Source organism: Belliella calami (genome assembly GCF_022549695.1).
Taxonomy (GTDB): Bacteria; Bacteroidota; Bacteroidia; order Cytophagales; family Cyclobacteriaceae; genus Belliella; species Belliella calami.
Window position 1 is genome coordinate 379,157 of sequence record NZ_JAKZGS010000001.1, and the last position, 115,343, is coordinate 494,499.

At 36.8% G+C, this 115,343-nt stretch carries 97 protein-coding genes (2 of these 97 running past the window's edge); 49 read left to right on the forward strand and 48 right to left on the reverse strand.

Annotated elements, in window-relative coordinates:
* The 10 genes from MM236_RS01520 to MM236_RS01565 form a co-directional block, all read right to left on the reverse strand.
* On the reverse strand, window positions 1-811 hold the 5' portion of the coding sequence (locus MM236_RS01520) for a DUF5627 domain-containing protein (protein ID WP_241273161.1). The gene continues 218 nt to the left of window position 1, outside the view; only the first 811 of its 1,029 coding nucleotides appear in the window; its start codon is at window positions 809-811; the stop codon falls past the left edge of the window.
* A gap of 40 nt (window positions 812-851) precedes the next feature.
* Complete coding sequence (locus MM236_RS01525) at window positions 852-2,630, reverse strand: RagB/SusD family nutrient uptake outer membrane protein (RefSeq protein WP_241273162.1); 1,779 nt, start codon at window positions 2,628-2,630, stop codon at window positions 852-854.
* Window positions 2,631-2,650: 20 nt separating this feature from the next.
* A complete protein-coding gene (locus tag MM236_RS01530) occupies window positions 2,651-5,683 on the reverse strand; it encodes a SusC/RagA family TonB-linked outer membrane protein (protein ID WP_241273163.1) in 3,033 nt (1,010 codons plus the stop codon).
* A 33-nt stretch (window positions 5,684-5,716) separates the two neighbouring features.
* On the reverse strand, window positions 5,717-7,627 hold the full coding sequence (locus MM236_RS01535) for a RagB/SusD family nutrient uptake outer membrane protein (protein ID WP_241273164.1): 1,911 nt from the start codon (window positions 7,625-7,627) through the stop codon (window positions 5,717-5,719).
* A gap of 14 nt (window positions 7,628-7,641) precedes the next feature.
* Entirely contained in the window at window positions 7,642-10,977 is a 3,336-nt protein-coding gene (locus MM236_RS01540) for a SusC/RagA family TonB-linked outer membrane protein (RefSeq protein ID WP_241273165.1), read from the reverse strand.
* 1,210 nt (window positions 10,978-12,187) lie between these two features.
* A complete protein-coding gene (locus tag MM236_RS01545; protein WP_241273166.1) occupies window positions 12,188-14,140 on the reverse strand; it encodes a sialate O-acetylesterase in 1,953 nt (650 codons plus the stop codon).
* 375 nt (window positions 14,141-14,515) lie between these two features.
* The gene (locus MM236_RS01550; RefSeq protein WP_241273167.1) at window positions 14,516-15,592 is read right to left on the reverse strand and encodes a hypothetical protein; all 1,077 of its coding nucleotides are present in this window, start codon (window positions 15,590-15,592) and stop codon (window positions 14,516-14,518) included.
* Window positions 15,589-16,554: a hypothetical protein gene (locus tag MM236_RS01555; protein WP_241273168.1), complete on the reverse strand. Its 966-nt coding sequence runs from the start codon at window positions 16,552-16,554 to the stop codon at window positions 15,589-15,591. Before MM236_RS01555 ends, MM236_RS01550 begins: the two co-directional genes overlap by 4 nt.
* A gap of 12 nt (window positions 16,555-16,566) precedes the next feature.
* Complete coding sequence (locus MM236_RS01560) at window positions 16,567-17,043, reverse strand: SLATT domain-containing protein (protein WP_241273169.1); 477 nt, start codon at window positions 17,041-17,043, stop codon at window positions 16,567-16,569.
* A gap of 252 nt (window positions 17,044-17,295) precedes the next feature.
* Entirely contained in the window at window positions 17,296-18,819 is a 1,524-nt protein-coding gene (locus tag MM236_RS01565; protein WP_241273170.1) for a DUF4394 domain-containing protein, read from the reverse strand.
* Between the two features lie 460 nt (window positions 18,820-19,279).
* On the opposite strand from MM236_RS01565, the gene mnmA reads away from it, so the two are divergent.
* From mnmA to MM236_RS01580, 3 genes are all read left to right on the forward strand, one after another.
* Window positions 19,280-20,491 (forward strand): tRNA 2-thiouridine(34) synthase MnmA, encoded by a 1,212-nt coding sequence (gene mnmA, locus MM236_RS01570; protein WP_241273171.1) that lies wholly within the window; start codon window positions 19,280-19,282, stop codon window positions 20,489-20,491.
* A 3-nt stretch (window positions 20,492-20,494) separates the two neighbouring features.
* On the forward strand, window positions 20,495-21,196 hold the full coding sequence (locus tag MM236_RS01575; protein ID WP_241273172.1) for a pseudouridine synthase: 702 nt from the start codon (window positions 20,495-20,497) through the stop codon (window positions 21,194-21,196).
* A 165-nt stretch (window positions 21,197-21,361) separates the two neighbouring features.
* A complete protein-coding gene (locus MM236_RS01580; RefSeq protein WP_241273173.1) occupies window positions 21,362-21,595 on the forward strand; it encodes a hypothetical protein in 234 nt (77 codons plus the stop codon).
* A gap of 357 nt (window positions 21,596-21,952) precedes the next feature.
* Here MM236_RS01580 and MM236_RS01585 read toward each other — a convergent pair whose 3' ends face one another.
* From MM236_RS01585 to MM236_RS01600, 4 genes are read right to left on the reverse strand one after another with little or no spacing between them, the layout of a single operon-like run.
* Window positions 21,953-22,771, reverse strand: coding sequence for a tetratricopeptide repeat protein (locus tag MM236_RS01585; protein WP_241273174.1), 819 nt, complete (start codon window positions 22,769-22,771; stop codon window positions 21,953-21,955).
* Window positions 22,768-23,304, reverse strand: a complete 537-nt coding sequence (locus MM236_RS01590; protein ID WP_241273175.1) for a hypothetical protein — start codon at window positions 23,302-23,304, stop codon at window positions 22,768-22,770. The genes MM236_RS01585 and MM236_RS01590 overlap by 4 nt, the downstream gene beginning before the upstream one ends.
* Window positions 23,305-23,310: 6 nt before the next feature.
* Window positions 23,311-23,652 (reverse strand): type II toxin-antitoxin system PemK/MazF family toxin, encoded by a 342-nt coding sequence (locus MM236_RS01595; RefSeq protein WP_241273176.1) that lies wholly within the window; start codon window positions 23,650-23,652, stop codon window positions 23,311-23,313.
* Window positions 23,649-23,936, reverse strand: a complete 288-nt coding sequence (locus MM236_RS01600) for an AbrB/MazE/SpoVT family DNA-binding domain-containing protein (protein WP_241273177.1) — start codon at window positions 23,934-23,936, stop codon at window positions 23,649-23,651. Before MM236_RS01600 ends, MM236_RS01595 begins: the two co-directional genes overlap by 4 nt.
* A gap of 138 nt (window positions 23,937-24,074) precedes the next feature.
* On the opposite strand from MM236_RS01600, the gene MM236_RS01605 reads away from it, so the two are divergent.
* Window positions 24,075-24,248, forward strand: a complete 174-nt coding sequence (locus tag MM236_RS01605; protein ID WP_241273178.1) for a hypothetical protein — start codon at window positions 24,075-24,077, stop codon at window positions 24,246-24,248.
* Between the two features lie 3 nt (window positions 24,249-24,251).
* Here the strand turns inward: MM236_RS01605 and MM236_RS01610 are convergent, their stop codons facing one another.
* The 5 genes from MM236_RS01610 to MM236_RS01630 form a co-directional block, all read right to left on the reverse strand.
* The gene (locus tag MM236_RS01610) at window positions 24,252-24,629 is read right to left on the reverse strand and encodes a PIN domain-containing protein (protein WP_241273179.1); all 378 of its coding nucleotides are present in this window, start codon (window positions 24,627-24,629) and stop codon (window positions 24,252-24,254) included.
* Window positions 24,626-24,832 carry a type II toxin-antitoxin system VapB family antitoxin gene (locus tag MM236_RS01615; protein ID WP_241273180.1) on the reverse strand — a complete coding sequence of 69 codons (207 nt, stop codon included), beginning with the start codon at window positions 24,830-24,832 and terminating at the stop codon, window positions 24,626-24,628. Before MM236_RS01615 ends, MM236_RS01610 begins: the two co-directional genes overlap by 4 nt.
* Before the next feature lie 240 nt (window positions 24,833-25,072).
* Window positions 25,073-26,227, reverse strand: a complete 1,155-nt coding sequence (locus tag MM236_RS01620) for a DUF4221 family protein (RefSeq protein WP_241273181.1) — start codon at window positions 26,225-26,227, stop codon at window positions 25,073-25,075.
* Between the two features lie 296 nt (window positions 26,228-26,523).
* A complete protein-coding gene (locus MM236_RS01625) occupies window positions 26,524-27,396 on the reverse strand; it encodes a LysR family transcriptional regulator (protein WP_241273182.1) in 873 nt (290 codons plus the stop codon).
* Between the two features lie 118 nt (window positions 27,397-27,514).
* Window positions 27,515-27,907, reverse strand: a complete 393-nt coding sequence (locus MM236_RS01630) for a GxxExxY protein (RefSeq protein ID WP_241273183.1) — start codon at window positions 27,905-27,907, stop codon at window positions 27,515-27,517.
* Between the two features lie 335 nt (window positions 27,908-28,242).
* Here MM236_RS01630 and hutH point away from each other — a divergent pair, with 335 nt between their 5' ends.
* The 6 genes from hutH to MM236_RS01660 all read left to right on the forward strand — a co-directional run bounded on the left by hutH (window position 28,243) and on the right by MM236_RS01660 (window position 35,055).
* A complete protein-coding gene (hutH, locus tag MM236_RS01635) occupies window positions 28,243-29,814 on the forward strand; it encodes a histidine ammonia-lyase (protein WP_241273184.1) in 1,572 nt (523 codons plus the stop codon).
* A 156-nt stretch (window positions 29,815-29,970) separates the two neighbouring features.
* The gene (gene hutI, locus MM236_RS01640; RefSeq protein ID WP_241273185.1) at window positions 29,971-31,218 is read left to right on the forward strand and encodes an imidazolonepropionase; all 1,248 of its coding nucleotides are present in this window, start codon (window positions 29,971-29,973) and stop codon (window positions 31,216-31,218) included.
* Window positions 31,219-31,263: 45 nt separating this feature from the next.
* On the forward strand, window positions 31,264-31,563 hold the full coding sequence (locus MM236_RS01645) for a nucleotidyltransferase family protein (RefSeq protein ID WP_241273186.1): 300 nt from the start codon (window positions 31,264-31,266) through the stop codon (window positions 31,561-31,563).
* Entirely contained in the window at window positions 31,556-31,903 is a 348-nt protein-coding gene (locus MM236_RS01650) for a HepT-like ribonuclease domain-containing protein (RefSeq protein WP_241273187.1), read from the forward strand. Before MM236_RS01645 ends, MM236_RS01650 begins: the two co-directional genes overlap by 8 nt.
* A 305-nt stretch (window positions 31,904-32,208) precedes the next feature.
* Window positions 32,209-34,203, forward strand: coding sequence for a urocanate hydratase (hutU, locus tag MM236_RS01655; RefSeq protein ID WP_241273188.1), 1,995 nt, complete (start codon window positions 32,209-32,211; stop codon window positions 34,201-34,203).
* A gap of 441 nt (window positions 34,204-34,644) precedes the next feature.
* On the forward strand, window positions 34,645-35,055 hold the full coding sequence (locus MM236_RS01660) for a GxxExxY protein (RefSeq protein ID WP_241273189.1): 411 nt from the start codon (window positions 34,645-34,647) through the stop codon (window positions 35,053-35,055).
* Window positions 35,056-35,548: 493 nt separating this feature from the next.
* On the opposite strand, the gene pgi is transcribed toward MM236_RS01660, so the two are convergent.
* The gene (pgi, locus tag MM236_RS01665) at window positions 35,549-37,195 is read right to left on the reverse strand and encodes a glucose-6-phosphate isomerase (RefSeq protein WP_241273190.1); all 1,647 of its coding nucleotides are present in this window, start codon (window positions 37,193-37,195) and stop codon (window positions 35,549-35,551) included.
* Window positions 37,196-37,447: 252 nt separating this feature from the next.
* Here pgi and MM236_RS01670 point away from each other — a divergent pair, with 252 nt between their 5' ends.
* Window positions 37,448-37,876, forward strand: a complete 429-nt coding sequence (locus tag MM236_RS01670) for a response regulator (protein WP_241273191.1) — start codon at window positions 37,448-37,450, stop codon at window positions 37,874-37,876.
* Here the strand turns inward: MM236_RS01670 and MM236_RS01675 are convergent.
* Both MM236_RS01675 and MM236_RS01680 read right to left on the reverse strand, forming a co-directional pair.
* Window positions 37,873-38,814 (reverse strand): GNAT family N-acetyltransferase, encoded by a 942-nt coding sequence (locus MM236_RS01675; RefSeq protein WP_241273192.1) that lies wholly within the window; start codon window positions 38,812-38,814, stop codon window positions 37,873-37,875. The two genes, MM236_RS01670 and MM236_RS01675, sit on opposite strands and share 4 nt — an antisense overlap.
* A complete protein-coding gene (locus MM236_RS01680; protein WP_241273193.1) occupies window positions 38,815-40,479 on the reverse strand; it encodes a glycoside hydrolase family 10-like protein in 1,665 nt (554 codons plus the stop codon). It abuts the gene before it with no gap.
* Window positions 40,480-40,547: 68 nt separating this feature from the next.
* Here MM236_RS01680 and MM236_RS01685 point away from each other — a divergent pair, with 68 nt between their 5' ends.
* Together MM236_RS01685 and MM236_RS01690 are read left to right on the forward strand one after the other, a co-directional pair.
* Window positions 40,548-41,648 carry a serine hydrolase domain-containing protein gene (locus MM236_RS01685; RefSeq protein WP_241273194.1) on the forward strand — a complete coding sequence of 367 codons (1,101 nt, stop codon included), beginning with the start codon at window positions 40,548-40,550 and terminating at the stop codon, window positions 41,646-41,648.
* Window positions 41,649-41,768: 120 nt separating this feature from the next.
* Window positions 41,769-43,187: a Glu/Leu/Phe/Val family dehydrogenase gene (locus tag MM236_RS01690; RefSeq protein ID WP_241273195.1), complete on the forward strand. Its 1,419-nt coding sequence runs from the start codon at window positions 41,769-41,771 to the stop codon at window positions 43,185-43,187.
* 362 nt (window positions 43,188-43,549) lie between these two features.
* On the opposite strand, the gene MM236_RS01695 is transcribed toward MM236_RS01690, so the two are convergent.
* Window positions 43,550-45,685 (reverse strand): S9 family peptidase, encoded by a 2,136-nt coding sequence (locus tag MM236_RS01695; RefSeq protein WP_241273196.1) that lies wholly within the window; start codon window positions 45,683-45,685, stop codon window positions 43,550-43,552.
* Window positions 45,686-46,073: 388 nt separating this feature from the next.
* Window positions 46,074-46,577: a DinB family protein gene (locus MM236_RS01700; RefSeq protein ID WP_241273197.1), complete on the reverse strand. Its 504-nt coding sequence runs from the start codon at window positions 46,575-46,577 to the stop codon at window positions 46,074-46,076.
* A gap of 238 nt (window positions 46,578-46,815) precedes the next feature.
* Here MM236_RS01700 and MM236_RS01705 point away from each other — a divergent pair, with 238 nt between their 5' ends.
* The 3 genes from MM236_RS01705 (at window position 46,816) to moaCB (ending at window position 50,291) form a co-directional block, all read left to right on the forward strand.
* Window positions 46,816-47,772 (forward strand): helix-turn-helix transcriptional regulator, encoded by a 957-nt coding sequence (locus MM236_RS01705; protein WP_241273198.1) that lies wholly within the window; start codon window positions 46,816-46,818, stop codon window positions 47,770-47,772.
* Window positions 47,773-47,914: 142 nt separating this feature from the next.
* A complete protein-coding gene (gene moaA / locus MM236_RS01710) occupies window positions 47,915-48,895 on the forward strand; it encodes a GTP 3',8-cyclase MoaA (protein WP_241273199.1) in 981 nt (326 codons plus the stop codon).
* A gap of 445 nt (window positions 48,896-49,340) precedes the next feature.
* Entirely contained in the window at window positions 49,341-50,291 is a 951-nt protein-coding gene (gene moaCB / locus MM236_RS01715) for a bifunctional molybdenum cofactor biosynthesis protein MoaC/MoaB (protein WP_369415181.1), read from the forward strand.
* A 137-nt stretch (window positions 50,292-50,428) separates the two neighbouring features.
* Here moaCB and MM236_RS01720 read toward each other — a convergent pair whose 3' ends face one another.
* The gene (locus MM236_RS01720) at window positions 50,429-51,004 is read right to left on the reverse strand and encodes a flavodoxin family protein (protein WP_241273201.1); all 576 of its coding nucleotides are present in this window, start codon (window positions 51,002-51,004) and stop codon (window positions 50,429-50,431) included.
* 216 nt (window positions 51,005-51,220) lie between these two features.
* Window positions 51,221-52,504 (reverse strand): metal-dependent hydrolase family protein, encoded by a 1,284-nt coding sequence (locus tag MM236_RS01725; RefSeq protein ID WP_241273202.1) that lies wholly within the window; start codon window positions 52,502-52,504, stop codon window positions 51,221-51,223.
* 230 nt (window positions 52,505-52,734) lie between these two features.
* Here MM236_RS01725 and MM236_RS01730 point away from each other — a divergent pair, with 230 nt between their 5' ends.
* The 3 genes from MM236_RS01730 (at window position 52,735) to MM236_RS01740 (ending at window position 54,738) form a co-directional block, all read left to right on the forward strand.
* Window positions 52,735-53,085, forward strand: a complete 351-nt coding sequence (locus MM236_RS01730) for a single-stranded DNA-binding protein (protein ID WP_241273203.1) — start codon at window positions 52,735-52,737, stop codon at window positions 53,083-53,085.
* A 316-nt stretch (window positions 53,086-53,401) separates the two neighbouring features.
* Window positions 53,402-54,376 (forward strand): 6-phosphofructokinase, encoded by a 975-nt coding sequence (gene pfkA / locus MM236_RS01735; protein WP_241273204.1) that lies wholly within the window; start codon window positions 53,402-53,404, stop codon window positions 54,374-54,376.
* A gap of 5 nt (window positions 54,377-54,381) precedes the next feature.
* Window positions 54,382-54,738 carry a hypothetical protein gene (locus MM236_RS01740; protein WP_241273205.1) on the forward strand — a complete coding sequence of 119 codons (357 nt, stop codon included), beginning with the start codon at window positions 54,382-54,384 and terminating at the stop codon, window positions 54,736-54,738.
* Here MM236_RS01740 and miaA read toward each other — a convergent pair.
* Window positions 54,726-55,634, reverse strand: coding sequence for a tRNA (adenosine(37)-N6)-dimethylallyltransferase MiaA (gene miaA / locus MM236_RS01745; RefSeq protein ID WP_241273206.1), 909 nt, complete (start codon window positions 55,632-55,634; stop codon window positions 54,726-54,728). The genes MM236_RS01740 and miaA overlap by 13 nt on opposite strands.
* 56 nt (window positions 55,635-55,690) lie before the next feature.
* Here miaA and MM236_RS01750 point away from each other — a divergent pair, with 56 nt between their 5' ends.
* The 5 genes from MM236_RS01750 to MM236_RS01770 are packed head-to-tail and all read left to right on the forward strand — an operon-like array spanning window position 55,691 to window position 59,437.
* Window positions 55,691-56,443, forward strand: a complete 753-nt coding sequence (locus MM236_RS01750; RefSeq protein WP_241273207.1) for a response regulator — start codon at window positions 55,691-55,693, stop codon at window positions 56,441-56,443.
* On the forward strand, window positions 56,440-56,817 hold the full coding sequence (locus MM236_RS01755) for a response regulator (protein ID WP_241273208.1): 378 nt from the start codon (window positions 56,440-56,442) through the stop codon (window positions 56,815-56,817). Before MM236_RS01750 ends, MM236_RS01755 begins: the two co-directional genes overlap by 4 nt.
* An 18-nt stretch (window positions 56,818-56,835) precedes the next feature.
* Window positions 56,836-57,111 (forward strand): hypothetical protein, encoded by a 276-nt coding sequence (locus tag MM236_RS01760; RefSeq protein WP_241273209.1) that lies wholly within the window; start codon window positions 56,836-56,838, stop codon window positions 57,109-57,111.
* Window positions 57,108-57,899, forward strand: coding sequence for an MBL fold metallo-hydrolase (locus MM236_RS01765; RefSeq protein WP_241273210.1), 792 nt, complete (start codon window positions 57,108-57,110; stop codon window positions 57,897-57,899). The genes MM236_RS01760 and MM236_RS01765 overlap by 4 nt, the downstream gene beginning before the upstream one ends.
* Window positions 57,875-59,437, forward strand: a complete 1,563-nt coding sequence (locus tag MM236_RS01770; protein ID WP_241273211.1) for an NFACT RNA binding domain-containing protein — start codon at window positions 57,875-57,877, stop codon at window positions 59,435-59,437. The genes MM236_RS01765 and MM236_RS01770 overlap by 25 nt, the downstream gene beginning before the upstream one ends.
* A 2-nt stretch (window positions 59,438-59,439) precedes the next feature.
* Here the strand turns inward: MM236_RS01770 and MM236_RS01775 are convergent, their stop codons facing one another.
* The 6 genes from MM236_RS01775 to MM236_RS01800 all read right to left on the reverse strand — a co-directional run bounded on the left by MM236_RS01775 (window position 59,440) and on the right by MM236_RS01800 (window position 65,332).
* Window positions 59,440-59,805, reverse strand: coding sequence for a hypothetical protein (locus tag MM236_RS01775; RefSeq protein ID WP_241273212.1), 366 nt, complete (start codon window positions 59,803-59,805; stop codon window positions 59,440-59,442).
* Between the two features lies 1 nt (window position 59,806).
* The gene (locus MM236_RS01780) at window positions 59,807-60,580 is read right to left on the reverse strand and encodes a LytR/AlgR family response regulator transcription factor (protein WP_241273213.1); all 774 of its coding nucleotides are present in this window, start codon (window positions 60,578-60,580) and stop codon (window positions 59,807-59,809) included.
* Complete coding sequence (locus MM236_RS01785; RefSeq protein WP_241273214.1) at window positions 60,537-61,577, reverse strand: sensor histidine kinase; 1,041 nt, start codon at window positions 61,575-61,577, stop codon at window positions 60,537-60,539. Before MM236_RS01785 ends, MM236_RS01780 begins: the two co-directional genes overlap by 44 nt.
* A 103-nt stretch (window positions 61,578-61,680) precedes the next feature.
* On the reverse strand, window positions 61,681-63,114 hold the full coding sequence (locus MM236_RS01790; protein WP_241273215.1) for a fasciclin domain-containing protein: 1,434 nt from the start codon (window positions 63,112-63,114) through the stop codon (window positions 61,681-61,683).
* Window positions 63,115-63,458: 344 nt separating this feature from the next.
* Window positions 63,459-64,889 (reverse strand): pyruvate kinase, encoded by a 1,431-nt coding sequence (gene pyk / locus MM236_RS01795; RefSeq protein WP_241273216.1) that lies wholly within the window; start codon window positions 64,887-64,889, stop codon window positions 63,459-63,461.
* 14 nt (window positions 64,890-64,903) lie between these two features.
* Window positions 64,904-65,332: an IPExxxVDY family protein gene (locus tag MM236_RS01800; RefSeq protein ID WP_241273217.1), complete on the reverse strand. Its 429-nt coding sequence runs from the start codon at window positions 65,330-65,332 to the stop codon at window positions 64,904-64,906.
* Window positions 65,333-65,482: 150 nt separating this feature from the next.
* Here MM236_RS01800 and MM236_RS01805 point away from each other — a divergent pair, with 150 nt between their 5' ends.
* The 5 genes from MM236_RS01805 (at window position 65,483) to MM236_RS01825 (ending at window position 70,845) form a co-directional block, all read left to right on the forward strand.
* Entirely contained in the window at window positions 65,483-65,719 is a 237-nt protein-coding gene (locus MM236_RS01805; RefSeq protein ID WP_241273218.1) for an acyl carrier protein, read from the forward strand.
* A 22-nt stretch (window positions 65,720-65,741) separates the two neighbouring features.
* Window positions 65,742-66,995, forward strand: a complete 1,254-nt coding sequence (gene fabF / locus MM236_RS01810; protein WP_241273219.1) for a beta-ketoacyl-ACP synthase II — start codon at window positions 65,742-65,744, stop codon at window positions 66,993-66,995.
* 2 nt (window positions 66,996-66,997) lie between these two features.
* Complete coding sequence (rnc, locus tag MM236_RS01815; protein WP_241273220.1) at window positions 66,998-67,738, forward strand: ribonuclease III; 741 nt, start codon at window positions 66,998-67,000, stop codon at window positions 67,736-67,738.
* A 44-nt stretch (window positions 67,739-67,782) separates the two neighbouring features.
* Complete coding sequence (nadE, locus tag MM236_RS01820; RefSeq protein ID WP_241273221.1) at window positions 67,783-69,630, forward strand: NAD(+) synthase; 1,848 nt, start codon at window positions 67,783-67,785, stop codon at window positions 69,628-69,630.
* Between the two features lie 105 nt (window positions 69,631-69,735).
* Window positions 69,736-70,845, forward strand: coding sequence for a prolipoprotein diacylglyceryl transferase (locus MM236_RS01825; protein ID WP_241273222.1), 1,110 nt, complete (start codon window positions 69,736-69,738; stop codon window positions 70,843-70,845).
* On the opposite strand, the gene yidD is transcribed toward MM236_RS01825, so the two are convergent.
* Window positions 70,842-71,078 (reverse strand): membrane protein insertion efficiency factor YidD, encoded by a 237-nt coding sequence (yidD, locus tag MM236_RS01830; protein WP_439648004.1) that lies wholly within the window; start codon window positions 71,076-71,078, stop codon window positions 70,842-70,844. The two genes, MM236_RS01825 and yidD, sit on opposite strands and share 4 nt — an antisense overlap.
* A 278-nt stretch (window positions 71,079-71,356) precedes the next feature.
* On the opposite strand from yidD, the gene MM236_RS01835 reads away from it, so the two are divergent.
* The 4 genes from MM236_RS01835 (at window position 71,357) to MM236_RS01850 (ending at window position 78,368) form a co-directional block, all read left to right on the forward strand.
* Entirely contained in the window at window positions 71,357-72,814 is a 1,458-nt protein-coding gene (locus tag MM236_RS01835; RefSeq protein WP_241273223.1) for a BamA/TamA family outer membrane protein, read from the forward strand.
* A 120-nt stretch (window positions 72,815-72,934) separates the two neighbouring features.
* Window positions 72,935-73,759: a PorV/PorQ family protein gene (locus tag MM236_RS01840; RefSeq protein ID WP_241273224.1), complete on the forward strand. Its 825-nt coding sequence runs from the start codon at window positions 72,935-72,937 to the stop codon at window positions 73,757-73,759.
* Window positions 73,756-75,855 (forward strand): ComEA family DNA-binding protein, encoded by a 2,100-nt coding sequence (locus MM236_RS01845; RefSeq protein ID WP_241273225.1) that lies wholly within the window; start codon window positions 73,756-73,758, stop codon window positions 75,853-75,855. Before MM236_RS01840 ends, MM236_RS01845 begins: the two co-directional genes overlap by 4 nt.
* A gap of 65 nt (window positions 75,856-75,920) precedes the next feature.
* Window positions 75,921-78,368 carry a zinc-dependent metalloprotease gene (locus tag MM236_RS01850; RefSeq protein WP_241273226.1) on the forward strand — a complete coding sequence of 816 codons (2,448 nt, stop codon included), beginning with the start codon at window positions 75,921-75,923 and terminating at the stop codon, window positions 78,366-78,368.
* A 10-nt stretch (window positions 78,369-78,378) separates the two neighbouring features.
* Here the strand turns inward: MM236_RS01850 and MM236_RS01855 are convergent, their stop codons facing one another.
* The 8 genes from MM236_RS01855 to MM236_RS01890 all read right to left on the reverse strand — a co-directional run bounded on the left by MM236_RS01855 (window position 78,379) and on the right by MM236_RS01890 (window position 85,249).
* The gene (locus MM236_RS01855; protein ID WP_241273227.1) at window positions 78,379-79,179 is read right to left on the reverse strand and encodes a hypothetical protein; all 801 of its coding nucleotides are present in this window, start codon (window positions 79,177-79,179) and stop codon (window positions 78,379-78,381) included.
* A 194-nt stretch (window positions 79,180-79,373) separates the two neighbouring features.
* Window positions 79,374-80,600, reverse strand: coding sequence for a hypothetical protein (locus MM236_RS01860; RefSeq protein WP_241273228.1), 1,227 nt, complete (start codon window positions 80,598-80,600; stop codon window positions 79,374-79,376).
* 23 nt (window positions 80,601-80,623) lie between these two features.
* The gene (locus MM236_RS01865; RefSeq protein ID WP_241273229.1) at window positions 80,624-82,021 is read right to left on the reverse strand and encodes a hypothetical protein; all 1,398 of its coding nucleotides are present in this window, start codon (window positions 82,019-82,021) and stop codon (window positions 80,624-80,626) included.
* 114 nt (window positions 82,022-82,135) lie between these two features.
* Window positions 82,136-82,717, reverse strand: a complete 582-nt coding sequence (locus MM236_RS01870) for a hypothetical protein (RefSeq protein ID WP_241273230.1) — start codon at window positions 82,715-82,717, stop codon at window positions 82,136-82,138.
* An 11-nt stretch (window positions 82,718-82,728) separates the two neighbouring features.
* Window positions 82,729-83,556, reverse strand: coding sequence for a DUF4412 domain-containing protein (locus MM236_RS01875; RefSeq protein WP_241273231.1), 828 nt, complete (start codon window positions 83,554-83,556; stop codon window positions 82,729-82,731).
* 161 nt (window positions 83,557-83,717) lie between these two features.
* A complete protein-coding gene (locus MM236_RS01880; protein WP_241273232.1) occupies window positions 83,718-84,230 on the reverse strand; it encodes a hypothetical protein in 513 nt (170 codons plus the stop codon).
* Entirely contained in the window at window positions 84,230-84,730 is a 501-nt protein-coding gene (locus MM236_RS01885) for a hypothetical protein (protein WP_241273233.1), read from the reverse strand. The genes MM236_RS01880 and MM236_RS01885 overlap by 1 nt, the downstream gene beginning before the upstream one ends.
* Before the next feature lie 15 nt (window positions 84,731-84,745).
* A complete protein-coding gene (locus MM236_RS01890; protein ID WP_241273234.1) occupies window positions 84,746-85,249 on the reverse strand; it encodes a hypothetical protein in 504 nt (167 codons plus the stop codon).
* Between the two features lie 179 nt (window positions 85,250-85,428).
* Here MM236_RS01890 and MM236_RS01895 point away from each other — a divergent pair, with 179 nt between their 5' ends.
* The 3 genes from MM236_RS01895 (at window position 85,429) to MM236_RS19745 (ending at window position 89,912) form a co-directional block, all read left to right on the forward strand.
* Window positions 85,429-85,986: an RNA polymerase sigma factor gene (locus tag MM236_RS01895; protein ID WP_241273235.1), complete on the forward strand. Its 558-nt coding sequence runs from the start codon at window positions 85,429-85,431 to the stop codon at window positions 85,984-85,986.
* Window positions 85,983-86,753, forward strand: a complete 771-nt coding sequence (locus tag MM236_RS01900; RefSeq protein ID WP_241273236.1) for an anti-sigma factor family protein — start codon at window positions 85,983-85,985, stop codon at window positions 86,751-86,753. Before MM236_RS01895 ends, MM236_RS01900 begins: the two co-directional genes overlap by 4 nt.
* Before the next feature lie 438 nt (window positions 86,754-87,191).
* Window positions 87,192-89,912 carry a CHAT domain-containing protein gene (locus MM236_RS19745; protein ID WP_241273237.1) on the forward strand — a complete coding sequence of 907 codons (2,721 nt, stop codon included), beginning with the start codon at window positions 87,192-87,194 and terminating at the stop codon, window positions 89,910-89,912.
* Here MM236_RS19745 and MM236_RS01910 read toward each other — a convergent pair.
* Window positions 89,881-90,309, reverse strand: coding sequence for a lipocalin-like domain-containing protein (locus tag MM236_RS01910; protein ID WP_241273238.1), 429 nt, complete (start codon window positions 90,307-90,309; stop codon window positions 89,881-89,883). The genes MM236_RS19745 and MM236_RS01910 overlap by 32 nt on opposite strands.
* 11 nt (window positions 90,310-90,320) lie before the next feature.
* A complete protein-coding gene (locus tag MM236_RS01915) occupies window positions 90,321-91,730 on the reverse strand; it encodes an OmpA family protein (RefSeq protein ID WP_241273239.1) in 1,410 nt (469 codons plus the stop codon).
* Window positions 91,731-92,654: 924 nt separating this feature from the next.
* Between MM236_RS01915 and MM236_RS01920 the strand changes: the two genes are divergently transcribed.
* Together MM236_RS01920 and MM236_RS01925 are read left to right on the forward strand one after the other, a co-directional pair.
* Window positions 92,655-97,895: a PAS domain S-box protein gene (locus MM236_RS01920; RefSeq protein ID WP_241273240.1), complete on the forward strand. Its 5,241-nt coding sequence runs from the start codon at window positions 92,655-92,657 to the stop codon at window positions 97,893-97,895.
* On the forward strand, window positions 97,892-98,329 hold the full coding sequence (locus MM236_RS01925; RefSeq protein WP_241273241.1) for a response regulator: 438 nt from the start codon (window positions 97,892-97,894) through the stop codon (window positions 98,327-98,329). Before MM236_RS01920 ends, MM236_RS01925 begins: the two co-directional genes overlap by 4 nt.
* A gap of 566 nt (window positions 98,330-98,895) precedes the next feature.
* Here MM236_RS01925 and MM236_RS01930 read toward each other — a convergent pair.
* Window positions 98,896-99,267 (reverse strand): winged helix-turn-helix transcriptional regulator, encoded by a 372-nt coding sequence (locus tag MM236_RS01930; protein WP_241273242.1) that lies wholly within the window; start codon window positions 99,265-99,267, stop codon window positions 98,896-98,898.
* A gap of 126 nt (window positions 99,268-99,393) precedes the next feature.
* Between MM236_RS01930 and MM236_RS01935 the strand changes: the two genes are divergently transcribed.
* From MM236_RS01935 to MM236_RS01955, 5 genes are all read left to right on the forward strand, one after another.
* On the forward strand, window positions 99,394-100,185 hold the full coding sequence (locus MM236_RS01935) for an SDR family oxidoreductase (protein WP_241273243.1): 792 nt from the start codon (window positions 99,394-99,396) through the stop codon (window positions 100,183-100,185).
* A gap of 21 nt (window positions 100,186-100,206) precedes the next feature.
* On the forward strand, window positions 100,207-100,524 hold the full coding sequence (locus tag MM236_RS01940) for a nuclear transport factor 2 family protein (protein WP_241273244.1): 318 nt from the start codon (window positions 100,207-100,209) through the stop codon (window positions 100,522-100,524).
* 693 nt (window positions 100,525-101,217) lie between these two features.
* Window positions 101,218-101,388 carry a hypothetical protein gene (locus MM236_RS01945; protein WP_241273245.1) on the forward strand — a complete coding sequence of 57 codons (171 nt, stop codon included), beginning with the start codon at window positions 101,218-101,220 and terminating at the stop codon, window positions 101,386-101,388.
* Window positions 101,389-101,714: 326 nt separating this feature from the next.
* Complete coding sequence (locus tag MM236_RS01950) at window positions 101,715-102,047, forward strand: hypothetical protein (RefSeq protein ID WP_241273246.1); 333 nt, start codon at window positions 101,715-101,717, stop codon at window positions 102,045-102,047.
* A 271-nt stretch (window positions 102,048-102,318) separates the two neighbouring features.
* Window positions 102,319-103,443, forward strand: a complete 1,125-nt coding sequence (locus MM236_RS01955; protein WP_241273247.1) for a S1 family peptidase — start codon at window positions 102,319-102,321, stop codon at window positions 103,441-103,443.
* Window positions 103,444-103,598: 155 nt separating this feature from the next.
* Here MM236_RS01955 and MM236_RS01960 read toward each other — a convergent pair whose 3' ends face one another.
* A complete protein-coding gene (locus tag MM236_RS01960; protein WP_241273248.1) occupies window positions 103,599-104,243 on the reverse strand; it encodes a hypothetical protein in 645 nt (214 codons plus the stop codon).
* The gene (locus MM236_RS01965; protein ID WP_241273249.1) at window positions 104,240-104,704 is read right to left on the reverse strand and encodes a RusA family crossover junction endodeoxyribonuclease; all 465 of its coding nucleotides are present in this window, start codon (window positions 104,702-104,704) and stop codon (window positions 104,240-104,242) included. Before MM236_RS01965 ends, MM236_RS01960 begins: the two co-directional genes overlap by 4 nt.
* 147 nt (window positions 104,705-104,851) lie before the next feature.
* On the opposite strand from MM236_RS01965, the gene MM236_RS01970 reads away from it, so the two are divergent.
* Window positions 104,852-105,772, forward strand: a complete 921-nt coding sequence (locus MM236_RS01970) for an IS1595 family transposase (protein WP_241273250.1) — start codon at window positions 104,852-104,854, stop codon at window positions 105,770-105,772.
* Window positions 105,773-105,956: 184 nt separating this feature from the next.
* Here MM236_RS01970 and MM236_RS01975 read toward each other — a convergent pair whose 3' ends face one another.
* Window positions 105,957-106,496, reverse strand: a complete 540-nt coding sequence (locus MM236_RS01975) for a hypothetical protein (RefSeq protein WP_241273251.1) — start codon at window positions 106,494-106,496, stop codon at window positions 105,957-105,959.
* 188 nt (window positions 106,497-106,684) lie between these two features.
* Between MM236_RS01975 and MM236_RS01980 the strand changes: the two genes are divergently transcribed.
* The 5 genes from MM236_RS01980 to MM236_RS02000 all read left to right on the forward strand — a co-directional run.
* Complete coding sequence (locus MM236_RS01980; RefSeq protein ID WP_241273252.1) at window positions 106,685-108,403, forward strand: anti-phage protein ZorA-like protein; 1,719 nt, start codon at window positions 106,685-106,687, stop codon at window positions 108,401-108,403.
* A gap of 2 nt (window positions 108,404-108,405) precedes the next feature.
* Entirely contained in the window at window positions 108,406-109,119 is a 714-nt protein-coding gene (locus tag MM236_RS01985) for an OmpA family protein (protein ID WP_241273253.1), read from the forward strand.
* On the forward strand, window positions 109,119-110,567 hold the full coding sequence (locus MM236_RS01990; protein ID WP_241273254.1) for an EH signature domain-containing protein: 1,449 nt from the start codon (window positions 109,119-109,121) through the stop codon (window positions 110,565-110,567). Before MM236_RS01985 ends, MM236_RS01990 begins: the two co-directional genes overlap by 1 nt.
* A gap of 3 nt (window positions 110,568-110,570) precedes the next feature.
* Window positions 110,571-113,237, forward strand: coding sequence for a DEAD/DEAH box helicase (locus MM236_RS01995; RefSeq protein WP_241273255.1), 2,667 nt, complete (start codon window positions 110,571-110,573; stop codon window positions 113,235-113,237).
* Window positions 113,238-113,611: 374 nt separating this feature from the next.
* Window positions 113,612-115,343, forward strand: the 5' portion of a protein-coding gene (locus MM236_RS02000; protein ID WP_241273256.1) for a helicase-related protein. 1,163 nt of this gene lie beyond the right edge of the window; 1,732 of the gene's 2,895 nt are visible here — the first part of the coding sequence; the start codon lies at window positions 113,612-113,614; its stop codon lies off the right edge, out of view.

The window sequence follows — 115,343 nt, forward strand, 5'->3', positions numbered from 1 at the left end:
CTCCTTGGTTGTTGAATGTTAATAGCAAGTTAGAGGTGATGTTATTGCCAGTTTGATCTTGGTAAACTAATGGGAAGTCAATTTCAGATAGTGATCTAGTGCTGAGATCTTTTAGCTCGTCATGCTCTACAAACTGTTCTCTTCTGATCTGATTTCCGGTAAGCCCTTCAAAACCAGTCTTTCCAGTAAATTGATCAACCCCTCTACGCAAATAGATACCGTGGTATTCATTGATATATTTGACTGCATAAAGAACAAAATCCTTTGGAGTAACATCCCAGTCACCAATGACATGAGGGTTAGGATTATCCACAATGGGAATACCTACCAGAACTGAATCTGCATTTGTGACATTTCTAATCCTTAAGGGAACGACATAGGTGTTTTTGATTGCATTTGGATCAGCAAAAAAAGCACCTGTAAGCTGAATCTCAACTCCACCAATGATTTCTCCTCTAGGTATGGTGATGGTGTTTTCCGAAAGTTGGTAATATTCAGATGGCAAGATCATGACATCATCACCACCATCTGAGAAGGCAAGATTTTCTACCAGCGTCGGATCCACTTCAATATCCAAGGTGATATTGTTTCTGTTGTTATATACTCCTCCAGTAGTTGCCATAATTTTGAACTTCCATTCATTGTCTAGTGAAGTATCAAAAATATCTTCTCCCAAAGTAATCGTCCTAACTGGATATTGGTGAGAGAAATAAACAGTTTGATAATCAAAATCAGGAAACTCCCAATCCTGATTCACACAGGAAAGCATCACCAACGGGGCAACAACTAACATTAATAATAATTTTTTCATATTTCTATATCTTTGAAAATCCATATTCATTTTATCATTTTTACCAACCTGTATTTTGGCTCAATGCACTAAATTTCAAAACCTCACTCAATGGGATTGGTCCGTAAGTCATGTGGTTTGCAAAAACCCTGTTTTGTACATTTATATTTTGGAAATTTCCGCTCTGAATACGAACTCCTCTAGCTGGTTCTGTGAGGCTAAGATTCCATCTTCTCAAATCCCAAAATCTAAAGCCCTCAAAACAAAGTTCAAGTCTTCTTTCATTTCTGATCAATTCCCGCATAGCATCTGTATCATTTCTTACAGATTCGAGATATGCATCTCCGTTTGCTTGACCGATACCGGCTCTTTGTCTAATCGCTCTGATGATATCATAAGCTGAGTATCCATTGGGGCCAGTTCCATTGGGACCCCATGCTTCATTAGCTGCTTCAGCATAGATCAAATAGATTTCTGTATATCTTATCCTAGGCTTTACGTGCAGTTGGCCATTTACAGAATTCGGATTAAGGTTTACATCTTGACGGAGAAGTTTTTTCATGTAGTAACCGGTTCTAGTAGAAACTTCCACACGATTGATTCCATCATTGGTACCACCTGCACTCAGTGGATCAGCAGTTGTATTGATGACTTGGTTATTTGGACCAGCGGTACTTCCATTGTAAACTATAAAATGATTCAACCTTGGGTCTCTATTTGCATAAGGGTTTTGAGGATCAAAATTGCTTGAAGGGTGATTGATTGGGTAGCCATTCGAAGCTGGGAATGCATCTACCAAATTCTGAGTTGGATTTAACAACCCGTTTCCAAATTGTGTTGGTGGAAAATGAGAGGCCTCCAAGCCAGTTGAAGGATCACCTATAGAATTTCTCCACATTACTTCTGGAGGATTCACCCCTCCTCCGATATTACTGATCTCAGAAACATTTGAATACCAAGTAACACCAGTTGGAGATAAGCCAGCAACTCCTCCTTTCAAATCAATAACTTCGGCTGCAAAATTAGCTGCATCAGCCCATGTAGTAGAATTCCCTTGACTAAATGCGGGACTGGCTGCCATCAATGCAGCTTGAGCTCTAATTGATTTGGTAATCCTACCTGAAATCAATTGTCTAGCATCCTCTCCAAATACTCGATTATAATCATTCCTATTTACTCCTCGGGCGAGGTACTTTTGCGGAACAAGGTTATCACTAGCTATATCTTCGTAATCGTTAGGCAATAATTCCAAAGCATTATCAATATCACTGTATAGCTGCTGCATGCATTCCTCAAAGGTGGCACGTGGCACATTGAATTCTGAATTTTGGTCAAGAGATTCCAAAAAAATCTGACCACCAAGCAATTCTCCATTTGAGACACCTCCGTGCGCTTGTAGTAAGTAATACATAAACATAGCCCTTAGAGCATAGGCTTCTCCTTTTATTCTATCGGCAAACAAAATGTCAATAGCTGGAGATTCTACTGTGAAGCTTACACTATCTACATTTTCGAGCATCAAATTCATATACTGAATACCTGCATATGCATTGTCCCATTGATTTAATGGGTTATTATCTGGTGCCCACTGCCCAGATGCTAAAGTAAAAAAGGTATTACTTTCATCATTACTTACAGCATTGTCTGTAGCCATGTCGCTAAACACCCAGTTGTTGGTAGGTATTCTTGCATAGCCATAGATGAGAAGCCCCTGGGCAAATCTCGGTTCATCAAACCCACTCTCAAGCTCTCTGTTATTTTGTATTGCAGGTTCGAATAGATCATCACATCCCTGAACCAAAACCATCAGTATCAATAGTATTTTAGTAATATTTTTCATCTCTTCGATTTTTGTAGTAATTAAAATTGAGCTGAAACACCTAAGTTGAAGAATCTGGTCTGCGGCGCTGAACCAATATTTAATTCAAGAATTTCCTTGTTTGGTGAAATTGTTAGAAGATTGGCACCATTGACATACACCCCCATACCTTTAATAAAATTTCCTCCAAAGAATTTTTCTGTAGGAATCTGGTAAGAAATCTGAAGTCTTGCCAAATCAAACCTGTCAGTGCTGTAAAGCCAAAAATCTGAATTCCTGAAATTGTTTGCCCCATTCAACGTGGTCAACCTTGGGAATGTAGCCGAAGTCGCTGTAGCTTCTGTCCATCTGTCTCTGACTACTTCGGAATACTTATCTTCTCCAGAAATCCAAAAATATGAGTTATTTCTCATCGCAAAGGCACCAGTTCTAGCTACTCCTAAGGCAAAGAAGGTGAAATTATTCCATTTTGCAGTGAGGTTGATTCCCAATGTCAAAGGAGAACCAAACCATCCTCCTCTACCAAGAAATACTTCATCTTGAGGCGTCACCCTTCCATCTCCATTTTGATCTACGTATCTTATATCACCTTGCTGAACCTCTCCGAAAATCTGCTCAGGCATGGATTCCACCTCGTTCATATTGCCGAAGAAGCCCGCATTTTGTAATCCCCAGATTGCATCGATTGGATTTCCTGCTCTATTTTGATAGGAATCTTGCCAAAATTCACCTCTTTGAACTGCTTGTGTTTTGTAATAAGTCCCCACAAATCCCAAATCAAAATTAACAGCTCCGATTTTTGGTCTATAATTCAAGCTGAAATCAAAACCTGAACGTCTATCACTGTTGTAATTTTCAAAAGGAATAAAGGAGGAATGTGGCCAAAACACATTGAAATGGCTTGGATAAATATCATTTCTTTGAACCAGTAACCCAGTCATTTCGCTCAAGAAGTAAGAACCTGTTAACCCTATCTTGTTGTTCAAAAAAGATGCATCTACTCCAAAATTTATTTCTTCTCTTCTCGGAAAAGCCATATTTGGATTTGACCCCCTTCTAGATATTGTGGTATTATTATTCAAACCATCCTTCCAAGTATAGAAAATAGTCCCTTCACCTTGTTGAGTAAAAGATTGTTGATACATATAATATTCCGCTATATCAAGGTCTGTGTGGATAATCCCTCCTGATACAGAAAACATTAGATTATCAATGAAGGTGGCTCCTTCCATAAATCCTTCTTTATTCATTTTCCATCCTAATGTAAGAGTAGGTGAAAATGCCTGTCTATTATTTTCAGGTAGCCTTGCTGAGTGGATTACAGCGCCACTAAAATCCACCAAGTATTTATTTTTGTATTCATATCCCAAATGCAAACCTAGATTTGCATTGCTTATTCTGTGATAAAGTCCAGAAGTAGCTGTTTGAAAACCGCCAGCAATCAACATTGCAGAAACCTGATGATCCCTTTTAAATGTATTGAAATAATTGAGTTGAGCAGAAAAAGACAGTGTTTGCTGAAACCAGTTATCAGTAATATTCTGAGTCCGAGTACTTGCATCTTGGCCGTATCTAGTCAAACTTGAGATTAAATCTTCCCCCGAATAGCTATTCCATGAAGGTTGATAAACAGCGTAGTTATTATTGAATGACAAATTATAGGATGTGTTGTAATCCAACCCAAACCTTGAATTGAATGACAAACCTTCCAAAACATTCCCAAGATCTGCATTAACACCTGTATTGAATTGGTATTGCCTGCTTGTAAATTGACTCGATCCACCGGCATATATACCCGCTATCGGATTGGTTTGATCAAGTTGAGTTCCACCAAGTAAGAACATACCATCAATCAAGTGCTCACTGTTTCTCACAAAATTCATGGAAGTCTGGTCGTCCGGTTCTATCATGCTCACTGGAATCAAAGGTGTAAACCTATGCGGCCTAATATTGGCAGCTCCATCCCAAAAATTAGCATTGACACCTCTACCATTGTAAAATACTACTGCAGCATCCACAAAAGCGGAAATTTTATTGGTAATATTCACATCCACATTTCCACGGACATTCAATCTTTCATTTCTATTTTGGGATGCCTGTCCAAAGTCCAAAAGAGAGCCTTCAGACCAAAAGCCCAAATTTGAATAGTACCTAGCCCTATCATTACCACCTGAAATCTCCATAGTAGCATCATGCCTGCTATATGCTTCTTGCAAGTACTCTGGAGAATAGAAGTTGGTATTTGGATACCTGTATGGATTCTCTCCGGAAGCATGTCTAAATATGGTCTCTTGGTCATATAATGGATTCAAACCATCATTCGTCCTGGCTTCATTATACAATGTCATGTATTCTGCAGATCCTAAATAATTGGGAATTCTGCTTGGTACATTCACCCCCGTATTTGCTCTTACATTAATAGTCTGCTTACCTGCATAACCTCTCTTTGTAGTGATCAACACAACTCCTTTTGCCGCTCTACTACCATATAAAGCTACTGCGGAAACCCCCTTTAGGAAAGAAATCTGATCGATTTCTAGAGGCATGACACTTCCAGGATCTCTTGGAACACCATCTACTAGAACTAGGTATTCATCATTTCCCCACAAGTTGCCATGAAAACCAGGAACAAACCCATCCATATTTGATAATGAATAAGTAAAATAATTATTTTCTATCAACTCAGGGACATCAACAAAACTAATCCCACCCATGAGATTTTCACGAGAAATTGACCTGTAAGCTACTTGAACTGCATTTCCAACAAAGTCAGATTCCAAATAAAGCTCCGACAAATTTGCTGTTGCCCTAACTGCTTTATCAGAATAGCCTTCTGCTCTTATAATCAAAAGGGTATTTGGAACCACATCCAAACTAAACACACCCAAGCTATCTGTCGTAGCCAACACATCCTCCAATTCTGATCCAACAAATGCCCCAGTTACGGCAACTCCATTTTCATTCCTGACAGTCACATCCAACTTGATGGTGGTAGATTCTTGCCCGTAGAGTGCCATGGGGATAAATATGGCAAACATGCAAGTGAACCAACCTAATTTTATATATCTATTCATCTTAATCGTTTTTTTGGTTTATCAAAAGAAAAATCACCAACCTGGATTTTGTGAAAACTCAGGATATAGTGTCACATCAGATACTTTTAAAGGCAACCAATAATGTCTATCGTTTAGAGGTCTTTCCAAAATAACCACCTCACGTAGGTTTACAACCCTGCTCAATGTAGGATCACCAGTTAGATCACTATCAGGGGCCCTATTGAATTCCAATGATGTTTTGATATTGTATGGTCTTTCTGTAAGAAGTAACCATCTCCTCAGATCATTGAACCGATGTCTTTCGAATGCTAACTCAACGGCCCGTTCTCTCCTCAATTCTTCCAAAAACACAGGTACTGAGGATTGGAACTTCTCCAATACTCCAGGCATACCAGCTCTTTCTCTGATTACATTTACTGCTTCAAGAGCACTTTTGCTAAAGTTGGAAGAACTACCAGTGACAGAATTGCTCCCCATCAATACCGCTTCCGCATACATCAAGTAGATGTCAGCCAATCTCATGTAAGGCACATTTAGGTGAAGAGTAGCACCAAATGCAAAAGCATTATCATATGTATTTGCGGTCAATGGCACAAATTTCCTGTTCAAATAACCTGTAGGGCTCGCAGAGACCTCACCTCTGTAGCTTCCATTTGTAAACAAGTTGGCACGTCTATTACCTTCTTGGTTAGGAGGCATGGAACCTTGTACTACTTGCATCCCATCGAAGACTATGCTGCTATAAAATCTAGGATCTCTGTCCTTGAATGGAAAAGATGGATCATAAGATGACTCTGCATCTGCTCTTGAAATATCATCTGGAAGTGGGTTTCCATTAGCCATTCCAAAGTTTTTGTTGACATAATTTGCTGTTGGGACAGTTTTAGTAGGATCACCATCGACTATGATACTTGGGAAAAATTGCTTTGTGATGTTAAAGTTAGATGCATCCCCCATCCAATACAAAGATCTAAATATAGCTTCTGTTCCACCAGAAAGTGCCCAGTTTTGACCTGTGGTATAAAAATTGCCATGCCATCTATCAAAAGGCATCAAAGCATATTGAGTAGAACCCCCCTCTACTAAAGACAATAACTCTCCAAATGCTTCAGCAGATCTCCGGCAGAAATCTGCATTATATGTTCTATTCCCAGTTGACTCGAAGTTCATTAGAGGGCTTCCTGCCCATAATAAGTTTTTGCCCAAATAAGCCAAGGCCATAATCTTATTGACTCTAAGTTCATTTCTTCCTAAAGTTCTTCTACCCGCTACCGTATTATCCCAATTGATTGGAAGCAAATCTGCAGCTCTTCTAAAATCTTGTGCCGCTTTTTCCGCACTTTCGTGATAAGAAAGCCTTGCTTCTCTCAATACCTCGTCCCCAGGTAGTACACGATCAATATATGGTAATCCTCCAACATACTGGATCAACATAAAATGAAACCAACCTCTGAAGAAAAGTAACTGTCCCTCAATAAGCTGTCTTTCTTCTTCAGTAGCATCAGTCATCCTACTAAGATTTTCCAATCCAAGGTTTGCTTTTCTTATACCATACCATGCTAAAGGCCATAATCCTTTCTGATGTGGATTATTTCCTGTGTGAGTCTGATTTTTGTCAAGCCAACTTGACTGACCACCATGACCACTGTGCTCTGCTTGCCATCCCCAAAAATTCCCTCTGTCAAACATGAATGAAACATGGAAATTCCCTGCTGCACATACAATTTCATCTTCACCCCAATTCCAAGTTGTAGTCCAATAATTCGTTGTGAAATTTGGAATACATTGATATAGTTCTTCCGTGAACCCTTGAAAATTCTCAAAATTGACAAAGGCAATTTCTTCGGAGATCACTGACTCTGGCGTTCTATCCAAATAATCTTCGCATGATGTACCTATCATCAAAGTACCGAACACGAGCACTATTTTTAATTTACTGATATAATTTCTTATGATTTTCATTTTTAAACTCTTAATTAGAATGTCATATTCAACCCTAAATTTATTCTTCTCATCATTGGATAAGCTCCATCACCAGAAGACCCAGTCCCAAAGTTTGATTCTCTATCATCAGGCATTTTACTCCATACAAGTAAATTATTACCGTTTAGGAACACCCTAAGACCACCAACACCAAGTTTTTTGACTTGCTCTGGTCTAAAACTATAGGCAACTTCTGCATTCTTTAATCTCAAATACGAACCATCATACAAGTACCTTGTACCATAATAATATGATACAGGTGTGAGCCAAACTGGCAATGGTGTATCAGCATTTGGATTATCTATTGACCAATAAGTTCCTTCATCATAAACTAAGTTTCTCTGGCCTGCTAGGTTGGTAAAGGGTACATCTCTAGACACATTGTTCACTCCAAAAAATTGCATAAAGAAACTAAAGCCTTTATACTCTATTCCAACATTTGTATTGAAGGTATTTTGAGGAACTCCAGAGTAACCTACTGGCGCAGAATCGAAGGCATCAATTACCCCATCTCCATTAAAATCTATTATTTGATATCCTCCAGGTATTTTGCCACCATTATTGGTGTTGTGGGGTGTACTCCCGTACAACTCATCCCAATTGTTATAATAACCCTGGTCTATGTGTGATCGGTACTGTCCCAACTGATAGCCTGCCTGCTTCTGATAGTCTATCAAAAACTCAGGATCATCTCTGTTAATTACCACATCTACAGCACGAGTAATTGCAAAATCGGCCCAAAGTCTCACTCCATTACTTAAGATCTTATTGAGACCTAACTCAATTTCATATCCAGTGGTAGTAACCCTACCTAAATTTGCTGCAGGGGCATTTGCTCCATAATAACTTGGGATCGAACGATCATTTGACATCAAAATATCCACCCTATCATCCTTGAATATGTCAATACTTCCATCAATCAAACCATCAAGGATACTAAACTCTGTTTTGAAATTGTATTTATAGACGGTTTCCCACCTTACATTTGGGTTTCCAATTACATCTTCTCGATACCAGGTATATGGACTAAAATCCCCTTGCCAACCAACTGTGGATAATCTTGAACTATTTCCATACACCCATTGATTCATATAAAGAAACCTACTACCGATGTTATCATCTCCAACCTGACCATAGGAAGCTGTTACTTTCAAGAAATCTAAGGCAGATATGTCGCGTAGAAACCCTTCCTCTGAAAGCACCCATCCAATACCCCCTGAAGAGAAAAATGCAAATCTGTAATCAACACCAAACTTCTCGGAGCCATTATAAGCCCCATTATATTCTACCAAATATTTTCTTTTGTAATCGTATGTAGCCCTAAACACCCAATCTTCACGATAACTTGGAATCATGTTTCCAATAGCATCTTGCTGCCTACTGAATAGTCCCATCAATGAGTAATTATGGTTATTTCCAATACTACCGGCATAGTTTAGCTGCATTTGATAAAATAGTCTCCTTTGCGCACCTTCCACATTTCCACCTTGGGTAGTCCATGCTATTGGTTGAAAAAAGTCAAAATTACTATTATCAAAGTTGTTCTTGTAATTTACCCTTCCGGTCACAGGATCTATCCACATCTCTTCAGTACCATTGAACAAATCATTTACACCACGCTGTACTTCTCTAAATGTATTGTCAACTGCCATGGTACCTCGAAACCTCAACCCTTTCAGGATCATCCCTAAATCCTGTTCCAACACCAAATTGGTGGAAAGACTTGCCGTTGTAATATTTTCAACTCCTCCAATAGCCAATTGCCTACCTGAATTTATTGTCCCAAATTCATCAAGTGGAAAATATCCCCAAAGACCATTGGAATATCTTGGCATAAATGCATCAGGTGGATTTCGGTAAGCAGCTCTCCAAAAACCAGCATCGTTTCCTCCTTGCCAAGGGGTCTTTCTCACACCATAGATTCCACTAAGATCTACTTTAAGATTTGTAGTTGATGTAAGTTGAAAGTCAAGATTGTTTCTAAAGTTCAACCTGTTGTAGTTGTAACCTGGCTGATAACCACGCTCATTTTCTACTTGCCTAAATAGATCTCCTTCGTTTTGGAAATCAATACTCCCAAAATATTTGGTTACTTTTGTACCACCAGTAATCGAAACGTTTGCGTTGTATGCCATGGCATAATCTTTAAAAAGATACTCTTGCCAATCTATATTTGGATAGCGCTCTGATTCTTCAAGGTTTGCAGGATTCCTGTATTTTTCTCGAATCTCTTGAGGAATAATTTGAGACCAAGCTTGTGGACTCGTAGATAACTCCCTTTCAATGGCAAGATTTCTCACACCTATAGCATCATAAGCATCCATTTTACCTGGAAGTTTCGAGGGTGATTTCACCGTGGCATTTACTCTTGCACTGATTTCGGCCCTACCTTCTTTTCCTCTTTTTGTAGTTACGATGATTACACCGTTGGCGCCTCGTGATCCAAATACAGCAGTAGCTGATGCATCTTTCAATACAGAAATAGACTCCACTGACCCGACGTCCATTTGATTAAAAAATTCAGGTCTTTCAACTCCATCTACTAGAATAAGTGGGGAATTACCATTCCAACTGTTTTGACCCCTAATAAAAATCTGAGGATTTTCATCTCCTGGCATACCAGAACCTGCTGAGGTAATCAACCCTGGAAGATTACCAGTCATGGCAGCACCCAAATTCGATACTCCGCCTGTTCTCTGCAAAACTTCGCTATTCGTCTGTGATACAGCACCTATCAAAGTCTCTTTCCTTTGTTCGCCATATCCAATTATTACAACTTCGTCAAGTGTATTTTCATCTTCACTCAAGCTTACGCTGTAGTTGGATCTACTTGCACTTACAGCAATCTCAGAAGACTTATATCCAATAAAACTGAAAACCAAAACTTCTCCTGGCTCTGCGTTGAGGGAAAATTTCCCATCCAAATCTGTAGCAACTCCTCGAGTAGTTCCTTTGATCAATACTGTAACACCGGGTATTGGTAAACCATCTTTTGCATCAGTTACAACTCCTGTGACTTGTTCAAAAGGAACATCCGTTTTTGAGTCCAATTTTCTTTCTGTAGAATTTCTTTCTGTCACATTTATATTATACTGGAAGTTATTTCCGGCTGCTAATTCCTGTATTACATTTTCAGAGTTTTTATCTATTGTTGAATTGAAGAGGCCTAATGTATCCGATTCAATGTTTACATTCTTAGTCTTTATTAAATCCTGTCCTCGATCACTAAAAGTAGCCGAGGAAATCGCTTTCAATTGATTCGAAAATTCTCCAGTCCTATTTTCCTGCGCATATCCCTGAAGCGTGATTGCAAAGAGCAATTGCATCATTAGGATATACTTAACGTTCCTTATCTCGAAAAAGAATCGCCTTAGTAAATTTATTTCCATATATCTTTTTTTATTTCTTATTAAGGTTTGAAAGGTTTTTGATTTGCCATCCTGCCATTTGGATTTGGAGGTAACAAAAGCAGAATACTTTATCCTGCAAAATCCTCCGCTAGCTTGTATTTAATTGAAACTGGTTCATTTTATCTATTTTGGGTTATGGTTTGCTATTGAATATTTTTCGAAATTGTTATTTGCCAATCGAAGACTTTCAGATTCATGCACTGATTAGCTTTCTTCTTTAGCCATATGAATTGTTGGATATATTTTGATTCTATTCAATAAAATCAAACATACATTTGGCTTAGAGAGCTACAGCTTTCAAATCTTCTGTGAAAATATCGGTAAAGGAGTAAATAAATTGCCCTCAAAAAGCACCTTTAAAAGATGTTGAGACCTTATTTCAAATAGGTCTGGCAAACAAAAGAATTGTCTATTTAACTGTATCATTTTATTTTGGGTTTTTGGTAATTTTGAATTAATCAAATATATAAAGTATCTAGAATAAAAAGAATTTCCCTATGAAGTTTTAACTATTTGATTTTCAATGAATTAAAATTGTTATTGCGTTTATCAAAACCTCAAAAAATCACTAAAAATGGCTTTTGTAGCCATTAGAGCGGGTTTTTATTAAAAAATCCATTTTTTAGCCATTTCGCTTAAATGAACTACTTGATTATCAGTATTTTACAATAAAAAAATCCTGTATTTTTTTTCACATAATTTGTTAGGACATATTCTTTCCGATTTATAATTTGTGAGGATTGTAGGCTGAAAGTATATTACCTAACACACCAACACTTAACACAGAATAATATACTGTTTACAAGAATAATCATCTAGCAAAAAGATTTTGTTTGTATGAATAATCGTTATTTAAGCGACACAAGTCCATCTGTGGTGAAGTTCCTAGCGTTTTTTGGTCGGTTATTAAAATTGAATCAATTTACGAACATATTCATTTGTATGGCTACTAGCAATTAAGCTGATATTCACTAAACTAAAACACAATAGATGATTGCTTCAGCTTTGACAAAAATTCAAGTAAGGAAAAATCAAATAAATCTGAGTTGAAATTTAATGCTATTGAAGCCTGCTGATTAGGAAAGGGTGAACAAGAAAAATATTCTAATCAACTACAAAAAAAATACAATCAATTGATTTTCAATTCGAAAGGAGATGCAGGTAAATCAATTGAATTTAGGAGATTAGCTTTATCAGGATTATTTGCCCAGGCATACCTGAGTGTAGCAGGTTTTTTGGATTGATCAAATTCAATGACTACCATATCATTTTCTATCAAAGCATCTACCCAATAAAATTCACCATCCTCTCCCGCCAATGCGAATCCTTCCAATTTTTGCGAATTTTTGGTTTTGAGTCCAGATCCAACTTCTGTAAAACTTATATAAAGTTTATCTTCCTTTTCTATCACTTGTTCTACTAAGGGGCCTGAAAAAGGGCCCTGCTTCGATCCATACACCAATTTATATGCCTGAAGCGCAAGTCTATCTCCTACTGTTTTCTTATCCAAAGGATGAATATCATTGGCTTCTCCAACATCTATGGTGATGGCCATACCTGTATTTGGGATTGACAAGGTTTTTCTTTGTACTTCTCTCATTTCTGCCCAATCACTTTCTTGCGGCTGTTCTGCCACCTCCATAAAGTTTGGCAATTGAACAAAAATGAATGGAAGATCTGGATTTTCCCATTCTTTCCTCCAACCTTTGATCAAAGATGTCAACTGCTTTTCGTAATCTTTTGCTTGCCCAGCATTTGACTCCCCTTGATACCATAGAATCCCTTTGAAATTAACTTTATGTAAAGGAGCTATCATTGCGTTGTACAATCCCATCGGTTTGAATCTTATGGAAGTTTGGCTTGGTGCTCTTTCCATTTTGGCACCTACTTGATAGTGCCAATCTTTACTCAAATCAAAGTTTTCATTTCCTATCTGAAGCTGATATGGTTTTTCTTGGATAAATCCACCTCTACCATTCTCGCTGACTATTCTGATTACCAAAATGTTCTTCCCTTTTTTCAACACTCCTTTTGGCACATTATACCTTCTTGGAGGATATCTATATCCAGTACTTCCTACAAGTTGGCCATTGATGTATGCTTGATCACTGTCCACCAAAGTCCCAAGTAAAAGCTTAATCTCCGAAGCATCAGAAGGGTCAAAATCAATATTTATTACTTTTCGAAACCAAAAAACACCATTTACTGGCCTATTGCCTTCCAAAGGCCAAAAATCTACATCTTGCATTTCTTGCCAATCATTCGGCTCAAAATCATTTGAAAACCATGGTAGATTCTTATCTGAAAGACCTAAATCTTTAGATTTCAACTCATTTCTCCAGAAATCTATTTTTTCTTTGTCAGTTCTTTCTATTTCCTCAATCACCCCGGGAGTTTGAAAATGAAGTGCTTCTTGATAGTCTTTAGGAAATTCCTTTAAATCTTCTTCTCTAAGCCATGATTGAATCGGTGAACCTCCTACACTGGCATTGACCATACCTATGGGAACATCATATTTTTGGTTGAGATTCTTTGCAAAAAAATAGGCTACTGCTGCAAATGACCTTATATTATCTTCATTCAATTCAAGCCATTTCCCTCCTTTCAAATCATCTTTTACTTCTGTGAAAGTATAATCATCAGGCGCATCAAAGTATCTTATATTGGAATTTCCAAAACTCAAAAATTCTTCTGGAAACATAGGCTCTACACGCTCCATGGTAGTTTCCATATTAGACTGACCCGAGCAAAGCCATATGTCGCCGATTAAGATATTCTTGATCTCAATTTGACTATTCCCCGAAGAGATTCCCATCAGGTGTGGCCCACCTGCTTTCATTGGTGGCAATAAAATCGACCAATTCCCGTCAGCATCTGATTTACCACTTATTTTTTGACCATTAAACACGATTTGGATTTCTTCATTTGGATCTGCCCAACCCCATACTTTCAGCTCTGAATCTCTTTGCAAAACCATCCCCTCACTGATCAAAAAAGGCAGTCTTATTTCTCCAAATGATAAGTTCACTTGGCTTAACATCAAAAGCAGAAGCAATTTTAAGAAATGGAAAAAACGTATCATTTTGGGTTATTCGGTTGAAAACATAACGCTGATCACGACAAAAGATCATAATTATTTAACATTACTTCAAACCTGATAAAAAAATTTCATTTATGCAATCGATATCATAATATTTTGACTAATTAATCTTAAAATTTATAAAAAAGAATCAAACCTTAAAAACATCACTTATTCTTGATTAAGATGGTAAACCAAAAAGAAATTTCTATATAAAATCTCAAAAGTCTTATTTTGGGCTCTACATAAGTAACATTTAGAATCTTATCATAAATTAAATAATGCTAAAACTATTATATATTTTTGAAATCGATTTCATTTTATAAATATTTAGGCAGATTACTCATTTCATTAGTAATCTAACCGATTCGATTTTTTTTATGCATCATGCCATAGGCCATCGGGGATCTTGTCATCTAAACAGGAAACCTCTAGTGCTTTGTTATACATTTCTGTTAGACTAATTGTAGGTTCTACTTTCAGAATTTTGGCAATTTGATGTTTTAAAGTTTTGTGCCTCAAGGCAAAAGATATGTAATGTTTTAATATACTCCTTACCACATCCTGAAACCTATCAAATTCCCCTTTTGCTTCCTCTTCGAGGTCAGAGCGGCTTCCATGAGCAATTGAGTTTCTTAGTTTACGTAAAGAATCAACCCATTTTGATTCGTTCTCTGCTTCAGGGTAATCACAAAGAACAAGTACTTTTTGGATTCTTTCTCTGAAAAACAATTCCATTTTTGTTTCCCGCAAATAGTATTTCCCTTTACTAAATTGTAAGCTCATTCCACCTAACATTGCATCCATAGAGATGAAAAGGAAGGCTATTTTTTGCTCCCAAGAAACATTTCCGGGAAGTGCATAAGAAAGTTCAAAATTCTCAATTGCAATTTCCACTGATTGATTACCTCCACTTTTCCTGTATTGTGAAATAAGATTGAAAATACTCTGAAGTGGTCCATTTCCATTTACAGAATATGCTAGATCATTCGGATGAAGCTTATAAAACTCGGGGAAACTATTATCAAAGCCTGCAATGAAAATCTGACGGTAAGGTCCAGAAAATCTCTCAATGAAACTACTGCTATCCATATAGGAATATTCTACAAGGTAAGGATCGAATATCCAACCCTTTTTGAAAAGCCTAAGCGCTAAAAGTGCGTCTCGAATTTGATTGTAAATTTCATCTTCGTACAAACCAATGCCATCATAGAGCGTCTGACCTTCTGAAAGTCTGTAAGTCGTTGTTAAGCAAAATTGAGGTTCAACTTCCCATAATGAAACATTTTGATAGGCAGCATACTCCTTCATCACATCGCTTTTAAGAATATTTTGCCATTCCTCTTGGTAAGGTTTCCCACCCAGCACTATGCCACCTACTAAACCGATCTCTTCACTTTCAAATCCAAGCCCCCACAAAGGGAAATAACTAGTAAAAGTTCTATTTTCCATCATGAATTATATTTTAGGAGATTTTTAAATTCATCATAGATGCTTTCTTCTTCCCAAGCTTTTAGCAATAGATTGGGAAAATCTTCGATCTTATATCCATTATGGATTAGCTTAATCAGAACTCCAATTGTATTGCAATACAAATTCCTGATCACATGAAAGGCTTGTTCGACATTTTCCGTGTAATTGACACTCGAAGCTTCGCCATGGATCATTTTGCTTCGAACCCTATAAACTTCACTGAAATAGCGAGTCGATTGTTTGGATTGTGAGAAGTTTTGTGACTGGACTACTGAAGCTGCCATTCCAAATGCCTCAGTAATTGTCAAGCCATACTTTTTTCTTACAAACAAGGGAACGAGTATTGATTCCAATCCTGCCATGCAATAAACAAACCCATTGAAATAGCTGAGTCTATCTTTTTTCAGGCAAAATTCAGGGTTGGAAGTGAATTGCAATGTTCTCAACCCCTGCATAATGCTGTGGTTTTCTTTAAAACCTTTAGATGATAGAAGTAAATCAAAAGCCACACTAATGTTATGCAGAACTTCTTCACTAAAATTGAATTTCCATGATCCTCCAAATACTATCCATTCCCTCTCAAAACTGCCTATCAATTTTTTATACCCATCAAAAATACCATGTTCAAATTCTATATAAGTACAAGACATCTGTGGATTTGGTAGTAAAGCACCTCCTGAGCCTAACAAAAAAGCCCAATATAAATGATTATTGATATTTTGAATTTGGGCTGTAGCAGCTTCAAGATCATCAAATTCTTCTATGGAAGAAGAGAAAAAAACAGGTTGAGATTTTTCGTAAGACTTTTTCTGGGTGGGAAAGGTACAATCCATCTTTTGCCAATATTCGAAATCAAGTAGCTGCAACTTCCCTACAGAAAAATGGAATGGGAAAGAAAGGTCTGTTTTTACTCCAGGTATGTGGGTGAACCAATTAATGCGCATATTCAATAAGATTTAGGTGTTTTGACCTGATTGACTTATTCTATCTGATGCTTTTCTGTAAATTTTGGAAGGTATTGCCGGAGAGCTTTTTTCCAATTCACTCCATTTGGTATTTATTTCCTGAAATTTCATGTTGTCATTGAGAATAGTTTCATTCATCACCATGGTTTCCAACTCCCTTCTCAAAGACCCAAATTGTGCTACAGCATTGTTATGCCTTTCTGCAAGTTCACCATATTTGAGAAATGCCGCAGCTGCTGACAACAGGGTGGCAAGTACACTGACAGCTCCAGCTATGATAATTATATTGCGACTTTCTGACTGAGCAAAGGATGAAAAAATTGCCGTGGCAACCATGGCAGAAATAAGGGTTGACAATAACCCTATTATTCGATCAATTCGGTGATAGTAAGAAAATGAAATACTATGAGCAATATGGCGAATTCTCAAACCTTTTGTCCATTGGGCGATTACCTTGTCTTTATCCATATGATCCTTATAATCAGTGTCTTTTAGCAAAATGAAGTTAATCCATTTTGAAATAAAATCAAAGACTATATTTCTCGAAGAAATAAAATCCCACCAAAAAAATTAATTTCTGTCAGTAAAGAGTTGTTGATAAATTTTGTCTTAATAAAATTCGCAATTTGAGAAGTAGAAAAAAAGCTGATATCGCCAGTAAAAAGAAAAAGCCGACTCTTAAAAAGAATCGGCTTAATTTAATTTATATTTATTTTATTCTTAGAACCCTAACCCTACTGCCATTGCTGTTGCATTGACATTAAAGTCTGAAACTTTTGTAGCAGCACCAGAAGTCAGGTTAATAGAGTAAACACTCGTAGTAGATCCTACTTCCAATAGCGCATAGGCTGTGTTGGAATCTCCACCTATATCGAATCCATTGTCCGAAGTAAAATCAATCCCTAAACTTCCTATTGCTACCAAACCACCATCATTTGGCGGATCTTGTCTGTAAAGCATATTCGTTTCACTATCCAAAACAAATAGGACTGTTGTAGTTGCATTTGCAATGTTGTTGGTATAAGCAGCTCCATTCACCATTGGAGAACCTGGATTCAAATTACCATCTACTGCTACTACAGTTCCCAAATCTGGATGTAATCTCAAGTTTTGTCCTGTGTTACTTACCAATCGAATTCTATCAACCGTAGGATTGAAATCAAATCCAAAGCTTGTTCCCATCAACAAAGGAGTCAATGCAGTACCTACAGCGGCCAATTGACCGTTAGCAGTATTCACAGTCATGATTCTGCTAGCACTAGTGATTGCATATAACTGACCATTGGCTGGTCTAAAATCCAATCCAACAACTGTTTCTCCTGTCATCAATCCATCAAAAGCAACAGGATTCATCTCTGGACTAGTAGGATCAAATCTGTAAAGCATGTTGTCTTCAGAAGCTGCATACGCTACAGGATTTGTCTTGAAAGCCAATCCTATCACTGGCAAATTGAATGAACCTACCCAATCCGCTCTCCCGTTAGTCAAATTGATAGTATACAACTTTGATTCATCTTCATGTCTAGTCACTGCTAGAGCTACTGAATTGTCAGCTATGATATCAAAATTACCAATACCCATAAAATCAACTCCCAAATCACCAATTTCTTCTAAACCACCATCATTTGGAGGATTCTGTAGATATAATTTGTTTTGGGAAAAATCTATATCAAACAATTGTGTTGAACTTGCTCCAGCCATACTGTTGGTGTAAGCGACTGCACCGATCATTGGGTTCATACCTCCATTGATACTACCATCTGTAGCTACTACGGTACCAAGTTCAGGATGAAGTCTCAAATTTTGTCCTGAAGCAGTCACCAATCTGATCCTATCCACGGTAGGGTTAAAATCGATTGAAGCATTTTCTCCCATAATGGCAGGTGAAAAAGAAGATTCTCCCAATACTGTAGCATCTCCTGTATTTTCATTGATCACATACAGTCTACTGGAAGATCCCAAAGCATAAAGCTGGCCTGTCGCAGGTCTAAAATCAATGCTAATGATATTATCCCCACTTTCCAGTCCTGAGATGCTCATCACTTCCATTGGTGAATTCAATTCTCTAGCATCATACTTTGCAATTCTGTTATCAGAAATCAAAGCTGTGAATTCTACTTCAGGAGCCATTCCAGGCCCATCCATATCCGGCATTCTTTCATCGTCGTTACAGCCAAAAATCACTGCACCCATTGTCAAAATTGAGAAAACTCTTAGTCCTCTTGTAAAATTAATTTTTCGCATAATAGTTTTTGTTTGTTGGTTTGTGGAAGGACTTACGAACCTACTTCCATGATTGGATTACCCATGTTGAAAAAAAATATTCAACCAATCATTCAATGGTTGTAAATTATCACATCCAAATCCTCCATCCTTGCATTATTCTACGATTGCTTGATAAGTAATTATTTTTCAATTCTGTTTAGTTTGCAGGCAAGAATCCTCAGGTTTAAACCTTTAAAATGGTCTTCCTTGCTTATTAATATCTATAAATAGTAAGAATAAAAAACCTGAGAGCTCTTTTAAATGCAACACTTATTGTTGGATAAAAAAAGTGGAAATGATTAGCACATCATGTTTTGTTGATTTGACACAGCTCAATAACCATTTTTAAAATTTAACTTTGTGAACTTAATAAACAGCTTAAACTGTTTTGTAGTATTGAAATCCTCATGGACCTTGAATCCATGAAAATTGAAAACAAATGAATACAAGAAAAAGAGTGGTCGTCGGTCTTTCCGGCGGAGTGGATAGTTCTGTAGCGGCATATTTATTGAAAGAACAAGGGTATGAAGTCATCGGGATGTTTATGAAAAACTGGCATGACGAATCCGTCACCATTTCCAATGAATGTCCGTGGATGGAAGATAGCACAGATGCCATGCTAGTGGCAGAAAAACTTGGAATCCCCTTCCAAGCAATAGATCTAAGCGAAGAATACCGGGAAAGAATCGTAGATTATATGTTTGCCGAATACAAAGCTGGAAGAACACCTAATCCAGATATCCTTTGTAATAGGGAAATCAAATTTGATATCTTTTTGAAAGCAGCACAAAAGCTCAAAGCGGATTTTGTCGCTACAGGGCATTATTGCCAAAAAGGAGAAATAGCAGTAAATGGGCAGCCAGTCTATCAGTTGCTCGCAGGTGCCGACCCAAACAAAGACCAAAGCTATTTCCTTTGCCAACTTAGTCAAGAACAATTGGCAAAAGCCCTTTTCCCGATCGGCCATCTTCAAAAGCCTGATGTAAGGAAAATCGCCAAAGAACAAGATCTGATTACGGCAGACAAAAAAGATAGTCAAGGGCTGTGTTTCATAGGAAAAGTTAGGCTTCCTGATTTTCTCCAGCAACAACTCAAGCCTAAAAAAGGTGATATCTTGGTAGTACCCGAAGAGTTATCAATCTATGACAAAAAGAAAATTCCAGCTGGAATTCAAGTAGAAGATTTAGATTTGGAAACATTGAATGGTATCTGTCTTCCCGAGAATTACACTGCTGATCAAGGAACAAAGCTTGGAGAGCATCATGGTGCACATTATTTTACGGTAGGACAAAGGAAAGGACTTCAAGTTGGAGGAACTGGCAAGCCGCTTTTTGTCATTGCTACAGATACCAAGGAAAATATAATCTACACAGGATTGGGTGAAACACATCCTGGCTTGCTTCGAAATGGTTTGTTTGTCGAATCGAAGGAAATCCATTGGATCCGAGAAGACTTGAAGTTGAAAGTAGGAGAATCTGCAAAATACTTGGCTAGGATCCGATACAGGCAACCATTGAGTCCAGCGACATTGCTGATGAAAGAAAATGGACTGTATGTGATATTTGATGTTCCACAAAAAGGTGTCGCTTCAGGTCAATTTGTAGCTTGGTATCAAGGTGAGGAAAGTATAGGTTCAGGCACAATATCTTAAGTAATGCTGCTAGAAATCCTTTTTGAAGACGATCATTACATCGCCATCAATAAGCCAACAGGCCTATTGGTCCACAAGACAAAACTGGCAAAAGACGAAATCCCTGTGTTTGCCATGCAACTACTCAGGGATCAAATCGGACAGTGGGTCTATCCATTACATAGAATCGATAGACCTACTTCCGGAGTCTTACTGTTTTCCAAGTCACCAGAGGCTGCAGCTTTGTTGCAACCCCTTTTCCCCACTTCTGAAATCGAAAAACACTATTTGACTGTGGTGAGAGGGATTCCAGCGGAAGAAAACTGGATCATCGAGCATCCACTAAAAAAAGACCTCGATGGAGAATTGCAAGAATGCAAGACAGAATTCTGGAAGTTGGCAGAAACAGAGATCCCCTACTCCTCCACCCCACGCTATCCAACTAGCCGCTACTCACTATTGCAAGCCTATCCCCATACAGGAAGAATGCATCAGATCAGAAGACATCTGGCACATGCCCGGCACTATATCATTGGAGACAGTACACATGGAGAGACTCGACAAAACAGGTTTTTCAGGGAAAAACTTGACTCTCACAAACTCCTACTCCATGCTTGGAAACTTAATTTCAAACATCCAATCAATCAGGAATTGATTGAAATCAAAGCACCACTTCCCGATTATTTTGTAGCTATTCTAGGGAAATTGGGGATTGAGTTCAGTTGAAAAAAGACTGGAAAATTCATTGTTTCATCTTTCAGTTTAGTATCCTTTTAATACAGTAAATCAAGAATTATCATTTTTGTCAAGTTTTAGGTTATTCTACGACAATTTTGGAGATTTTTTATTGAACTTAAATATCTGATAATTTTTCCTAAATTTATGTATTCAATGAAAAGTCAAGAAATGGAAAAAGATGTGATCCTAAGAGTTAATTTCGACTCATTAAAAAAATCCATAATAGCTCTTTCTTCTTCAGAAAAGAAAGAATTACTCATGTTGCTTGAAGAAAATCTTTTCGAGTCCGAATTAAATGAACCTATGGGCGAATATTTGCTTTCTGAAAGTTCGTTGAAAAAAGACTGGGATAAAAAAGAAGAAGATGAAGCATGGAAGGATTTATAAAAGGTGATATCGTAGTAATTCCATTTCCTTTCAGCGACCTTTCCAATACAAAACGACGCCCGGCGTTAGTTCTGGCAAGTATAAATCAAAATGACTAACTACCAAATCAAATAAACAACTAAAAGCTAAAAACCGATGAATTATGCCTCGACTGAAGCTGACTATAGAAGAAGAAGAGTAAAATCATACAAAATCATCACTTTGTGGACTTGGTGAAACCTTAGTGCTCTTAGTGGTAAAAAACTAAACCACAAACACTATGAATACACAAAGGACACAAAAATATTAAACTAAAGTCATCACCTAAAGCGAGTGGGTTAACCCCTGAGTGAAACATTAAACCATGTTTAACAAACCCTATTTCTCACCAAGTTCCCTCTCAATCGTGCTCAAATAAATCTTATCCATGGGTTCTTGATAGGGATCATGTATTTTCAGGTTGTTTTGATACAGCTCTTTAGCGGCTTTTAGATTTTGAAGACAATTCTCCTTTTGTCGAAGTGCTTTGTAAGCCAATGCTTTATAAAACCTATTTTCGGCTAAATCATTAAACTTTTCCTGCTTTTTGAAAAGTTCTATTGCATTATTGTAATTCCCTTTCTCCAAATACAAAACTCCCAGATGAATGTAATCAAAGATTCCAATATCATAACTATCGTCCTTAAATCTCTCGAGAATCACTTCTATGGCTTCCTCAGACCGTCCAGTAGCTTTGTAACATAGTGCCAAGACAATATCTAGATGATACTGTCCATTCGGTGTATATCCCATTTCGTTGTTGGTTACTTTTTTCAATAGCAACAAGTCCTCAATCGCTCCTTTGTAATCTCGGAAAAATTGAAATCTACAACCAGCACGATAGGGCAAATAGGACAAAGTATCATATTCTACCGCTTTGTCCATCAATTTTTTCCAATTGATAAAATCTCCGGACTTGAGGTAGGAAACAGATTTTGCACGATAGGGATATCCCCATGTCGGGTCAATTTTTATTGCATTGTCGAAAGCCTGCTGAAATTCTTTCGTAAATTGATAATGCCCAGCAGCTTTTTCGGTTGCAAGACATGCCTCATATCTCTTCATGTCTCCGTTATGCTTAAACCAATAGCAGTTTTGCTGACTCATTGCTCCAGAAAACATGCAAATAAAAAGGGAAAATGTAAGGAGTTGTTTCATGGAAGAATCTGTTCTATTGCCCCATTACTAATTTTGAACACCAAATACTGATAGTAATCTAAAGGATGCTCTTTATTTTCAAAACCTTGCCAACCTTCAAGAGATTTAGTCAATGCCATGAGTTGGCTTGAAATTTTTTTATTGAAAGGTCTTTCCTTATAATCTTCATCTGATTCGATCATTCTAAACCGTCCTGTTTCCCCTTTACAATTGACAATAAACCGAATCCTTATCCAACCAGATTCATTGATATCCACCGGTTTGTACTTCTCCTTAAAATAATCATCAATTGCCTCTTTCTCACCCACAAAAGTCTCTAGGGAACTAAAACTGAAATATTGAAAAACCGCGCTATCATTATAACAAAGTTTAAATTCAGGATCATCTAATTTTGGATCAAATTCAATATCTCCGACCATTCTTAGATATTCTTGCTGTTTTTCTTTTTCAACATTGCAAGAGAAAAGGATGCTGATACAGAAAAGTAGAATTAGGTTTGTTTTCATGCTGTATATCAATTCAATACTTTTCATTTTATTTTAAAAAATCAACTCCAATACTTTAGCAAGACATAATTTCACTTCAGCCATTTCTTCTTCGTTTAAGACTCCAATTTTCTTGACAAACCTCTTATCAGAAATACTTTTTACTTGAAAGCAATCTGCAAAAGAAGTTTTAGATAAGCCATTCTTTTGACTAGGGGAAAGTTTGGTCATCCAGGCTTGTTGCTGTTTCAGACCATCTGTCAGAGGGACTACCACTTTCAAAGGTAAAATTCCCAACGCATTTGAATTGACAATGATGGCGGGTCTGATCTTTTTGATCTCTTGTCCGACCTGAGGCTCAAAGTCCACCAACCATACTTGACCGCTTTTCATCATTCTAAAATTTCAGTGTCTATGTTTCCCCAATTTTTAGCTTCCTCCTCATAAAAAGCATTGACTTCTGATTGGGCAGCTTGCCTTTCCATTTCTATGTAAATGGCCGTTTTGTTTTTTCTGGCTTCTTCCATCTTGGCCTGAAACATGGATTTCTTTGCAGGCTTGATGATGATTCCATCACCATGATCCTCTATAATCACCTCAGAGAGATCATATTTATCAATCAAGGATTTAGGTAAAATAATCCCACTACTATTTCCAATTTTTCTGATTTTGGTTTCCATGCTTAAAGTTAACAATATGTTATAACAAGTTATAATAATCTGTGTAAATTTTTCATTTCAACCATCTTATTATCAGATAAAACTCTTACCCTTTTTCAAATTTAACATTTAAAACATGTTAAATAAAACAACATATTTTTGAAGGAAATCCGAACACTTGAAACCATGCAAAACCCAAATATAAAGACCAAGATATTTGAAGGGATTGGACACTTTTTCAAAGAAGACCCTGTAAAAATCATGAAGGCATACGATATAAACGATGAACCAAAAAAAATCATCACAAACTGGGTAAAGGATTTGGTACTTTGATCGTTAAAAAAGCAAATCATATCCTGATACTTTTCTCAACTTTTTATCTAAAGTCCAAACTTGGAGATCATTTTTTTTAGCTGCTTTCAAGATCACTGCATCTATCAATCCCACGCCATCATTGATGTAATTATATTTTTGTGACATCAATCCCGACTCAATAATCAAGTAAGGTTCATCCAGAGTAGGAACTAGCGAAGCATAAGCCAAAATCGTATCAATTTCTCTATTTCCTTTTGCCCCTTGAAGTAATTCAGCAAAAATCAGTTCCAGCCCAAAGACTCTGTCTTTTTCCAAAAGTTCTTGACAAGTGTCAAAGAATTTTGGATTACCTTTCAAAAATTCAATCCAGATTGAAGTATCAAATACAACTCCTTTCATTTTCGGTTTAAATCACGTAATTCCTGAGAAGAATATTTGAATTCCAAAGGCTCATTAAAAACCATAGTCCCAAGCTCTTTTAGTTTTTGAGATCTAATATAAGTTATCAAAGCTATTTTCAAAGTATCTGTGACCGTACCTGACTTAGAAAGCTCCATAGCTTCAGCTATCAAATCATCAGGAATTATTGCTGTAACTTTCATAATATTAATTTTTTTACAAAAATACGATGTTTCATCGTATAAGGAAATAAAGAGACAAATTAATGAAGGTGAAATCTTGACCGAAGAAGAAGCAAATTCAGAAATCGACTCATTGTTAAACGGGTAATTTGGTCAAAAAAAGCCCAAGCCAAAAGGCTTGATAATATTGGAATACTGGAAAAACAGAACAAAGTCTATCCTAGTTTTTAATAAAACTACTCTTTCATCCCTAGAAAGCTTCTAAAAACTGGCAAAACTAAACACTTCAAATCCCATCAAATCTTCCTGATTATCTGAATTATCAGGGTTATTAGTCGAAAGATAAAGTCCTTTCTGCCCAACAAAAGCATTCATAGGAAGATATTTCCCTCCTTCAAAATAAGTCTCTCCCAAAATATTCAAATCTCCGTCAAAAACCATTACCACAAATGGCCCTGGATTACTCCTCAACGCCCTTACCTCTTCCTCTGATTCCACTTCCAAATCCGGAAAAGCAAATCGATAAAAAACATCCTTGAATGGATCATAAATCAAGTTATCGTATCGAGAAGAAGCAAAACTGTACTTCTGTGATTCAATAGGAACTCCTTCTTTCGGCAACAAAGGTAATCTTTCATTCAAAAATTCACTTCTTCCATCTACAGCTTTCAAAGGAGAATCAAAATCATCCGCCCAATACAAATTATGATCCCCGAAAAAGGAGTAAACGATCTTACTTATGCCTTGAGCTCTGCTATTTTCAAATCTCCTAAGCCCATTTTCCAAATATCCCTTTGGGTATCGATGGGGTAATAAATCAACCTCCAATGATCCCATATCCAACCTAAAACCTAAACTTGAAGAGGATAAAAGTTCATCTGTCATTTCAAGGTAATTACTCACTACTGCCGGCCTAGTCTTAAAAAATATCTCCTTGCCTCGGATAATTGGTGGTGTCACAAAGCTTATATTGTGGACAAATGCATTTGTATGATTTTTTGGAACTTCATATCTGAATCTTTCTTTGACACTCCCTGCTGTGTCAACAAGGACAAAGGACTCCCCATGTTGTGTAAAGAGAAAAATACTGTCAAGCGTATGAATATGAAACCCCATCAATCCACCGATTCCTTGATCTCCTTCTTTTTCAAAAACCATAGTTTTTACCAAATTCCCATGCGGTAACTCATACATTTGAAGAGAATTTGTATTCCAATTGATATTAAAAACCCACTCCTGATCTCCATCAGCAAAGTACTGCAAACCCATGCTGAAATTTGGGGTAGTTTCATCGATCTTTAATTCAATATGATCTATTGATTCTAATTGGTAGTTTTTGTTTTCTTCAACATTTTGCTGACCACAGGCACAAAAAAACAATAAAGAAATCAATCTTAAAGAATTCACATTTTTCATTTTCAAAACATTAGTTCATTTCAAACCTAAGATATTAATTTAAAAAATCAAACTAATAAGGACATTGAAACCATAATTCAAAAATAAACTGCTGAAATATTTCAATCCTATTTCCATTTTAACTAGCGAACTTGTCTACTTTGGATAGAGCATATTTCGAATAATATCTATCAATATCGCTAAGTTAAAATTAATCTTCTTGGTTTGTGTCCTCATAGACCAAATCCAATAAATTGAACAGCCCACAAGATAATTCTCGCTTAGAAATTGAAAATAGAGATTTCCCTGATTCTATATCACAACAACCCCAAAACCTTAGATAAGGCGGGATTTCTATTTCCCTTTTTCCAAACTGCAAAAAGCTCTGTTTTTTGTTTGATATTTTTCAGCTCAATGAAATTCACTTTCAGATCATAACCTTCTTTGAGCGATGTCGGAACAATCGCCACTCCCAAACCTGCCTCCACCAATTTGAAAATGGTCAAAGCATGGACAGACTTGTGCGTAATTCGAGGAGAAAAACCTTGATCTTCACAAATAGACATAATCTTATCAAAATAAATCGATGAATAATCATGGGAAAAGAGAATGAAATCCTCTTCTTTAAGTTGCCCAACATTTTTGAATCCACCATTTGACAAAGGATGCCCCATTGGCAATACAACAGAAAAAGTATCATTATGCACCACTTGCATTTGCAATGGGTTCGGAACCCTTGCCAGCCGGACAAATCCAAGGTCCAACCTATCTTTTTCCAGCATTTCCACTTGCATGGCATTGCTGAGTTCTTCCAAACTTGATTGGATGCCTGGGAATTCGCGTGAAATCTTCACCAAAAAATCAGGTAATACCGTATGTGCAGCAGAACCCAGAAAGCCTATTCTCAATTCACCAACATTGCCTTTGGCAATTTCTTTCAGTTGGGTTTTGGTTAATTCCAAATGATTGAAAATATAGTCCACTTCCGATCTCAAAAAATGGCCTGCTGCTGTCAATTCCACTTTTCTTTTGGTCCTTTCAAAAAGCTGCACGCCTAAGATTTCCTCCATCTGCTTGATCTGTCGACTAAGACCTGGCTGAGAGATAAATAACCGCTCCGCTGCCCTACCGAAATTCAGTTCTTCAGCTACAGCACGGAAATATTCAAGATGTCGGAGTTCTATATTCAAGGCTTTAATATTTTAGCCACAAAGTCGCCAAGGCACTAAGAAAGTTTATTATCTACTACTCTTTTAATGTATAAACTTCGTGACTTTTCGGCTTCGTGAGAGACTACTTTATTCACATTTAATTCCGATAACGTCTAATCCCCTTCTTTATCAAAGGGACATTAAAATTTATCAAATATCCCAATTTTAAACGAGTCAACCTCAAATGGCTAATAATTTGCGCCTCCCAAACTGGATTTACTTGCTCAACAGCTTTAATTTCAATTATTATCTTATCTTCTATCAACAAATCCAACCTCAATCCTTCATCAAATTTAATTCCATCATAAACTATTGGAATGGTTATTTGCCTTTTTACATCCAAACCTAACTTTCTCAATTCATGAGCTAGACAAACTTCATAAACTTTTTCCAAAAGACCAGGTCCCAAATTTTTATGTACCTTAAAAGAAGAATTCACGATCAACTTACCAATTCTCTCTTCATCAAAACTTAAATCTCCAAAACTCATCTGTATAAATTTAAATTAGTAAAACTACAATTTAAGAATCAAGTTTGATAGACTCAAATCATGTTTTGAAATTAAACGTTTAAATCAATTAATTACTACAGGTTATTTATTTATACTAAAATTGGTATTTATAATTATGAATAAGAAGAGCTAATTTTGAGTTGAAATGCAACGAAGGTATAATAATATAAAAATTAGAATTATGATGTAGTCTTCATGGCAAAACAAAACCTTAAACAACTATGATGTTTTGGTTAAAATAATACAATTGGATTACAAACTACCTAATAAAAACCTTTGTGCCTTCGCGCCTTTGTGGCAAAAATCTTAAAAATATGAAAAACACTTTCCAATACGGCCAACAACACCTCACTGCATCCATTGCACTTAGCATTGCCAAAGGTGAAATTCAGGGAGTCCTATCTGATGAAACCAGGGAGAAAATTAGAACTAGTGCTTCTGCGGTAGAAAAAATAGTTGCCAATGGTAAGCCTGTCTATGGGATCAATACTGGTTTCGGACCGCTTTGCACGACCATGATTTCCCCTGACCAAACCCGTAAACTTCAAGAAAATATCCTAAAAAGCCATGCCGTCGGTGTTGGTGAGCCAATACCAATAGATATATCAAAAGTGATGTTGATCCTCAAAATCCATGCATTGGCAAAAGGTTTCTCTGGAATTCAGGAAGACACATTGGACAGAATGCTCTGGCACATAGAACATGATGCCATCCCGGTAGTTCCCAAACAAGGCTCAGTTGGTGCATCGGGTGATTTGGCTCCTTTATCACATTTATTTCTGCCTTTGATTGGATTGGGAAGAGTGCATTATAAAGGTGAAATCATTCCAACTTCAAAATTATTTAAGGAATATCAACTTGAGCCTATACACTTGGGACCAAAAGAGGGATTGGCATTGATCAATGGAACGCAATTTATCGCTGCTTTTGGGGTCAAAGTCTTGGAAAGGTTTTACAATATTCTTGCCCACGCAGATATCACGGGGGCCATGATGCTAGAAGGACTTCTGGGATCTGTCAAACCTTTTTCTGCCGAACTCCATCAACTCCGTCCTTATGCAGGAAATCAACATGTAGCACAAACCATCCTCAATCTGCTTCATGATTCAGAGATTGTGCATTCGCATGCAATGTGTGCACGAGTGCAAGACCCATATTCTCTAAGATGTATGCCGCAAGTCCATGGTGCTTCCCGAAATGCATGGCTACACCTTAAAAACATGTTGGAAACAGAAATCAACTCGGTGACCGACAACCCTGTCGTCTTCAATGAAAACCATACAATAAGTGGAGGAAATTTCCATGGACAGCCCATAGCAATGCCCTTGGATTATGCTTGCTTGGCGGCTTCGGAGATTGGAAATATTTCGGATCGAAGGATTTATCTTTCATTGGAAGGCGATACTCCTGGTGTACCCAAGCTATTGTTGAAAGAAACGGGATTGAATTCAGGTTTTATGATCCCCCAATACACCACAGCAGCTTTGGCAAGTGAAAACAAGGGCCTTTGCTTTCCTTCTTCGGCTGATAGCATTCCTACCTCACTTGGCCAGGAAGACCATGTAAGTATGGGGTCTATTGGAGCAAGAAAAGCTTTGCAAGTGATAGAAAATGTGGAAAAGATTCTCGGTGTAGAACTCTTTTGTGCAGCTCAAGCGGTTGATTTCCATGCCCCATTGAAGTCTGGCAAGATCATGACAGCCCTTTATGAGCATGTGCGGACAAAAATCAACCATGTCACCGAAGATCAGATCATGTACGAAGACATGGAGACCGCTATCTCCATCATTCAAAGTGGTGAATTGCTTAACTTAGCCAGAGAAGTCGCTGACAAAGAAGGATTACAGCTTGAGACAGATTGGTCGAAGGAGTTTGATAGGTTTTAAAAAACCTTTGAGTACGTCGCGGTGCACATGAAAGTTTAAAGCCCAGAAAGAGAATTTTTGGTTAATTAATCCACATCTTAAAGGCTCTTAAAATTTAATATTATAACCAGAAAACCTTCGAGGTTTTGAAAACCTCAAAGGTTAAATCACACAAATATGCAAACTATCAAATACACATTCATCGGACCTATCCGCCAAGCCGTCACCATGGCAAGACTTCCGCTGAAGGGAGCACTGAAAGACGAGCAGCTGCATGTAGTCCAAGAAGCAGGGATTTTGATTAAGAATGAAGAAATCTATGAAATAGGCCCATATTGGGATCTTTATCCTGAAGCACAGTCTATAGGGGCTGAAATGGTCAATCTAAAAGGTGACTTTGTAGCACTTCCTGGTTTGATCGATTGTCATACACATATTTGCTTTGGAGGTAGCAGAGCAAAAGATTACGCCATGCGCAACGCTGGTATATCTTATCTTGAAATTGCAAAAGCAGGCGGTGGGATCTGGGACACAGTGACCCAAACCCGCAAAGCCAGCCTAGAAAAGCTTGCCCAACTGACGGTAAACAGGTCAAATAGACATTTAAAAGACGGAATCACCACTATTGAAGTCAAAAGTGGGTATGGTTTATCTGTTGAAGAGGAACTCAAAATGCTCAGAGCAATCAAATTGGCCAATGAAAATACTTCAGCTGATTTAATTCCTAGTTGCTTGGCCGCCCATATTCCCCCAAAGGATTTTCAAGGAACACAAAAGGATTACCTCAAGAAAATTTCTGAAGAAGTTTTCCCTATCCTCCAAGAAGAAGGTTTGGCCAACCGAATTGATGCTTTTATTGAGGAAACAGCATTTACTTCCGAGGATATTCAGTCCTATTTTCAAAAGGCAAAGGAAATGGGTTTTGACATCACTGTTCACGCTGATCAGTTCCGCACAGGAGGCTCAAAAGTGGCTGTAGATTTTGCTGCTATATCTGCAGATCATTTAGAAGCAAGTTCGGAAAAAGAAATCCAATTATTAGCTGAATCAAATACCATCGCTGTGGCATTACCAGGTGCTTCTATGGGTTTGGGTGTAGCTTATTCACCTGCCAGAAAACTGTTGGATGCAGGAGCTTCCTTAGCTATAGCCTCCGACTGGAATCCTGGATCGGCTCCCATGGGAGATTTGTTGACGCAAGCTTCTATTTTGGGAACATTCGAAAAACTCAGCAATGCAGAAGTGCTTGCTGGAATTACCTTTAGAGCTGCTGCTGCACTCAATCTTGCAGATCGTGGTCAACTCAAACACGGATTCAAAGCAGATCTGATCTTATTCCCAACTGATGATTATAGAGAAATTACTTATCAGCAAGGGAGGCTGAAGCCATCTATAATTTATAAGAATGGAATTGAAATAAAGTAGCTATATAGTTGAAATAGATTGGAAATAAAATCTTAAATTAAACTTATGAAAACAGCAAACCTACCAGAATCAGCAATTCGCAATCTTTGTGAAAAATATAATGTAGAAGAATTGTATGTGTTTGGTTCTGCCGCAGTCGGAGAAATGACAGAAAAATCTGACATTGATTTTTTAGTAAAATTCAAAAATATCGATCTCCACGACTATTTTCTGAATTACTTAGAATTCAAATTTTCTTTAGAAAAAATTACAGGAAAGGAAGTGGATCTTATCGAAAAGCAAACGCTAAAAAACCCCATTCTTATTCAAGCCATAGAAAGGTCAAAAGAACTCTTATATGGATGAAAAAATAGTAAAATGGTTATTTGACATTCTCCTAGCAGGTTCCGAAATTCAAGATTTCCTAGAACAATATAAAATTGAGTCTGCAATAGATTACAGCCAAAATTTAATTCTAAAAAAAGCGATAGAAAGAAATTTGGAAATAATCGGAGAAGCAGTCAATAGAATCGTTAGAAGAGACAATGCATTTTTGGATACTCTGCCTGAATCGAGATCAATCATAGGGCTAAGAAACATTATAATTCATGCTTATGACGGAATTTCTGATGAGATGATTTGGTCTGTAGTTATTCAGCACCTTCCAGTTCTTTTGAAACAAGTAGATCAAATCTTGGAAAATTGAAATAAATAAGTTTCAGAAGACATGCAACAGTAACATCGACTTCCTAACTCAAATAAAATCTGGAGGTCATTTATAAAGATCTGTTTTTAAAACTAAAGAACCCTTACCTTATTTCAGGTTAATTTATTTTCCACAATATTTCACGAAGCAAAACTTGTCTGTTGCAGCATATTACAACCTCATTTTACTAAGTTTATTTCATTCAACAATATTTCTACTGTAATCGGCTAATCCTATTACTATCACATTCAAGTGAAAAATATCTACAACTTTTAAGAATCCAATAAATTCCAAATATCAAAATTATGAATTTCCAAGAATCCATAACCCAAGGCATCCCTTCTACCCTACCTTTCAAAAAGAAACCTGATCCTAATTTTTCGCACGCTCCAAAGCGCAAGGATATTTTGAGTTTGGAAGAGAAAAAGCTGGCTGTTCGAAACGCTTTACGCTATTTCCCCAAAACTTGGCATGCAGAACTGGCAAGGGAATTTTTTGAAGAACTCCAGGAATATGGAAGGATTTACATGTACAGATTCATGCCGGATCATGACATCTATGCAAGGCCAATTTCGGAATACCCTGCGCAAAGTCAGCAAGCAGCAGCTATCATGCTGATGATCCAAAACAACCTGGATCCTGCCGTTGCACAACATCCGCAAGAATTGATCACTTATGGCGGCAATGGAGCCGTGTTTCAAAACTGGGCTCAATACCTACTTACTATGCAGTACCTCTCAGAAATGTCTGATGAACAAACACTGCATATCTATTCGGGTCATCCTATGGGTCTTTTCCCTTCTTCCAAAGACGCTCCTCGTGTAGTAGTCACTAATGGAATGATGATCCCTAATTACTCTAAGCCTGATGATTGGGAGAAATTCAATGCACTAGGCGTCACCCAATATGGACAGATGACTGCTGGTTCTTATATGTACATTGGCCCACAAGGTATCGTACATGGTACAACCATCACTGTGATGAATGCTTTTAGAAAAAAACTTGGGGCGGAGGTAAATCCTAAAGGCAAAGTATTTCTTACTGCTGGATTGGGTGGAATGTCAGGTGCTCAACCGAAGGCCGGGAATATTGCTGGTTGTATCACAGTATGTGCAGAAGTAAATCCCAAAGCTGCTTACAAAAGACACGAACAGGGTTGGGTGGATGAACTGATAGAAGATCTAGAGGATCTGGCCGATAGAGTGAGAAGCGCTCAAGAAAAACAAGAAGTGGTTTCCATCGCCTATTTAGGCAATATTGTGGATGTCTGGGAAAAATTTGATAAAGAAAATATCATTGTAGAACTTGGATCTGACCAAACTTCACTTCACAATCCTTGGGCTGGCGGATACTATCCTGTTGGTTTGAGTTTCGATGAATCCAATCACATGATGGCAAATGAGCCTGAAAAATTCAAGTTCAAAGTAAAGGAATCACTCATAAGACAAGCTGCCGCCATCAATAATCATGTATCAAAAGGGACTTACTTTTTTGACTATGGAAATGCTTTTCTATTAGAAGCTTCCCGTGCTGGTGCAGCAGTGATGGCTGAAAATGGTATTGATTTCAGATACCCTTCCTATGTTCAGGACATTTTGGGGCCAATGTGTTTCGATTATGGTTTTGGACCATTTAGATGGGTTTGTACTTCGGGAAAACCAGAAGACTTGGAGAAAACCGATCAAATTGCAGCGCAGGTTCTCAAAGAAATCATGGCTTCCTCACCTAAAGAAATCCAACAACAGATGCTGGACAACATCAAATGGATTGAAGAAGCTGGCAAAAATAAAATGGTCGTAGGATCACAAGCCAGAATACTCTATGCTGATGCTGAAGGAAGGAGCAAAATCGCTCAGGCATTCAATCAATCTGTTCAATCAGGAGAACTGTCATCACCCGTAGTCTTGGGGAGAGATCATCATGATGTAAGTGGGACAGATTCACCTTACCGTGAGACAAGCAATATCTATGATGGGAGCAAATTCACAGCTGATATGGCCATTCATAATGTGATTGGAGATAGTTTCCGAGGCGCAACTTGGGTTTCTATTCACAATGGAGGAGGCGTAGGCTGGGGAGAGGTGATCAATGGAGGCTTTGGAATGGTACTCGATGGCTCTTTAGAAGCCGAAAGAAAATTGAAATCAATGCTCTTCTACGATGTCAACAATGGTATTTCCAGAAGAGCTTGGGCAAGAAATGATGAAGCATTATTTGCGATAAAGAGAGAAATGGAAAGGACTCCTGGCCTAAAAGTGACTGTACCAGTAATGGTAGATGATGATTTATTACAATTTTAAGAATCTAGTTGAAAAACAAACCACATAGACACATAGAACCACTGAAGGAAAAAACCATGTGTAACTATGTTCCTATGTGGTTAAAAAAAAACAAAAAAACCACAGAGATAAAAACCTACATATACCTATGTGGTTCAATGAAAAACAAACTAACCACATAGACACATAGAGTCACATAGGGGAAAAACTATGTGTAACTATGTGCCTATGTGGTTAAAAAAAAAACAAAAAACCACAGAGATAAAAACCTAAATATACCTAGGTGGTTCAATGAAAAACAAACTAACCACATAGACACGTAGAGTCACATTGGGGAAAAATTATGTGTAACTATGTGCCTATGTGGTTAAAAAAAAACAAAAAACCACAGAGATAAAAACCTAAATATACTAAGGTGGTTCAAAAAAATACTCAATTAATCAACTAGAAAAATAAATTTAGATGACTAAAAATGAACTAGACAAATTATCGTACAAAATTCTAGGATGTTGTATAGAAGTACACAAAGCACTTGGGCCTGGGCTTTTGGAGAGTGTATATCATAAATGTTTGATTGAAGAATTTAGGTACCAAAAAATTCAATTCCAATCCCAATTAATTGTTCCTGTTTATTACAGAGGCACAGAAGTTTTAGCTGAATTAAGAGCAGATTTTTTTGTAGAAAACTCAATTGTTCTCGAATTAAAAGCTGTTGAAACAATATTGCCAATCCATGAAGCACAAATTCTCACTTATTTGAAGCTTCTCGATGCCCCAAAAGGCTTACTAGTAAATTTCAACTCAACAAACATTTTTAAATATGGACAAAAATCATTTGTTACTGAAAAATATAGGGTTCTTGATGAAGATTAAGCTTTTGTAATTCTAATTGAACCAAAAAACTATGTGTAACTATGTCCCTATGTGGTTCAAAAAAAAACAAATAAACCACATAGACACATAGAGCCACATAGAAAAGAGAAAAAATCTATGTGTAACTATGTTCCTATGTGGTTCAAAAAAACAAACAAACCACGTAGACACATAGAGCCACATAGAAAAGAAAAAAAATCTATACGTAACTATGTTACTATGTGGTTCAAAAGAAAACAAATAAACCACATAGACACATAGAGCCACATAGAAAAGAAAAAAAATCTATGTGTAACTATGTTACTATGTGGTTCAAAAAAACAAATAAACCACATAGACACATAGAATCACATAAGGAGAAATCTATACGTAACTATGTTACTATGTGGTTCAAAAAAAAACAAATAAACCACATAGACACATAGAGCCACATAGAAAAGAGAAAAAATCTATGTGTAACTATGTTACTATGTGGTTCAAAAGAAAATAGAATTTACTTTCTCATAGCTTTAAAAGCATTGATCAAGCCGTTGGTAGAACCATCATGAGATGAAACATTTTCATCCCCATGTAGCTCCGGCAAGATCGCATTTGCCAATACTTTGCCCAATTCCACTCCCCATTGATCAAAACTCAAGATATTCCAAATAACTCCCTGAACGAAAATTTTATGTTCATACATCGCTACTAATTGACCTAGCGTATAAGGATTGAGTTCTTTTACCAAGATTGAGTTGGTAGGTCTATTTCCTTCGAAAACCCTATGAAGCGCTATTTTCTCAATTTCTTCTTTTGATTTTCCTGCTTTTTCCATTTCCGCTATCACTTCATCGTGAGACTTCCCATTCATCAGCGCTTCCGTCTGTGCAAAGAAATTAGAAAGCAATTTGACATGGTGATCTCCTATTGGATTATGCGAGTTGGCTGGAGCGATGAAGTCACAAGGGATCAAATGAGTGCCTTGGTGTATTAATTGATAGAATGCATGCTGGCCATTCGTTCCCGGCTCACCCCAGATAATTGGGCCGGTTGGATAATCGACTTTCTCCCCTGATCTACTTACATATTTTCCATTTGACTCCATATTTCCCTGCTGGAAATATGCCGCAAAACGATGAAGATATTGATCGTAAGGCAAAATCGCCTCTGAAGTCGCGCCAAGGAAGTTGGTATTCCACAAGCCAATAAGTGCCAATATCACTGGGATATTTTCTTCAAACCTAGCATTTCTAAAATGCTGATCCATACTATGTGCACCAGCAAGAAGTTTCTCAAAATTATCAAAACCAATCACACATGCGATAGGTAAACCAATCGCTGACCACAAGGAATACCTTCCTCCTACCCAATCCCAAAAAGCAAACATATTTTTGGTATCTATCCCAAACTCCTCAACAGACTTGGCATTGGTCGAAAGGGCTACGAAATGTTTGGCAACAGCACTATCATCTTTTGCTGCTTTCAAAAACCAATCTCTTGCAGTATGCGCATTGGTCATGGTTTCCTGCGTGGTGAAAGTTTTGGATGCTATGAAAAACAATGTCGTCTCAGGATCTACTTTTTTTAAAGTTTCAGCCATGTGTGTACCATCCACATTGGACACAAAAAAGATCTCCAAGTTTGGATTTTGAAAAGGTTTCAGCGCTTCTGTGACCATCACAGGACCAAGGTCAGAACCGCCAATACCTATATTGACAAGGGATGTAATAGGCTTACCAGTGTAACCGAGCCATTTTCCTTCTTGCACTTGATCTGCAAATGATTTCATCTGCTTCAATACTGAGTTCACATCAGGCATGACATCATTTCCTTCAAAATAAACAGGGCTGTTTGACCTGTTTCTCAATGCTGTGTGCAGAACTGCTCTATTTTCAGTCAGATTAATTTTTTCTCCAGAAAACATCGCATCAATGGCAGATTTCAAATTCACTTCTTCTACCAAGTCGAATAAGGAAGCCTTTATAGAATCATCAATTCTGTTCTTCGAATAATCTAAAAGAATGTCTTCCAATTGAATAGAATATTTCTCAAATCTCTTGTTTTCCGAAAAAAGTGACTTGATTGTCAAACTGCTTTTTTCTTTTGCTTGCTTGGAAAGGGAAGCCCATGAATTGGTTTGGGTAGGATTAATGTTTTTCATCTAAGAAATTGATTTGATATATGCCATAAAAGTAAGCTATAAATTTGGAGGTAAAAAAGAGAAAGTGAAATTCACAATATAACCATTGGTGTAAAATAGCCATTTTGAATAAAATCTATTGAAAAATACCAACTTGTTGGTATAGGAAACCTTATATTTTTTAACAAAATTTGTATAAACTAAAAATTTTAAAATTTTACCAAATTTATTTCAAAATTCGCATTTTTATAAACCAAACATAATATTTTCGAAATGAATGACATCAATGAGTTTGAAGCGATTCTTTTAGTAGATGACGATCCAGTCATCAATATTTTGAATTCAAAATTTTTGAGAAGAGCTGGCTATTTGCACAAAATCTGGAAATTTGAAGATGGACTAGAAGCTTACAAATATCTCCAGCATATCATAGAGACCCAAAAAAACATAGTCAATAAAAACCCTGTATTGATACTTTTGGACTTAAACATGCCGGATTTTAGTGGCTGGGACTTCATAGAAAAGTACAAGCATCTGGATGTAACTTTGAAGAAGAATTTTAGAATTGTAGTACTGTCAAGTTCTACGAGCAAAGCTGATATTGACAAAATCAATGAAAATGAAAATGTCTTTGGTTACATCATCAAACCATTTTCAATAGCCTCTATAGATGCAATTGAAAAGTTTTTCAAATATTCTTAAAACAACTCCATATCCCCTAATGTGTAACTCCAATTTGACTTAGCAAAAATGTCAGGCTTAAGATTTTTTAGATTCAAATCTTTTATTGTCAAAACTGGACCGATTGGGATTTTTGAAAATGTTAGAAAACCTTTCAAGGAATAACCATGATTAGAACCTAGAATTGATGTGTAATTGACTTGCAAATCTTTCTGGGTTTTTTCTATGGCTCTAGAAACTAATTCTAAATCCATCTTTTCAATTTCCTTTAAATAAAAAACATCAACAACTCTCAGTTCTTTGCCTATTGTAGTTTGCCGAATTCTATAAATCATCAAAAATGAATGGCGATCTGTAATAAAGTGATAATTGTGCACTGGACATTTGAAATACCTCCATTCCAAAAAATCAGGGCTGACATTCTTTACTATTCCATTAGGCTCAGCCTTTATTTTTTTCAAACACTCAAAAAACAATTTTTTATCAAATGCTATCTTATCGATCGGTTCAATACTTTTAGCAAGTTTATTGAATTGTATTGTCACTGGAATATTCCCGAATTTCTCCCAGCCCATTTTGTAATATCCTTTTATACTTTTTTTGTTTGGAGTGTTGAAAACAAAATCATAGCCTTCATTTTTGGCTTTATCAACGAGCATTTTGGTGGTTTTAGTGAATATCCCTCGACCTTGATATGAAGGATGAACAGCCGTATCTACAGCTCTCAAAGCTTTCAAAACTCTATTTCTAAAAACCCATTCCCATTTCATAAATGCTCTTACACCTACAACCTCTCCATTATCTTCCGCCAAAATCACGAGAGATTCTCCAAATGGATTGTCGATATGTTTCCATGTCCAAAACGCTTCTGATTTGGGCAAAAGATTCTCTCCAAGTGACACTTTCAAAAGCGAAATTATTTTCGGAATATCTGCCAAAGAAGCTTCTCTTATTTCCATTTATTTTGATTTAATTTCAAAAATTTTTGCGCTAGTTTCCCTTCCATATCTATCAATAAAACTTATCGCTAAATATCTAGAACCAGAAAAACTACTTGCTATAGGAAATCCGTTTTTATTTCGATCTTCAAGAAATACTTTTTGCATACTCACATGATCTTTTTTACTTGCAATATCATCCGGGTTGTCCCCTGAATATACAACTGCGTATCTATAAATCGGATCTATGGAATTCGGTAAAAAAAGGTGTAAACCATTTGAATTGGAAATCAACTCAGCCTGAATTGGCCTTGCAGAATTATCCATGCCTAGATTTTGAAAACTTGGAGAAAGCACCTTTGATTTGTAATGCTCGTCTTTGATTATTTTTGCTACATCTGTATTCTTTGTGTAGAGTGAGCGGGCGGAAAAGTAGGCATTGCCATCAATACCTATTGTAGTTTTGGCCAAAGCGACCTGTTTTGACATTTCCTTTGGGTCATTCCATGCCAAATCAGCATTGTCACGGATTTTGTAAGGTCCATTTCCTACATAGATTTTGGTATTGTGGCTATTTTTTGACCACCAGCCTACCAATTCCCTGTACGATGCCAATTTATAATCCATGCTCCAATATAATTGTGGGATGAGGTAATCGATCCACTTCGATTTCATCCATGTAATTGGGTCAGCATATAAATCATCATAATTTGACACACCACCTCTTGTATTTGATCCATTTGGATCCCTGTCATTGTTTCTCCAAACTCCAAAAGGACTAATCCCAAACTGAACCCAAGGTTTTGTAGACTTTATTTTTTGATGGACAGCTTGTACCAAGAGGTTTACATTTTCTCTTCGCCAATCCTCAATATTCTTACCATTCCCATATCTACTGAAGGCTTGAGAATCTTTGAAAACCTGTTTGTCTAATTTGTAAGGGTAAAAATAATCATCAAAATGAACAGCATCTACATCATAATTCTGGACCACCTCTTCTATAATATTTACCATGTGGGTTCTTACTTCTGGAATCCCAGGATTGTAATAAAACTTCGGTCCATATTGAACCATCCATTCTGGGTGAGTAAAATAATCATGCTGCGGGCTCAACTTGGCAGTATTCAAATCAAATGTAGCACGAAAGGGGTTGAACCAAGCATGAAATTCCAAACCTCGCTTATGGGCTTGCAATATCATCCACGACAATGGATCCTCCGAGGTCTTAGGCCTAATCCCTTCCTGACCAGTCAAATACCTAGACCACGGGGCAAACCTAGAAGTGTAAAAAGCATCGCCAGCAGCCCTAACTTGCACAATGACGGCATTGAAATTTAGCTGATGATAATAATCCAACAAAGCTATGAAGTCTGTCTTTTGCTTTTCCCAAGTATCCATACCTGAGTTTGGCCAATCAATATTGGCTACCGTTGCTATCCAAACCCCTCTAAACTCCCTATTGCTTTGGTTCAGTTCCATTTCTGAAACAGCATAAAAACTATTTTCTCTTTTTATTTCTGGAAAAGTTGCAGTTTGATTTGGTGTAGTATTCGGAAGCTGCTTCCATGTAGAGGACTCTGAGTTTTCTACCACCTTTCTTGAAGGACTACATGAGAAAAACAAACCAATAGTCAATGAAAATACAACAAGAGCAGCTTTGTTTTTATATACTTTTAGAAATATCATTCTTCACGAAATTTTAAAACATAAAACTGAGAATTTTTTACGATTTTTAATGCATCATTCGCTCTATCATGTCAGAAATAAAAATTATTGTCTCAAGTCTTTTGATAGCAACACTTCTTTTGATGTCTTGTAAAGAAGTTGACCGAAATTATGAAAATGAACTTTATTTCCCTCCAATAGGTACTGATGAATGGGAAAAAACCAGCCCAGAATTACTTAACTGGAAGCTTGAAGATTTAGAGGAACTATACAGTGTTTTGGAAAGTGGCAACACTAGGGGTTTCATAATTCTAAAAGATGGTAAGATTGTCGTAGAAAAGTATTTTGGAAACAGGTTGATTGGCAGTCAAAGATTTGATAAAAATTCAAATTGGTATTGGGCATCTGCAGGAAAGACATTGACCGCGTCACTTGTTGGGATAGCTCAAGAGGAAGGTTTATTATCCATTCAGGACCCAAGTTCAAAACACCTTGGTGATGGTTGGACATCTCTCAATCCGGATCAAGAAAAAAAAATTACTATTTGGCATCAATTGACTATGACTTCTGGTTTGGATGAATCAGTTGACGCAGGCGATGATTATTCCCCTGAAAAGTTACTTTTCAAGGCAGAACCAGGCGAACGTTGGGCTTACCACAATGCTCCATACACAATTCTTGATCAAATAATTGAAAATGCAAGTGCAGAACCTTTTGATTCATATTTTGATTCCAAAATTGCTTCAAAAATTGGGATGAGAGGTTCTTGGCAAAGAATTGGGTTTAACAATGTTTATTTCAGCGATACGAGGTCTGCTGCAAGGTTTGGGCTATTGGTTCTAGCCAAAGGCAAATGGAAGGGAGAATCAGTATTTGCTGATATGGATTTTTTGAACCAAATGACATCACCATCGCAAACCATCAATGAAAGCTATGGATATCTATGGTGGCTGAATGGCAAAGGGAGTTATATGGTTCCTTCTCTTCAGATCATTTTACCTGGATCGGTATTACCCAACGCTCCTGAAGATATGATATCAGGATTGGGTAGAGATGGTCAGTTCGTTTGTGTAGTACCCTCTCAAAACCTTGTGCTTGTCAGGTTTGGACAAGACACAGACAATTCTATGGTTTCTTTTCTATTTCTTGATTTGATTTGGGAAAAAATAAATAAATTACAAGAAAACTAAAAATTTTAGTATGTTGATAATGAGGCCATAACGAAATATCCACATAGATTTCATTTTTCTTCTAATGACAAGTTTTAAATGATTCGTAACTTAGAGATGTAACCAAAGTTAACTATTTTTATGAGTAAGCAAAAAGACTATAGTTTATTTCAGGATGTGTGTGGCTTCGTAGATGATGCTGCAAAACACATGAATCTCAACCCTGGACTTATTGAACAGATCAAGCAATGCAATAGTATTTATAAGTTTAATTTTCCTCTCAGAAATGATGATGGCACTTATGAAACATTGACAGGCTATAGAGTGCAACACTCTCATCACAAATTGCCAGTAAAAGGCGGAATTAGATATAGTGAGCATGTAAATGAAGATGAAGTAAAGGGCTTGGCAGCATTGATGACGTACAAATGTGCATTGGTAAATGTTCCATTTGGAGGTGCTAAAGGTGGAGTGAGGATCAATCCACTTGAATACAATGTCACTCAATTGGAAAAAATAACAAGACGATACACTTCTGAATTGATCAAGAAGAAGTTTATAGGTCCTGCTATAGATGTACCGGCTCCTGATTATGGTACCAGTGCCCGGGAAATGGCCTGGATAGTCGATACCTACGAAGCATTCAATCCTGAATTGATCAATGCCAAAGGTTGTGTGACAGGAAAGCCCTTATCACAACATGGCATCGATGGCCGTACGGAAGCAACTGGTCAAGGAGTATTTTTTGGAATCAGGGAAGCTGTGAATGTAGAGGAAGATATGGCTGCGCTAGGCTTGAAGACCGGCATGAAAGACAAAACAGTCATTGTACAAGGTCTCGGTAATGTCGGATATTACTCAGCAAAGTACATTCAAGAATCTGGTGCAAAAATCATAGCCGTGGCTGAATGGAATGGAGGCATCTACGACCCATCTGGTATAGATGTGGAAGCATTGAAATCTTACCAACTTAAGAACAAAGGCTTTAAGGGATATCCAAAAGGAGAATTTGTAAAAAACAGTACAGAATTTCTGACATATGAGTGCGATATTTTGGTACCAGCAGCACTTGAAAATCAAATCACAATAGAAAATGCCGCCAAGGTAAAAGCTAAAATCATAGGAGAGGCTGCAAATGGGCCAGTGACGCAAGAAGCTGAGAAAATATTGCTTGAAAACAACATATTAGTCATTCCTGATATGTACCTCAATGCAGGTGGTGTTACTGTTTCGTATTTTGAATGGCTCAAAAATTTGTCAAGGGTTTCTTTTGGGAAGTTGGAAAAAAGGTACGATATGGAAAAGTACAGAAAACTTCTGGGAACCATCGAGAATGCCACAGGGGAAGAATTTACTGACATGGAAAAAGATAGCCTTATCAAAGGAGCATCAGAAAGAGATCTGGTATTGTCTGGTCTAGAAGAAACGATGGTAGAAGCATATCATGCCATGAACTCCACAAGGAAAAGCAAGAAGATCAATAGCCTTAGAACTGCAGCATTTATTCTTGCAATAGAACGGATAGCAATCAGCTACACTGACCTTGGGATATTCCCATAAAAAGAAGTTGAATTTGATTTCTTAAAAGCTCTTTCGGGTTCAATTCCTGAAAGAGTTTTTTTATGTTTATAAAAAACGAAAGGCTAAAAAAATAGCCTTTCAAAGTTACTTGCGTTTGACTAATGTCAAAGAAAAATTGTTTAATCACCCGGGACAAATGTAGCTATATATTTTATTCTATAAAATACCCGGTACAGGGTATTTTACATATTTTTTCATTGAATTATTCTTATTTTCATTGTATTTAAACAATATTTTAGATTATCAATACGCATATTCACTCAATAATACTTGTTTTATAGAACATAAAAATGCCGCTATACTGTTTCCATTATAGCGGCAAATTGTGTTTGAGATAAATACTATTCTTTGATTTCCAAAATATCGAATACAAAGGCATATTCACGCGCTAGCTCTTTTAGACTCTCAAATCTACCACTTGCTCCGCCATGACCTGCGTCCATATTTGTGTAAAGGAACAGTTTGTTATCATCCGTTTTTAGAGTTCGCAATTTCGCAACCCACTTTGCAGGTTCCCAGTACTGTACCTGCGAATCGTGTAGACCTGTGGTCGCCAAGATATGCGGGTAATTCTTCGCCTCTACATTATCATATGGAGAATATGAAAGCATGTATTCATATTGCTCCTGAATATTTGGATTTCCCCATTCCAACCACTCGAAAGTAGTCAATGGAATGGTTTCGTCCATCATAGTGGTCACAACATCTACAAAAGCAACCGCAGAGATAACTCCTTTATAGACTTCAGGTGCCATATTCAACACTGCCCCCATCAATAATCCACCAGCACTTCCACCTGATGCGAATAGTTTGTCTTTTGCTACATAATTATTTTCCTGCAACCATTTGGAACAATCTATGAAGTCATAGAATGTGTTCTTTTTGTTCATCATTTTCCCATCTTCATACCAATCTCCCCCCATCTCTTGTCCTCCTCTGATATGTGCTATTGCATAGACAAACCCTCTATCCAACAAGCTTAACCTTGTACTACTGAATGAAGCGTCCATAGAGTATCCATAGGAGCCATATGCATACACCCAACCAGGCATACTTCCATCTTTCTTGAATTTATCTTTGCGATAAACTAGAGACATAGGAATTTTTTTTCCATCCCTCGCTGTGACCATCACTCTTTCGGTTTGATAATTTTCCTTGTTGAAGTCACCCAATACTGTTTGTTCTTTCATCAAGACTTTATCACGATTCTGCATATTGTAATCATATACAGAATTGGGGGTAGTCATAGAAGTGTAGGAATATCTTACTACCTCGGTATCAAAAGCTGGATTATACCCCAAACTTGCCGTGTAGGCAGGTTCCCCAAATTCCAATTCATGCTCTGATTTGTCCTCGTATTTGATAACTCGGATTTTGGCAAGACCTTCTTTTGTCTCTTGTACAGCCATAAAATTCTTAAAGTAATCTACATTCTCCAGGAAAATATCTGAACGGTTAGGAATCAGATCGCTCCAATTTGAGGATGAAGGATTAGAAATTGGGGCCTCCACGAGTCTGTAGTTGACAGCATCTTGATTGGTGTAAATATAGAACTTGTCTCCACCTGCGTGATCTACGTCATATTGGACATTGTCTTTGAGCGGTGCTATAAGCTTTGGCTTCCCTGGATTGTCTGCTTCCAAAAACAGCGCGTAAGAAGCATCTGTCCTACCCGACCCAATGATGATGTACTCTTTAGATTTAGTTTTTCCTACTCCACAGCTTAAGGTTTGATCTTTTTCTTCAAAAATTATTTCATCCAATGAAGAATCTTCTCCAAGAATATGTCTTTTCACTTGGAAATTTCTCAGAGTAACTGGATCTGGAATTGAGTAATAGAATGACTTGTTGTCATTAGCCCATATCGCACTGCTCCTTATATTTTCTATTTTGTCTGGCAACATCTCCCCAGTCCGAAGGTCTTTGATGGCCACAGAGTAGAAATTTCTACCTACAGTATCCATGATTATTGCAGCAAGATTATGATCCTCACTTACTGAAGTAAAAAAATTCAAGTACGACTTTCCTTTTCCAAGATCATTGCCATCCATAATTATCTCTTCTTCTCCATCAAGGGATCCTTTTTTGCGTGCATATATTGGATATTCACCACCTTCGACATATCTGGAATAGTAATAATATTCCCCCAACTTGTAAGGAACAGAAGAGTCATCTTCTTTTATCCTACTCCTCATTTCCTTGAAAAGATCTTCCTGAAATCCTTTTGTATGGGCCATCATTGTATCTAGATATGCATTTTCTGCATTCAAATAATCGATCACTTCCTGATCTTCTCTTTCATTGAGCCAATAGTAATTGTCTACTCTTTTGTGCCCATGCTTTGCCAGTATCTCGAAAGGCTTTATTGCTGCCACTGGAGGCTGAACGTCGGGAAGTTTAAACTCTGGTTCTTGTTGAGAACATGCTATACTCATACCAATACTTAAAATTAAGAGGTTTTGAATTGATTTATTCATGGTGAAAGGGGTTAGAAACGTAAAGATAAAAAAAAGAAAAGTGAGATTTTCATTAAGATTCTGGCTCATTTCATTAATGACCACCTAAACTTAGATAGATATGTTAATCACAAAAAAAATTACTTAAAAAAGTAAAATGTCTTGGTGAAAATTTAAAACCTCGAGAATTCATTTTTGAATAAAAAAAAATGTATAAACGCTTTCTTGCACGTATCCAATCAATAGAATGTTTGATAATTGATTTGATTGTGAACTGTTGTCTGATGATGATCTGCAACACAAAAAACCCGCTTCTTAGCCAACGTGCAACATTGCAGATACTCTTATAAAAAAATGGCCGGCGTCCCAAAAACAAGCATAATTTCTGAAGACACCGGCTATAGTTTCGTTACCTTTCCCAAAAAGATGGAGGCTCTACCCCTAAAGACCTCAAATAAACATATCCTTGTCCTCGATGATGAATTTCATTGTCTATAAAGTACAAAAGCGTGCAAAACCCCTTATCCTTATACTGTCCAAATGCTAGCATCTCTTCCTGAAATCTTTCTTCAGAAATCTGGGGCCACCAATAATTGATATCTTCGGTAGCTTGATCCCAATGGTACAAAATCTCAGCTTTGCTTTTTCCCAAAGAAATTTCTTCATCCAATTCTTCCCAAATATTAGTTGCCAATCCCTTTGCACCTGGGACAGCTATGGCCAGCAGCTCCTTGACCATATCCGAAAATGGACGCATTCCTCCAATTTGGTAACTAAACAAATCCTCTTCAGGAAATGCTTCAATGACTCTCCTTGTCAATGCACGATGTCCTTGCCAATGCCCCAACAACTGATCGGAGTTCATTACTGTTTTTGAACCATTTGTAACTGCTTCTGAATTTTTAATTTCCATAATTTGATTAATTTTGACTGTTAGAAATTGATTGATTTTGATTCTGATTTTTCACTAACCCACCTATCCGATTTCTTGAAGAATTCAATACCACTGAAGTCTATAAGTGTCGATTGGATTGTACAAATTAAAATAACCGATATGACAGCCCTATGTCAGTAGGATTTTGAAAAACTTGAATTTTAATAAAAATTTATCATCAGTACCACTTTATTTCTACTTGACCAGAACCAATCAAATGAACAGATTAGAAAGACTTACAGCTATTTTGACCCAATTGCAATCCAAAAGTATCATAACTGCACAAGCAATTGCTGACAGATTTGATATAAGCCTTAGAACTGTTTACAGAGATATTAGGGCACTGGAAGAATCTGGAGTTCCTATTTCTTCAGAAGCAGGAATAGGGTATAAATTGGTCGATGGCTATAGGCTCCCTCCACTGATGTTTACGAAAGAAGAAGCACTCTCTTTTCTGGTAGCTGAAAAAATCTACGAGAAAATCACGGAAAAAGGGATGAATAATAACTTCCAATCAGGCATGATCAAGATCAAAGCTGTCCTTCGACAGGCCGAAAAATCCGCCCTCGAGGAACTTTCAGACCAAATTGAGGTAATGCAAAACCTTAATTTCAGCCAATTAGAAAATAAAGGCAAAGGACTTCAAGAAATTTTGGATAGTTTGACTAAAAAATGTGTAGTCACCATTGAATATATTTCTTTCGAAAAAGAAGAAAGAAGCACAAGGGAAATAGAACCAATTGGGATCTTTTTTGCATTCGAAAAATGGTATTTGATAGCCTGGTGTAGATTGAGAAAGGATTATCGGACATTTAGGGTAGATCGAATTCAGAAAATCAGGCATAAAGAAGAAACTTTTCCTGATCGACACCCTAGTCTTAGAGCTTATCTCACAAAGATTCAAAAACAAGAATCTTTGATAAAAGTTGTCATCCTTGTCCCAAATAACTTTATTAAATATATGCAAGGTCAAAAATTCAACCATGGTTTTGTAATGCAAAAGGAAATTGGGGAAAACATAGAGATGACATTTATGACAACCTCACTTGATAGTATCCTCAGGTGGCTGATTGTATTTGCAGATCAATTTATAGTACTAGAGCCATTTGAATTGAAGGAAATGATTCGGGATCTGCTGCAAGCCATGATGAAGAAGCACCTCCCAAACATTTAAATAAATGCAGCAATCACTGACATTACCAAAATAAGTTTGTACTTTTCAAAAATTTTTACGCAAAGTGAAATAAGTAATATTCCTTTTTTTGTTTAAGTGATATTACTCTATTTAAATTATTCCTAACGCAATTTTCAAAAAAATGCTTTTAGACCAACATGCGAGAGTTCACACTTATCTGAGGATTTCCTTGACAGACAGCTGCAATTTTCGATGTAGTTATTGCATGCCCGATGAAGATATCGAAACGATGCCTTCTAGTCATTTGATGCAAATAGATGAAATCGAAACTATAGCCAAGAAATTTGTACAGTTAGGTGTTACCAAAATAAGGCTAACCGGTGGAGAGCCTATGGTAAGAAAAGATTTTGCAGAAATCATTGAGCGACTTTCGTGCCTTCCAGTAGAATTGACGCTTACCACAAATGGGATTTTAGTTGACAAATACATTGATGTTTTCAAAAAAAATGGTATAAAATCCTTAAATGTAAGTTTGGATACTTTACAAGAGGATGTGTTTTTCAAGCTTACAAAAAGAAACCAATTTAAAAAAGTAAAAGAAAACATTCTACTACTTCTAAAGGAAGGTTTTCGGGTAAAAATAAATGTCGTCGCTCTCAATGGGATTATTGAGAACGAACTTTTGGATTTTGTATCATTGACAAAAGACCTTCCATTGCACGTTCGATTTATAGAGTTTATGCCATTTGCAGGAAATCTATGGAACAAGGAGAAAGTGATGACTGCAAAAAAAATGATTGGGATAATTGAACAGAAGTTTGACATCATCAAAATCAAAGATTTACCACATGATACTGCAAAGAAGTATAAGGTAACTGACCACCTAGGAACTTTTGCATTTATCACTACTATGTCCGAAAACTTTTGCGACAGCTGCAACAGGATGAGAATTACTGCTGATGGAAAAATGAAAAACTGCCTTTTTGGCAAAGATGAACTTGACTTACTTGGACAGCTTCGGCAAGGAAAGGATATTGAGTCAGTCATCAGGCTCTCACTTCACAAGAAAAGTAAAGCTCTTGGAGGGCAGTTCTCAAACGAATATGAACAAGCTGATGCAAGCAAAATAGAAAATAGGAGTATGATAAGAATAGGAGGATGATCAAAAAATTGAAGTTTTTAATATTAAATAAAATCTAGAATCTTTGCTGAAAGCTATGGATTTGGCAACAAGAAAACATGATCCCACAATCATTTTTGGGAGTATTTCAGTAGTTGATTACGATTTTGAAAAAAGAGTTTGGTTGAATCTAGAATTTTGAAGATTTCAACAAAGTAAAAACTGTCCCAGAAAACCTTTGTAGTTGAGTTTCAAATCAGTTTTTCAAATCTTTGACCGTCCCAGAAATCCTGCATTGGTCATTTTCTAAAAGTATTCCAAAAATATCCGAAACCAAAGAGAAAAATGAGATCCGAAAATGAAAAGCTTTATCTTTGACATTCTAATACTATCCCCAATATGGAATATCTTGTTAGCCAAGATTTGTTAGGTTTCACCAATTTCAATAAGATATAGAACCTTGAGCCAATTGGTTGTATGGGGAAAAATCAAAAACAATAACAAGAACTACCAAAGCAGTATTAACATGGTAAATATTACAAGTAAATCCACAAGCCTTAGAATCGCAATAGCCCAAGCAATCGTAGAAGTAAGCCATCAAGACACAGTGAAAGCGGTGGTTGAAAAAAAAGTACCCAAAGGAGATGTCTTTGAAATGGCAAAAGTGGCAGGGCTATTTGCTGCGAAGCGGACTGCCGACATGATTCCAGACTGCCATCCACTTCCTATAGAATATACAGCCATCACTTACAAAATTGTGGAATTGCAAATCCACATTCAGGTAGAAATCCATACGATATACAAAACCGGCGTAGAAGTAGAGGCAATGCATGCTGCTTCTGTGGTAGCTCTCACTATGTATGATATGCTCAAGCCCATAGACAAAAACATTTCCATAAACCAAATCAAACTGTTGGAGAAAAAGGGTGGAAAAACCACATTCAACAAAAAAACAGACCTTTCTCTGAAAGCGGCTGTGATCGTATGCTCTGATTCAATTGCCGCGGGAAAAAAAGAAGACAAAGCTGGTTTAGCTCTTACAAAAAAACTTGTTCCATATAACATAGAGATTGTTGACTACACCATCATCCCTGATGAGGTTGAGAATATTCAAGAAAAGCTGATTTACTTTTCCAACGAGAAAGTTGACTTAATCATTTTTACAGGAGGAACTGGCCTTTCACCTAGAGATGTAACACCAGAGGCGATAAAACCACTTTTGGATAGAGAAATCCCAGGTATCGAAGAAGCCATACGAAGTTATGGACAAATGAGGACCCCATACTCAATGTTGTCAAGAAGTGTAGCTGGAATGATCGGAGACAGCCTTGTCCTTGCACTACCAGGTTCGACTAAGGGGGCTGAAGAATCCATGGATGCAATATTCCCTGCTATTCTACATATCTTTCAAGTGATGGAAGGAGCCAGACATGATTGAAAGCCTACTTAATTGTCAAAATGGAATTCAGGTAAGTTCTGATATTTAAAAGAATCCTAATTTCAGTTTTGAGATAAGGCTATCCATCTACCTTTCGTACCAATTCTACAACGTTGTTGACTTTAAAAAAACAAACATTACTTATTTGCCACTATCACCCCAATTCTTCTCCCAAGCCCTTCGGCTTTCTTCAAAAAAATCTCTTGTACCTCCTTTTCAGCAAAATCCCCCTCACCGGTAATCGCAGAAGCCCCAAAAGCAGATTCCACTGAATCTCCCCCCACTATGATCAGACCATGAATCATCATAGATCGAATCATACTCATCAAAACAGCTTCTTCACCAATCGAAAAACCACCACCAGTAACGAAGACAGCACCGATTTTATCCGTCAAGGGTCTCCCTTCAAAAGGCCAGGAGTTGATGAATTCTTGCATCTGAGGCGCTACATTCCCATTGTACACAGGAGAACCTAGAATAATTGCTGAAGCGTTTAATAACTCTTCGGTCTTGACTTCTGAGATTGGTTTAAGGATAAAATCCACTTCTCCGATTTCATTTACTCCATTAGCCACAGCCTCTGCCATGGATTGGGTTTTACCTGTTTCGGAATAGTAGGCGATAAGGATAGTAGGCGAAGATTGTCCAAAAGTCAATTCTATGGAACTCAATAGAACGATAAAAAATAATGATACTTGGATACTAATTTTCATAGTTTAAGTCTTTTGCTTTTTTGTTTTATAATTAAAAATTATGTCTATCCGCTTGATTGCACGTAGCCAATCAATAGAATGTTTGATAAATGATTTGAGGTTCTATTGACAGTTGACAGTTGTCTGTTGACGAGAATCCGCAACACATAGTGCCTCTTCTGAGCCAACGTGCAACATTGCGGATACTCATATTAAAAATACAAGGGATTTTATTAATCAATCTTTTTTATAAACCTTTCCTTCTTTCATTACAAATACCACATTTTTCATTACCTCAATATCTTCTTCTGGATTTCCATCAACAGCGATTATATCTGCTATTTTGCCTTTTTCTATTGAACCAATCTGATCTTCCATTCCGAGTAATTGGGAAGCTCTTAATGTAGCGGATTGGATTGCCTCCAAATTAGGCATACCCATTTCAGTCATGTAAATAAATTCCCTGTAATTTTCCCCATGGGGAAATACCCCTGCATCAGTTCCGAAGGCTATTTTAACACCCTTTTTATACGCTCTTCCAAAGGTTTCCTGAATCAAAGGACCGATCGTCTCTGCTTTAGCCTTTACTGGAGCAGGATAATAGCCTGGGATTTTGGCATATTCTGCCACTGACTTGCCAGCTGTAATAGTAGGAACGTACCAAGTTTCGGTGTTGATCATCATTTCCATGGTTTCTTCTGACATGTAAGTACCATGCTCTATAGAATGAATCCCTCCAATAATTGCTCTTTTCATCCCTTCATCGCCATGGGCATGTGCCGCTACATGAATCCCAAAATCTGCTGCTGTTTCGATCACTGCATTAATCTCATCTTGTTGGAATTGCGGAGCATTCCCGTCTTTTGCTACGCTCAACACACCACCAGTCGCAGTGATTTTGATTACATCTGCCCCATATTTTACCTGCTGCCGAACAGCCTTTCTTGCGTCTGCTACTCCATTGATCACTCCCAAATCCGGCCCTGGGTCACCCATCAATTCCCTTTTCATGCCATTAGTCGGATCTGCATGGCCACCTGTTGGAGCTATTGATTTTCCAGATGTGATGATTCTAGGACCATCTACCTTTCCGGAATTGATCGCATTTCTCAATGAAATATTCACACCTGTACCCCCCAAATCCCTCACCGTCGTAAATCCAGCCATCAGGGTCGTTTTTGCGAAAATCAAAGCATTGAATGCTATATCTGCCTCATTTTCCACAAACCTATCCAAATACCTTCTGGGGCCTGTTTCATTCTCTAAGTGCACATGCATATCCATCAACCCAGGCAGTACTGTCTTATCTCGCAAATCAATCATAAAATCCCCTTCCCCTCCAGCTACAAAACCGTTTTGAACTTCAAAAATCAGGTTGTTTTCAATTACAATTGTTCTTTCTTTGAGCATCTTGTTTGTCTTGACATCCAAGAGGCTTCCAGTCTGAATGTATGTTTTTTGGGCGAAACATGTTTGAATCAAAATAGCTGAAAGGAAAATAAATGTCAAAGTTCTCTTCATGACAATTGAAATTAAATGGTTGTAATTGAAAGCTAATGAAAAAAAACAGGATTATCGTATATAAACGTTTAGGAATACCATAAAAATGAAGTTCTGAGTAAATTGAGATTATAAAAAATAGATCTATTCTTTGTCAAAGTGGATCTAAACAGATACCCATACAAAAATACCAAAATTATTTAAGTGACTTAATTTTCTTTTTTTACAACCCTAACCAAAATTTTAGAAATATGAGTGGAATCAGAAATCGGGTTCAACTGATCGGGAGATTGGGAGCCAAACCAGAAATCAATCAATTTGAAAGTGGCAAGGTAAAAGCCAGTATCCGGCTTGCAACTAACGAAAGCTACAAAAATGCCAAAGGGGAAAAAGTGGAAGAAACCATTTGGCACAACGTCGTCGCTTGGGACAAAGCAGCTTCAATACTTGAGAAATATGCAGACAAAGGCTCAGAAATTGGTATCGTCGGAAAACTCAGCAATAGAAGTTATGAAGATAAAGATGGCAATAAAAAGTATATCACAGAGGTGATAGCAGATGAGATTTTGCTTTTGGGAGAAAAGCCCAATTCGGGTAATTAATAATCATGGATAATAACTATCCGCAATATTGCATGTTGGGAAAGAAGTAGCTTTACAAGCTGTGGATACTCGTCTACAACTTTTACACCGAGGCGTAGACAGCCGTTCACAGCTACAGAACCACAAATCGCTCAGCCCACAATCTAATGTATAGCAAAGTGCAAGAAATCGGATAGTCAAATAAATTACTTTAAGGACTGCCCCTACCAAGATAAGAGCAGTCCTTATTTTTTTATTATTGTAAACTTTTTCATTTTTGATAACAAAGACATACAATTATGAGTATTTTTGACACTCGTAAAACCTATTAACAGATATGAAGAAAATTGCAGTTTTTACTTCTGGAGGAGATGCTCCAGGAATGAATGCATGTATAAGGGCAGTAGTACGTACGGCTATTTTTCGCGGAATTGAAGTATATGGAATCACCTATGGATATGACGGTATGATCGATGGGAACATCAAGCGAATGCAATCCCATTCGGTAAGCAATATTATCCAAAGAGGAGGAACAATTCTCAAATCAGCACGAAGCGAAAGTTTCCGAACCAAAGAAGGACGTCAAAAAGCCTACGATCAACTAAAATCATTCGGAATCGAAGGGATCGTGGCAATTGGAGGAGATGGCACTTTTACTGGTGCAAAAGTATTCTTTGAGGAATTTGGCATTCCTACGATTGGATGTCCAGGAACTATTGACAATGATATCTATGGGACTGATTATACAATTGGTTTCGATACGGCTGTGAACACGGCATTGGAGGCAATCGACAAAATCAGGGATACGGCAGCAGCTCATGACCGAATCTTTTTTATTGAAGTGATGGGTAGAGACAGTGGTTACATTGCTGTAGAATGTGGAATCGGAGGAGGTGCTGAATTTGTCATGGTACCAGAAACAGAGACTGACTTGAAAAAAGTTGTCAAATCTTTGAAAAACCTAAGGAAATCCAAATCATCCAGCATCATTGTAGTCGCCGAAGGTGATGAAGAAGGAAATGCTGAATTGATCATGGAAAAAGTCAAGACAAAGGTCAATGATGAAGACAAAGAATTCAAAGTGACTACTTTGGGACATATCCAAAGAGGAGGAAATCCAACAGCTCGTGACAGAGTATTGGCTTCCAGATGTGGAATGGCTGCAGTAGAAGGTCTAATCAATGGAGAATCAAACTGCATGGCTGGCGTGGTCAATGGTGATGTGGTCTATACGACTTTTGAAGATTGTATAAGTAAAACAAAAGCATTGAAAGGTGACCATCTAAAATTAATTGAAATATTAAGTATTTAATCATTATGGGTTTTATTCCGATTTTTCTTACGCTTGGAGGTGCAGTCATGCTGTTTGTCATGGTGATCCATCAATCCTTGAAATCCAAAAAGAAACAATTCGAAACGCTTTGCAATGATACTTGGGTCGGGTTGACTCAGGTAAGTTCGGAAGCTTCTGATATAACTCCATCTTTTGAAAAAATCAATAGCCTGTATAAAAAGACAAAATCCGAGTTGAAAGATGATCAACTCGGATTTTATAATGCTCAAATAAAAAAACCTATTCAGGAAGCCAAATTGATCAGAATTCATTATAATAATATTATAGCGAAAAGACCTTACAGTTTTGTAGCTAAAATTTTCAACATTCAGCCAATCTGATCCAAGATATACTGGTGAATCATCTCTTGCTGATTTGGGTTGAACCACTTGATCTCTTCATCTTTGCGAAACCAAGTCATTTGTCTTTTTGCATATCTTCTCGAATTCCTTTTTAAAAGTCTTCCTGCCTCCTCTTTATCATATTGCCCTTCCAAAAACCCGAAAATCTCGGAGTAACCAACAGTCTGCAAAGCATTCAAATCCCTAAATGGATATAATCCAGCTGCTTCTTCAAACAGCCCCGCCTCGATCATCATATCCATCCTTTGATCAATTCTTTTGTAAAGAAATTCCCTATCTAGCTCCAAACCTATTTTAATAATCCCAAATGGCCTCTTTGTTTTCTTTTTGACCCTAAAACTGCTGTAAGGCTGACCTGTTCCCCTGATTACTTCCAACGCACGCATCAATCGCTGGGGATTTTTCTGATCTACATGGCCATAATAATGAGGATCAAATTCCTCAACTTCTTTTTGAAGATATTCAATACCATTTTTTTCATATAGCTGAATAATTTCTTTTCTGATAGCTGGATCTATAGAAGGTATGGCATCAAATCCATTACAAATAGCATCAACATAAAGCCCTGAACCTCCAGTCATGATGGTTTTATCATGTTTTTGAAAGATCTCTTCCAACAGACCGAGAGCCTCTTCTTCAAAAGTTTTGACATCATAATCATCAAAAATGGAGAGGTTATTGATAAAATGATGTTTGACAAGACTAAGTTCTTCTGAAGAAGGCTTGGCTGTACCAAGATTAGTTTCTCTAAAAAACTGACGACTATCGCAAGAAATAATTTCTGTGTTAAAAATTTTGGCTAAATTTATGGATAATTCAGTCTTACCAACTGCAGTTGCCCCAACAATGACAATTAAATACTTCTTATTACTCACCCGGTTTAGAATTTACTTTAATTATAATTGAATACAAATTTATCAATATTTTGAAGATGAAAAGCAAAAAGGTTCTTATAGTAGATGATAATGCGCTCAACCGAAGGGTTTTTGAGCACATTATCGGACAATTGTATGAGTACGACATTGCTGAAAATGGGAAAATTGCAATTGATAAATTAATAGAGGGGCACTATGATCTCATTCTCATGGATATTCAGATGCCTGTAATGGACGGTATTTCAGCATTGAAAAAAATAATCAACGATCAACTTACCAAATCACCCATCATTGCGATTTCTGCCTACGCTGATCATAACGACAAGGAATTTTTTCTATCAACGGGATTTAAGGATTTCATATCCAAACCCATAAAGCCAAAACTATTTTTGGAAACTATTTCTTTTCACATTGACAAACAAAAAAACAAGTACCCCTGTGATACCGATGTTTGTTATGAAGATATTGATATTGACCTAGAATCCCTCAAAAAATTGTTGAAATATAACACCGTAGAAAACATCAAAACCATCTATGATGAATTCATAGATGAAACGGAAGGGTTGTTGTCAGAAATAAAAGAACTTATAAATCACCAGGCATTTAAAAACATTGGTGATAAACTTCATATTATTAAGGGAAATTCAGGTACATTAGGAGCTTTAAAGATTTTTAATTCCTCAAAACAATTTGAAAAAAACATAAAAAATGAGATTTTTGAGAATACTTTGAAAGATTATTTAACTTTAAATGATAATTTAGATTCATTTAAAAAACATATACAAACCATTCAAATTTTGAATCCATGACGGAAAATAAAAAAGTGCTGGTAGCTGAAGATAGTTCTGTAATCATCAACTTAACTAAAAACGTGTTGATGTTTGAAAATTACCACATTACTGCAGTAAAGAATGGGAAACAACTTTTAGACAAACTTGCAACCGAAGATTTCGATTTGATTTTGATGGATATCAATATGCCAATAATGGATGGTATTGAATGCACCAAAGCTGTCAGGGCACTAGTTGATCCAAAAAAAGCGAAAATCCCCATTATTGCAATTACAGGTAACTACAAAAATTACACACTTGATGATTTCAAAAAGGCTGGGCTGGATGATTATATCCAAAAACCACTCGATTATGATCATCTTTTAGCTACTGTCAAAAAACATTTGGCATAGTCTAAAGTTCAACAAAAGATGATCCGATATACAAAAAACTTTCTGGATAAGCTCGAAAACCTCTTTGCCTCTTCTGAATTTATATTGAGATATGAAAAAGGAAGTTTCAAATCTGGCTATTGTATCCTAAAGGATAATAAGATCGTCATCATCAATAAATATTACACTATAGAAGGGAAAATCAATACATTGATCGATATCATCAAAGAGTTGAATTTCAACCCAAAAGATTTCGATGACAAGAAAAACCAAGAGTTTCTTAGCGAATTACAACAAACTCAATTAAAACTTTGAAAATTACATTTTTAGGAACAGGAACATCGCAGGGAGTACCAGTTATCGGGTGTGATTGCACTGTTTGTGCATCTTTGGATTTTCGTGACAAAAGGCTTAGAAGTGCAATTCACATTGAAGTCAAAGGCAAAAGTATAGTGATCGATACTGGGCCTGATTTCAGAACACAAATGCTTCGTGAAAAAATCAGTTCTCTAGACGCAGTGGTTTTCACACACGAACACAAAGATCATACAGCAGGCTTGGATGATATCCGTCCATTCAACTTTATGCATCAGAAGGACATGCCTATATTCGGCACCGAACAGGTTCTGAATCAAATCAAAAGGGAGTTCTCCTACATATTTGAAAAAGTAAAGTACCCTGGAGTTCCTCAGGTAATCACCCATGAAATCACAAAAGAACTGGATTTTGATGTGGAGGGAGTAAAGTTTTCCCCCATAGAAGTAATGCACTATCGCCTACCAGTTTTGGGTTTTAGAATTGGTGATTTTACTTACATCACAGATGCCAAAACCATCGCTGATGAAGAGCTTGAAAAAATCAAGGGGACAAAAGTACTGGTCCTGAATGCCTTACAGATCAACCATCACATTTCACACTTCACCCTTCAAGAAGCTTTAGAGATGGTAGAGAAAATCAATCCTGAGATAGCATACTTCACCCACATCAGCCACAGACTTGGCACACATGCCGAAGTAGAGGCAAAACTTCCAAAACACATCAAATTAGCTTTTGATGGATTGAAAATAGATATTGCAACATGCACCTCAATTACCACTTCTTAAAATTCCTCTGTCCTGCACTTGAAAAAAAGTTTTTGGGAGCTGAGCTCGTTGAGATTTTTTCACAAAACAAAAACGAGCTGATCATAGGCTGTAACATAGATTCGAAAGATCTCTACATCCAAGCTAATTTACTCCCCAGCATCTCTTGTCTCGCATTTCCCAGTGATTTCAAAAGAGGAAAGAAAAATACTGTAAGCCTCTTTCCTGAGCTAAAGGGGCAAAAAATCTTAGGTATTCAAGTGGTAGCTTTTGAAAGGGCTTTTGAAATATCATTGACAAATGGATTTAAAATCCTTTTTAAACTTCACGGTACAAGAAGCAACTTGCTCTTTTACAAATCGGAAGAAGATCTGCCTTTCAAACTTTTCAGAAACGATCTCAAAGACGACTGGCAAATCAAAATCGAAGACCTTGCAAAAAATCTGGATTTAAGCAGAACAGAATTTGAAAACCTTGAGGGTAATGCTTCAAAATTCTTACCTACTTTGGGAAAAATCCCAAGGGAATGGCTAAAACAAAGAGGCTTTATCAATGCTGGTATTGAAGAAAAATGGCAGTTGATGACCTTATTGCTTGACATGCTAGACAGTCCTTTATTCTCTATCATAGAAAAAGATAAAGACCACTTTTTGAGCCTATTACCAGAAGACAGCCACAAATACCAAACAAGCGATTCAATTGATGCCACGAATGAACTTTTCAGGTATTTGGTGGTAGTACAAGCTTTTGAAAAAGAAAAACATCATTGGGTCAAAACCTTTGAAGATCAAAAGAAGAAATCTAATTCTTATATTCAAAAGTCCACTGAGAAACTGAGTCTCTTGGAATCGGAAATTTCCCCTGCCCAAATCGCTGATGTCATTATGGCCAATCTTCACCAGATTGATAAAAATGCAGAAGAAGTTAGCCTATTCAACTTCTATACACAGCAGAATCAAGTCATCAAACTTAAGAGAGGTTTGAGCCCACAGCTTTTTGCTGAAAATCTCTATAGAAAGTCAAAAAACAGAAAAATAGAAATTGATCAGATCTATCAAAACATCCAAGACAAGGAAGAGTTGCTGAAAAAATCATCTTCTATGCTTGAAGAAATCTTGGGGATTTCACATTTCAAGGAGTTGAGGTCTTTTGTAAAATCAAACAACCTTGTCTCTCAAGAAAAAGAAAAACAGGAGCAAGTTCCTTACAAAAGGTTCGAAATAGATGGTTTTGAAGTATTGGTAGGCAAATCTGCAAAGTCTAATGACGAAATGCTTAGACATTTCGCATGGAAGGAAGACCTTTGGCTGCATGCCAAAGATGTATCTGGTTCACATGTCATCATCAAATTCAAATCCGGAATAAAATTCCCAAAAACAGTAATTGAGAGAGCTGCAGAATTGGCCGCTTACTATTCCAAAAACAAGAATGAAACTTTGGCACCCGTCATGTACACTCCCGTAAAATACGTCAGGAAGGTGAAAGGTGCTGCTCCTGGAGCCGTTATGGTTGACAAAGAAAGTGTATTGATGGTACCCCCTATCGGCCCAAAAGAGTAGAACTACTGATGCCGTGTCGGTTTCCTAGGTGGACCAATAGAAATCTTATTGAAGCCACTGACGAGGGCCACCGTACCTCCTATCCCAATGGCACCACCAGTGTACAACAATGTTTTTCCAAGTTGCGGTCTTGTACCAAGCAGTTGTCCTCCCAAGATCGTAACAGAATACCCTATTGTAGCTATAAAAATACCTGTTTTGAGCCGTTTTTGAGATTGGTGAAGATTGAGTTTGACTTGATACAGATCTTCTTCCAAAGCAAGGACTTGATTGAGAAGTGAATCAAGATTTATGTTTTCAGCTGCCTGGGAAAACCCAGAATGGCAAAGTGTGAGCATCAAAATGCTGGCGAAAACAATTTTTTTCATATTATTGATTTATCCAATTTTTAAAATCATTTAACCTATCCCTTGCTACAATGATGTCAGTTTCTGGCTGTGTATGCATCAATAGCTTCATTCGACCATTTTGGATCAATTTCATTTCCAAAAGATCATCCAAATTTATAATTACTGATCTACTTATTCTAAAAAATCCGTTAGGGTCGAGCAAGTTTTTTTCCAGTTCATTCAATGTATTATCAATCAGCGATTTTTTTCGTGTTTCTCTTTCATAAACATACGTCAAACCATCTTGCGAATAAAAATAGGCTATATCCTCAGTATTCACAAAACGGATTTTATTTCCAGATTTTGTCAAAAATCTTTTTTTAAAAACCTTCTCTTGATACCCTTGTATAAGTTTATTGATAAATTCTGAATTGATTTTGGAAAAATCAGGTGTTTCTTTCCGAAGATTTTTAACTTTCTCAAAGGCTTTCAACAACCTCTCTTCCTGTATAGGTTTGAGAATATAGTCTATACAATTATGCTCAAATGACTGAATGGCATATTGATCATATGCTGTCACAAAGACTATAGGAAAGGTGATTTCCCGTCCTTTGAGCGCCTTGAAACTAAGGCCGTCTGCCAGATGAATATCACAAAGCAACAAATCAATCTCTGTGAGACTATCCAAAATTTCTTTCAATTCTTTGATACTCTGAGCTGTCGCGATAATTTGGTTTTCACTGTTTTGCTCAATTACCAGGTTTCTGATTCTATTCAGAGTGAGTGGTTCGTCTTCTACTATTACTATCTTCATGGATCAAAGGCAGGCTAATTTGAAAATCACTTTCTGTATCAACAATCTCAATCTCCATATCCAGAAATGAATATCTATCGGAAATGTTTTGAAGTCCTATGCCAGACGAGTATTCTACAACTTCTTTTCTTTGCTTTTTGTTATGGATTTTGATCGTTTCACAGTCTGCAATGATCGTGACTGAAAGTGGTTCTTTTTCTGTAAAATAATTATGTTTGACAACATTTTCCACCAAAAGCTGAAGAACTGATGGGGGCAAAAGAAGGTCATTACATGCTTTTTCTATCTTCAAATCAAAATTTAAAGATTTTTGAAATCTAATTCCCAACAAAGTGATATAATTATCTAAAAATGCCAATTCTTCACTCAATGACACAAGTTCCTTATCTTTATTAGCAAGGATATGTCTATAGATTTGAGATAATTTCTGTAAGTATTCATCAGCAAGTTTGGGATTTTCATAAATCAAAGAAGATAAGGTACTAAGGTTATTGAAAAAAAAGTGGGGGTTCATTTGCGAATTGAGCGTAGTCAATTGCGCCTCAATATTCAGAGAATGGAGTTTTTCAGCTTCTACGGCTTTTTCCCTATATCTTTTGCTAAAATAAAATATTGCATTGACGCAATTCAAAAAAAGGTTGATCCTGAATGCAAAACCACTTGTAAGCAAAAGGTTTTGAAAAGAAAAAGAAAAAGGAGCACCCAATATTTCTCCAGTGATCAACACAGAAATAAAACTGAATATACCCACACCCAACAAACTCAGCCCAAAATGCATTATCAGCGGATTGATCTTAGAGTCAATACGATGTCTCTGATTTTCGATTACTGCATTCACAAACCATACAGCATAGCATAAGATAAAAATGATGAAAAAAAGTTTGTCTTGCGCCAATTCTGCCTGATACAATCTATCACCATCCAGCACAAGGATATTCACAAAGGAATACAAAGCCAGAAAACCTGGCAAGAGATATCTGTAGCGGCTGTTAAACATTTATTTATCAGGGTTAATCCAAAGCAATTATCTAAGATTGAAAAAAAAATGTTCAAAAAAAACAACAGAAGGTTTGAAAACCCTCTGTTGTTGGTAATATCAATTATTCTAAAGTTGGCAACAATACTCCGTCAATAACATGAACCACTCCATTTTCAATGGCTACATCTGCTATTACCACATTGTAAACAGCACCTGCTGCATCTGTTACTGTCACATTACTTCCTGTTCTGGTCACAGTAAGGTTTTCTCCTGCCAAGGTTGGAACTGTTTGCGTTCCTTCATCTAGATCGAAAGAGAATGCAACTGCCGGAACAACGTGAAACTGCAATACTTTGGTAACAGCCTCAGCACCTAACAATTCGATCAATCCCGCCAAACCTTCAACATCCAACTCTTCGAGCAAAGCGACAAATGCCTCGTTTCTTGGAGCAAATACTGTGATAGCTTCAGCTTCCAATAGTGCTCCACCAAGATTCGCCGCTGTAACTGCATCTAGCAAAACAGTAAGACCTGCAGCTGTAGCTGCTTCAACTACATTTGGCAATTCCAATTCTGGTAATAAAACCCTATCAATTACATGCACGACACCATTTTCGATAGCGACATTAGGAGTCACTACATTTGCTGTATTACCAGCGGCATCTGTAACAGTCACATTAGATCCAGATACATTGACAGTGATCTCTTGTCCTGACACAGTTGTAAATGTGTTGGTAGCTGCCAAGTCAGTGGAAAAAGCTACAGCAGGAACTACGTGAAAACCTAGTACTGTCTCTAAATTTCCAACCCCACCAATTTTCGTTACAAGTTGACCTAAATCAGCAGCACCAAAAGCTGTTAGAGCAGCGGCAAATGCCTCATTGCTTGGAGCAAATACAGTGATCGCGTCTAGTCCAAGTAAAGTACCACCAAGTCCGTCTACTGCACCTACTGCGGCTAACAAAGTTGTCAAACCAGCAGAAGTAGCTGCATCTACCAAATTCGGAGCTGGCTCAGTTGGCAATTCGATTTCAGGCAACAATACTCTGTCAATAACATGTACAACTCCATTGGCAATTTCTACATCAGCAGTCACTACATTGGCTGTCCCGCCAGTAGCATCAGTAATGGTAACGGAGCCTCCCGTCCTAGAAACAGTAAGTGTCTGCCCAGAGACAGTAGTAAAAGAATTCGTTGCGTTCAAATCAGCTGCAAATGCAACTGCTGGTACTACATGGAAGCCCAAAACAATTTCTAAGTTTTGAACACCTCCTAATTTTGAAACCAAATCATTGAGATCAGTAGCTTCGAATGCTGTAAGCGCATTTGTGAATGCTTGATTAGTTGGAGCAAAAACTGTAATTGCAGGCGCTCCTAAAAGCGTAGAACCTAAAGATGGAACTGCATCTACAGCAGCTAATAAGGTGGTCAAACCAGCTGCGTTGGCAGCTTGGACTAAATCTGGCGCTGGTTGCGGAGCAGGCTCATCTTCCTGACATGACACAGCAAATAGCACGAAAGTGCCTAAAAGCAATAAATTAAATAATTTTTTCATAGTCGATATAGTTTATGTTCGGGATTAAAACCGCATCAACCAAAAAATGGATGTATAGACATGGATCATCAGGGTTATGAAAAGGTTGACCTGTTGATTTTTCACCTTGAACGGTAAATTCCAAAAAAAAATAGGTCGCCATAACATGGCAACCTATTGATTTATAGTACGAGTATATAAGTATCCGCAATGTTGCACGTCGGGTAAGTAGTAGCTTTGTACGTTGCGGATACTCGTCAGCAGACAACAGTTCACAGTCAACAGAACCACAAATCGTTCATCCGACAATGGATTGTTTGAATATGTGCATGAAAATGGATAGTAATATACAAGTGTAATTAAAACTACTCTACTACGTGTATTTTTAACATATTCGTTTTTCCTTTTGCTTTCAAAGGCATGCTAGCAGTATTGATGATAACATCACCTTCCCTAACATGTCCGTCTGCTTTCAATTGTTTTTCGATATCATTGAAAGTAGCATCGGTAGATACATTGCTTTCATAATAATAAGCTCTAACACCCCAGACCAAACTGAGTTGCGTTATCAATGGAATATTTCTGGTGAATACAAATACGTTGGCCATTGGTCTATGTGAAGAAATTCTAAAACCAGTAAACCCTGAAGATGTAATACCAACAATTGCTTTGGCCTTTACATTTCTAGATAAACGAGCAGCCATCAAGATCAAATTATTGGAATAGAATGTTTTGTCGTCTTCTGGGATTTTGTAGAGGTTGTGATAAATCTCAGCGTTTTGTTCAATGTAAGTAATAATTGAAGTCATAGCTTTTACCGCAAAAACAGGGAAATTCCCAGATGCGGTCTCTGCGGAAAGCATCACAGCATCAGCGCCATCCAATACAGCAGTAGCGACATCATTTGTTTCAGCTCTTGTAGGTCTAGGGTTGACGATCATGCTTTCGAGCATTTGAGTCGCAATGATTACTGGCTTACAAGCCAATTTACATTTTTCCACCATTTTCTTTTGCCAAAGCGGCACCATTTGCATTGGTACTTCGACGCCAAGATCTCCCCTAGCTACCATTATAGCATCAGTTGCTTCGATGATTTCGTCGATATTGTCAAGTGCTTCTGGCTTTTCGATTTTCGCTACGATTTTGCAGACTTTACCAGCATCTTTGATTCTTCTTCTTAGGTCATAAATATCTTCTGCCGATCTCACGAAGGAAAGCGCTATCCAGTCCACTTCATTAGCAAGTCCAAACTCCAAATCTTCCAAATCCTTTTCAGTAAGAGAAGGCGCCGACACCTTTGTGTTTGGTAAATTGATTCCTTTTCTAGATTTGAGCAGACCACCATGGATTACAGAGCAATTCACATTTTTACCATCTGAGCTATTTACGACCAATTCCAGATTGCCATCATCGATCAATATCCTATCGCCAGGAACGACATCGTTTGGAAGATTTTGATAAACAGTACTCACCAATGCAGAAGTTCCGATTACAGGATCATTGGTAATGGTGATAGAATCACCTGGTGTGATCTCCACTCCATTGTTTTCTACTTCGCCAACTCTGATTTTTGGGCCTTGAAGATCTTGTAGAATCCCGATTGCAAGATTATTTTCCTTGTTGATCTTACGAATCAGACTGATGACATTTGCATGCCCTTCATGGTTTCCATGTGAAAAATTCAATCTAAAAACATTTGCTCCTGCTTTGATCAGGTTCAACAATGTCTCTTCGTTGTTAGAGGCCGGGCCTACTGTAGCCAAAATCTTTGTTTTATTAAAGAAAGGTACACTCATGAGTAATTTTTGTTTTAATAGGTTAACAGGTTTTCTTTTGATTTTATTTTTGAGACTTCCAGTTTCACTACATTCTGAATTGAATTGCTTTTGGAAAGTTGCTCAATATAAGCATTAATATTCAAATCGAAGGTAAGGTCTTGTATGAGCATAAAGTAATCCATGATTTTCAGTTCAGGAATTAGATAATGAACATTTCCATTCTCATTGAATGATCGGTTTTTCAAAAGTTGAATATATCCATGATCTTTTTCAAGAATAAATTGAGAAATTTTCAATTGGGAATCATCGAGGAATTGGAGCTCAAAATCTTTCGTTTTGACCAACCTAATTTTCAGACAATTGTTCACCACCCAAGCCATTTTATAGTCTTTAATTGGGGCAACAAAGCCTAAAAGTTCGAATTCATACTGGTTCTCTACGAGTAATTTTGATTTCTTCATTGAGGAAGAATTTTGAAAAACAAAGTTAAAAATAATCCTTCAACTTTAATGCAGTTAGAGAATATCTTAAATTTAGTTCGGTGTTTTTTTTGGCATTAAGGTTTTAAATATATTTCTTTGCGAAGTGTTTTAAAATAAACTGATCACAAAATGTCTGAAATTGCACAAAAAGTAAAAGCCATTATCGTTGATAAGTTAGGCGTAGAAGAATCTGAAGTTACTACTGAGGCTAGCTTCACCAACGATCTAGGTGCTGACTCTCTGGATACAGTAGAGCTCATCATGGAATTCGAAAAAGAGTTCAACATTTCTATTCCAGATGACCAAGCCGAGCAAATCGGTACAGTGGGTCAAGCTATCAGCTATCTGGAAGCAAACGTAAAATAAGATAATCACTTAAAATTCATTTATGAATTTAAGAAGAGTTGTAGTAACAGGTTTAGGTGCCCTTACACCAATAGGTAATACTGTCCCAGAATTTTGGGATGGTCTTAGTAATGGTGTGAGCGGTGCTGCACCTATTACTAGATTCGATGCTTCACTTTTCAAGACGCAATTTGCCTGTGAGGTCAAAAACCTCAATGTGGAAGATTTTATCGACAGAAAAGAAGCTAGAAAAATGGATCCATTTACACAGTATGCAATGATTGCTGTGGATGAGGCCATGAAAGATTCTGGATTAGATCTTGAAAAAACAAACCTGCACAGAGCGGGTGTTATTTGGGGTTCAGGTATTGGTGGACTCAAAACATTTCAAGACGAAGTAGTTGATTTCGCCAATGGTGATGGCACACCGAGATTTAACCCTTTTTTCATTCCGAAAATGATCGCTGACATTAGTGCAGGTTTCCTCTCCATCAAATATGGATTTAAGGGACCTAACTTTGTCACTGTATCAGCTTGCGCTTCGGGAACCAACGCTCTGATTGATGCATTCAATTACATCAGATTGGGCAAAGCCGATATATTCATATCTGGCGGTTCCGAAGCAGCAGTGACGGAAGCAGGAATTGGTGGTTTTAATGCCATGAAGGCTCTTTCTCAAAGAAATGAAGACCCGAAAACAGCTTCTAGACCATTTGACAATGACAGAGATGGATTTGTACTTGGTGAAGGTGCGGGTGCGCTTATCCTTGAAGAATATGAACATGCAAAAGCACGTGGAGCCAAAATCTATGCTGAGTTGGTAGGTGGCGGAATGACAGCCGATGCTCATCACATTACAGCACCACATCCTGAGGGAGAAGGCGCTGCAAATGTCATGAAATTCGCACTGGAAGATGCTGGCCTAACGCCTGAAGACATCGATTATGTCAATGTGCATGGTACTTCTACTCCGCTAGGAGATGTGAGTGAAGTAAAAGCTATCCAAAAGGTCTTTGGAGAGCATGCTTACAAACTCAATATTAGCAGTACAAAGTCTATGACTGGTCACCTTCTAGGTGCAGCTGGAGCAATTGAAGCAATTGCATCCATCCTATCTGTCAAAAATGGTCTTGTCCCTCCAACAATCAATCACTTCACTGATGATGAAAACTTGGATAGCAAACTAAATTTGACTTTCAACAAGGCTCAAAAAAGAGAAGTTCGAGCTGCTTTAAGTAATACTTTTGGATTTGGAGGACACAACTGTTCTATCATTTTCAAAAAAATCGATGAGTAACCTTGAGACTATCACGCTTACTCAGATTACAAGCACTTCTGTATAACAAAAATGAAAAAAGGCTTGCTGCCTCCATAAAACATATGGTGGGGAGTAAGCCTTTTAATTTATCCCTATACAAACTTGCTATCAAACATGCCTCTGTTGCTGAAGAAAGCATCAACGGTCTCAAAATTTCAAACGAAAGGTTGGAGTTTCTCGGCGATGCAGTCCTTGGTACGATCGTGGCTGAATTTTTATTCATAAAATTCCCTTACAGGGATGAGGGTTTTCTCACCGAAACCAGATCGAGAATTGTAAACAGGGAAGCACTCAACCAAATAGCGGTAAAAATCGGACTCGCAAAGCTGATCAATGAAGAAATGCGCGGCAGAAATATCAATGCACATAAATCCATCTATGGCGATACTTTGGAAGCTTTGGTCGGTGCCATTTACTTGGATAGAGGTTACGCTTTTACCAAAAATTTCATCCTCAAAAGAATCATCATCCATTTTGACGTAGATGATATCATCAACACCACCACAAATTTCAAAAGTAAACTGATAGAATGGTCTCAAAAAGAGTCCAAAGAAATAGATTTTGAATTGGTCTCAGTTTCAGGAAATCAACGTTTCAAAGAGTTTTTGGTACAAATCATCATCAAAGGAGAACCCGTGGCTGAAGGCAAAGGGCCAACTAAGAAAAAAGCTGAACAAGAAGCTTCAAAAAATGCTTGCGAAAAACTTAATATACCCATTTAGAACACATTCTTTTGATTCTGTGTTTTAAAAACTGATCTACGCTTATGTCAATATTAAAAATCGCCTGCGCTACAGTTAACCAAACACCACTAGATTGGGAAGGTAACTTCAAAAACATTTCCGACGCTATTAAGATTGCCCAAAAAGACAATGCTGACATTCTTTGCCTTCCTGAATTGTCCATCACTGGATATGGAAGTGAGGATCTTTTCTTGAGCTACTGGTATCCCCAAAAAGCACTTTCACAACTTGAAAAACTAATCCCACTTTGTGAAGACATTACAGTCATAGTAGGTTTGCCTGTAAGGATCCAAGAAAAAGTTTATAATTGTGTCGCAATAATTGAAAATGCTGAACTCAAAGGGTTTGTTGCGAAGCAGTTTATGGCTATCGATGGGGTTCATTATGAATTCAGATGGTTTACACCTTGGAAGGAAAGTGAAGTGATTTCATTTGATTTTTTTGGAAAAGAAATTCCACTTGGTGATCTCGTATTTGAAAAAAATGGTGTTAGCTATGGATTTGAAATCTGTGAAGATGCTTGGAGGGGAGATTTGAGGCCTGGTTTTCGATTGAAAGACAGGAAAATCGATGTGATTTTCAATCCAAGTGCAAGCCATTTCGCAATGGGAAAGAGTATCCTTCGTGAAGAATTGGTTCGAGAATCCTCCACCCTATTTGATACAACTTATTGCTATATCAACCTTCTTGGGAATGAAGCGGGAAGGATGATTTTTGATGGAGAAATTATGGTCTCCAAGAATGGCAAACTACTTTTAAAAAATAAACTGCTTTCTTATTCTGATTTTCAGGTCCTGTATTTTCAATATGATAAAACTCAGGAATCATATCCAGAAATAGATAGCCAGCACAATAAAAATGAAGAATTTGCGCAAGCAGCATCTCTGGGGCTTTTTGACTATATGAGAAAAAGTCGCAGCAAAGGTTTCGTCCTCTCGCTCAGTGGTGGTGCAGATTCATCTAGCATTGCTGTTTTGGTAGCAGAAATGGTCAAAAGAGGTGTAGCTGAATTGGGTCTTCCTGCGTTTATAAAAAAATTAGGGATTGTATTGATCCCAAAAACAAACAATCCCATAAAGGAAATTGTGAATCAAATATTCACCACAGCATACCAAGCATCCGATAATTCATCCTATGCCACTTTCAACAGTGCAAAAGCATTGGCGGAAAGCATCGGTGCAAGATTTTACAACTGGGAAATATCAGAAGAGGTAAAATCTTACACTGAAAAGATAGAGAAAGCGATCGGCAGGAGGTTGACATGGGAAAAGGACGACATTACACTGCAAAATATCCAAGCCAGAACCCGATCTCCCATCATATGGATGCTTGCCAATATTGAAAATGCATTGCTTCTCACCACTTCAAATCGTAGCGAGGGAGATGTAGGTTATACAACCATGGACGGCGATACAAGTGGAAGTATCTCCCCGATAGCATCAGTTGACAAATACTTCATCTTACAATGGCTCAAATGGGCAGAGATTGAACTGGGTCATCCAGTGCTGCAAAAAGTCAATGCACTTCAACCGACTGCGGAACTCAGGCCAAATGAAAACCATCAGACCGACGAGCAAGATCTCATGCCTTATTCTGTAATTTTGGAGATAGAAAAATTAGCAATTCGAGACAAAAGATCCCCTTTGGACGTCTATTATATATTAAAAGAGGAACTAGAAATAGAATCTGATATCTTGAAACAATATATTAGAAAATTCTTCAGGCTATGGTCAAGAAACCAATGGAAAAGGGAAAGACTAGCACCAGCTTTTCACCTTGATGAATTCAGTGTAGATCCAAAGTCCTGGTATAGATTCCCCATTTTATCAGGAGGATATGAAGAGGAACTCAAATCACTTGATGAAGTTTAAGTTTTAATTGATGGATTCAAAACTATTTTGAGTTTAAAATTTTACGAAATTAATGTCGCATAATCGTTGATAATCGACATATTTGACAAAGAATAAGAAATAAAAATGATACAAGGTATTTTAAATTATGTTGTCTGGAGTCCAGACCCAGCTGTTTTTTCAGGATTTGAAAGATTAAGATGGTACAGTTTATTTTTTGCACTTGGCTTTATCATTTCACAACAAATAATGGTCTACATCTTTAGAAAAGAAGGACAAAACGAGCAATTGGTTGACAAACTAACCATTTATATGGTATTGGCAACGATCATTGGAGCGAGATTAGGACATGTCCTTTTTTACGAACCAGAAAAATACCTTAGCAATCCTATCGATATCCTAAAAGTTTGGGAAGGTGGGCTTGCCAGTCATGGTGCTGCGATCGCGATCTTGATAGCCTTGTATATGTATTCCAAAAAAACACCGGGCCAATCTTACCTCTGGGTAGTAGATAGAATCGTCATCGTCGTAGCGATGACTGGTGCTTTGATCAGGGTTGGGAATTTGATGAACTCAGAGATTGGAGGCAAAGAAACTGGAAATGACAGCGGATTTGTATTTGCAAGGGACACTGAAGAAGCATTGGAAACTTTGAGAGTGCCTATTATCGATGTGAATGCCTACAAACCAGCTGAAAGAGAAAACGAACTTGTAGGCAATGGAATTGTACCTGTCAATTTTGATATAAAAATAGAAAAAGGGAGTTATGAAGAAGCGGATCTGAGAAAAGCGTTGGAATCAGATGTGAAATACGTCCTGACCAATTTCAGGAGCTCACAGAAATACCTTGCAGAAGATCCTAGTTCAGATTTGAATTTTGAATTGACAGATCAGGGAAGCTACTATTTGGCTACCATCAGGACGTTTGGCAAATCAAGATACCCTACTCAAATCTACGAAGCACTGACATATTTACTGATATTTATTTCTTTGTTTTTGATCTGGAACAAATATAAAGAAAGATTACCCGATGGATTATTTCTTGGTCTTTTCTTGATTTCAGTATTCGGGTTCAGGTTTATTTGGGAATATTTCAAAGAAAATCAGGTAGAATTCGAAGAAGGTTTGACCTTAAACATGGGACAAACGTTGAGCATTCCGTTGGTGATTGGAGGGATCGTCTTGATCTATTTGGCAGCGAAAAAAGGATTGAAGCCAGAAAAAGAAAATCTCTAAGGCACAGGATCATGTCCGTGACCTCCCCAAGGGTGGCAACTAGCTATCCTTTTGATACCCAACCAACCTCCTTTGAAAACGCCATGCTTCAAGATGGCATCTTTCATATAAGTGCTGCAGGTTGGCGTATATCGACAGGAAGAAGGAAAAAGTGGTGAAATCAAGTATTGGTAAATCAATACAGGGAAAATGGCGATTTTTCTTATGATTGTTTTCAACTTTCTTTTTCTCAAATTTAGATACAAACACAGGGACTTCACCAAATAATTCCTTTGTTTCAAAAAACTCAAGATAATTTTCTAGGTTGATAGCTTGAATAGGGATAAAATTGTTGAAAATTTACTAATATAAGTAAAACAAACAATACCATTCTAAAACTGTGAATTGCCTGAAATTTACAAGTTGAAAAGATTTAACAAATTCATCAAAAATTTGAATTTAACTTTAAAAATATCGTTTAATCCAAGTGAAAACATCTATAATTGCTAAGTTAATATAACAAAGGAGTAAATTGAAAAAGCAATATCAATCTTTCAGCATCATATTTCTCTTCATGATGATTCTGGTATTGCCAAAAAATAGCAGTGCACAAATCATCGATTCCTTAAGTGTCCAAAATTTAAATCTGGACATCCCTGAAAAAGCTGTCATCAATAATGTATTTGTGATTGGGAATGAAAAGACCAGAAAGAACATCATTCTCCGCGAATTAAATATTGTAACAGGCATTACTTATGATTGGGATGATCTTTTGACTATTCTTTCAGCAGACCAAAAAAAAATATTCAATCTCCAACTGTTCAACAGCGTTGAAATCACCCCCTTAATCACAGGAGAAGAGCAAATAGAAATATTGATATCTGTAGATGAGAGAAGGTATTTTATCCCTTCTATTATTTTTGAATTGGCAGACAGAAACTTTTCTGAATGGTGGACTAACCAAAACCGAAGCTTCAAAAGGGTCAATTATGGGGCGCGGTTTTATCACAACAATGTCGGCGGCAGAAATGAAAAAATGCGTGTAAGTGCACAATTTGGATTTACCCAGGCATTTGATGTATTATATAGTCTGCCCTACATAGACAGAAATCAAAAACATGGACTGACTACTCAGTTATCCTACGTCACCAATAAAACCATTTCTGTAAGATCTGCGAATAACGAACAAGTGTTTTTCGCAAATGAAGAAGAAGAAGTGATGAGAAGATTATTTTCTTCTTCTTTAAGGTATAGCTATAGAGGTAACTTTTACAATTTCAACTATCTCACGCTCGGTTACACCAATGTAAACATCAACGAAGATGTACTTGTACAAAATCCAAATTATTTTCTTCACGATGATACAAAGCTGAGTTACTTTACACTCTCATACGAATTCAAGCATGATCGGAGAAACTATAACTCCTACCCTACCAATGGTGCATTGTTGAATTTTGGGGTTACAAAATATGGACTTTTAAGTTCGGATGATTTCAAAGATTGGGAATTTACAGCCATTGCGAATAGATACCTCAAATTCAATGACAAGTTTCATTTTGCCACAGGATTGACAATCAATACTTTCTTGGGAAAAAGACAGCCTTTTACCTCTGTCAGAGGAGTAGGTTACAGCCCTAATTTTGTCAGAGGTTTTGAACTGAATGTCATAGATGGGCAACAAACAATTGTCCATAAAAATAGCTTTCGCTTCAAACTACTCGACCTTCAATATGACATTTCTAACATAAGCCCTTTGGATGGGTTCTCTACATTCCCTTTGAGGCTTTATTTGAGCGGAAACTTTGACCAAGGGTATGTAAATGATCGCAATGCAATCCCGGAAAATCGTCGATTGACTAATTCACACCTTTTTGGATATGGCCCAGGTGTCGACTTGGTGATTTTGTATGACATTGTTCTCAGGTTTGAATATTCTATAAACAATTATAATGAAGGGAATTTTTTCTTCAACTTCAAGGCGCCATTTTAGCAAACAAAAATTCGGTTTTAGTAAGATCTTGATTTAAACGTTTATGTCCGTTTAGATGCTTTTCTTTGTTTTCAATAAAACTTAAATTAAAAGAATGTTTTTAGTTTAATTTTTATTCAGATGGGAAGAGGATTATTAGCGATTATTTTGATATGCTTTAGTTCTATGGGATTGAATGCCCAAAGCGGGATAGAAACTCTTCCACAAGGTGCTCGAAGTGTGGGTATGGGAAATGCGAATCTCACCCTGGCAGACTCATGGGCTATCTTCAACAATATCGGTGCCTTGGGAAGGCTGGAGTCTTCCTCTGCAATGGTTGGGTATGACCATCGGTTCAATCTCAATGAACTGACTACTATCTCTGCAGGAGCTGCGATACATTCGGAGAAGTTGCAATATGGCATCAGTGTATCAAGCTTTGGCGGAGAGCATTTCAATCAAAACAACCTAGGAATCGGAATAGCAAACCAACTGGGGATCGCAAGTTTGGGCATTAAGATAAATTACTTCCAGACCAATATAGAAGGATTTGGGAGGACTGGAAGTCCAGTCATTGAGTTTGGAGGGATGGCAGAGCTCAGTTCAAAACTTTTTTTTGGCGCACATATTTACAACCTCACCAATTCGAAAATAAGTAAAAATTCATTTGATAGAATACCCACCGTAGTCAGCTCAGGAATATCTTACAGACCTTCCGAAAAATTGACGGTAAACATCGAGGCAGAGAAAGATATACTGCTTGACCCATTGATCAAACTAGGCCTAGAGTACAATCTAAAGGACAGGTTGTGGATGAGAAGCGGATTCAATACCAACCCTAGCAACATCTTTTTTGGGTTAGGATTTCGTCCAAGAAACTTCATCATCGATTATGCAATGACCCAGAATCAATATTTGGGCAATACTCATCATTTTTCATTTGGATACTTATTTCAGAAAAAGTGAAAAAATGGTGGGTGACATATCTGGTTTTCTTTCATTTTTACGTGCTAAATGCACAAACATACAGGAAAAATGAAATCAACATCGAGAAATTGATCGAAGAACTCTTTGCGATGCAACAAGATGATGAAGACTATGAAAATGTATATGAAGGATTGCTCCAGCTCTTTCTCAATCCCATTCACCTCAACAAAACCAATCCTGAAGAATTAAAGTCTATATACATCTTGAATCCTTTTCAAATCAATTCATTTTTTGAGTATAAGAAAGCTTTCGGTGACTTGATGTCTATTTATGAGTTGCAAGCCATTCCGGGATTTGATCTACAAACTATTTATAAAATCATTCCTTTCGTCACATTAGAAGATAGATCAGAAACAAGCAACCGTCCACTTTGGGAGCGAATTTCAAGAGAAAGAGATGCCTACTTTTTGTTTAGGCAAAATAGGGTTTTGGAAACTAGAAGGGGATTTACCCCGCCCGATACTTTAAGTAATGGTCGCTTGACTAGTCGTTATTTGGGAGATCCGAATAATCTGTATGCTCGATTCAGGATTCAGCACAGCAAAGATTTCAGTCTGGGATTTACCATAGACAAAGACCCAGGAGAAGAGTTTGTCTGGGATCCAAATACGAAAAGATATGGATTCAATTTCCTGTCATATCATTTCACACTTTACAACCAAAAAAAATGGAAGACATTAACGATTGGAGATTTTCAAGCGCAATTTGGTCAAGGATTGGTATATGGAGCGGGTTTTTCGGTTGGTAAAGGTGCAGAAACTATCACAACAGTCCGAAGAAGCAGCATAGGCCTTAGACCCTATACTGGAGCGATGGAATTTGGTTTTTTCAGAGGTGTCGGAGCGACATACAAGCATAAAAATATTGAAGCCACCTTGATAGCCTCCCAAGCTCCACGTGATGGAAACGTGCAAGCTGTACTTGACACTTTGGAACAGGAGGACTTAGTCATTACCTCTCTTCAGCTCTCTGGTCTTCACAGAACACCAACTGAAATAGCATATAAAGATCAGGTTAGAGAGCGAAACCTCGGAGGTAATATTCAATACACCAATCAAAACAAAAAACTGCAACTTGGAATAAATACTTTATTTACAAAATACAGTCAAAACTTCCAGAGAAATCCACAGATCTACAACCAATTTGAATTCTCAGGACCGCAGAATTATATTCAGAGCCTATATTTTTCTTACAATTTTCAGAATTATTATCTATTTGGAGAGTCTGCCAGATCAAAAAGTGGTGGCTTTGGCTCCGTAATCGGTCTGATGAGTAGTTTGGGGAAAAACATAGATTTCTCAATGCTTTGGAGAAAATTCGATCGGAATTTCCACACATTTTATGGAAATGCATTCTCTGAAAATACCAGGCCAATCAATGAAAGAGGGATCTATTTGGGCTTAAATTTTCGTCCAAACATCAGATACAATTGGTCCATTTATTATGATCAGTTCAAGTTCCCTTGGATAAAATTCAGAACTTACGCACCGTCCCAAGGTCATGAATGGCTTACAAGGTTCACCTACAGACCATCAAAAGCCACCTTGCTATTCTTTCAATTCAGAGAAGAATCCAAAGCGAGAAATATCAGTGAAACCAGACCTTTCCAGTCAACATACCAACTTAGCCAAGGGAAAAAATGGAACTATGTAGTCAATCTGGATTATAAAGTCAATGAAAATTGGAGTATAAAATCTAGGGTGATGGGAAGTAGGTTTGATTTTGACAATCAAATCACAAAAGGCTTTGCCATCAGTCAAGACTTGAATGCAGATTATCAAAAATGGCGAATTTCTACCCGTCTCGTCCTTTTCCAAACAGACAATTATGACAATCGGCAGTACATTTACGAGAGGAATGTACTTTGGGCATTTTCCATACCTGCACTTCAAGGTCAGGGAATGCGCTACTACACCCTTGCGCAATATCGAGTCAGTCAAAAACTAACCATCTGGGCGAGATTTTCCAGAACAATCTATTCAGATAGGGAAGGAATAGGCTCTGGACTACAAACAATCGAAGGAAATAGGCAAACAGAGGCTATATTTCAACTGAGATATCAATTTAACAGATAATTTCCATAATCGGTAAGTGAAGCACTTCTTCATTTTGTATCTTAACAATTGAAAAATTGAAGTTTATGAAAAAAACGTGTTTACTGATTTCCGCCTTGTTTTCGTTCATTATCACCAGCAATGCCCAACAACTTGATCTTTCTAAAATGGACAAAAAGGAGGGTTTTTTCAATTTCTATTTGGATGATGACAAAGGAAAAATCTATTTGGAAATTGAAAAGCTGGAAGAAGAGTTTCTTTATGTCAATTCACTTCCTGCTGGAGTAGGCTCCAATGACATCGGTCTAGACCGTGGACAATTGGGCAGGACTAGGGTAGTCGAATTTAGAAAAGCTGGAAACAAGCTTCTTTTAGTGCATATAAACTATGACTTCAGGGCATTCAGTGATAATCCATATGAAGTAAAATCTGTCAAAGATGCTTTTGCAGAATCTGTCCTTTGGGGATTTGAAATCAACAAAAAGGATGGTGAAAAATACATTGTAGAAGCTACTAACTTCTACCTTCAGGACGCACATCAAGTCGCAGAAAAACTTGGCTCGGCAAGACAGGGAAGTTACAAACTAGATAATTCTCGAAGTGCCATTTATGAACCTATGACAAAGAATTTTCCCCAAAACACAGAAGTGGAAGCCATCATTACAGTCACAGGAGCACCAGCTGGGGGATATATTAGATCGGTAACCCCTTCTCCAGAAGCAGTCACTGTGAGGCAAAGACATTCTTTCATAGAGCTTCCCGACGACCAATATAAACCAAGGGAATTTGATACCAGAGCTGGGTATTTCCATATCAACTATCTGGATTTCACCTCTGCTATAGGAGAACCAATGGAAAAAAAGTTTATTTCCCGTCACAGACTGGAAAAGAAAGACCCTTCAGCAGCACTTTCTGAGGCTGTGGAACCGATAGTCTATTATTTGGATAGAGGCACACCGGAACCTGTGAGGTCGGCTTTGATAGAAGGTGGGAATTGGTGGAATGAAGCCTTTGAGGCTGCTGGATTCAAAGATGCCTTCAGAGTGGAATTGATGCCCGAAGGTGCTGACCCAATGGATGTTCGATACAATGTAATACAGTGGGTTCATCGATCTACAAGAGGCTGGTCTTATGGTTCATCGGTGAGAGATCCGAGAACTGGAGAAATCCTCAAAGGACATGTGAGTTTGGGATCTCTGAGAGTAAGGCAAGATTATTTGATAGCCCAGGGACTTTTGCAGCCATTTGAGGATGGAAAACCAAAAGATCCTAAAATGTTGGAAATGGCATTGGATAGATTGAGGCAGCTCTCTGCCCATGAAATCGGCCACACCATCGGACTGGCTCACAGCTATGCCTCCTCTCCTACCGACAGAGCTTCTGTGATGGATTACCCATACCCATACATCACCATGGATGATGATGGAAATCTGGACTTTTCAAAAGCTTATGATGACAAGATCGGGGATTGGGATAAATGGGCTATACGATACGGCTACGACATCATCCCTGCAGATCTAGATGAAAAAGCCTATTTGAACAAATTGCTTGAAGACACCTATGCTGCTGGCCATACTTTTATTTCCGATTCAGATTCTAGAAATGCAAGTGGTAGTCATCCACAAGCACACCTATGGGACAATGGCACATCTTCCACCGAAGAGCTTGAAAGAATGATGAAGATCAGGAAAGCAAAACTCAACACATTTGGGCTAAATACTATCGAAGAAAACACACCTGAAGCATTGACGGAAGAAGTATTGGCGCCATTGTACTTGATGCACCGCTACCAAGTAGAAGCAACTTCAAAGCTTATAGGAGGAGTGGATTATACTTATAAAGTCAAAGGAGATAATCAGAGGAAACAAAGCAGGCTAGATGCCAAATCCCAAAAAGAGGCTCTTGGGGCACTTATCAATGTAATCAGTCCAGAAAATCTGGCATTACCAGATCATATCATCAATTTGATCCCTCCAAGACCAATGGGATACGGAAGAAATCGGGAAACCTTCCCATCCAGAACAGGGCCAAACTTTGACCCTATAGCTCCTGCGGAAAATGTGGTTGACATGACATTTGGGTTTCTTTTTGATGCCGCTCGGGCAAATAGAATTATACAACAAAGCGCTTTTGATAGTACATTGCCGAGTTTAGCTGATTGTTTTGAATCGATCAGATCGAAGGTTTTTGGAAAGGAAGAAAGTAATGAATACCACCTTCAATTGAAACTGATGACCCAAAATAAGTTAATTGACCATTTAGTAAAACTTGCACAGGATTCAAGGGCAAATTCTTTGGTAAAAGCTGAAGCTAGGGCATTTCTCAAGGAGATCAACAGAAATGAATTGAACTTATATGGTAGTAAAGACACTAAAAAAGATGGTGAAATTGACAACAATCATAAACTGTATTTAGCTGATAAAATCAATAAATTCTTAAACCTTCCCGAAATCATTAGTACTCCAGTTGCAATCAGTACACCTGATGGAGCCCCGATTGGCTCTGAAGATATGAGTTGCGATTTTGATTATTGATCAAAATACGTTAATGACAATCAGCAGTTAGCTCAAGAACTTCCACAATTGGCTTTTCCAACAAATTACCATCAACTGACCTTGATCTAAAGACAAAATCTAAAACAGGAGCCCAGTAAGTGGTATGCTCAAATGCAACCAATTCCAACTTATGCCAATATCTTTTACCCTCATTGGTTTGGTACCTTGATTCATATATGGTGATCAAATCATTGGGATGTAAATATGGAAAGGGGCTCCCCAAAAGTGGATGGATTTGGAGATCTCCACCAAGGCTGTTGAAATGATAAATCAATCTGGTATCAAAATCAACTCTGGTGACTCCAATGGATTCTTTCCCCCTAGGATCCATAGCCTTTTTGATGGTAAAAGATTTAAAATCTAGGCCCAGGGGATTTGGGCTTGTGGACTGTACCTCTTCGAAACTTACTAAGTCATCTGAGACAGGATACCGTCCATCAATTTCAAGAGGTTCTAGAAAGACAGAATCAATCATTACTACTTTGCCAGGTTCGGACCCTTCTGCTTCCGTACCGAATGTGATATAGGAACCATCTTGCTGAGCTATGATATAATGGATCATCTCATCTTCCCTACCCCAAGCCGAATTGTCAAAAAGCAAACGGTTGTTACAAGAATTAAGGTAAATCCAGATTTCTCCGGATTTACCTGTATGGTCTGAGTATTCGTAGATCAACACCTGATCAAAAAACAGCCCTTCATCAGCTGAGTCAAAGGTTTTGAGATCGATTTCTTGGGCAAAAGCTTTGGGGAAAATAAGCAAATAGAAAATTAGAACTTTCCAATTCATGTTTTTACAAATTAACGTTTATTGATCTCAACTGTACTTCTAAATAAACTAAAAACATCATTCAATAAGTATTGCATGAATACTGTCCGACACAACATGCTGGATCTAGAATAAATATACATTTATCTAAAGCACAATTGATTTCGATGCGTGTTCTTTTCCATCGTTATTCTTTTGTCAAGAAAGTCCTAGGGCTAGTCTAAAACTTCAATTGTAAATGCAATCATAGGCCCATTGTCCACATTTGTGAAGTAATATATTGGAGGGTCCAAGGAAACCCCTATTCGTCTATTGTTTGCGTCATGGATATCATTTTGGAATTTTTCTTTATTATTGAGTTTGCTGATCTCACCAAGTTCGTGTAAATAAACCTTCCTATGTTGATTTCCAAAAACAATGTCCCTTACTGGCAACTTGTGTGACAAATGAGAATGAGCAGATATCAAAACGCGCTCTGTTTTCCCCTCCAACGCAGCTTTATTGACTATAAACTCTCTTTTAAAATCTACTTTGATTATGTATTCAGGAGTGAAATTATTGATTTCTTTAATTGTGGATGGGTTCACACCAACTCCCTTTTTGTCTACAGTTACTAGAGGTTTATCACTGTGCTGATAAGTCTCATCTAATTCAGCATCTTTAGAAAATTTATAGAATCTTTTATTTTTACCCCAAGCTAGATTCTTTTTGCTATCATAATAGAACCTAAAGCCTTTTGTGGTAGGTCTTGATTTGGGTATATCAAAGACCCTGTTTGGAAGATTGCCAACACTTTTTATTTCCGTCGTTCCGGAAGCAGTTTCTCTATCAGCTCGAATACTACCTGTGCCATAAAGAGCTAATGACGGTCTCACTACTTTCAATTCATTAAAAAATTCCTTTGACCACTCAGCTGATGAAGGTAAATAAATGAATTTATATTCAACCCTAATCCTCACAGTTTGATTGCTATTTACAGTTGGAGCTGTGGCTTTTGGAGGACTTTCGTTTCCAAATACTTTTTTCTCTAAAGCATAGACTATCTTTGGGCGAATTCTATTGTTGGTTTTATAACTCGCATTATCAAACAAAGAGAGTTCAGGAAAATCCCTACCGGTGAATTTCTGTAATCTCAAAAATGTAGCTTTTTTGAGATCATCAGGAGCAGAGACCCAAGTGATAGTCGCATGAACCACCCCATTAGAAATCGTACCTGTATAGTTTCCTTGTACTCTTGGATCAGAAAAATTTAACCTCCCGACTACCTTGTTCCCTGTTTGGTTAGCTGTAAATAAACAGGACTGAGTACCTCTCACTCTGTTGAAACTTCCCGAAAAATTATATTTTTCATCTATTCCTCTTTGTTGTGCAGAGCTGACAAAACCCCATGTTACACATAATAGTGTTAACATCCATTTAAGTTTGTTTTTAAAGCTTTTCATATTGTTCTTGTTTTAAATTATTGTTAATTGAGTGTTGTATAATCTCCATTCTCGAACCGTATATTATTGCCCACTGAAATTTGATTGTTATTAAACTTGAGTTTTTGGGAAACCTTATCGGCATTGAATTGGTATTTGGTTTTGTTAGCCAGCTCTATTCTGGAATTGGTCTCAGTGAATCTGCCAAAAGTTCCTTCTATAGATTCAATCATTGTAAATCTTTTGGTTGTTCTATTGAATCTTAATATCACAGCCCATTTGAGTGTAGAGCCTCCACTGCTTAGCACAGCGTCTGCATCTACGATGACGTCGTTGTTATTTCGAAAAGTAACTTTTTTGATAGTCACCATTTCACCGCGCTTCAAGGGAATACTTCTTTTTGCGACCATGTTCCTCAACTCTTGAGGAGAGAGTGAACCCTGAAGTACACCACTCAAATTGTATATTTCGAGTTTATCTGCATTGACCGAACCAGATTGGTGAACTTTTGCCACCATTGCCGCATCAGGAGAGATGCTAAAGGAAATAGGCGCGGAAGCCGGGTAATTAGTGATTTTTCTAAATTGATTGCTTATAGCGTTTGGAGGATCTCCCGATACTTGAATGTATCCAAGTTCTCCCTTATTATCCAGTACCACGTAGGTTTTGCCTTGGACATTTGAATTTGAATTGATTAATAAATCAGAATGTCTACTGCTTGATCGAGCAGCTTCTACAACTTGTACTTCAGAACCTCGTGGAATAGCGTTCCTATCTAATACCCCAATAGAAGCATTCCCAGCCGGAATCAATTGAAACTGATGCAAAAAGTATTGATTCTGATTTGGGTACCTATCCTTTACTTCTATGACACCATTATAGTCTCTGAAGCCCTGTTTTTTGACTTCCATCTCCCAGTCCCCTTTTGGCAAGAGAAAGTTGTAAGTACCATTTACTCCCTTTGTATGAAAGTGAGCTATGCCATCTTTCTTGAATCTGACATCATAATTTTCATTTATAGCTTTCCAATCTTTGTCATGCGACCTTCCAGTCACTCGATAAAAACTCCGTAGGGCTGGCTTTGATTTGCTTGTTCTATTCCCTGACCAATTAGACCATGATGTCGGAGTATTAAATGTCCATTCTCCTGTGAATTTTTCGGGATTATTGGGATCAATTCTAAATTTGAAGACACCGTTTCTTCTACTGCTGTAGTTTTCAAATGTTCCTTCGATAAATCTATTTCCCGAGGCATCTAAACTGACTCCACCATAAAGTACCCCAACATTGGAATAATCACCAAAAATCTGGTTTTCAACTTGGTGTAGTCTAAGCTCGCCAAAAGTGGAGTTCCACGTTCCTGTCCAATCTTGGGCGGAGACGTTGTTTGCCCCAAGAAGGAAGAGGCAAAATGAGAGTATTAATTTTATTTGATTTTTCATTATTTGATGGTTTTAATTAGGCATGGCTGTCGTAGGTAATCGACAAAAAATATCGATACATGATGTTTCTGTTTGAAAGTGTTTAATGGTGAAGAAAAGAGATTATTGGGGATTTCAATTATCAAATGATTGGTAAGAAGTAGCGATGATGTTACCTGAGAATGGAAGCCAGCTTTCGGGATCATCTACTTCTTCAGCGTTTCCCATTTTCCCTTCAAACTCAAATTCAAAGGTTGAATCTGTCCAATTGAGTACTTTCAATTTCCCTTCCATGATATGGTATGGCCAGTGGCGTTCATACTTTAACTGACCAGGTTCTCTGTCTGCCTCTAAGCGTGCAAAAGCAACAAAGAATACATCCTGGGTTTCCGAAAATCCATGAAATAATCCAGGAGAGTTGAAGTCCAGTTCTGTTGGTCTTCGGCTGAGTATGTCTTTGCCAGCAAAAGTAATGGTGACATTCTGCCCTTGATCGTCTATGACGGTAAATAGGAGCTGATTTGGATATCTGGAAAGAGTGGCAGTCATTGGAATACTGCCATCAAATATTGTCTGACCATCAATTTTTAGAAAAGCAGTATTTTTCAATTTGGAACTAACACCTTCCTCATTTTTCGATTGGGACACTGCTTTGTTTGTACAATTGATACTGATCAAAATAAGGAAGGTCAACAGTGAAATAGAATAAATTTTCATATCAGTGAATTCTAAAAGGCCATACCATTTTTGAAATCTCCCATCTTGATCACTTCATTGATGGCGCCAAGCTGGAGAACTTCTAAATTTGAAACAGTTTTGCTATTCTTGTCATAAGCCTGCATTTCCAACATAAAGCCTTGCAAATTATCTGGCAAAGATTTTTGATTTTTACCGTATGAATTGATAGACTTTGCCATAGCAGATTGATCAAAAGGGACTTCTGGTGCCATCCAAAATTCACCTTTCATTTGATCATCTTCCATGGTGTATTTGGTCGCTTTGTAACCTAGGATTGTCTTTGTTTCGTTGGTTTTGATCATCTCAGGAATACTATTTTCATTCTCCTCCTCTATGTTTTGGCCAATACTTCCCATCAGTTTGGTAGACATTGCTGTATAACTTTTCCCTTTTGGGTCGATGGTCACCATCACATCGCTGCCAATGTCGTAGATGATCAACATTCCACTGTTTTCCATGCCAAAATATCCTTCCTGGGTATTGTACTTCCATACTTGAGTCATAGATTTACCTTTTTCCATGGACATTTTCATGGTGACCTGAAAGTCAAAGCTGTATTGAGCAGGTGCCTTGTAATCTTTGCTTCCTCCCAACAATGCTGAAATATCCATTCCTCCTTCTTGGGAAAATATTTCTTCAAACGCACTTTTCTCTCCATTTTTCCCCTTGTTTTTCTTTACAGACTCGGTAGATTCATTGACTGCTTTTTGACCCAATTTATCGGTCAACTTTTTCATGATTTGACTTTCTCCATTGCCTACCAATAAAAAAAGGCAGCAGGCTGTCAAAATAATCTTATTCTTGATTGGATTTTTCATCTTAAAGTTTTTTTGGTTGTTGTATCTTAGTGTCTAAAACTTATAATGGGTAAACATTCATTTTATCCATACTTTTTAGACTAGAGGTTTTCTTGCAATTCTGATAGAAATTCGAAAAGGCTATTGGTCAAATTACTTAGACCAATAGCCTTTACAAGTGTTTATTCAAATGAAACCTGTCCAGTTACTGGCGTACGATCACCATCAGGATCAAGTGCCTTGACGAATTGACCGGAAAAAGAAAAATCACCTGTCAAGAAGCCTGTAGAGGCGCTAAGAGCTGTAGCTTTGATATTTGTAGCAGATACTGTTCCTTGGATACTCAAAAATCTTCCCTCAGGATTTTCTCCCAATGTATCTATGATCACAAAACTCCCAAACTCTTCATCTTCTCCCCTAATTGGCAATGCCTGATTTCCATTCATCATTACTAACATGACCACAGATAAATCACCATCCATAAAAGATAAACTGATAGTTCGGATAAGGCCAGATCCCAAATCTGCATCTACGTAGGAAGCAGAAATTTCTCCATCAGGAATAACTCCTTCATATTTGTCAGTTGGAAAATTCACTTCATAAGTATTGGGCTTATCCAATGTAGGAGCATCAGAACATGCCCCAAAGGATATGAATAGACCAAAAATTAGCGATAGGTAGATTAACTTTCTCATCACAAATTGAATTTGATTCCAGCCCCAATTACCAATCTGTCAAAATCACCAAGAATGTACTTGATTTCGGCAAAAGGAAGAAAACTCATACCTATATCAAAATTGGAACCTGCACCCAAATTGAGTCCAATTCTCCCAACAGAATTTGAGAAATTACCCAGTCCAGGAATATCAGACTTGACCCTGATGTTGGTATAATTTAGACCACCGATTCCGTAAAAGACCAAATTGTCATCCTCAATGAAAATATAATTCAGATTGCCATTCAATTCCCAAGCTGATTGTTTGACAAACCCCTGATCTTTTGGAAAATAAAATGAGAAACTTGGAGAAATAACCATCTTTGGCGCTACCGGAAGTTCGCCAATCACCCCTAATCCTAAGGCTTCTAAATTGGAGCCATAAATAATCTGGCCTCCCACCCGCTTGGTATCCTGGGCGCTCAGTGTATTTACAAATGAAAATAAAGTAATTGCTAACAGAAGAATGTTCTTTTTCATGATTCAATTGGTTTCTTATTTTACTACAAATGAAAAAATACCAGGTCTGATTTGTCCTTTGGAATCCAAAGGTTTGGCTATAAGTTTAACTTGATAGCTTCCTGAAGGAAGTTTTCCGGGAGTCTCTTTAATAGAAGATTTGGTCATTTCATTGAACCCAAGCAAAGAGATGAAATCAAATCCTTCCGTACCAATGATCATATCTCCAGGGATATATGGAATAGGATTTCTGCTTGCTTTTCCTAGTAGTTTTCCATTGAAGTAGACCTCAGTTATAAAATCAAAAAAGATGATCTCTCTTCCTTCTTTGCTTTTGATATTGTCTCCCTGAAATGAAAAATGAATCGGGTACTTTTCTTTTCTAAAATCGACAAAAAGATCAATGAGATTATCTGATTTCATTTCGATTTTTGTTTCAGCTGATTTGCCTATTGTGATAGCGCCTTTCACAGTCTGCGCCTCTGCTGCAATGCCAAATAGCAACATGGCTATTACAATTGCAAATTGTGTCTTTTTCATAAAATTGTGTTTTTGTAGAAGTATTTGATTGATTTCATAAAATAATTGAGATGATTTTTGAACGAATCCGAGAATATCTCAAGATATTTTTAGCTTAGTCGATTTATATTTCGTCAAGTAAACATTTCGTAAAACATTTATTATTATGTTTACTTATCTGCCACTTTTAAGACTAAGAAATGATGGATAACAATTTATTGGATCGGCTGTCTTTGGGAGACAAAACCGCTCTTGAAGAAATCTACAGGAAATACAGGGCACCATTTATCCAATTCGCATTGAAATACCATTCTGATAGGAATCAGATCTGCGATATCTATCAGGATGTGATCATTGCATTGTATGAAAAGTCTATAAAACAGAAACTCCATCTATCAAGTGGTAGCCTTAAAACCTACTTGTTTAGCATGGGCAAATTCATGCTTTTCACTCGGCTGAAGAAAAATGCAACGACCGACTTTATAGACAGTAATGACCACAATATTTTTGACGGATTGGTGGAGAGTTTTGAATTCATAGCTGAAAAAGACCCACAGGTGGTTCTCCTAGAATCTGCGATAGAATCTTTGGGTAGAAAGTGTCAAGAATTGCTTCGACTCTTTTATTATGAAGAAAAAAAGCTAGCCGAAATCCAAGAAATACTGGAATACAATCACACTGATGTGGTGAAAAGCCAAAAATCCAGATGTTTAAAATCCCTGAGGGAGTCCATAGAACTAAAGCATAACAACAGATGAGTACTCAAGCAGAACTTATAGATAAATATTTTGAAGGCATTCTTTCCGAATTGGAAAGGAAGACCTTTGATGAATTGATGGCATCAGATCCGGATTTTAGGGAATCTGTCGATTTCCAGATGAAGACAAAACAGGCTTTTCAAAACCACGAAAGGAAATCCCTGAAAGGTTTATTGAGCCAGATTGAGGATGAAATAATCCAATCCGAAAATGAAATTAAAAAACCAGTAGCTAAATCAAGAAAACTTTGGCCATTTATGGCAGCTGCGGTTTTGGTTTCGGTAATGGCCATAAGCTACTTTGTCAAGAAAAACTCAATGTCTGAAGAGAGTGAATTTACTCATGACTTCCATGCCTATTATGAAGCATATCCAAATGTAGTCAAACCGATCACCAGAGGTGAGGTAGTGAATCCCGAAGAGTTGGAAAAAGCTGCATTTATAGCTTACGAAAGTCGGGATTTCAAACTCGCCGACAGTCTTTTCTCCACTTTGATAGATCAACACAAAGAATATCTACTGTTCTATAAGGGGATAACAAAAATAGAGTTGGAGCAATATGACAGTGCGGAGATATATTTCGGAAATTACATTTATTCTGATGGCATGCAGTTTAGGGATCAGGCAAAATGGTATATGGCGCTTAACTTTTTGGTCAAAGGAGATACGCTTAGAGGGAAGGAAGAATTAGTCAAACTCAAGAATGGCAGCGGGTATAAAATGGAAGAGGTGGAAAGGCTGTTGGAGAGTTTGAAGGACAAACATTGATGTGATTTTATGGCAATAGTACCTCCAGTCAAAATTGAATAAATGTAAAGAAAAGTTACAAAAAAATGTTTGCTTATCAACCTCACGAACATGAATAGATCAATTTTCAGATTTCTGTTTTCAACCATCTTGATTTTTTTCTTTTTTGAATTATATTCTCAAGAGAAACAAACTAACGACTCTTTGTACAACCTTAATAGATCAAAATTAGATACATTAAAATCTTTAAGTAAGGATAATACTGATTTTGGTGCAAGGGAAAGAAAATCATTAAAAGAATTGGGCTATTTTTTTAGCGCAACAGAAAACTTTGATCAGTATCTTGAGTGTCTTTCATTGATTTCATACTCTTTTGATCGGGATTCTAAATCCGATAGTTCACTTTTTTATTTAAAAAAAGGTTTTGATGAAGTTATTCATTTAAAAAAATCTTCCAACGTGAAAATCATTAACATTTTTTACAATCGATATGCTGCTTTATTGAATGATTCAGGAAAATACAAACAAAGTAGAGATGTATATCTGGAACAGCTGGACCATTTGCGTAAAAATGACACCACTGAACTCGCAAGGGCATACAACAACTTTGCGGTGCTACTCAACAATCTAAAAGAGAATGAGCAATCACTTAGATATTATGATAGTTGCATTGCGCTATTGAAAGACTGGGGATTGGATACTTCGAGCCAGTTAGCTAAAGTAACCTACCTCAACCGCGCGATGCCACAAATGAACATGGGGCATTTCCAAGAAGCATTGGAAAGTATCGGGAAATGTGAAATTACTTTGGCCAATCTTAACATGCAGGACAATCCAGGTGAAATCATTCTTACATCATTGTATTATGCATATGTATATAGTTACAAAAATGAGTTCCCAGAAGATCTTGAAAATGCTCTCTATTATGCAAATAAAGGATATAAAATGCTCTATTCAATCAATAAAGACCATTTTTATATGACATATTTCTACCTTGTCTTGGCAGATATAGAGGAAAAAAAAGGGAATCTAGCACAAAGCTTAGCTTACAATAAAAAAGCTGTAGCGTTAAAAACAAAGCTGCATGGTTCTTCAAATGATGACATGCCATCAATGCTGACTAATTTGGGAAGAGTAAGTTCGAATATTGGACAAAAAGATTCTGCTTCATACTATTTTGCAACAATCCATCAAATCTACCAGAAACCTGGACAAATCAAGACTTATGATTTTATTGAATATCTATTTGAACATTCTGAGTTTCATTTGAAAAACAAAGAATCCAGTTTGGCCAAAACAAAATTACTTCAAGCATTAAAAAACTATATTCCTTCTTATTCATGGGAAGAAGGCATTGCAGGTAATCCTTCTTTAGAATTTATACCTGAAAGTTATCAATCAGCTTTCTTTTTTATCAAAAAAGGAGAAATCACCAAAAAAATTGCTGAGCAAACAAACGACACCGAATTGCTCAATTCTGCTTTAGATTCATATATTATTGGAATAATTTTGTTGAATAAAAGTAAAAATGCAATTTTTAACCTAAGATCAAAATCACAGTATGGCCAACAAAAAAGTATCTACTTCAATGATGCCATCGAATTAGCTATGACTTTGTACCAAAAAACAAATGAAAAATCTTACGCAGAGAAAATATTTTTATTGACTGATTTGAACAAATCTTCAAATTTAAAACACAGCCTGAATCAACGATCAAACAATTCAACCAAAAACATTCCAATTGCGCTTCAAGTTCAAGAGCTCGAATTAAAAACAGAAATCAACTTTCTAGAACAAAAGCTATATAGAGATAGCTTTACAAAGGCTGTAAAACCATCAACGAATGATTCCACGCTTCAAATGATCGTAAAAAAGAAAGAAGAAATGAACAATCTGCTTTCAGTCTACAAAAAAAATCACCCTAATTATTACAATTTTCAATATGGAGACATCGACTTTTCGAGTAAAAATCTTTTTTCAAAAAGCCTTATTAATTCCTTAAGAGCAACCAATAAACTCATCATCCAATTTCATGAATATGAAGATGGGATATTGTTATCTTATTTAAAAGGCAAAAAAGAAGGGGTTTATCAAATTGATAAAAACAGTTCTTTGAAGCATCACTTAAACGTAATTATAGATTACTCTAGAAACCTTACGGCAAAAGAATATCAAGCTTCCGCTCACTACCTTTATCAAAAATTAATCAAACCAGTTTTGGAAAGTGTCCCTTCAGAGGGTATAATTATTATCCCTGATGGAAGACTCAATCACCTCAATTTTGAAGTCCTCATTACTGAGCTAATCGAAAAAGACCATGATTTTAAAAACCTTAATTATCTTATAAAAAAACATACTGTAACTTACCAATATGCCAGTTCTTTGATCAAATCCGATAAACCGGCACTAGACAGAAAAAAAATAGGATTCATGGGTTTTGCACCTTATCAGCAAAATGAAAAACCAACCTACCTAACCTTGGCCGAAAGAAGTGGAGATATGACTTTGGCTTCATTTTCCCCACTTCCATTCAGTGATTTGGAAGTAGAGAATATCAGTAAGAAGTTTTCTGGAAAAGGATTTTATGGAAATGATGCCAAAGAAAGTCACTTAAAAAAAGAAGGTTTAAACACCAATATTCTACATTTTGCAACTCATAGTCATATTGATGAAAGAAACCCTATTTTCTCAAGCTTGCTATTATCTCCTGACGACAATGAAGATGGTATACTCTATAATCACGAACTTTTTGAAATGAATTTTAATGCAGACCTAGTTACATTATCAGCTTGTAATTCAGGAAATGGCGAACTTCAACAGGGTGAAGGTGTCATCAGCTTGGCGAGGGGTTTTATGTATGCCAATGTCCCAAATGTCCTTATGAGCCTTTGGGCAGTATCTGATCAATCTACCAGCAAACTGATGTCTCTGTTTTATGATAAAGTTTACGAAGGTGAAAGCTACAGTGAGGCAATTAGAAACGCAAAATTGGATTATTTAAGCCAAGCTGATGAAAACACAGCCCACCCTTATTATTGGGCAGGCTTTGTTTTCCTTGGAGAAGTAGAAAGTAACGAACCAAATTACCTTTATTATTTCCTTTTCGGTATTGCATCTTTGATAGCTCTCTATTTTCTCTACAATAAATTTATCTTACTCTTTCCAAAACCAAATGACTGAAGGGATCCTCGGACTTCAATCTGATCCTATTATTGGAAATCCTTTCAATGGTACCTTCACCAAAGTTATTTGTGATCTTATTACCCACTATGGAATAGGTAAGCATAAATGGTGTATCAGTGACTGGGGAACAAAATGGCTGATCGTCGCTGTCGTAGTAGGTACCTACTGGCGTCACGATGTAATCCAAAGAAGTGGTAAACTCAATCGTGGACTGCTTCTCGCAATCATCCTGTTCGATCTCCACGCCATTTGAATCGAAATCCTGAACCGTGTACCATTTTCCTATTACCAAAGTGGCAAAGTTGACTTCTGGCTCTTCATTTTCTTTGTCACAGCTGCTCAGCGATGCTGTGAATAACATGATTACTGAAAATAGCATTAAATAATTTTTCATGGACTCTAATTTTAGTAAAGGTTAAATTCTACCCTTCTGTTTTTTGCTTTTCCAGTAGGTGTATTGTTTTCAGCTATTGGGTCAGATTGTCCTTTTCCAGCAGTGGAAATTTCGTTTTGCACACCAAACTCTTCCTGTAGTGCCATTTTCACTGCCACAGCGCGCTTCTCTGAAAGACTTTGATTGAGCTCAGCGGATCCATCACTATCAGTGTGGCCGATGATCTCTACAGATTTATTGGTTTGGGAATTAAGCGCTTCGGCTATTTCCTTCAGGATTCCATAAGATTCGGGATTAAGTTCTGCTGATCCCGACGCAAAAGTTATTGCTGATGTTGTATAGCTGCCACTATCCAAAAGCTTATTTCTGGTATCTGGCTGCCCAATAGCATATCGAATATTGCTGATATAATAGTTATCATTGTCTGTATTATTATTGACAAAAAATCTGGCACTTGTAAGTTTCACATCCTTCTGGAAGGCTGCCGTCAGATCTAGTACTTTTTCCTCGTCAGCAAAGACTTGTACCCTTCTCCCCATTCTCGAAATAGAAATATGAATAGGTTCATTTGCCCTTTCTTCATTTATCAAATGCTTTGCATTGAAGTTGTTTCGGAAATTCAAACCTTTCTCAGTATGTACTGCTTTTTTTGCTGAGATAAATGGTCCTCCATCGGAACCAATTCCCGAAAATTCAATCCCCAGATAATTGTTGGAAAGCTTTTGAAGATTAAAGTAGTCTCCTCCACCATCCCAACCAAGATTCGATTCTGGATTTTCGATATCAGTCAATACCAGCATCAACCGCCTGCTATTGCTGTAAGTACCAAATTCAAAATCATACATCAAATCAAACTCCAATGTGAAATTCTCAGGGAAATCTGTCAAATACTCAGGAATAAAATTCCCCTTTGTCTTGTTAAACCAAACCCAATTACCTTCCAAGTCATCAAAATTCACAATCTCTGCCGAACCTGTAGTAATCCATGATGCAGGTAAATCTCCAATTTTGTCTTGCTTAAAATCATCGAATGCTATAATTTCCTCACCTTGGATAAATGAAAATTTTGAATACCTGCTCAAAGATTTTCTTTTATTATCAATTGAACCAATTGATTCTTGGTCTTCCCCCAATCCTCCTTCTCCTCCATTATCTCCTCCCCATTCTCCTTCATTAGAACCATCCATCTCTTCATCAGATGTAGCATTCTTACCTTTTTTTGATCTTTTTTTGAACAATGATTTCACACCATTGATCACTCCGTCAGCTGCCTCTTCGATCGATTGATCAACAGTCCTTTCAGCTTTGTTGGCTGTACTTTCCTTAGCTCTTTCGACGACTCTTTCCTTGATTTGCGCATTGACGGTATTTCCAATCCCAATTAGGGAAACTAGAAAAATAATTTTGATTAGAATTTTCATGGTTATCAAATTTTGATGTTGTGATGTATTGGCTTTAGTCCAAAAAATCACAAAAAAGTAAACAAAGAACTTCAATACAGAAGTAAAAAAATATGAGTATCCGCAATGTTGCACGTAGGGTAAGAAGTAGCTTTGTAAGTTGCAAATACTCGTCATCAGAAAACAGTTCACAGTCAACAGAAATACAAATCGATCCTCCAAAAATCTATTGTTTGGCTACGTGAAAGAAAGCGGATACACATATAAAAAAATGGTGTGTAAAAATAATGAGAATCTGATTAATTGATCATTTTGAGTTGGAAACCAAAATCTCCACTTCTGAATATCAAATTAAATAGTTTTAGGACTGTTACCGCAAAAATGATGAAGTTGACCCCCTTCTGACGATTTAAATTGACCCCCGTCAAAAGTTATTTTTCTGGAATGGAATAGGAGGCTTTTAAGACCTGTTAGGAGTGCAAACAATCCAGCATTCCCATGGCCAATTGCACTTTTACCATGAACATGATCAAACAAATTTTACGAGGCCATTTTGATAGCCATAGCTCCAAGCAGCTCAGTAAATTGACGGGAGTCGCACGCAATACAGTCAAGGCGTTAACCCCGCACTAAATGGACTTTCACCCGTTGGAACGGTAAATTTTTTGACCTATATTCACCATTCAAGTGACACACAGCACCTCCTCGCAAGTGGGGGTTCAGTGCTTCTATGAAAATAAAGTGCTAATTTCGGGGTTTAAGCTGTGTTTGGAAGTTTTGTGAAGAAATCACCACCTTCGCCAAGCCGCCAATCATTGGGCAACATATAAAGAAAGCCCGCCGCACAATCAGCACATTTGGTTTTTGGCGACACGAAAACCAACCCTGATAAAACCAAAAAAGCATTTTCTTTACCAACGCTCTGAAAAATTCAAGACCGAAGAAATGGATAATAAACAATATGGCGACCTGCTACTCAACCAGACCAAAGACCTCATTTGGATGGTTGACACCAACTTAATTCTAAAGCAAGCCAACCCTGCATACATCAAGGTGATTGAACAAGTATCAGAGCTTAAGGATATCATAGAAAAGCCGGTATTGGTAGAAGGGTTTGGAGATAAAAAACAACTTGAAAAGTGGAGAGATTTTTATATCAGAGCCCTGAGCGGTGAGTATTTTGAAGTTGAGGAGCATTTTTATAATCCCAATACCGACCAGATACATTACAATCAAATCACTTTTACGCCTATTAATAAGGCAGATACAGGAGTTTCGCTGGTAGCATGTCTTTCTAGGGACATTACCAGAATAGTAAGGGAAAAATCCGAAGCGAATCAATTAATGGATGCCTCTTTGGATGTATTTTGTACGCTGAATGAGATGGGTTTTTTTGTGTTTACGAATGCGGCCACAAAAAACCAATGGGGTTTTACCCCCGAAGAGTTAAAGGGGCAATTATTCTGGGAGCACGTGGTAGAAGAAGATGCAACGCTCACACAAGAAGCATTTCAATCCATCATCAGTGGTCAAATGAACACCTTTTCAAACCGGTATTACAAGAAAGACGGTTCGGTGGCTTTCAATTTATGGTCGGCCCGGTGGGACAGTAAATCACAGATGATGTATTGTGTGGGCAAGGACATTCGGGAAAAAATAGAGCAGGAGGCTATCATCTTCCGAAATAAAGCAAGGTTTAAGGCTCTGGTACAGGAAGGGTCTGATATGATCGCGATTCTTGACTCGTCGGGCAAATACACGTATGTAAGCCCTACAAGCACCACGGTGCTGGGCATTACCCCTGAAGCGTTTATGGGCAAAAACGCATTCGAGTTCATCCATCCAGATGATCTGGAAAAGACAAAGGTATGCTTGCAGAATATTGCCAATCAACCAAAAGTAATTATTGAGCCTTACCGCTTTAAGGACTATAGAGGGCAATGGAGATGGCTGGAAACTGTGTTAACCAATATGCTTGACAACCCTGCCGTAAACGGTTTTGTGGCTAATTCAAGAGACATTACAGACAAAATGGAAGAAGCGCATAAGCTGAAACTATTTGAAAAGGTAATCAACAGTACTTCAGATGCTATTATTATAGCTGATGCTGAACCCATAGAAGAACCCGGTCCTTCCATAATTTTCGTCAATAAGGCTTTCACGGAAATGACTGGCTATACGATGGACGAAGTGATTGGCAAAAACCCCAGAATGCTCCAAGGGCCTGATTCCAGCCGGGAAGACTTGATAAGACTAAAGGAAAAGCTAAAACAATGGGAATCTGCAGAAGCCACACTTTATAATTATAAAAAATCAGGCAAAGGTTTTTGGATAAACCTGGCGGTAAGCCCAGTAGCTGATCATAAGGGATGGTTTACGCATTGGATTTCGATCCAAAGAGATGTTACAGAACAAAAAAATAAAGAGATTGAGAAAGAGTTGCTCAGTCAAATCAGTCTTAACTTTAGCGAGGAGGAAGAACTTACATCTGCTGCAAGACGACTGTGCCAAAACCTTTACGATTTTGGGAAATTTGAACTAATCGAGCTATGGTGCCCTAATTGGGAACAAACGGAATTAAAATTGGTTGGGCATTTTACCACCAATAATGCATTTTATGAATCAGCTGAGGTGCGTCCCTTTTCTAAGCATACAGGATTGCAAGGCAAGGTTTGGCAAAGTGGAAAACAGCTTTTGTGGGATGAGAAGGAAATCCAGAAAAATTTTCTCAGAAAAACAGCTGCCTCAAAACTTAAACTCAAATCGGTACTCGGAGTGCCACTCATATTTCAAAACGAATTGAATGGAGTGCTTCTTATTGGTTCCAAACAGGAACCCAATCACCTGGATAAATACCGTAAGATTATTGGTAAACTGGAAGAATTTATTGGCTCGGAAATCAACAGGAAAAGGCTTGAAACAAATCTGAGTCATATTTACAATACTATTCCAGATATCCTTTGTATGCTCAATTATAAAGGCCAATTTCTGAAAATAAACAAAGCAGGCTGCAATTTGCTTGGCTATACTGAAGAAGAATTATTATATCACGGGTTTGATGAGTTTTGCCATGCCAACGATCAGCAAGCATTCACTAAGGCTATCAAACAATTAGATAAGGCTAGTAATCTTTTCAAAATAGAAGTACGGCTGACAACCAAAAATGGCGAAAATGTATGGTTGAGCTGGAATTGTAGTATAGATGCAGCAAACGGATTGATTTATGCCTCTGCCATTAATATTACCGAGAGTAAAAAATTAAGAGAGCTCAACAGGCAGGCCAATACGCTGGCAAGAATTGGCTCATGGGAAGTGGGCCTAGAGCAATCAAAAGTGTATTGGTCTGAAATGGTGCACAAACTGCATGAAACAGACCCAAACACCTATGTTCCCGATCTGAGCTCAGGTATCAATTTCTTCAGGGAAGATTTCCGTGAGCTTGTTTCAAATAGTATTGACAACTCCATTGCTACCGGTGCTGGTTTTGATTTTGAGGCAGTAATCGTCACCCAAAAGCGTAAGGAAATCTGGGTACGATCGATCGGGGAAGTAGAAATGATCAACGGTGTATCCAAAAGAATTTTCGGAAGCTTACAGGACATTACGGATAGGAAGGAGTCCGAGCTCCGTTTTCAATCTTTTGCCGACAATCTGCCGGGGGTTGCTTTTCAATATTATCTGTATCCCGATGGCTCTGAAGCCTTGCGGTATATGACGCGTGGAGCCAAAAAAATATATGGGTTTAGTGCCGAGGTAGTTATGCAAGATCCAAGCCTCATTTGGAATCAGATACAATTGGGAGGCGATCTGCAGGCTGTTAAAGACAGCATTGCCGATGCAATAGAAAGTAAATCACTTTGGTCTGCCCAGTGGCACTACCTCATGCCTAAAAATGAGCTACGCATTCATTATGGTTACGGACTTCCTCAGTTTCTGGCAGATGGAACCGTTTTATTCAATTCCCTGGTGTTGGATATCACGGATGAGAGTAAAAACGAAGAACTTCTGCAGCAGGCTACTAAGCTGGCTAAAGTTGGGAGCTGGGAGTTAGATTTACTCAACCAAGATGGAGAGAAAATGTATTGGTCCCCCATGGTAAAAAGTATATTGGAAGTAGAGGAAACTTATGAACCAAGCCTCACGGGAGGAATAGAATTTTATGTTGGGGAAAGCAAGGGCATCATTCAAAGCGCTTTGGAAATGCTCATTTCTGAGGGAAAAGAATTTGACCTGGAGTTGCCGATACAAACTCAAAAAGGAAATTTGAAATGGATCAGTGCAATTGGAAAGTGTCAACAGGTGAACGGAAAGGTCATAAAGATATATGGTAGTTTTCAGGATATACATAGTTCCAAATCTTTAGAGATCAAATTACAGGAAATTCTCGGAAGTATTTCCGATGCGTTCTATGCAGTTGATTCGAGTTGGCGGTTCACCTATTTCAATAAGGAAGCAGAACGATTGCTCAACCGTCAACAGTCAGAAGTAATTGGAGAAATTATCTGGGAAGTTTTCCCTCATGCCGAGGGTACAGATTTGGAATTGTTATACAATAAGGTGGTCAACACAAACACATCTGAAATATTCGAATACTTTTTCCCGGGAGACCAATGCTGGTATGAGGTAAATGCTTATCCTTCTGCTCACGGTGGGGTTTCCGTATATTTCAAAAACATCAATGAGCGAAAACAGGCTGCCGCAACCCTTGCTAAGGCCTACAAGGAAAAAAATGAAATACTGGAAAGTATTGGCGATGGCTTCTTCTCGGTAAACCAGGATTGGGAAATTACCTACTGGAATATACACGCCGAAAACCTGATGGAAAAAAAACGTGAAGAAGTAATTGGAGCAAATCTATGGGAAGTGTATCCTGATGCTGTAAAAATGGAGGCTTACAAAAAGAATCAGTATGCCATGGCTAATCGGCAAAGCACATTTTATGAGGAGTACTATCCGCATATTAATTTGTGGTTCGCACTATCAGTTTACCCCTCAGAAAATGGACTTTCCATTTTCTTCAAAGATATCACGCTAAAGAAAACAGCAGATATTCGATTACTGGAAGCCAATGAACGGTTTGAAATTATAGCTCAAGCTACCAATGATGCAATCTGGGACTGGAATATTATGCAAAACACCATCTTTTTCGGAGAAGGTTATAAAAAGCTATTTGGCTATGAGCTGGAAAATAATTTATCCACGGTAGATTCCTGGATTGCCCATATTCATCCTGGAGATGTGGAACGGATCGAATCAAGTATCAATGCTGTTTTAAAAAACAAAGAAATAACCCACTGGGGAGATGAATACCGCTATTTGAAATCAGATGGTGATTTTGCTTTCATATATGACAAAGGAATGATCATCAGAAACAAAGAAGGGCAAGCTATTCGAATGCTTGGAGCCATGTCTGATTTTACCCAATTAAAGAAACAGGAGGCTGAGCTTTTGGAAATCAACCAGTCCTTGGAAAATTATTCAAAAGAATTGGAGCGTTCAAACGAAGAACTGGAACAATTTGCCTTTATCACATCCCACGATCTACAAGAACCCCTGCGGATGATTTCCAGTTTTATGGATCAGCTGAAAAGGAAATACAGCCATCAGTTGGATGAAAAAGCATTACAATATATCCATTTTGCTACGGATGGTGCCAAACGAATGAAACAGATTATTCTGGACTTGTTGCTATATTCGAGAGCCAATACGCCATCCGAGCAACTGGAGGAAGTAAATCTCAATGAAATTGTATCTGAATACACTCAATTGAGAAGAAAACTGATCGCTGAGAAAAATGCTTCTATCACATTTGACAGACTTCCCGTGTTGGAAACGTACAGAGCCCCAATAACCCAAATACTCCACTGCTTAGTTGATAATTCATTAAGATATGTAAAGGAAAACACGGCCCCCCGCATAAAAATTCACGCTAAGGAAAAGGCAACGGCATGGGAGTTTGCAGTAGAAGATAATGGAATCGGCATTGACCGCATTTTCCATGAAAAAATCTTTGTTATTTTCCAAAGACTACACAACAGAACACAACATGATGGAAATGGAATCGGCTTATCCATTGCTAAGCGAAGTGTCGAGTTTTTGGGTGGTGAGATTTGGCTTGAATCCACTGTAGGGGAAGGCTCTACTTTTTACTTTACAATCGCAAAAAACAAACAAAATAGACTATGAATACAAAAAGTTTGAAATTAGCACATATCCTTTTGGTAGAAGACAACGAAGGTGATATCCTGCTCACCCTTGATGCGTTTGAGGAAAGCAAAATGGAGACTCAGGTTAGTGTAGCCAGAAATGGCCAGGAAGCACTGGACTTTCTTCATCAACGGAACGAGTATTTTAATGCTCAACGGCCAGATTTGATTTTATTGGATATCAATATTCCGATTTTCAATGGGTTTGAAGTGTTGGAACAGATTAAGGGTGATGAAAAACTTAAAAAGATCCCGGTCATCATACTAACCACATCATCCAACCACAAAGACATTCAAAAGGCATACGAGAACTATTGCAACAGTTATATACAGAAACCTTTGGAAATGGAAGATTTCATCAAAGCGATACTGAAAATAGAAGAGTTTTGGCTACAACTATCCATATTATCTTGATGGCCTCAAAGCCCCGAATGTGATGAATAGTAAAACCTATCATTATTGTTTGTAGAGGATAATGACGGTGATTGTGTACTAATTGAAGATTTCCTGATTGAAGCATATAAGTTCGTTCAAATTAGTAAGTGTGAGACATTCGATGATTTCAAAAAAACCCTGGATAATCAACCCAATATCGACTTTGATCTCGAGGTCTGCCTAAGCCACAGCGCATACGGTCTCACGCCAACTCCTAAAGTTTTTGGGATACGGGTCTCCTCGAATTAAGCTTGGGGCAGGCTGTATATGGCCGATTCACTGGATATTAGGTTACCCCGCCCGGATGACCCAGTCGGACGGGATTTGAGGTAGTAGGATAGCATTGATTCATATCTATTTTTCTTATGCAAGAAGATCTTATTATATTAATAAGGATTGGGCTTAAGTAAAAGAATTAAAAAGCAAATCGATACATTAGATTTTATTAAACAGAACGTATTCCTTGAAATCAGTTCAAATCAAGGGGTTTTGTATTCTTTAGTCTAAACTCTAGTACACACAAGGTTGACTAAAAAAAGACCAACTTAATCGACTGTCAAAGTTTCAGAAGTTTTTATAATTACATTTCGCAAACGCTCTTCATTCTCATCGCCCCAATTTCCCAAAGTGGAAATCACAGGAATTAATGTTGACCCAAAATCGGTTAGAGAATACTCTACTTTTGGTGGAACAACGGGGTAAATGACTTTTGAAACCAATTCGTGTTCTTCTAATTCTTTCAACTGAATGTTTAATACCCGTCTTGATGCATCAGGAATCTTACGTTGTAATTCGCTTGGCCGTTTGTGGCCTTCATTGATAAACCATAGCAAGCGAATTTTCCACTTACCATAAAGTACTTCGCCAATCAGGTCAAGACCACAATTTAGGTTCAATGGTATTTTTCTATTTTTCATAGAACAAATTTAGTTCTATGTTCCAAATTGTACAATAGGGGAATTTTTTAACCCTATGCAATTCGATTTTCCGTACTTGTGCAAATCGTTTGTATATCTGAATTTTGCCCTTAAATAATAGTACAAATGGAAGAATTTAATTTCAACAACGAATTATTGGGCAAAATAGCCTTGGTAACAGGAGGTACAAAAGGTGCAGGAAAAGCAATTGCATATAGACTTTTACAAGCAGGAGCAACTGTAATTATTATCGCAAGAAATGCACCAGTAACTAAAAACCAAAATCTACATTTTATTTCAGCTGATTTAAGCAAAGCTGAAGGAACAAAAAAAGTAGTAATGGAAGTTTTGGAGACATATGGAAAATTAGACATATTGATAAATAATTTGGGTGGTTCAGAAACACCAGGAGGCGGTTTTGCGGTATTAACCGATGCAGATTGGGAACACTCAATTCAAACCAATTTGCTTGCACCTGTTCGGTTGGACCGTGGATTTTTACCCCAAATGGTAGAAAGAAAAAGTGGTATCATCATTCATATAGCTTCCATTCAAGCAAGATTACCTTTATTCGACAGCACTTTACCGTATGCATCTGCAAAAGCTGGTTTATTGAATTACAGCAAAAGTTTATCAAATGAGGTTTCGCCAAAAGGCATTCGTGTATTGACTGTTTCGCCTGGTTGGATAAATACTACCTCGTCAAAAGCAATGATGGAGCGAATAGCCGAAACTACAAATATATCCAATGAACAAGCAACTCAGAGTGTAATGGACAGTTTAGGTGGGATACCTTTTGGGCGACCAGCACAACCTGAAGAAATTGCAGAATTGATAGGTTTTTTGGTGTCGCCTAGAGCCAATTATTTAACAGGGACAGAATTCGTAATCGACGGCGGGACAATACCAACTCTATAATCATCTTAAAAAATCAAAAACATGAACTTACCAAAAGTAATCACTGATTTAACAAATGCACAAAACAATTTTGATAGCATATCTTACACGGATTGTTTTTCAGAAACGGCTGTTGTTATAGACGAAGGCATAACATACAATGGAAAAAAAGAAATCAAAAGTTGGATTGAAAAGGCCAATCAGGAATTCCAAGTAACTATGAAACCGCTTAAATATTCTGTGTCAGAAAAAATACTGAAAGCCGAAGTTTCTGGCAATTTTCCAGGAAGCCCAATTGTTTTGTCCTATCACTTAGAAATAAATGAGGGACTTATCCAATCATTGAAAATTACTGGCTGACAAAAAGGTACAGCCTGTATCAGTTAGCCACTAAAAGAAAGTCCTTGTAAAAAACGCCCTGATTGATGTGAAAATCTATCAGGGCATTTTATGGATATTGAATCTATTTAGTGGCTGCTGTTTTCGCCGAGGAGAACCGTGTCTACCTCTAGCTTATTGATGACATGTGTGCCGAGCCGTACATCTGTGGGTGAAGGTTTTGATAGGTGGAATATAGCGATATTACTTTTTTTCTTGATCAAAAAAATAACCAGCCCCGAAAGCATTCGAAACAAGAATTCCAAATCCTTCCATGCAACAGGTCATCGTCGGCTCTTGCGAAATTCGTTCCCGCCAGCATTAAGTAGTTTTTAGTAGAAGAGAATGGATCAAAAAGTTGTTTCATCACCATCAATTTTTTGAAAGCAACACTCAATCGCACCATACTTGAATTGAAATATTCTGTACGGGTATCAAAAAAGTTAGGATTGGTGAGATTGTTCATTTAAATAACAGTGTAGATTTTTGCTTAAATAAGGTTGATTTAAGTTTACTAGAAGGTATGATCTCACGTTGGAAGATTTAGAAGACATGAACTGGACAATAACCTATCCTTAAAATCTCCTTTTCCAAAAAAGCAGTTTAGTTAATAGAGCATTTAGCAATTAAGGTAAATACATTGACAAAAGAGATACAAAAACCAACCCTGCTGTTATGGCTGTCTTGATGGGGCTAACAGGAGGTAATCCATCTGGCTTTAGAGTGGATGGAGGTATGGCTGCAAGGATGGCGAATACACGTTATGAAACAGGTGGCCTTGCAGGTATTTTAAGCAAAAAAGAAAACAATGGAGACACTCCTCCCTACTACCTGAATTACCTATGAAATAAAAATAAAAAAGTCTATTGGACTTGATGAAATACTAAATTATTAGCTGTTTTAAGTTTTTTGAGAAAGTTTGATTTATATTGATATGGATGTTTCGTCCCATATTAAGAAACTAGATATCTCTTTAGTTTTTCTTTGGTTTTTAAGAATCATCATGATCCCTGGTCTGCATATAAATTGTTGGAAAAATGAGAATCCAAATAATCTTAGTTTTTACATCCCTCCTTTTTGGGTGTAAAGGTGAGGTTCGGCAAGAACTAATTGTCTTGAATAAGTCAAGTTATAACATTTTTTATTGCGTACATAAAGACTCGATCCCTGAAATGTCAAAGATTAAGGAAATCAGACCATGGTCAGAAGACGAAATAAAGAGCCATCATAGAAATCTAAAATTCGATACAAAAAGGGATTCCATAGAAAATGCAAAGAGCTTGAGGACAACTTATTTGATCAAAAAGGATAGTCAAAAAGTGGTTTTTTCATCAAGGGCAGTGGGGTTATTTCTTGACAAAGAAAGTATCCAAGAGCAGATAAGAAATGAATTTGCTGGCTGCCTATATGTTTCTGTAATTGCCGAAGATGACTTAATAAAATACTCTGATGTAGAGATCATAAAAAATGGTCTTCTTAAGCCATTTTTTTCTTTAGAAATTTAAAAGATTTAATTGAAAATAATCCAATAATTGACGAAGAGAAAATTAACGAAATAGAAAACATAATTGAACCAAACGAAGTGAAAATATTTGGGTACTAAACAGAATGCTAGCTGGTAACAGGCGTTTGGCTCAATGGCGGGTGACGTGGTTAATTGAACATATTACCTCGCATCAACATTAGTGGTGTGTTGACAGTTTAGTGCTCCGAAATCACCACCTTCGATTAACTGCAAACCATAACTGTAATTTTGTCAACTCATATCATAAATTCATGAAAAAAGAACTAGCCGATATTCTTTCAGTATTCAATCAAGTAATAAAAGATTTATCTGAACTTGAGGCTGCTGATGATTTAGTTTATTACACTTGCCAAATCACAGGGAATAATTCAACTTTAAATTCATTTACTTTATTAGTTGCAAAGATTCAAGAAAATGATAATGATAAAAAAATGCTCGTAGCTGAAATGAGCAAACAATTATCAATTTTCATGTATTCATATGCAAAGCGAAGACTCTCTTTTTTTTATCCAAATCCGTCTGCTGAAACTCAGGAAGAATTTTATAATCAACCAATTCAAATTATAAATAAAATTTTACAATTCGGCTTAAGAAATGGCAGAACACCAATCCCTGATAACAATCCAATTTATAATGCGTTTGGAATAAGTCACCAATTTCCTGAATTGAAGGAGGATTTTAAAAATTGCCTGTTGCTTTTATATAGAAATATTATTTTACAAAATGTATTTATCCCAATACATGATATTTCATTACTTCCTATTATTGCCAAATCTAAAAATGGTAAATACGATACAGAAAAACTATTCAAAAATATTTATGTTATTGAAAGCGAAAGTGGAATGAAGCAAGGAACTGCATTTCATATTATGGATATTGGAATAATCACTTGTGATCACTGTATAAGAGATGGGAATTCAAATGAAATATTAGAAGATATAAAAATATATAGAGGCGATAATTTCGCACAAAAATTTCCGTGCCATGTAACAAAAAGCAATAAAGATATTGACTTAGCTTTATTAAAAATTCCTGAAGAACTGAAAGGTGAATTTGGATTAGAAATAGGCTCAAGTGTACATCTTGAACAATTGCAGAAAATCAATGTCGCTGGATTTCCAAATTATAACTTTGGTGATAATGGTGTTTTTTCTCCAGGCATTATCGTTGGATTTAGAACTTATTCGGGAATAAGACATTTGCTAGTAAATTCGCCATTAATATCTGGAAATAGCGGCGGACCAGTTTTTGACGAAAACAGCAAAGTAATTGGCATTGCTGTAACTGGCGCAGACAAAATGTCAAAAGCTCATGAAACTGAAAAGCACGGAGTAATCCCAATTGAAGCTCTTTCTGAAATTCAAAACTACTGCTAACATTTAGCCCAAAGAAAAGCCCTTGATACCGATCCCTATAGGTAAGCCCTGATTGATGTGAAAATATATCAGAGCCGCTGATAGGTATCAGGTGCTAGTGGGTGCTGTGTTAGCCAGTGGGGTATGGACTGACATTTTATTAATTTGCTATGAAGTTAATCAAATTCAAAAAAATCAAATTCAATTAAAATCGTGTAGGTATCTTCTGCCTCAAGAAAGAACTGCGACTTTAAATATATTAAAAGTTTGAAACTGAAAGGAATTTCATATGTGATTTCATTCGGTTCAGAATTGGCAAGACATTTTAAATGAGCAGATCCGGTAATTGAAAGAAATATATCTTTAGTGGATGTAATTTCATCAAAAGATGCTTTAATGACTTGAGTTGGAATTAATGAATCTTCTCCAATTTTCTTCATTAAAATATTTTTGTTTTCTTTGTCAATACGTCTTAATAGTACTTCATTTAAGTTGTCTAATTTTATTTTTGGAGGGGTTACTTCACTTGGTGTAACCAGTATGATTTTAGCAGTTGGAAAATAATTTTTATAAAGTTTAAGTTGCTCAAGTAAAGCTTTTTTGTCTTTTTTAATAAAGTCTCTATTTGCTTTTACTTCAAAAATTATTTCCTCTTTTGTATTAGGATTATAAGCATAAGCATCTAAAAAAAGTACTCTTTCATCAATTTTTTCTCTTTTATTTTCAAAAAACTCAAATCCATTTTTTTCATATTCTTCACGGATTTTCGCTAATTCCAATGCTTCGAGTCGATAACCAATTTGGTTAATTTTTTTTTTCATATTAATCTTACATTTTTTGATTTATATTCTGATAAAGCTATATAGAGTAATCTATCCTTAGGTTGTGGGTGATCATAAATAAAGTTTATTAGATCCTCTAGATCTTGATCATCCATATTTGAAACATCAAATTCAAGTCGATCTGGTGTGGAATTGAAATGTATTTTCAAAGTTTCAAGATATTTTATGATGTAGTCATTATTGTATGCTTGTCCTTGAAGTGCATCCCAAAGAGGTTTGCTGATATTATCAGCATCGAATCTGTCACGTATTTTATGAATATAAAAAACCTTAGCTTCCAAAGGTGTGTTGAGTAGGATGTTTAAAGGCATCTTGTTTAATGGATATTTCTTATTGTATGCACCTACAAGTTCACTCCTTAAAATTTTAAGCTTAGCCTTTGGTCTATCATTTTGTGAAAGAGGCCTTACATCTATTGCTACAAATGAAAAATGTTTCATTACGATTCTATAAATTTTGAATTTTAATTATTATGTATATCCGCAATTACACCAGTAGCCAAATAAATATAAAGTGACAGCTAGTGACAATTGCTATTTGTAACCATTCAATCTATATAAATTGGGTCAAAATAAACGGTTTTGACCATGAATATTGTAAACTTCATCAATCGCTTTCCGGACGAATCGTCTTGTATTGAATTCATTAAGAATCAAAGGCTTCAGCAAGGAGTAATCTGTAAAAGGTGTTCCTTTATCAAGCATTATTGGCTTGAAAACAAGAAATCTTTCCAGTGCTCTGCCTGTAGTTTCCGAACAAGTATCAAGAGCGGAACCGTGATGGAGAACAGCAATCTCCCAATTCGCATAGGGACGCTTGCCATAACGTTCATATCAGTCACCAAGAAGGGTTTCAGTGCAGCAGAACTACAAAGACAACTTGGTTTAAAGCGATATGAAACTGTCTTTAGGATGTACCATAAAATTAGGGTAGTAATGGGAAAACGGGATAATATTTACAGACTTGAGGATATGGTTGAATATGATGAAGCCTTTGTTGGAAAGGCGATCAATAATAGAACCAAGGGCAAACTTAAACGAGGAAGGGGAAGCCAAAAACGGTCAAAAGTGGCTGTTATGGCTGAATCAACCGTACTGGAGGATCCTGACTCGGGTAAACTTAACAAGATCTGTAGATATTTCAAGATGAAGAAGATAAAGAACTTAGAGGCTAAAACAGCACAGCTTTTATTCAAGGAATTCATTGATGAAAATACTGTACTTCAAACAGATAAGAGTACCACCTTCTCAGATCTGAGTGATTGTATTGATGTTCATGTCAGAGAAATCTCTGGAACCAATGAAGGCAATTTCAACCTCAAATGGGTTCATATAGCCATTAGTAACTTAAAGAAACACTTGCAAACATACCACATGATATCAGAAAGGATGATGCAGAACTATCTTGATGAATTCTGTTACAAACTCAACAGAAGATATTTCGGTCAAAAACTATTTGACAGGCTTATTATTGCTTCTATTTATCCATACTGGCATGATTGCGGATAATCATTTTAAATAAAACTCATTTCGCTTCCTTTATAAAGGGCTATTCAACTTGCTTGATATATATAAGGAACTTGATTGTTTAGGTCAATAGCGATTTATAAGAGTTTCTTTTACCAGATCAATAATTAAAATGTTAACTTTAACTTCAGTCAATACTGGATAGAAAGCAAATAGGCAAACTAATCTAAATATAATTCCATTTATAGACGTATGAACTATTATTGTATTCTTTATTTTCTACGAGTCTTATCTCTTCCAGATGAATTTCCTTATTTAAAAATAGATGCTGAAAATTTTTTAATGTTTTCAAAGGAAACGAGTCATTATTTTTAAATTGATTCATGAAATCACCTTCAGAATTTCTATTAAGCAATGGATTTATTCGAACTTTTACAAGAGCAACTCTACCTTCTTTATCTTCATAATTAAGATTAGGGTTTTTCTTGTAATTTGCGGTAGCTATAAATCTCCCAGGGTTATCAGCAGCTATTTCCTTCTCAACTTCTTCAACTTTAACTATTTTATAACAACCTTTTATCATTGCATCACGCGATGCGAGATATGTATATTTTGTTGAGTCGTAATAATTTGGTGTTTTATCTAAATAATATAAATCTTGTGGTGAAATATTATCTATATCAATTGGTCGCACCCAAACTCCATTAAAGTAATACTCTGTTTGTCCATCAATTATTCTGCTTGGGAATTTACTCCAATCCATCATATTATTTAATTTTTAGATAATTGTTTGAAATTAAGGATCTTCACGTTTTTCTTTCTAAATCTATTAAGAATCTCAAGTATACTTCCTGATATCATTGGTAATAATAAAGAATTACAAGTTGTTTTTTACAATAGAATAAGCTTTATTTAAACTATTCTTTTTCATAAACATATTTATTTTCTTTAAAAATGTCAAAATTATTTAGACCATTCCTATCTCCTGAGACTTTTGGAGACTACACAACAATTTTATTCACAGTCGGAATTTTTATTTACTTTATCATTGAGGTTATCAGGTTTAATAGAAAAATTGGTAAGTTAAAAAGTGAATTAAAAAACTTAGACATTAATGATCAAGTCAAGCTTGAGAACTCTTCTACCTTATCAGGAGTCTGGATAAGCTATAAATCTTCTTTTGGTTTTGGTGATCTAAATAAAACTACAGAAGACGCAAGAGATTATTTTAATGAATATAATTTGATTTTAAATAACTCGAACTTTAGATACTATTTAACATTACCTAATATTTTTGTTGGTCTTGGTATACTTGGAACGTTCGTAGGTCTTGTCTACGGTATTTCTTCTTTTGATAATCTTAGCGATTCCAGTGTAATTAAGGAGAGTATTTCAGTATTGCTATCAGGTATGGGTACAGCTTTCTACACTTCAATTGTTGGGATGTTCTTTTCAATATTTTTTAATATCATAGAGAAGAAACAATTCTACAAAACATTTAGAAAAATTAAGCAAATCTCAAATGAACTCAACAACACATATAGAATTTCAAAGATAGAATTAGAACAGCAAAATCATAAGTCTTTGGTGAAGGTTTTAAGTGAAGTGTTTTCTTATACATCCTCCGAGGGGGTTCAAGTGCCGCCAAACATGGTTTTTTATACTTTAGACCAAGAGCTAAAAGAGCAATCAAGAGCTCTAAAAAGCTTTTCAACAGATTTAGCGAATAGTTTGGAGGCAATGTCTACTATCATCATGGAAGAGTTTGATCAATCATTTCAACGAGTTTTTCAAGAAACCTTACTTCCTGTTATTGAAAAGTTAGATAAAGCAGTTGAAGCACTTAAAAATGAAAAATCATCAACAAATGAAAATTTAATTAATTCAACAATTGAAGCATTGAAAAAAACAATGCAAGCTATGATGGAAGACTTTAAAGATACTCTTTCAGGCTCTGCAAAAAATGAAATTGATAATATGTTAAAGGTTTTAAATGCGTCTTCAACAGCTTTAATTTCATTGCCACATCAGCTTGGTAAGATTGAAGATGTACTTGATGAAACGATAAGAACATTTAAAGATATTTCGGATAAAACGCTAAGAAATACTGAAACGCAAGAACAAGAGCATGCCAAATCCAGGACTAAACTAAACGAGACTACAAATGAAGTTTTAGATAAAGCAAATAGAATGATAGAGTCAGCAGATAATTTTATTGGGGATTTTGTGAAAGAAGCTGGCAATTTAACTGAGGCCATTAAAGAATATCACCATTTAATTAGTTCGCTAAAGGATACGGCTTCAAGTATAAATCAAACTACTGATAAGCTTAATCGATCAGTAGAATTAATTGATCAGTACTCCAATAAATCCATTGAATCCAATAAACTCCTGACTGAGAATTTTGAAAATCAACTTGCCCAGATCACTCGAATGAATAGTGAGCATGTTGAAAGTTATAACAAGATCAAGGAATCTTTGGGGACTGTTTTTGACGGAATAGAGGAAGGTTTAACAACGTACAGAGATCATACTGTTGAAAGTCTCAATACTTATTTAGGAGAATTTTCAGAAAAATTAGCAAAAGCTTCTAATGCTCTTTCTGGTAGTATATCTGAATTAAATGAAGGTCTTGATGGACTCAATGATTTTTTAGGTAGAGTAAAAAGATAAAAATGAGTAAGAATATAGAAATCAGAGAAGAGGAAAATCCATTTGCCTTATCCATCGGTGATATAATGGCTGCGCTCTTGTTAGTATTTGTACTTATTCTATCCTCAATACTTTTAGAGCTTGAGGAAATGAAAGAAAAACAAAACGAGGTTATTACGGAATACAAAGATTTAAAGAGACAAATATATGAGAAGCTAAATGAAGAATTCAAAGATGATCTTGATGGTTGGAGAGCTGAATTAGATAGCTCTAATCTTGCTTTCAGATTTAAGGAGCCGGACATTTTATTTGCTACCGGTAGTTCAGTACTCAAACCTGATTTTAAAGGGATCTTGGCTGACTTTTTTCCACGATATATTACTGTTTTAAGATCAGAAGAATTTCTAAGTAATATTGAAGAAATAAGAATTGAGGGACATACTTCAAGTGAGTGGGTATTTAATGCATCTGAAGACTTTGCATACTTTGAGAATATGCGACTTTCACAAGATAGAACGCGTACTACTTTAGAATTTACTTTAAATCAAATTCTTGATGAAGAATCAAAGGCTTGGACAAAATCATTAATCACAGCGAATGGACTTTCATCAAGCCAATTGATATATAATAATTTTGGTGAAGAAGATCAGGAAGCTTCCAGGAGAGTTGAATTTAGGGTTAGGACAGATGCTGAAAAGAAAATAGATGAGCTTTTAAAAAATATTGAAAATAAATAATGGATCGTCTATTTAATCAGTTTGAGAAATTTAAAAAACTATCGAGCTCTGACTTCAAAAAATTCAAGGTCTATGATATAACAAAAGATCGGATCAGAGATGCTAATAAAGAGTTGGATGAAATAATTTTTAATTCCAGTGCAAGTGATTTACCTAATCGAGATATGTTCGATTTAGTCTTAATTGAGTTTTTTAACGAGGAAGGAAGAGAGGATTTTTTTTCAAATACTTCAATGACAAAAAAACTTTGTTGGATATTAGATTATAGCAACAGGCGATACGATAGATCCATTATTGAAAGTGGTTTATTGACCACTGCATTAGACTTGATTGATAAAAAGTTTACTCCTTCAATGTATTCTGGGTTAATAAACATTCTTTTTTCCAACTGGACAGATCCGAAAATTGAAAGGTTAAGAAAGTATATCCAGATAAAACTTAGCCTTGAAACGAATCAACGAAGCAAAGTATTATTCTTTCAAAATCATCTTCACTTTTTCTCTTTCTTTGAAGGCCCTGAAAAATGGGCCACACATGTGCTCAACGGAAAGCATGTTAATGTCATAAGCTTTTTTGAAAATAATCCAGCAGTAGATTACTTAAAACGAACCGAGTACTTCAAAATATTTGTAATATCATTATACGAGAGTATACTGAAACAAAATGTTATAGGAGATAGGTACAAATGGCAGACTTTCATTGAATTTGCGCAGGAGTATTTTGAGCCAAGCTTAATCAAATATTTAATCGCTTTAGAGATTTTTCATTTTAGAAATCAGATTTCTGATGGAAGTTTAAAAGATAGAATCAAAAATAGGGCTATATCAGTTATTGGAGATCCTATTAAAAAAAGTAATTGGTTACTTGAGCATCATTTACTAACTCCACAGAGAAAGCACGTGGTCAATGAAGTAAGAAATATTTTGAATCATTGGATAAACGAAACGTTAATCAACCTTTTCTTCTCAAAGGTAGTAGACGATTATGATAGGAGAAGTTTTTGGAAACAGTACATAGATAAAATGGTAAGCGTGGATATTTTTTTAAGGAGTAATTCACTTTATGGGATTCTAACCGATGAAAGAGTTAAAGATGGTCTTGAAAGTAGATTTGGTGTTTTAAATTCTGGAGGGAATACCAATAGTATTTTAATTTTCACTATCGATAGGTTCAGATTTGTATTGTCTGGTAGCATCGCTGGAGGTGCACTATATGTTCATCCAGAAGGAAGTCCTTATTTCCCTAACATCGAAGGATTAAAAATAGATACAAATATGTGGGGTTATAAACTTCGGTCTATCAATAAAAATGAGTTGGTGCACAGTCATTTACCAAGTTTGATTGAACAAACTGAATATTCATTTTACCCTAATAATGAAGGGAGAATGGTGCATACAGGAAATTGGAAATCAAGATTAAAAAGGTGGATGGACAAAAAAATAGGATAGTTTATGGTTATAAGCACATTTTTAAAATCAGAAATAAGACCACTGCAAACGAGTGTTTTAGAGGACTTAGTGCAAGATGGGTTAGTCTCAGAGAATGATCATGCTTTTACTGTCTCTTTAGATCAAGTGTTAAAGATAAACGATATTGATCGAAAGGCACTTGAAATACCATTATCTGTTCCTTACTTAATTTATGTTTTTTCGAAAGGGAGTTTGAATGAATCTGATTTCAGGTTCCAATGGGATTTTAGAAAGAAGGAAGATCAGAAGCCCGTTCTATTCAAGATATCCAATCATCTGATTTCAATTGAAGGATCAAATTATATTGTCAACCACTTCCAATATACGGCAATTAATATTTTAAAAAAACATGAAGAATCTGCTGAAAATGACTTTAATAATAATCTTGAGTTATTAGGGAAACTAAAATCCTTATCTCAGCTTGATGAAGATTCTAAAATCATAATCTTTGATAAATACTTAACTCATGAAAATGTTCTGGTAGCGCAAGATATCAGACTCGATATCAAAGAAAATAGTGATGGATCAGTTAATATTTTACCATCTGTTAATGATGATTCTGATGTGAGTTTTCAGAAAGCATTTGACATCTTTCCAAAAGTTAAATCATTGTATAATGCACAAGTAGGAGATACAAGAGTAAGAATCTTGATTCCTGAAGCAAAACAAGAAAATCTTCAAGTACTCAAAAAAGATTACAGAAAAATTGAGGGCGAACTGAAGGATAGGGTTTTAAAAAACCCACAAGAGTTTTTTGATGATAGAGTTTTTGATTTGGATTTCTATTCCAAAAGGGTTTACGAGCTTGGTTATTATGAACCAAAGTTTTATCCTTTCATTAAGCCTTTTTCTACAGATTGGGTAAATGGAATAACAATAGAAGAGGCATCTGGAGAAAGACATGAATTGTTGGTTGAGAATGAAAAAGATTTCAATGACCTCAATGATAGTTTGAAAAACATAGAAGACTCAAATATTGATAAGATTGAGTTTAAAGGAAAGCAGATCCCTGTTCAGAATGCTATTTCGTTAAGAGATAGTTATATAGCAATTAAAGAAAAAAGAATAGACAAAAACGGCTTTAGAGATAGTCAGGGAAGAAAGGTTTTGATAATTCATGAAAATATAGATGAAGTTGCATTTCAGGACAATAAACTATCTGAGATAGAACATGTCCTTGAGCATCCTAAGCGATTAAAATCTGATATTAAGATAATGGATCATCAAAAGGAGGGAATCGCTTGGTTACAATCTTTAAGTAAGTCAAGCAGTGGAGCTCTATTAGCAGATGATATGGGGTTAGGAAAAACTTTGCAAGTACTTTCTTTTTTAGATTGGACAATTGATTATCAGACATCAATAGGTACGAATAAACCAAATTTAATTGTAGCCCCAGTTACCTTACTTGAAAACTGGGAAAACGAACAACAAAAATTTTTCAACTCTTCAACTCGGGTAATTCGATACTTTGGAAAAGAAGCTAAATGGATTGACCTTGATGATCTTGATAAGTATGATATTATACTAAGTACTTATGAAACATTGAGAAGTAAGCAAATTATGATTGCAAAAGTACCGTGGTTCGCTGCGGTCCTTGACGAGGCTCAAAGAATTAAAACTCCAGGCACCATGGTCACCAATGCTGCAAAGGCATTAAATGTAGAGTTTAAAGTAGCAATGACTGGCACGCCTGTTGAGAATTCTTGGATGGACCTTTGGTGCATTACTGATTTCATAGCTTCCGGGTTATTAGGAAGTGCTAAAGATTTCAATAAAAAATACAATCAAAGTCTTAAAGATGAGGACACCAATATCAAAGAACTTGGTGATGACATTCGTTCTCAGTTAGGCATTTTTATCAAAAGAAGATTAAAAAGTCAAATCCTTAAAGATTTGCCCAAAAAAGATTCATTCTTTCTTCAAAGATTGATGCCCACCATTCAAGAGGCTGAATATCATAATGAATTGGAAGCATATAAATCAAATAAGAGCAAGAAGAACCAAATTTTATCAACAATCAATCGACTAAGAATGATCAGTGATCATCCTTACCTTTTAACTGCCGATCAATCGTTCATGGATTTTAGCACTGAAGATTTAATTAATTCATCAGCTAAACTTTTAGAAACTGTAAAGATTGTTGAAGACATAAGAAGTAAATCTGAGAAAGTCATACTTTTTTCCCATTTTGAAAAGGTTCAAAAAATCTTGCAGAAAGTAATTCTTGAATTTTTTGATTTACCTGTTAATGTGATAAATGGCCAAACCGCTACTGTAGATTCTTTGGGTAAAATGTCAAGGCAAAAGCTTATAGACAAATTTCAAATAAAAGAGGGCTTTAATGTGATAATCATGTCTCCAATTGCTGCAGGTTATGGACTGAATGTAACTGGTGCAAACCATGTAATTCATTACACAAGACATTGGAATCCAGCTAAAGAAAATCAAGCGACAGATAGAGTATATAGAATTGGTCAGGAAAAACCAGTATCCATTTACTACCCAATGGCAATTATGAGCGACAGGGAAACTTTTGATCAAAAGCTTGATAGTTTATTAAAAATGAAAAATCAACTCTCTGATGCGTCTCTTTACCCATCTGATGCCTGCGAGGTTAAGTTGTGGGAGTTTGAAGATTTGTTAGGATAAAGACTTACTTTTTTCACCCTGAAGAACTAAACAAGAAAAATTCTTGAAAGATATCTAACCAAAACCATCTTCTTACTTAAGAAATATTTCTGATTTAACAAGTCCTACAAAGCAGACTTCTTTGTAAGAGCTTGGTGAGTCTTCCAATTGGACTCTATCTTTAATTTATTTCAATTATTTTTTAGTTTGATAATTTAATGATATTCTTAAGACACAAGACACTTAATTTATGTAAATTAAATATCTGTGTTTGAGCTTTTTCTTTCCGAGAATGTAAAATTCTTTGGATCGATTAAAAAAGTAAGCTATTTTAAAACTTTAATTGGTAGTAATTAAAAAAAATCAAAGCTTTTCCTTTTTAAAATCAGTAATAAATGACTAAAACTACTATAAATACTTTTGCCGCAGGGGCACGCATTTCTACTCGTGGAGAGGATTTTTTAATTACAGGAATCACCGAAAATTATGATGGGTCGATGTTGTTAGATGCTGAGGGGATAAGTGAACTTGTTAAAGGGAAACGCTTTAAATTCGACACGAAGCTTGATGTAGATATTCAAGTTTTAGATCCTGCCAAAACCAAACTCGTAGCTGACACTGATTCAGGTTACAGAAGAACGAAGTTATTTTTGGAGACACAGCTGAGAAATAGTACTCATTATGGAGATAAAATCCATGTAGCTCATAAGGCGGCTTTTAATTTTTCGGAATATCAATTAGATCCAACCTTAAAAGCATTTAAGCTTCCTCGACCAAGACTCCTAATTGCAGATGGTGTTGGTTTGGGTAAGACCATAGAAGTAGGAATTTTTCTCGCTGAAATGATCAAAAGAGGTAAGGGGAAAAGAATAATGGTTCTTGCTTTGAAGTCGATCTTAGGTCAGTTTCAACAAGAGATATGGAATAGATTTGCCATTCCCTTGGTAAGATTAGACTCGCATGGAATAGCTCAGATTAGAGCAGAACTGCCAGCAAACAAAAATCCCTTTGAGTATTATGATAAGACAATTGTCTCAATTGATACGCTTAAGAACAATGCCAAATTTAGGCACTTTATAGAAAAATCCCGATGGGACATCATCGTAATCGATGAATGTCATACTGTAGCGAATAGTAACAGTCAGAGAGGTGATTTAGCCCAATTCCTTGCTACTCGCTGTGAATCTCTGATTCTGACTTCTGCAACTCCTCACAATGGTAAAAAAGAGACTTTTGCCAACTTGATCCAAATGATCGAGCCGACGGCAATTCCGAGGTCTGGAGAGTATGACAAATCAGATGTAGAACCTTATTATGTCAGGAGGTTCAAACAGCATATTTTGGATGATAAGGTTCGATCAAATTTTCAAGATAGAAGAATAGTACCTATACACTGCGAAATAACTCCTGAAGAAGAAGAGTTCTTGAATAAGCAGCAGAAGATCAAGTTTGAAGCGCTTAAGTCAATTCATCTTGAAACAGAGAAGAATCTATTTGACGAGAGTACAAGGAAAGAAAAAAGAGATCTACTTTTCTCCATAGGGCTATTTAAATCCTACATGTCATCTCCAAGCGCAGCTTTGGAGAGTATTAATAGGAGAATCGAGAAAATCAAAGAAAAGGGTAAATCGAGTGAAAATGCAAATGATAACATTCATCTCTTAGAGGATCTTCAAAGTGATCTGATTCATATTTTACACAACCAAAAGGATTCAAAATATCAAGCTTTCAAAGATAGGTTAATTGAATTAGGCTGGTCAGGTAGATCAAAAGATGAAAGAATTGTCGTATTCGCCGAACGAATTGATACCATAAAATATCTTTCTGAAAACTTGAAAAGGGACTTTGATCTGGATGATGAAAGTATTGAGACTTTCCATGGAGGTCTATCAGATATGGAACAGCAGGCTTTGGTAGAGGACTTCGGTAAGAAGGATTCTAAAATCAGAATACTTCTGACCTCTGATGCAGGCTCTCAGGGTGTCAATTTACATTACTACTGTAATACCATGTTCAATTATGATATTCCTTGGTCTCTTATTACGCTGGAACAAAGAAATGGTAGAATTGATCGATATGGGCAAACAGAAACGCCTGTCATCCATTATCTAATTGCTACATCTGATA

What these genes read in the sequence shown, in the direction of transcription:
- MM236_RS01525 (WP_241273162.1), bottom strand. Translation starts at nt 2,630, where the DNA reads ATGAAAAATATTACTAAAATACTATTGATACTGATGGTTTTGGTTCAG.
- MM236_RS01530 (WP_241273163.1), bottom strand. Translation starts at nt 5,683, where the DNA reads ATGAATAGATATATAAAATTAGGTTGGTTCACTTGCATGTTTGCCATA.
- MM236_RS01535 (WP_241273164.1), bottom strand. Translation starts at nt 7,627, where the DNA reads ATGAAAATCATAAGAAATTATATCAGTAAATTAAAAATAGTGCTCGTG.
- MM236_RS01540 (WP_241273165.1), bottom strand. Translation starts at nt 10,977, where the DNA reads ATGATGCAATTGCTCTTTGCAATCACGCTTCAGGGATATGCGCAGGAA.
- MM236_RS01545 (WP_241273166.1), bottom strand. Translation starts at nt 14,140, where the DNA reads ATGATACGTTTTTTCCATTTCTTAAAATTGCTTCTGCTTTTGATGTTA.
- MM236_RS01550 (WP_241273167.1), bottom strand. Translation starts at nt 15,592, where the DNA reads ATGATGGAAAATAGAACTTTTACTAGTTATTTCCCTTTGTGGGGGCTT.
- MM236_RS01555 (WP_241273168.1), bottom strand. Translation starts at nt 16,554, where the DNA reads ATGCGCATTAATTGGTTCACCCACATACCTGGAGTAAAAACAGACCTT.
- MM236_RS01560 (WP_241273169.1), bottom strand. Translation starts at nt 17,043, where the DNA reads ATGGATAAAGACAAGGTAATCGCCCAATGGACAAAAGGTTTGAGAATT.
- MM236_RS01565 (WP_241273170.1), bottom strand. Translation starts at nt 18,819, where the DNA reads ATGCGAAAAATTAATTTTACAAGAGGACTAAGAGTTTTCTCAATTTTG.
- mnmA (WP_241273171.1), top strand. Translation starts at nt 19,280, where the DNA reads ATGAATACAAGAAAAAGAGTGGTCGTCGGTCTTTCCGGCGGAGTGGAT.
- MM236_RS01575 (WP_241273172.1), top strand. Translation starts at nt 20,495, where the DNA reads ATGCTGCTAGAAATCCTTTTTGAAGACGATCATTACATCGCCATCAAT.
- MM236_RS01580 (WP_241273173.1), top strand. Translation starts at nt 21,362, where the DNA reads ATGAAAAGTCAAGAAATGGAAAAAGATGTGATCCTAAGAGTTAATTTC.
- MM236_RS01585 (WP_241273174.1), bottom strand. Translation starts at nt 22,771, where the DNA reads ATGAAACAACTCCTTACATTTTCCCTTTTTATTTGCATGTTTTCTGGA.
- MM236_RS01590 (WP_241273175.1), bottom strand. Translation starts at nt 23,304, where the DNA reads ATGAAAAGTATTGAATTGATATACAGCATGAAAACAAACCTAATTCTA.
- MM236_RS01595 (WP_241273176.1), bottom strand. Translation starts at nt 23,652, where the DNA reads ATGATGAAAAGCGGTCAAGTATGGTTGGTGGACTTTGAGCCTCAGGTC.
- MM236_RS01600 (WP_241273177.1), bottom strand. Translation starts at nt 23,936, where the DNA reads ATGGAAACCAAAATCAGAAAAATTGGAAATAGTAGTGGGATTATTTTA.
- MM236_RS01610 (WP_241273179.1), bottom strand. Translation starts at nt 24,629, where the DNA reads ATGAAAGGAGTTGTATTTGATACTTCAATCTGGATTGAATTTTTGAAA.
- MM236_RS01615 (WP_241273180.1), bottom strand. Translation starts at nt 24,832, where the DNA reads ATGAAAGTTACAGCAATAATTCCTGATGATTTGATAGCTGAAGCTATG.
- MM236_RS01620 (WP_241273181.1), bottom strand. Translation starts at nt 26,227, where the DNA reads ATGAAAAATGTGAATTCTTTAAGATTGATTTCTTTATTGTTTTTTTGT.
- MM236_RS01630 (WP_241273183.1), bottom strand. Translation starts at nt 27,907, where the DNA reads ATGAGTTTTGGAGATTTAAGTTTTGATGAAGAGAGAATTGGTAAGTTG.
- hutH (WP_241273184.1), top strand. Translation starts at nt 28,243, where the DNA reads ATGAAAAACACTTTCCAATACGGCCAACAACACCTCACTGCATCCATT.
- hutI (WP_241273185.1), top strand. Translation starts at nt 29,971, where the DNA reads ATGCAAACTATCAAATACACATTCATCGGACCTATCCGCCAAGCCGTC.
- MM236_RS01645 (WP_241273186.1), top strand. Translation starts at nt 31,264, where the DNA reads ATGAAAACAGCAAACCTACCAGAATCAGCAATTCGCAATCTTTGTGAA.
- MM236_RS01650 (WP_241273187.1), top strand. Translation starts at nt 31,556, where the DNA reads ATGGATGAAAAAATAGTAAAATGGTTATTTGACATTCTCCTAGCAGGT.
- hutU (WP_241273188.1), top strand. Translation starts at nt 32,209, where the DNA reads ATGAATTTCCAAGAATCCATAACCCAAGGCATCCCTTCTACCCTACCT.
- MM236_RS01660 (WP_241273189.1), top strand. Translation starts at nt 34,645, where the DNA reads ATGACTAAAAATGAACTAGACAAATTATCGTACAAAATTCTAGGATGT.
- pgi (WP_241273190.1), bottom strand. Translation starts at nt 37,195, where the DNA reads ATGAAAAACATTAATCCTACCCAAACCAATTCATGGGCTTCCCTTTCC.
- MM236_RS01670 (WP_241273191.1), top strand. Translation starts at nt 37,448, where the DNA reads ATGAATGACATCAATGAGTTTGAAGCGATTCTTTTAGTAGATGACGAT.
- MM236_RS01675 (WP_241273192.1), bottom strand. Translation starts at nt 38,814, where the DNA reads ATGGAAATAAGAGAAGCTTCTTTGGCAGATATTCCGAAAATAATTTCG.
- MM236_RS01680 (WP_241273193.1), bottom strand. Translation starts at nt 40,479, where the DNA reads ATGATATTTCTAAAAGTATATAAAAACAAAGCTGCTCTTGTTGTATTT.
- MM236_RS01685 (WP_241273194.1), top strand. Translation starts at nt 40,548, where the DNA reads ATGTCAGAAATAAAAATTATTGTCTCAAGTCTTTTGATAGCAACACTT.
- MM236_RS01690 (WP_241273195.1), top strand. Translation starts at nt 41,769, where the DNA reads ATGAGTAAGCAAAAAGACTATAGTTTATTTCAGGATGTGTGTGGCTTC.
- MM236_RS01695 (WP_241273196.1), bottom strand. Translation starts at nt 45,685, where the DNA reads ATGAATAAATCAATTCAAAACCTCTTAATTTTAAGTATTGGTATGAGT.
- MM236_RS01700 (WP_241273197.1), bottom strand. Translation starts at nt 46,577, where the DNA reads ATGGAAATTAAAAATTCAGAAGCAGTTACAAATGGTTCAAAAACAGTA.
- MM236_RS01705 (WP_241273198.1), top strand. Translation starts at nt 46,816, where the DNA reads ATGAACAGATTAGAAAGACTTACAGCTATTTTGACCCAATTGCAATCC.
- moaA (WP_241273199.1), top strand. Translation starts at nt 47,915, where the DNA reads ATGCTTTTAGACCAACATGCGAGAGTTCACACTTATCTGAGGATTTCC.
- MM236_RS01720 (WP_241273201.1), bottom strand. Translation starts at nt 51,004, where the DNA reads ATGAAAATTAGTATCCAAGTATCATTATTTTTTATCGTTCTATTGAGT.
- MM236_RS01725 (WP_241273202.1), bottom strand. Translation starts at nt 52,504, where the DNA reads ATGAAGAGAACTTTGACATTTATTTTCCTTTCAGCTATTTTGATTCAA.
- MM236_RS01730 (WP_241273203.1), top strand. Translation starts at nt 52,735, where the DNA reads ATGAGTGGAATCAGAAATCGGGTTCAACTGATCGGGAGATTGGGAGCC.
- pfkA (WP_241273204.1), top strand. Translation starts at nt 53,402, where the DNA reads ATGAAGAAAATTGCAGTTTTTACTTCTGGAGGAGATGCTCCAGGAATG.
- MM236_RS01740 (WP_241273205.1), top strand. Translation starts at nt 54,382, where the DNA reads ATGGGTTTTATTCCGATTTTTCTTACGCTTGGAGGTGCAGTCATGCTG.
- MM236_RS01750 (WP_241273207.1), top strand. Translation starts at nt 55,691, where the DNA reads ATGAAAAGCAAAAAGGTTCTTATAGTAGATGATAATGCGCTCAACCGA.
- MM236_RS01755 (WP_241273208.1), top strand. Translation starts at nt 56,440, where the DNA reads ATGACGGAAAATAAAAAAGTGCTGGTAGCTGAAGATAGTTCTGTAATC.
- MM236_RS01760 (WP_241273209.1), top strand. Translation starts at nt 56,836, where the DNA reads ATGATCCGATATACAAAAAACTTTCTGGATAAGCTCGAAAACCTCTTT.
- MM236_RS01770 (WP_241273211.1), top strand. Translation starts at nt 57,875, where the DNA reads ATGCACCTCAATTACCACTTCTTAAAATTCCTCTGTCCTGCACTTGAA.
- MM236_RS01775 (WP_241273212.1), bottom strand. Translation starts at nt 59,805, where the DNA reads ATGAAAAAAATTGTTTTCGCCAGCATTTTGATGCTCACACTTTGCCAT.
- MM236_RS01780 (WP_241273213.1), bottom strand. Translation starts at nt 60,580, where the DNA reads ATGAAGATAGTAATAGTAGAAGACGAACCACTCACTCTGAATAGAATC.
- MM236_RS01785 (WP_241273214.1), bottom strand. Translation starts at nt 61,577, where the DNA reads ATGTTTAACAGCCGCTACAGATATCTCTTGCCAGGTTTTCTGGCTTTG.
- MM236_RS01790 (WP_241273215.1), bottom strand. Translation starts at nt 63,114, where the DNA reads ATGAAAAAATTATTTAATTTATTGCTTTTAGGCACTTTCGTGCTATTT.
- pyk (WP_241273216.1), bottom strand. Translation starts at nt 64,889, where the DNA reads ATGAGTGTACCTTTCTTTAATAAAACAAAGATTTTGGCTACAGTAGGC.
- MM236_RS01800 (WP_241273217.1), bottom strand. Translation starts at nt 65,332, where the DNA reads ATGAAGAAATCAAAATTACTCGTAGAGAACCAGTATGAATTCGAACTT.
- MM236_RS01805 (WP_241273218.1), top strand. Translation starts at nt 65,483, where the DNA reads ATGTCTGAAATTGCACAAAAAGTAAAAGCCATTATCGTTGATAAGTTA.
- fabF (WP_241273219.1), top strand. Translation starts at nt 65,742, where the DNA reads ATGAATTTAAGAAGAGTTGTAGTAACAGGTTTAGGTGCCCTTACACCA.
- nadE (WP_241273221.1), top strand. Translation starts at nt 67,783, where the DNA reads ATGTCAATATTAAAAATCGCCTGCGCTACAGTTAACCAAACACCACTA.
- MM236_RS01825 (WP_241273222.1), top strand. Translation starts at nt 69,736, where the DNA reads ATGATACAAGGTATTTTAAATTATGTTGTCTGGAGTCCAGACCCAGCT.
- MM236_RS01840 (WP_241273224.1), top strand. Translation starts at nt 72,935, where the DNA reads ATGGGAAGAGGATTATTAGCGATTATTTTGATATGCTTTAGTTCTATG.
- MM236_RS01850 (WP_241273226.1), top strand. Translation starts at nt 75,921, where the DNA reads ATGAAAAAAACGTGTTTACTGATTTCCGCCTTGTTTTCGTTCATTATC.
- MM236_RS01855 (WP_241273227.1), bottom strand. Translation starts at nt 79,179, where the DNA reads ATGAATTGGAAAGTTCTAATTTTCTATTTGCTTATTTTCCCCAAAGCT.
- MM236_RS01860 (WP_241273228.1), bottom strand. Translation starts at nt 80,600, where the DNA reads ATGAAAAGCTTTAAAAACAAACTTAAATGGATGTTAACACTATTATGT.
- MM236_RS01865 (WP_241273229.1), bottom strand. Translation starts at nt 82,021, where the DNA reads ATGAAAAATCAAATAAAATTAATACTCTCATTTTGCCTCTTCCTTCTT.
- MM236_RS01870 (WP_241273230.1), bottom strand. Translation starts at nt 82,717, where the DNA reads ATGAAAATTTATTCTATTTCACTGTTGACCTTCCTTATTTTGATCAGT.
- MM236_RS01875 (WP_241273231.1), bottom strand. Translation starts at nt 83,556, where the DNA reads ATGAAAAATCCAATCAAGAATAAGATTATTTTGACAGCCTGCTGCCTT.
- MM236_RS01880 (WP_241273232.1), bottom strand. Translation starts at nt 84,230, where the DNA reads ATGAGAAAGTTAATCTACCTATCGCTAATTTTTGGTCTATTCATATCC.
- MM236_RS01885 (WP_241273233.1), bottom strand. Translation starts at nt 84,730, where the DNA reads ATGAAAAAGAACATTCTTCTGTTAGCAATTACTTTATTTTCATTTGTA.
- MM236_RS01890 (WP_241273234.1), bottom strand. Translation starts at nt 85,249, where the DNA reads ATGAAAAAGACACAATTTGCAATTGTAATAGCCATGTTGCTATTTGGC.
- MM236_RS01895 (WP_241273235.1), top strand. Translation starts at nt 85,429, where the DNA reads ATGATGGATAACAATTTATTGGATCGGCTGTCTTTGGGAGACAAAACC.
- MM236_RS01900 (WP_241273236.1), top strand. Translation starts at nt 85,983, where the DNA reads ATGAGTACTCAAGCAGAACTTATAGATAAATATTTTGAAGGCATTCTT.
- MM236_RS01910 (WP_241273238.1), bottom strand. Translation starts at nt 90,309, where the DNA reads ATGAAAAATTATTTAATGCTATTTTCAGTAATCATGTTATTCACAGCA.
- MM236_RS01915 (WP_241273239.1), bottom strand. Translation starts at nt 91,730, where the DNA reads ATGAAAATTCTAATCAAAATTATTTTTCTAGTTTCCCTAATTGGGATT.
- MM236_RS01920 (WP_241273240.1), top strand. Translation starts at nt 92,655, where the DNA reads ATGGATAATAAACAATATGGCGACCTGCTACTCAACCAGACCAAAGAC.
- MM236_RS01925 (WP_241273241.1), top strand. Translation starts at nt 97,892, where the DNA reads ATGAATACAAAAAGTTTGAAATTAGCACATATCCTTTTGGTAGAAGAC.
- MM236_RS01930 (WP_241273242.1), bottom strand. Translation starts at nt 99,267, where the DNA reads ATGAAAAATAGAAAAATACCATTGAACCTAAATTGTGGTCTTGACCTG.
- MM236_RS01935 (WP_241273243.1), top strand. Translation starts at nt 99,394, where the DNA reads ATGGAAGAATTTAATTTCAACAACGAATTATTGGGCAAAATAGCCTTG.
- MM236_RS01940 (WP_241273244.1), top strand. Translation starts at nt 100,207, where the DNA reads ATGAACTTACCAAAAGTAATCACTGATTTAACAAATGCACAAAACAAT.
- MM236_RS01945 (WP_241273245.1), top strand. Translation starts at nt 101,218, where the DNA reads ATGGCTGTCTTGATGGGGCTAACAGGAGGTAATCCATCTGGCTTTAGA.
- MM236_RS01950 (WP_241273246.1), top strand. Translation starts at nt 101,715, where the DNA reads ATGTCAAAGATTAAGGAAATCAGACCATGGTCAGAAGACGAAATAAAG.
- MM236_RS01955 (WP_241273247.1), top strand. Translation starts at nt 102,319, where the DNA reads ATGAAAAAAGAACTAGCCGATATTCTTTCAGTATTCAATCAAGTAATA.
- MM236_RS01960 (WP_241273248.1), bottom strand. Translation starts at nt 104,243, where the DNA reads ATGAAAAAAAAAATTAACCAAATTGGTTATCGACTCGAAGCATTGGAA.
- MM236_RS01965 (WP_241273249.1), bottom strand. Translation starts at nt 104,704, where the DNA reads ATGAAACATTTTTCATTTGTAGCAATAGATGTAAGGCCTCTTTCACAA.
- MM236_RS01970 (WP_241273250.1), top strand. Translation starts at nt 104,852, where the DNA reads ATGAATATTGTAAACTTCATCAATCGCTTTCCGGACGAATCGTCTTGT.
- MM236_RS01975 (WP_241273251.1), bottom strand. Translation starts at nt 106,496, where the DNA reads ATGATGGATTGGAGTAAATTCCCAAGCAGAATAATTGATGGACAAACA.
- MM236_RS01980 (WP_241273252.1), top strand. Translation starts at nt 106,685, where the DNA reads ATGTCAAAATTATTTAGACCATTCCTATCTCCTGAGACTTTTGGAGAC.
- MM236_RS01985 (WP_241273253.1), top strand. Translation starts at nt 108,406, where the DNA reads ATGAGTAAGAATATAGAAATCAGAGAAGAGGAAAATCCATTTGCCTTA.
- MM236_RS01990 (WP_241273254.1), top strand. Translation starts at nt 109,119, where the DNA reads ATGGATCGTCTATTTAATCAGTTTGAGAAATTTAAAAAACTATCGAGC.
- MM236_RS01995 (WP_241273255.1), top strand. Translation starts at nt 110,571, where the DNA reads ATGGTTATAAGCACATTTTTAAAATCAGAAATAAGACCACTGCAAACG.